This window comes from Psychrobacter proteolyticus, assembly GCF_038155145.1.
GTDB lineage: Bacteria > Pseudomonadota > Gammaproteobacteria > Pseudomonadales > Moraxellaceae > Psychrobacter > Psychrobacter proteolyticus_B.
Window position 1 is genome coordinate 115,344 of record NZ_JBAKAY010000005.1, and the last position, 115,343, is coordinate 230,686.

Below are 115,343 nucleotides of genomic sequence, written 5' to 3' on the forward strand. Positions count from 1 at the left end.
CTTCCGTTAGCGTTGAGGCTTATCCAAAATTTCTGTCGTCAATAATAGCGTTGGTTTTGGTGCATGAGCGATCAACTGATTTAGCCATACAATTACTTCTGGTATGTCACTCGGTGCTTTCATTGTCTCAAGATTACTTTGACCATCGATTGGTTTTTTATCTGCTTGTACAATGCCAATCGCACCAGCTTGTGCTGACTTTTTATTGTCGCTAGTTGAAGCTTTAGGTACCAACGTTTTTAACTGTTTGCGTGCTTGCGTCAAATAGCTGACCAGTTGATCCTGCTTACGCATATTGCTGGCTTGGCTTGCTAGATTCAACGTCATGATGACTTCATGGATAGTGAGCTGACGACGCGTTAGATTTGCGTCATTAGTCGCTGAGGTATCAGTAGCATTGGTTGTTTTGAGCTGCTGCCTGTTCTCAGTAGCTGCATCTACCAGCTCTCGACGCTGTAAATCCGTACCTTCATAACTGCCAAGACGCTCATGACTGTGCAAAAATTCCTGAATGTTTTGAATCGCAAGATTTTGTATTTGCCATGGGCTTGGCTGTGAGCTTTGTGCCTGCAGACGCTCAATATCTTTGAGCAAACTTTGCTTGATAACGATGGTTAGCGCAGGCGCAATCTCATTACTGCTTTGCGATAACTGCCAATGTAGACCTCGCAATAACTCAATCGCGGCACTGTCATTACTATCCGCCAACAGTCTATCAGCAGCTTTGATTTGGATACGCAACAGATCTAATTGATTCTGAGCTTGGCTACTGGCCTTAACTCTAGGCTCTGGCAGCGTCTGCTGACTCATGGCAAATAGACGATCGTCCATTTCGTTTAGTCGACTGATTACTTGCTCATTGCTCTGCAAACGATCGTTGACACTATGCTGAAAGCGCTGCTGACTAATATATAGCCACAATAATGCAGCGATCAGTAATAAGATAACCAGCCATTGCATCCGTAGCAGCAAAATATTTGCTTGCCGGCGCTGCTGAACAGTTGAAGGATCCTTAGATAAGGACTCAGAATTCATTGACATAAGGCAGTACCGTTATTGGTATAGATAAACATGTTTAAAGCAAATGAGAAGTTTTAGGTATTATATTTTAGAATTAATGGCTGAGAGAATCGTATCTGGCGACAAATCCTCTACTCGCCAGTAGCTCAACTGCTGTGCTGCAACCATATTGGCAAGACGCTCACCCAACACAACGTAGGAAAAATCTTTTAACGTAAGCGAAGGCCGCTCTGCTATATCAGTCACTGCATCCGTATTTTGCTTTTTGTCTAACGTCTTTGATTGGTCGTCATTGACGATATTTGACCAATGCTCAAAAGCTGCCGCACTGCTGATGACGACAATTGGCTTTGGCTGCTTTGGTAGGGCAATATCTGACGTAGTACTATGAGTAAGAAAATCTTGTTGCCACTGCTGATACTCAGCTATTGCATCGATAGGCATTGTACGCTCGTACCAAGCAATACTATCGATATGTACACCGCGCGCCTGTAATGTATCAACCAATAATCGACGTCCACCAAGCCCGCGCCATATCAGTAATTTATCGCCTGCTTGTAAGCTATCGATTTCAGGCATTGCTAGCATGCCTTCGTTATTGGCCGTCTCAGGCTGAAGTATTTGATAGTTTGTTGTATCTATACGCACTTGACTGAACTCTGCCGCCGTTGCTTCACCAACCGCAACCAGAGGACTAGGTAGTGACAAGTCTTCTGAGAATCTCTGCACATACTTGCCATTACTATGTTTCGCTTTGTATTTACGCTTTTCATGTTCAAGTAATTGCCAAACGGCTAGCCCTGAAGCCGCCGCAGTTGGACTGACGATAACAAGTGCTTTGTACTCCCCCGCCATCCACTGACGCATTAATGCAATATCGATATCAGTTGTTGGTCGTGGTCGTAGCATCAACATTGGCATTTCAACCACTACCAATCCTGCCGCTTGCAAATGCTGAGTCAACGGTGCTGCTCGCTCTACTGGGCGAGTATTGATGACAACTTGCGGCATTACTTTTGACTTCTCATTAGCATAACTCTTATGAGAAGTTGTGTATGTAGATTGAGTTGGCATTGATGACATCGATATACCATGACAAAAAAAGAATGAAAAAAGTTCAAGCCTACAAAAATGGCTGATGCTTAGATAAGCCTATCTTGCGATTAATCAAGCCTATAGCGACTGTACTTTTACTACTCAGGCTGATAGATCGCTGACAAAATATCTCCTGCACCATCAGCAAGCAACATTTCTGCGACATCGATGCCCAATTGGTTGGCTTGGGCTTCTTGCTCGGCTTGCGACCCAACCAACGTAGCTCGTTTGTCTGCTTTCAACAATTCGCTACCATCGGCCTGACCCACTCGACCGCGTAGCCACAGCACATTCCCGCTGTCGTTATTGCCATTATCACCATTGTTGTCATTATTAGCACTGGTTTCTTCAGCTGTCTGCAAAACTGCATAAGCGGCGATCGGTACTTGGCAGCCGCCCTCTAAATGACGGTTCAGCGCGCGCTCAGCGATAAGTCGAATACGGGCTTTATCATCATTGAGTGGTGCAAGTAACTTGAGCACTTCTTCATCGCCTTCACGGCATTCGATTGCTAAAGCACCTTGCCCAACTGCAGGTAAGCAAGCTGCGATATCAAGCTCACCGCGTATTCTCTCGTCCAGCTCAATACGTTGCAAGCCGCTCGTTGCCAGAATAATGGCATCATATTCACCAACATCTAGCTTGCCCAAACGAGTGCCAACATTGCCGCGCAAGGTTTTGATTTGCAGGTCAGGACGATAGGCTTTGATCTGGCATTGACGACGTAAACTCGATGTCCCAACGACTGCACCTTGTGGTAGCTCATCAATACTATTATAAGTGTTTGAGACAAAGGCATCTGTTGGTGAGGCGCGTTTACAGTAGACGCCTAATGTGAGGCCTTCGGGAAGCTGCATGGGTACATCTTTTAGCGAGTGCACTGCAATATCAGCTTGCTTGTCATACAGCGCTTGCTCAAGCTCTTTTACAAACAATCCTTTGCCACCGATTTTGGCCAAAGGTGTATCCAAAATCTTGTCACCCTTAGTGACAATTTTTAGTAAATTAATCGTTAGATTAGGATACAACGCCAATAAACGATCACGGATATGCTCGGCCTGCCATAAGGCTAAAGGACTTTGACGTGTAGCGATATTTAGAGTAGTCAAAATAGGTTGCTGCGGATTGCTCATAAAGGGCCTCAATAAGTTCGATACTAATACTGTAGTGGCTATAGTCCCTATGTCAGTACTATTTATATTTATACTGAATAATATCGATATTACTCGATAGGGCAAATTTGCCAAAGCATAGGCGACTCAAATGATTAATAGTAGATGCTGACGCAAAAAAATACCCCTATTTAAGCATAAATAAGGGTTTGATGATATGGAATGATTGGTCGCTATCAGGACAGCCTATTACATGCTTTGAATTTTATCACGTAAGGCAGGTAAGTGACGACGGCTTACCGCTAGCGTCTCATCAATACCTTTAAAACGTATCTGATACTGGCCTGCGTCTAGAGTTTCTAAAAAGTCCAAATAACTAAGATTGATGATGGCATTGCGATGTACTCGGAACAGACGATCATCAAACTCTTGCTCTAACTCTTTTAGCGTTTCATCAATCAATACCATGCCATCTTTGTGACGTACTTTGACGTATTTTTGATCTGCTGCAAAATAGTAGATATCTTTTAGCTTAATCAGTTCAACACCGCGATGCGTACGAGCAGCGATATGTTCACGTATTGGACGTGCTGTCGGGTCTTCAAGCTTACGAATTTCGTTTAATTGAGCGGCATTTAGGTTCTTTGCTTTGTTTAATGCCTCTAGTAGTTCATCTTTGTTTGCAGGTTTCAACAAATAGCCAATTGCATTGGCTTTTAACGCTGCGATCGCATAATGGTCGTATGCCGTCACAAATATAATCGCTGGTGGATGCTCAAGTTTGGCAAGCTCTTGAGCACAGCGCACGCCGTCCATTTCAGGCATTCGGATATCTAATAATATGATATCTGGCTGCTGGGTTTTTACAGCGACGATGGCTTCTGCACCTGTTGTGGCCTGAGCAACTACCTCATGGCCTGACTCCTGTACAATTCTCACCAAGCGCTCACGCGCTAGGGGCTCATCATCACAAACTACGATACGCATGCAAACTCCCATCCAAGGACATACTTAATATTTTTTTCAATAGTATTACGGCTATATTAGCACTCATTATCAATCACTTAGAATATAAAATCTAAATTATTTAATAAAATTCTGACGAAAACTACCAGTTTTTATAGCGGACAATATACTCCTGCTATAGGTAGGTTTTATATGGTGTAATTGTGTTTCACGGTAGTTATGATATTACTGATTCGTAATCATTATTTATCAAACATAAATTATGACGTCTATACATGGTGATGCAATAATTATGCCACATAGGCTTTTAAGATTTGAAAAAATGGAGAAAACTAATAAATAACAGTAAGTTATAAACCAACGTCTTGTAGAGGATAGTCGATAATGGTGATAATCTGAGTACTGGCTACCGAGCTTTGGATATCAGCACTTTGTCCAAAATGGGCGCGCAAACGATCGGCTTGAATATAGAAATTCATATGTTGGCGCAAATCATGATTGATAATTAGTGTCTTTTTGGGAAGCGCAACATCGATCATAATTTTAACTCGGTGTTGTTCCCACGTGACTTCGATATTAATGCAGATAGTTTCTGTCGTCATCTCTACCACATTGAGTAGTATTTTCTCTAGCACGCTTTGTAGCGTTAGCGCAGTGATAACCATGTCATACATGATATCTTCTTCTGGTAACTTCCAATTGACTTCGAGCTTGTCTGCTAAACGACTAGATTCAATTGCCAAATAATGCTCACAAAGGTCAACCTCTTCTTCAAAGCTAATCTCACGTGTACCACTAAAACTAGCACGGAATAGTGCAGAAACGTGCTGTAGTAAGTCAGCGGCTTTGGGCGGATTCGATTCAATCAGAGATACGAGTGTATTGATAGTATTAAAGAAAAAGTGCGGAGCCGTACGGGCTTTTATTAGATCATTTTGTGCGGTCAGTTTATATTCAAAGGACAGCTTAAGTGCATTGAGCTCACGGTAGCTGCGCAAAAAATATAATAAAAATACAGTGGTAAAACCGCCAGACAACACTGTATTGAGCACGATATTCAATACAAACGTGCGACTATCATATGTTAGCCAGCCGAAATTAATCATAGATAATGTGACTAACGCCATCGAAACTGCAGCAGCAAACATTAGTAACAGTACAATCCGCATACTTACGCTAAGAATACTGGCGTTTTTGAAGGCAGGGCGTAAATAGTCAACTAAATACAGTGAGGGGATAACTGTTAGAGTGTTTTGAATGAAACTACGTACAAACTGAATCATGAAGTCTGACCAAGTCGCTAGACTATGGCGCTCCATTACCGTTAGGAACAAGGACCAAAAAAAGATATATGTCAGCCACTGCCAAGGCCTCATGATCTCCATGAGTTTAGGAATAAAAAACTCTAAGCGTGTAGCTAGTAAGGCAACCTCATCATTTGCTATACTCGAGTTCTTATTCTCTTGACTTGTCTTGTACCGATATGAACGCCAATTCTTCAAAACCTAGTAATCCTGAATCAAGTAAAAGTTCATCTGACTCTGATTTTAGCACAGATGCTCCTACAACAAGTACCACAACGCAGACTGCGCCTGCTAGTAGCCAAGGCCAACAAATGTGGGGTGGACGTTTCAGTGAAGCGACAGATAGCTTCGTTGCTGCCTTTACTGCCTCTGTGGGCTTTGACCAACGCTTTGCTCGTCACGATATTCAAGGCTCGATTGCGCATGCAACGATGCTAAAAGAATGTGACATTTTAACTGCTGATGAAGTTGCCACTATTACTGATGGCCTTCAGCAAGTATTGCGCGAGATTGAAGCAGGTGAGTTTAACTGGTCGATTGCTCTAGAAGACGTGCACATGAATGTAGAGTCACGTTTGACTGACATTATAGGTGCCGTTGGTAAAAAGCTACATACTGGTCGTAGCCGTAACGATCAAGTAGCCACAGATATTCGCCTATGGTTGCGCGAAGAGACTGATAATATCATTGAGTTATTAGTACGCTTGCAAAGTGGCTTGCTTAATTTGGCTGAGCGACATACTGATACTATCATGCCAGGCTTTACTCATTTGCAAACGGCACAGCCTGTTAGCTTTGGCCATCATGTAATGGCATGGTTCGAAATGTTGTATCGCGATACTGAGCGTCTTGTCGATGCTCGTCGCCGTATCAATCAGATGCCACTTGGTAGCGCAGCGCTTGCTGGTACAACTTTCCCAATCGATCGTACCATTACTGCTGAATTGCTAGGTTTTGAAGGTATTTGCCAAAACTCACTCGATGCTGTTTCAGACCGTGACTTTGCGATTGAGTTTACTTCAGCGGCATCTATTCTCATGATGCATATGTCGCGTATGAGCGAAGAGATTATTCTTTGGATGTCAGCGCAATTTAATTTCGTGCAGATACCAGATCGCTTCTGTACGGGCTCATCGATCATGCCGCAAAAGAAAAATCCTGACGTACCTGAGTTGGTACGCGGTAAAGCGGCACGTGTCTTTGGTCAGTTGATGACTTTGCTTAGCCTAATGAAGAGCCAGCCGCTCGCCTACAACAAAGACAACCAAGAAGACAAAGAGCCTTTATTTGATTGCGTTGATACTTTGACAGGTTCGCTGCTTGCCTTTGCTGATATGCTACCGAATATCACACCAAACAAAGAAAGCATGCGTGCTGCTACGATGAAAGGCTATGCAACTGCAACTGACTTGGCAGATTACTTAGTACGTCAAGGCGTGGCATTCCGTGATGCCCATGAAGTGGTTGGTAATGCTGTTGCTTTAGGCATCAAAGAAGGTGTTGATCTAAGTGATTTATCATTGGCACAGCTACAGCAATTTAGCGATGCTATCGGTGAGGATGTCTTTGATTATCTAACGCTAGAAGGCTCATTAGCAGCTCGTGACCATTTGGGTGGCACTGCGCCAAACCAAGTCAAGCAAGCGGTGGTTAATGGCCGTGCCCGCTTAAAAGCCTTTGCTTAATCATTAATTTGCAAATAACAGCCAACTTGCTAATTTAAACTTAACACCCGCTACTTATGCGGGTGTTTTTATTTGTCTTATGACCTCTACTGGTTTGGCCAATGTCATTTTCAAAATATCACTAGCTTTGAAAATCTTAATAAAAAGGTCAAACATAGTTAGTACTTGTCATACAACAACTACTAAAGGCTTTATAACAAATAGATAGAGGTCTAACGATATACATTAGTACCCTTTGCTAAATCTACCAAGACCGTTATCATAGACTCATATGATATTTGACTTAATCACTTAATATAATGAATAAGGAATGCCTTATGACTGAAACTTTTAACCCTCAAGCAAATACTGTGTTTTGCCGTAAATATAAGCAAGATTTGCCAAAGATGCCGCATCCACCCTTCCCTAATAAAAAAGGTCAAGAGCTGCAAGAGACCGTATCGGAAAAGGCGTGGAAAGAATGGCTTGAGCATCAAACGATGCTTATTAATGAGAATCATCTAAGCATGATGGATCCTGCTGCTAAAAAGTTTTTAACAGAGCAGCGTGATAAGTTCTTAGACAACGAAGACTATGAGCGCGCACAAGGTTGGACACCAGAAAGTTAGAATTTACTTACCTTCTACTAGGTACATTTAGTAGTTATAAAAAAACGCGCTTACTATAGCGCGTTTTTTATTATAAGATGAAAATCAATGTCTTTCCTATCAGCCTTCATCACTATCTGACGTTTCAAGCTCATTGGCTGGCAATGTACTAACTTGACGAGCAGCCAATCGGTCATTGGCTTCTTGCACCGCTTTTTCGACCATCGCATAGTCTGAATGACGTACGTCTTGTCCACTGATATAGTTAATCACTAGCTCTGCGACATTTTGTGCATGGTCACCGATACGCTCAAGCGATCGTAATATCCACATGATATTGATGACTTTTGATACGTGGCGCGAGTCTTCCATAATATAGGTCATCAAAGCACGAATGGCTGACTGATATTCGGTATTGACCACGCTATCATTACGCATCACTTCAAACGCTTGCTCCGCATTCGATTGACTAAAAGCTTCTAGCGAGTTGTTTAGCATCAGACGAACTTGATTGCTCAGATGCTGAACTTCAGCATAGCCGTATGCTGATTTACCTTCTGCCGCTATTTTGCTAGCCATTCGCGCAATTTTTACTGCTTCATCGCCGATACGTTCCAAATCAACCACACCTTTACTAATCGACATGACTAAGCGCAAATCACTGGCTGCTGGCTGGCGCTTGGCGACCAATAATAAAATGTGCTCGTCGAGCTCGACTTCCATTCGATTGATATCGAAGTCCATATCGATGACTTCTTGCGCCAGTGTTTCGTCTTTATCGATAAGAGCGTGAATGGCTTTGGCCACTTGGTTAGCCGCGCTATCACCCATGTATAAAAATAAACGGATGGCTTCATCAAGATCTTGGTCAAAACTTTTGGAGATATGCTTATCACTTTGCATGAGAGGTATTCCCTAGAATCTATATTTTAATAGCGCGGTGTGCTTTTGAAGTTAGAAAGTCGGCTTATGACATGCTAATCAGCTTTGTCTGCTTGTACCGATTCCAATCTCAATCAATGTTAGCCATAACGACCTGTAATATAGTCTTCTGTCGCGGTTTGGGTAGGTTTGGTAAATATCTGATCGGTCTCACCCATCTCAATCATATCACCCAAATACATATAGACAGTGTAGTCAGATACGCGTGCTGCTTGCTGCATATTGTGAGTGACGATAGCGATGGTGTAGTCATTTTTCAGATCTTCGATCAAATCTTCGATAGCACCCGTCGAGATAGGATCCAGTGCTGATGTCGGCTCATCAAGCAACAGTACTTCAGGCTTGGTCGCCACACTACGGGCGATACACAGACGCTGCTGCTGGCCACCTGATAACGACAACCCTGATGCTTTTAGCTTGTCTTTCACTTCTGGCCATAGTGCTGATTTTTTCAGTGCCCACTCGACGCGATGATCCAGCTCGTCTTTGCTTAATTTTTCGTACAGTCGTACACCAAAAGCGACATTGTCATAGATTGACATCGGGAATGGCGTTGGCTTCTGAAAAACCATACCAACTTGTGCACGCAGTAAGTTCACATCGATGTCTTTACCCAAGATGTTTTTGCCATCTAGATTGATGCTGCCTTCTGCACGCATACCTGGATATAGATCGTACATGCGGTTAAAGGTACGTAGTAGCGTAGACTTACCACAACCTGAAGGACCAATAAAAGCGGTCACTTTTTTATCGGCGATATCGATATTGATGTTTTTTAATGCCTGAAAGTCATCGTAATAGAAGTTTAGATCTCGAACTTCCATTTTTGCAGCAGGCATGTTCTTAGGAATATCTTGAATCGTTTGCTTATTAAAATCAGCAGTGTTTGGTTGCTGTGCTTGGGCGCTAGTAGACATGGGTCTATTTAATAGGCTGCCTGTTGCCGTATTAAAGTTGTCAGCAGTCGTGTTCGTACGGACGTTGCTTAGGACATCATTCATAATATTTCAACCTAGCTCAATTAATTTCATATAAGTTTAAGTAAATGCTTAGCGTGTAGCGTACTACAGTCTGGTCTGCTCTCAGCCCTTATTTGGGCTGACCTCTACCACCGATAAATCTTGCCAAAATATTCAACACTAGGACAGACGCGGTGATAAGTAGTGCTGCCGCCCAAGCCAATGTATGCCAGTTGTCATAAGGACTCATCGCAAACTGGTAAATGGTGTTGGGTAAGTTAGCAATAGGCTGACCCATATCTGTACTGAAGTATTGATTGTTAAGTGCGGTAAATAGTAACGGTGCTGTCTCACCAGTGATTCGAGCAAAAGCCAATAGCACACCTGTAGTCAGTCCCGCGCGCGCAGCTTTCACAGTTACCTGAGTGACCAGTTTCCACTTAGGAGTACCTAGCGCGTAAGCTGCTTCGCGTAGACTATTAGGTACCAGATTCAGCATATTTTCTGTCGTACGCACGACCACTGGAATAACAATCAATGCCAATGCCAACGCGCCCGCCCAACCAGAGAAACTTTGACCTTTTACCATCAGTGCATAGATAAATAGACCGATGACAATCGATGGCGCTGACAATAGAATATCATTTAAAAAGCGTGTGACCTTGCCCAGCATACTGCCTTTAGAAAACTCAGATAAGTAAATACCTGTCATAAGGCCAATAGGTGCACCGATAAACAAGCCTGAAAACGCCAACATGACCGAACCAACGATAGCATTACGTAAGCCGCCCGCACTCATTGGTGGAGGCGTATCAGCGGTAAAGATTGGTAGCTGCACCATGCCTTGGAAGCCTTCAACAAACAAAGTCACCAAAATCCATGACAACCAAAACAAGCCAAAAACCATCGCTGACATGGCAAAGCCTAGACCTAACTTGTTGGTCAAACGACGCTTGTTATACAGGCTTTGATTATAGCGGGTAGCGCCGTTTGGCTTAGTAGGTAGTGGTGCATTGATCGCATTGTTAGCAGGCATAATATTTATTTCCCATATCTTTTATCAATATCTATCAAGGTTCAATAAATCGGTAACAGACCTATCGATTACCTGCTTTGTGATCCATGCGCATGAGCATCAGTTTTGCTAAAGACAGCACAATGAAGGTGATGACAAATAAGATTAAGCCTAGATGTAGTAAAGACGCTAGATGCAGCTCACTTGACGCTTCAGCAAACTCATTGGCCAAGGCCGAGGTAATTGTCACACCAGAAGTGAATAGGCTTGGACTGATATTAAACGCATTACCAATCAAGAAAGTAACTGCCATCGTCTCACCCAATGCACGACCAAGACCCAAAATTACGCCACCAACGACACCAGCTTTGGTATAAGGCAGGATAATCTTGAACATAACTTCCCAAGTCGTCGCGCCCATGCCATATGCTGACTCTTTCAGTAAATCTGGTACGACAGAGAAAACATCACGCATGGTGGCAGCGATAAACGGTATGATCATAATGGCAAGTACTAGGGAAGCGGTAAACATACCCAGTCCCATAGGCGCACCTGCAAACAGCTTACCGATAATAGGCAAAGGACCGACGTGTTCAATGAACCATGGCTGAATGTGATCACCAAAAAATGGCGCAAATACGAACAATCCCCACATGCCATAAATGATAGATGGGATACCAGCCAACAACTCAATGGCGATACCAAGTGGCTTTTTGAGGAACTTAGGGCACATCTCGGTTAAAAATATCGCAATACCGAAACTGACTGGAACCGCGATAATAATAGCGATAAATGAGGTGACTAAGGTACCGTAAATAGGCGCTAATGCCCCGTATTCATTGGCGACTGTATCCCAGTTATTGCTGGTATAAAATCCCAAACCAAACTCTTGAATACTCGGCCATGCTCCAACAATTAGAGACACCAAAATGCCCCCTAAAGATAGGAGGACGAGTATGGCAAACGCTTTGGTAGAGTTCACAAATAAAGCGTCGTAACGTTTTTGTTTAGCCAGTTGGGACCTTAAGTCTGTCATAAGTGTCTCAGCATTAAATGGGATGAATCGAAATATTAAAAAGATGTATCTCAGGTTTTAACACAACAAACTTAAACGGTATGAGTAAGCATATTTATCGAGATGTATTCATCAAACTTGCTGTGTTAAAACCTCTCAAACAACTACCGGAGAATAGTTATTCGAGAGGATAACTTGTCAGTTGCTAAATAGTATTTAGCAGAAACAAATTACTGAGCTGGCTTGTAGACAGGCTGTCCATCACTACCTTTTACTTCGTTCCACTTCTCTTTGAACAAGGCCACTGCCGTATCAGAGAATGGTACGTAGTCTAGTTCCATGGCGCTGTCATCACCTTGGGTATAAGCCCAGTCAAAGAAGTTCAACACGCCAGCGACTTGCTGAGGATTTTCTGGTTGCTTATGTACCAAGATAAAGGTAGCAGCAGCGATAGGCCATGCTTGGTCAGTTTCAGAGTTGGTGATGACTTTATAAAAGCCTTCTTGTTGTGACCAGTCGATATCACCTGCGGCAGCAAACGTCTCAGCAGATGGCTGTACGATGTTACCAGCTGCGTTTTTCAGCGCAGTATGTGACATCTTATTTTGCTTAGCGTAAGCATACTCAACATAACCGATAGAGTTTTTCATGCGGTTCACGTAGCTTGAAACGCCTTCATTACCTTTACCGCCTGCACCAGTAGCAGAAGTCGGCCATTTGACGGTTTTATCAACGCCAACGGTGTCTTTCCAGTCTGGTGAAACCTTGGCAAGATAGTCAGTAAAGTTGAAAGTCGTACCTGAACCATCTGAGCGGAATACTGTTGTGATTGGGGCATCTGGCAAGGTCAAATCTGGGTTCATCGCCTTAATCGCAGGGTCATTCCAGTTACTTATTTTACCCAAATAGATATCAGCCAACGTTGTGCCGTCTAGTTTCAATGCACCAGGCTCAACACCATCAATGTTGACGATTGGTACAACACCACCGATGACTGTTGGGAACTGGATCAAACCTGCTTCGTCTAACTCTTCAGGCGTCATTGGGGCATCAGAAGCACCAAAATCTACTGTTTTCGACTGAATTTGTTTGATACCACCAGATGAGCCAATCGACTGATAGTTGACTTGGCCGCCGGTCGCAGCGTTGTAGTCATATGACCATTTCGCATAGATAGGCTGCGGGAACGACGCTCCTGCACCTGTAATATTCATAGCGATATTTTCAGCAGATTTAAAATCTGACGTAGCAGAAGATGCTGTCTGAGAGGTTGTTTCAGCTGTTGTCACAGCGCTACTGCTAGTATCAGCAGTTGGCTCCGCCGTATCTGTTGACTTATTACACGCCGTAAGCATTAATGTACAACTGACGGCCACTGCTAATAACGAATAACGCATGTAGGACTCCTGAAGTTTAACAACGGTATAAAAAAGCATTGCTTGTGATATGCGTGTTATCTTGCCAAATCTTTATGACAGTTTAATGACAACTTCTAGAATCCTTCATTCGCTTTACATAATATTTGAATAATTTGTCTACAACCTAGTAATACTAAGCACCCTCATCTATTAACACTCAAAAAAATTATTCACGAAAATATTGAATAGTATGTGTGACACAGAATATTTGTATCCAAATACTATTAGCCGTTGGTACAGAATTTTGTTAGTATGAAGGCTGATTTACAACACTGACAGACTCGGGGTGCGGTGTATTTTTGGCTCACTTTACTAAACTTGCTTTATTAAAGTAGTCGCCTTGATACATTCGCTGAGAGATCACCCGCCGAACCTGATGCGGTTAGTACCGACGCAGGGAAGTCTTAAGCACTTTGTTATTTATGACAAAGGACGCGTAGAAATACATTTTTATCATCACTACTGTCTTAATATGCGTGATGCATAACCGGATAAGAAGAGAGGATATAAAGCTGCGTCCAATATTTGATGAGCACCATACGCGACGATATTTTTTGATCGAAGTTGTGGGTTCATGATATAAATTTGTCTAGATGATGGATGCCTACCCCCGCAGATACTGGCGGTGTTGATTTTATTCAAAAACCAACACGCTAGGACAGCATATGACTACTGCAGATACCACCTCAATTGCACCGAAAGCCCAAACGCATAACCCAGCCGACAACTCAACGCTTGCTTCTAATGCTGCTGACACGACCAACGTCAAAGCAGATAAAAAAGCAGATGCGTTAAAAACCCCTGCCCACCGTGCCGCAAGTGATGCCCGTTTCGAAGAAGATGCGCGCGACTTACACCGTATTTTACCTGCCTCAAGAAAAGTCTATATCGAAGGCTCAAGACCTGACATCCAAGTACCGATGCGTGAAATCAGCTTGGCTGATACGCCTGTGGGTGGCACTGGAGATAAAGACGGTGAGCATAATCCGCCGTTTTATGTGTATGACACCTCAGGTGTATATACCGACCCTAATGTCAATATCGACCTCACACGTGGATTGCCAAAATTGCGTGAGAACTGGATCGCAGAACGCGATGATACTGAGCAGTTAAGCGGCCTATCTAGCTCATATGGACAAGCACGTGCTCGCGACATCAGCACTGCTAACCTTAGATTTGCTCATATTGATAAACCGCGTCGCGCCAAAGCAGGACAGAACGTCACGCAAATGTACTACGCGCGCCGTGGTATCATCACGCCTGAGATGGAATATATCGCCATACGCGAAACGCAAAAGCAGCATGAACTGACCGATATGCGTCAACATGATGGCGAGAGCTTCGGTGCCAATACGCCTCAAATCATCACCCCTGAATTTGTTCGTGATGAAGTGGCGGCGGGACGTGCAATTATTCCAAACAACATCAACCACCCTGAATCTGAGCCGATGATCATCGGGCGCAATTTCTTGGTGAAAATCAATGCTAATATCGGTAACTCAGCGTTAGGTTCATCTATCGATGAAGAAGTGTCCAAAATGACGTGGGCAACACGTTGGGGTGCGGATACCATTATGGATTTATCAACGGGTAATCATATTCATGAAACCCGTGAATGGCTAATCCGTAACTCTCCTGTGCCGATTGGTACGGTACCGATTTATCAAGCATTAGAAAAGGTCGATGGCGTTGCTGAAGACCTAACATGGGAGATATTCCGTGATACGTTGATCGAGCAAGCAGAGCAAGGCGTCGATTACTTTACTATTCACGCTGGCGTGCTATTACGCTATGTGCCGCTCACCGCAAAACGTCTGACAGGTATCGTCTCACGCGGCGGCTCTATCATGGCGCAGTGGTGTCTAGCCCATCACAAGGAAAGCTTTTTATATACGCATTTTGAAGACATCTGCGAGATTATGAAACAGTACGATGTAGCATTTAGTCTAGGTGATGGCCTACGCCCTGGCTGCTTGCAAGATGCCAATGATGAAGCGCAGTTCGGTGAGCTACGTACGCTTGGTGAATTGACCAAAGTCGCATGGGAGCACGATGTACAGGTGATGATTGAAGGCCCTGGACACGTCGCGATGAACCGCATCAAAGAAAACATGGACTTGCAGCTTGAGCTATGTGCTGACGCGCCTTTCTATACTTTAGGGCCATTAACGACAGATATCGCCCCAGGTTATGACCACATCACTAGCGCCATCGGAGCTGCAATGATTGGATGGTTTGGTACAGCGATGCTGTGCTATGTCACGCCAAAAGAACACTTAGGCCTACCGAACAAAAAAGATGTTAAAGACGGCATTATTACTTATAAAATCGCTGCACACGCTGCTGACCTTGCTAAGGGTCATCCAGGAGCACAGGCACGTGACAATGCACTATCTAAAGCACGTTTTGAATTCCGCTGGGATGATCAGTTCAATCTTGCGCTCGACCCTGATACGGCACGCGAATATCATGATGAGACGTTGCCAAAAGACGCACACAAATCGGCACACTTTTGCTCCATGTGTGGCCCTAAGTTTTGTTCAATGAAAATCACTCAAAACGTGCGTGAATATGCAGCAGGGCTGGATAAAGATGCCGCTAACCAAAAAGTAACGCCGCAAACAGGCGACTTAACCGATGCTGGTCACCTAATCAAAGAGGTAGATACAGAGCTTGTCGGACAAGTTGGTGAAGCCACTGCTGAGGAAATTCGCCAAGGCATGGCGGAGATGACTAAAAAATATAACAACGAAGGACGCCAGTTATATAAAGAGGTGTAGGGTTAATAACCGATACTTTTAAAATAAGAAAAGCCCTACTATTTAAGTATTTTTACACTTATCTAGTAGGGCTTTTTTTGGCTTATTTACTCATGATTTATGTGCGAAGTTTTATTTACTACGTTTACGCTTTTGACGCTTCATAAATCTCTTCAATTGAGGCATTAATGGTTTCAGCAAACTCGCTATCGCTTTGTTGCTTACTCAAGCCTTCGGTAAAAGCACGCGAGAAGCTTGCAATCATACCTGGGTTTTGTTTGAGCTTGGTACAAGCATCGCTACGACTATAGCCACCAGATAACGCCACTACTTTGAGCACTTTAGGATGGTCAATCAGCTCCTGATAAAACCCTGCTTCTTCTGGCAGGGTCAGCTTGAGCATCACTTGATGTTTTTCACTTAAGCGTTCCAGATTGCGCAAGATATCTGCCTTTAGCAGTAGCTCACACTCATGCTTTTGAGTGCTATCAATATTAACCTCTGGCTCGACGATAGGCATCAAACCTTTTGAAATAATTTGCTTAGCCACATCAAACTGCTGCTGTACAACAAGCTCGATACCATCAACGTTTGGCTCATAGATGACTGAGCGCATTTTAGTACCGAATACAGGATAGTTTTTTGCTTTATCCAATAATAGATCTAGATTCGGGATTGGCTTCATAACTTGTACGCCGCTCATTTGCTCAGCCAGACCTTTATCTACCTTCAAAAATGGTACGATATTTTTATCTTCCCATAGGTAATTAGCCGTCGACTTACCGTTGACTTCGCGCTCCATGGTGTCTTCAAACAAAATTGCGCCAAGTACACGCTCACTATCAAAACAGTCACATGTCATGATACGAGCACGCATTTCATGAACCAAATCAAACATGGCCTCATCATTATCATAGTCGTCGCTGTTGACACCATAAGTCTCTAACGCTTTTGGCGTGCTGCCGCCACTTTGATCAAGCGCAGCAATAAAACCTGAACCGTTTTTTATACGCTGTAATTGCTTATCGTATTCCATTGAGCTTGCATCCTATTTTTATTGGTTAAATTAAATATCATAAACTAAGCTTTTTTATTCCATACAAGCCGTGTTATTTGTAGATAACCTTATCATAGGATGATTTGTATGCCTATATAGGATACGTGACAATATAGCTAAAAAATCATGAAACCAATACTTTTGGACAGTGCGCTTTACGCCAAAAATAGCACCCCTACACAGCAGACTGCCAATACTAATCCTATTATGTTGATACGGTTCAGCTGCTCTTTAAACACACCTACGCCAATCAATGTCGCTACGGCAATAACACCGACATTCATACCAGTGAAAACAATACTGGGAGAGTCATGCAGCACTTGGTGTGCTCGTACATAGGCATAAATATTGCCCATGTTTAATGTACCGAGCAGCAAGCCTGTCATAAGCGCTTGTTTTTGCCAACGTACCCGTGTGACCAGTAAATAGACTAAAAGCAATACACCTGCTACCCCGAAGCTAACCAATAGAGTCAACGGAAAGGCCGCCCCTTGTTTGGCCACTTGTTTGAACAAAATATCAATAATGCCGTAGCCTGCCCATACCCCGAATAACCATAGTGGCGTCTGCTTTGCTTGCCGAGTAATATCGTTATGCTGTGGTCGATAGACAAGCGCACCTAATGCCAGAAAACCTAACGCCAGTCCAAGTATACGTGTACCAGTCAGCACCTCACCGAATAGCAAAAAAGCCGCTACGATAGGAATGATAAGTGATAAGCGCTGAGAGGCGTCGGTTGCTACCATCCCCACCGCTTCAATAGCTCGTCCCAAAATGATAAATACGGCAGGTAATAGCACTCCAAGCGCAATGATGATGCTCCAAGCGCTATCAAGCGCATGTATGGCCCCTATATCAGGTTTTAGTAACACCCAAGTCAGTAAAAAAGCCACGGGATAGCCTGCTACGATGGTCTGACGAATATCTATATTTTTCTGGCGCAATATTTTCAAAAGTACTGAGACGGCGACGCTACATAGCACCGCTATTATTAAATACATCATTCACTGCTACCTTTTGAACTTCAATGTTGAGTTATTACTGTTCATATATTTATAAAAACCATTAAATAAAATACTTGCTAATCAGCTGATATTTGCAACAAAATCATAATTATAAAAGCAATATTTAAACTATGAATAAGTTTGGATGTGGAATGTAACAAAATATGTTTTCTACAGCAATCTATTTATTATGGTTGTGACTGAAGCTTTCAAAACATAGCTATTCTTAAGCAAATTACAATTAGCATGCAGGTATGATTAGTAATTTTGCTAAAATAGCACCTAATCCCAATCACAAAAGTAAAGATTCTAGATAACGAGTCCTCTCGTTCATCTTGACGTACTGCTATTGATGTTTTATTACTGCCTATGAATGCTTTATTTCGCTTTTTTGAAAACCGCCTACCCGCCTTTCCAGACACCCCTATGCCATTGCCATCACCTCGCGATGGCATGCTGAAGTTTTTGTGGGCATGTACCAATGGCCTACGCGGCTGGCTACTAATCTTTATGATTTTGTCCGCTGGTATCGGTATTTACGAGGCCATGCTGTTTGCTTGGATAGGTAATATCGTCGATTGGTTGGGCGTTTATACACCGCAAAACTTATGGGTAGAAAAAGGCGATATGCTGCTTATCATGCTCGCTGTCATGATAGTTAGCCCACTGTGGATTGCCTTGTCATCGTTTATCCACTTTCAGACCTTGCAAGGCGTGTTTCCCATGCAGATGCGCTGGCGTTTTCATCAGCGCATGCTTGGGCAATCCATGCAGTTTTATCAGGACGAGTTTTCGGGTCGCGTCTCAGCTAAGGTAATGCAGACAGCGCTAGCAGTACGCGATACTGTGATGACCGTCACCGATATGTTTATGTATGTCTCTGTCTACTTTATCACCTCAGGGGTGATTTTGTTTAATTTAGACAGCTTACTACTCATTCCTTTTGTTATTTGGCTGGTCTTAGTTGCTATCACCATTTGGTACTTTATCCCTAAGCTCAAAGAGACAGCGATTGTGCAAGCGGATGCCCGTGCCTTAATGACAGGACGAATTACGGACGCTTATGCCAATATCATGACCGTAAAGCTATTTAGCCATTCGCGTCGTGAGTTGGGCTACGCCAAAAACGCTATGGGACAATTCCTGGGTACGGTACATGCGCAGATGCGCTGGGTCAGCTATTTAGAAGTATCGACCCATCTTATCAGCGTGATCTTGGTCAGTAGTACCGCAGGTATTGGATTGTACTTGTGGCAACAAGGCGCAGTTGGTGTTGGTGCCATTGCTGCTGCGACCGCTATGGCATTGCGTCTAAATGGTTTGACGCGTTGGATTATGTGGCAGACGGCCAGTTTGTTTGAGAGTATCGGTACAGTTCAAGATGGTATGCGTACGTTGTCAGCACCGCAGACAATTATTGATAAACCTGACGCGCCAGCGCTGGCCGTCACGGACGGGCGTATCGTATTTGACCATGTCGACTTCAGTTATGAGAATGACGAAGAAGACAATGGACAAACTGGCGAGACTGTTGGTAGTACCAGCATCGCTAAGCGCGCTCCTAACTCATATATCAAACTGTTGGACAACTTCCACTTAGATATTAAGCCGGGTGAAAAGATTGGTTTGGTTGGGCGTTCAGGTGCTGGTAAATCGACCTTGGTTAATTTGCTACTGCGCTTTTTTGATGTCGATAGCGGTAAAATCCTTATTGATGGACAAGCTATTGATGCGGTCACGCAAGAATCATTGCGTCAACAAATTGGTATGGTGACTCAAGATACGTCGCTGCTACATCGTACCGTGCGTGAAAACATCGCCTATGGTCGTCCTGATGCTACTGACGCGGAGATTATGTTTGCAGCAAAACAAGCCCAAGCATGGGATTTCATCAAAGATCTGTACGATGATAAAGGCAATACAGGACTTGATACCCAAGTGGGTGAACGCGGAGTCAAACTATCTGGCGGTCAACGTCAGCGTATCGCTATCTCACGTGTTATGCTAAAAAATGCGCCGATTTTACTTTTGGATGAAGCGACCAGTGCGCTAGATTCTGAGATTGAATATGCCATTACCGAAAGCTTAAATGACATCATGACTGGCAAGACCGTTATTGCTATCGCCCACCGCCTGTCTACTATTGCCGCATTGGATAGACTGGTCGTTATGCATCAAGGCCGTATCATCGAGCAAGGTAGTCATGATGAACTATTGGCATTGAATGGTGTCTACGCTCGACTGTGGCAACGTCAAAGCGGTGGCTTCTTAGGTGAAGACAACTAGGATTCATTAAGTCAGCTCAGTCATAAGAAAACAAACTGCAAAAAAATCACTCAAAATAAGTCACAAGGAAGTGTTTATTTCATGGAAGCATTCACAAACCGCATTAATCTTGGCGGAAAACAGGCACGCTACTATGACCTTAGCCAGTTTAATCAGCCGCTAGATTCAAGCTCTACTCCCCGCGCGCCAGCACATTTTTATAGTGGCAATAGTTTTACTGTTGGCACTTATACACCGCTATTAAGTAAGCTAGCCACTGAATTTGATATCAGCTCACTTGCCCTACGGGGCTATTGGTATGACAAGCCGCAAAGCCAACGCCTTACGCGCGAGCAAGATGCTGATATGCTGATTGAGTTTTTAGAAAAGACCCAAGATAAGCCTGTCGTAGGTATTGGTCATTCGCAAGGGGCTACGGCTACAGCAATGGCAGCTGCCCAACGTCCAGAGTTGTTTTCGCAGTTGTACCTGATCGAGCCTGTCACATTTACCAAACACCAAGCCACCTTATATAACCTTTTGCCACGCTCTATCCTACTGAGCCGCGAGCCTTTCAAAAGCACGTTAACTAAGCAATCTACTTGGCCAAGTACCCATAGTTATTACGAGAGCCTACGTGCGCAGCGTGCTTATAAGCGTATTAGCGATGAGCACTTGCAAGTATTTGCTGAACAAAGCCTGAGCAAAAATACAGATGGTAGCTATACGCTTATGTTTGCACCAGAACAAGAGCTGGCCAATTATTTTGGCGCACCTCATATCGATGCCGCCCTTAAAAAACTACGCTGTCCCTACACGTTGATTACAGGCAAGCCTACCCTATTCATCAATGATAAAGTACGAAAGCAATGGAAAAATTTTGTCCCAGATAGCAGTCTTATTTCGCTGTCAGATTACGGTCATCTATTGCCAATGGAAGCGCCTGAACTATGCGCTCAAATTATCAACGAGCACTATCAAAGCAGCAAATAAGGATTTACAACGACTAAATTATGACTGACCTCTTTGCTCCTGCACCCACCGATAATTTACTGCCCTATGATGGTAAGGTGAATGATTTAGGTGTGATTATCGACGATGCTACTACCCTTTATAATACTCTACTAAATGAGTTACCTTGGCAGCCAGACATCGTGACGTTATTTGGTAAGACCCATATAACCACTCGGAAAATTGTCTGGATGGGAGATACAGATGCAGACTATCAATACTCAGGACACGTGCGGCAAACTGTTCCATGGTCAGATATATTGTTTCACGTGAAACAGAAAATCGAGCAAGCTTTAGCAGAGATTGGTGTCATTGCCAATTTTAATACCTGCCTGCTTAATTACTATCCTTCTGGCGTTGATGGTATGGGCTATCATGCCGATGACGAAAAAGAACTCGGTCAGCAACCAGTCATCGCCTCCTTATCGCTTGGTGCTACACGCAAATTTGTTTTTAAGCATAAAAAAACTCAAGACAAAGTTGAACTTTATCTTGAGTCTGGTCAGCTCGTTGTGATGCATGGTGACACACAGACCTTTTGGAAGCATACGATTACTAAGACGAAGACGGTGGATGCTGGGCGAATCAGTCTAACGTTTCGGCATATGCTTACATCTTGATACTATCGCTGACTTAACGAGTCATCTAATTCTTATGCGAGACGGTCCAAAAAACGCTCACGGTAACACTGGTAAGCAGCTTCACAGACATTGGCAGTGTAGCTAGCATTAACACCACCTGCGACTACTGCACCCACCGCTGGAATAATTTGCGCCGCTTTTGTCTTAACGATGTTAGTGGCTACTTTAGTCGCTGTTTGACGCAGTACACGAGACATGACTTCTTCGTTAATCTGATTGAATGCTTGAGTTTCTGGATCTTTAATCATCGCCTGAGTGTCATCTAACGCTGCTTTACGTTCCTCAACAGAGGCAGAAGTTGCTACAGCCAACAAAGACATCGCAAATAGTTGTTCGCCTTCATTATTGATATCAAAGCCATAGTACGTTGCATATTCTCCAATCGCACGTAGATTGGCTGTAATAAGCCCAACGACATCAGCAGGGATACCTGCCCAGCCTACAACCCCTGTAGTCACCCCTTGCGCACTGGTTAGCGCTACATATTTACTTTTAAAAAGCTTAACTTGTTTATCTACAACCGCAATGGGTAGACGTTTAATGTCGCCAAGCGTTTTGATAGAGGAATCGTTAATATCTGCTTCCTCTTGATAGCTATCGATAACGTCTTGAGTATCTAATGTCCAATTGGCTGCATCACTCAAAGCAGTAATCGTTTCTTCAGTTGCTTTTTTTAGAGAATCGCCAAATTGTGGAGCTTCCATCAACGCATCACCGGCGGCTACCACAGGGGTACTAAGCACTGCGAGCGTCTTATCCAAAATTCCTTTATCAGGGTTCTTCCATGCTTCTATCTCTGCACGGACTTTGGATTCATAAGCAACCTGGTCATCTATTTTTTTATTGATAGTCTTATTGTTGATAGTCATATTATTCCCTTTATTAGTATCGTTCGCTTTCTATCCTATGATAAATAAGCAAAGACTACAGGGACGTTCTGTTGTCCAAAATAAAACTTTTGTATGATTTGTTAAGTCATCAGTTAAGTTTACTGGGTTTCAACAGACATCCCTTTACTAATAAATCCTACCAAACACTACCTAATACTTGGAAAATCTTGACATTCACTCCGCTGCCGCTAAGACAATCTTACCAAAAGCATCGCCTTTTTGTAGCTCGTGGTGTGCTGCAACGACTTCTGAGAGTGGATAGGTTTTTTGAATTTTTAAAGTCAGCTTGCCATCAGCCACTTCCTGTAAAACACGCGCCATATCTTGACCACTACGCTGCGCTTTGTAACCTGCTACTACTAAGTCTTTTTGCTGACCGGCTTCTTTGAGCTTATCAACCCAGATAGTTGGCAACACATTTACTCGAGCACCTGTCTTGAGAACGCTAAGCGCGCGGACACCTGCATCATTACCGACTAAATCAAGTAGCACGTCAGCTTGCAGGTCAGGAAACGCTTCATCTTTGGTATAATCTATCCAACCCGCCAGCTTAGATACGTCTATTAACTCATCAAGCTTGGCGTACTTTTCTGGTGAGCAAATTACCGTCACCTTGATGTTATCTTGCGCTACCTTATTCATGAGCAGTTGGATTAATAAATGACCGACACCGCCTGCTGGTGCATTAATCACCACATGCTCGCCTGTTTTTATATCAGCAAAATCTACGAATTGTAGTGCCGTTTGTCCGATACAAGGCAAAGCACCTGCCTGCTCTAAGGTGACATTATCTGGTACTTTTGCAAGCAACTTGGCATCTACTGCCACATATTGCGCATAGCCGCCACCGGTAAAAGTCAAGGCCGCTACTCTGTCGTCGATAGCAAACTCATCGCTATTACTGCTGACTACTTCGCCCGATACATCAAATCCTAAAATAGCTGGCTGATCATTCTCAAACTTGTCTTTACGGATGTTCTCTGCACCCCAGCCTTTACCTTGGCGAGTTTTATAATCGACAGGGTTAATTCCAGCATAGGCAATTTTTACCAGTACTTGGTCGTCCTGTAGCTCAGGAACATCAGCACCATCTTGGTATTTCATTACTTCAGGCTCACCGAACTCGCGTATGAGTACGGCGTGCTGTGTCTTAGGTATGTTGTGTTTAGCTTGTTGATTATTATCGGTAGTAGACGCTGTTGCCATCGTAGAATATCCTTATATTTTGTTTATTAGGCTGTACTTATTATTTATTCTCTTGAAACGTTGTGTTGTTAAGAGCACTTTCAATCGAAAACATGGTTAATCGATAATATGATCAATAAAGACAATTGTTCATATATCGATAGATTGCCAATATAATACATTTAGACGAATTATTATAGTTGGATATTAAGGCAGCATCAGCTCTGCGCTAATGGGCAGATGGTCTGATAGCGATGACCAAGGTTTTCCAGTATGTACCCAAGCATCCTTAACAAGCAAATTACGCACATAAATACGATCCAAGCTAAGTACTGGCAGTTTTGCGGGAAAGGTTGGCAACAGCTTACCATGACAATGTTTGAACGCTTCTATCATACCGAGATCTAACGCCAGTTTGTCACAAGACATCTTTTTCCAATCATTAAAATCGCCTGCCAAGATAAGCGGTTGATCCGGCGCAATCTCATTTCGAACATAATCACTAATCGCTTGATACTGCTTGATACGATCACGCTCAAACAAGTTTAAATGTGCGCACAGCACCACAACTGGCATCTCCCAACCGACAGGTTGTACCTCACAGTGCAGAACCCCGCGCTGCTCAAGTTTATTGACCGTAATATTTACATTGTGTTTGGGGTCTAGCGGAAAGCGGCTCAATACTGCATTGCCGTGGTGGCCGTTTTCGTATTCGGAGTTTTTACCGTAACTGTTTTGCAAATCTAAAAATTCGCCGAACCATTCATGCTGCGACTGATCGGGGTACTCGTTGTATTGCATATTGCGTTTGAGGTTTTGGCCTTGCACTTCTTGCAAACACAAGACGTCTGAACCCACAGACTCTAGCGCCTGAGCAATACCTTGCATCTTCACTTGGCGATTCAGCGGTGACATGCCTTTGTGGATGTTGTAACTGGTTAAAACAAAAGAGGTGGTAGTCATAGTTTGGTTAGTTGTACGCTCATTATTTATGGAGTAAAGATCAATAGCTCAGCTACGATAGCACCCATAGTGATGGTAATGACAGACATAAAAAGAGCACTGGCTCGTATTGAACCAATGCTCTCATATTACACCTATGTATTATTAATGGCTAATTCATAAATGGCTGATTCATAAATGAACATCGCGTATAGGTGTCATCGTCAGATTAGTAGCGAGTTACTAGCGCTATTGGTTGATCTTCACCCATGATGTCTTGTGGCATAAATACAGCTTCGCCGCCATTATGAATGACGTGTTCGATGATTTCGCCGATTGCATCGTCTGTGATGCCTTCTGTAGTCGCATCATTGGCAGGGCTTAACGTTTGTGCTTTCTCATCAATCTTAGCGGACTTTATATAACCACGGCGTACATAAAGTGTCTCACCAGCTCCTTGGAAAGCACTGCGATATACTTCCTGCAAATCCGTCTGCAACATATTCGCACCGCGAGCTTTGTCAATTTCACCTAAGGCAGCTTTGTGCAGCGATGTGCGATACTCTTCTACGGCTTCTTGCACACTATCTACAATATGCTGAGCACTACCGTCTTCTAGATTGGTCGCATTCGATACTGTAGCGATGATATTATCTGGACGATCACAGACTTCTTTATAATAGCCAATATTTTTTGCATCACCAACTATAACAAGAGGCATTTTATGCTCACCCCAGAGTTCTTGGACGCTTTTATCAACTTGGTTAAAGAATTCTTTTAAGTGACTGCTTTCGTTGTTTGATGAGCGATCTGAGCCACCGTCGCCTGTTGTGTATAGTCCGTTGTTTTCGACAGGGAACTGAATGTTCTCCATATTGTTTTGTGCATCGTCATCTTTGTCGAATTCTCTCACAACACGGTCATTAGATGCTTCGATCAAACGAGCATTGTCACGGGTTAAGACCACAGTATAATAATGAACCGCACTTGCCATATCACGAACCAAGTCACGCGTAGCAAACCTATCTGAGATCACAACACGTTCCGTTGTATCAATTGGCATACGGATAACTTGCACATCATCTGTACTAGCAAATATAGCTAATGTATCAAGGTTATAATTGTGATTGAGCTCACTGATTTTATTTTGAATATTATCTAGAATAGTGGTCGCTGTGCGTTTATCGTACTCTTTTGTCAGACGATCTTCGGCAACTTTCAATTGGTTTTTTAGAGCGATAGGATCTTGCTCATTAGCTGGATGTTCACGATGCGTTTTAACAAAGATACTTACAGCAGGATTCGCTTTAGTCTCACGTAAACTTTTAAGAGTCGCTTTCATATATTGCTCCTTGTTTTATTATCGTTCATTTTTAACTTTATATATTTCTTCACTCATATACTGTTATAAGTGTAGAAATTTCTATCCGTGTTTTTCTTGCATCTCATTGATGCATAATATTTAAATTCCATTATCTTGATGCTAACAGCTATACCCCACTCCCTGTAGGGTTAATTTGCAAGCAAATGATAGCGCTTTGTAAGTAGAGCACTCTATATTGTTAAAGAACTGCCTTAGCGAGCATAACTACATATTCAGATAATTATCTTGAGAAGTGGAATCTAAGTATCAGAATTTCGATATTTACTTTCAGATTGCTAGCGCTGTCCTAATTACTTGAATCGTATAAAAGTGCTTAGGTTGTATTTTTACCAAACGAACCCATCTTTTATATAATCTATATATAAAATAAGAACACACTGTATATTTCAATAGTAGCCAGATTTAGCTCATTCTCATTTTGATTAATAATAATTCATTGATATCGGATACCTATATGACACCTTCTCCTTTAGATTTACGCCTTGTCGATTTTGCCGACACTGCACCACATACATTACAGAACCAAGTGATTGATGCTATTGATGCTGCCAATGCTTTTTTAGATACTTTAACCGTGATAGAAAGCGACAGTGCTGAAAAAATAAGCGCTGAACAAGCTTTGGCAGATGTGATGAGCTTTGACCATATTAATCTGGCATTAGATCGTAGTTGGGGTATTTTGTCGCATCTCAATAGCGTGATGAGCAACGATGAGATTCGTCATGTTCACCATGAGCTGCTACCAAAGCTATCTGCTTACGGTACGCGAGTTGGCCAACATCAGCCATTGTTTAATCGCTATCAAGCTATCGTCAATGACACAGATTTTTTTGCTACGTTAGAGCCTGCTCGTGCACGTGCAATCGAACTGGCATTACGTAGCTTTGAGTTATCAGGCGTTGCGTTACCTCAAGCTGAGCAAGAAAAATTTGCCGCTATCCAAAGTGAGTTATCTACCTTGTCTGCAACCTTTTCGGACAATATCTTGGATGCAACGCAAGCATTTGCCCTGCCTTTAGAAGACTCTCAGTTAAAGGGCTTAACAGAGAGTGGTTTGGCACTATTGGCAGATGCAGGTGAGCAATACAAGGCGCGTGAGCTTGCTAGCGGTGCTCTTGGCCAAGCTGATATAGATGCACTTCCTACTCCTTACTATGTGGCCAGTTTAAATATCCCTGTATATCTAGCGATCATGACTCATGCGGACGATCGCAACCTGCGTGAGACGCTGTATCATGCTTATGTCACACGCGCCTCTGAGTTTGATACGCATACCAATGCAAAAGGCAACTCATTAAATAACGCTAACAATATGAGTCAAATCCTCTCATTACGTGAACAAAAAGCTAAGCTACTTGGTTTTGCAAATTATGCTGAAGTATCGCTATCGACCAAGATGGCAGACAGCGTCTTAGAAGTTGAAACATTCTTACGTGACTTAGCAACGCAAGCCACCCCTGCTGCCAAAGCAGATTTGGCACAGCTACAGAAATACGCTAGCGATTATGGCATTGACGAGTTACAACCGTGGGATAGCGCCTACATCGCTGAAAAAGTAAAACAAAGTGAGTTCAGCTTATCGCAAGAGGAAATTCGTCCATACTTCCCATTACCCAAAGTGATTAATGGCTTGTTCACTATCGTTGAGCGTCTATACGGTATTAAAGTACAAGAGCAAAGCCATAAAAACACAGAAAGTGACTCAGTCTCTCGCTGGCATGACGATGTAAGCTTTTATCAATTATTCGATGCTGATGATCGCTTGCTCGGTGGCTTCTACTTCGACTTATTTGCACGTAGCGGTAAGCGTGGCGGTGCATGGATGAGTGGTTTTCAATCTCGCTATAGCTACGAAGAACAGAACCATCAACAGCTGCCCGTCTGCTTTATGGTTGGTAATTTCACGCCAGCACTTGATGGCAAGCCTAGTTTATTGACCCATGATGAAGTATTAACCTTATTCCACGAGTTTGGTCATGGCTTGCATCATTTATTAACCCAAGTGACGGTCGGCGATGTCGCTGGTGTTAATGGCGTTGAGTGGGATGCGGTCGAGCTTCCTAGTCAGTTTATGGAAAACTGGGCTTGGGACGCTGAAGGCATCGCTCTTATCAGCAGTCACGTTGAGACTGGCGAGCCATTACCTAAAGACAAGCTCGATGCACTACTGGCAGTGAAAAATTTCCAAAGTGGTATGCAAACGCTGCGTCAAATTGAGTTTGCCCTATTTGACCTGCTCATTCATGCTCATACGCCAGCACTGAGTTACGATGGCATTTTAGAGACGCTCAATACTGTCCGTAATGATATCTCCGTTATGCAAACACCTGACTATAACCGCTTTGCTAATGGTTTTAGTCATATCTTCGCGGGCGGTTATGCTGCCGGTTATTACTCATATAAGTGGGCGGAACTGCTATCAGCTGATGCGTTTAGCAAGTTTGAAGAAGACGGTATTTTCAACCCAGCGACAGGCAAAGCATTCCGTGAGTCCATCTTATCTGTTGGCGGCAGTTTCCCAGCGAAAACCAACTTTGAAAACTTCCGCGGTCGTAGCGCCAGTATCGATGCTTTGCTACGTCACAACGGCTTCACTGGTGTTAAAAATATTGATGCCGCAAATACTCAAACGACTCGCGAGGTCATTTAAATGCGTTATCAGTCCTCTATTCCTAAGCGCCGATTTTTAGCAGGGGTACGTTGTCCGAAATGTCAGGAGATGGACGCTGTGGTGCAAGTTAATATCGTGACTCCTGCCCCAGATGAGTATATTGAATGTACTCAGTGCGGACACACAGAGCACCGCCCCGATCCTGATGCCATTAGCGCCAAGAACCATTTAGAAGATCAAATGGCACGTGATGCGATGGCGACTGGCACTAGTGGTACCGTGAAATTTAAGTCTTAGTAATTTAGTTTTCATACTTAAAAACAGATTAAATACTTTATTATTTAATGGTCTATTAAGCCTATCTATCAATAGATAGGCTTTTTATTTTGAGTTTGCTATAGTATGGCTACTTATATTCTTGACATGAATCGATCATAATATGAAACGAGAAAACATTCGTCCTTTACCCACTCACGCTTCCAAGAAAAAAGCGTCTAAAACACGCCGGAAAATTTGGACAATATTTATTTTAGTACTGCTGATTATTGCCATCGGCTATTTAATTTTGGGTAACTCTGACACAGAATCTACTTTACCTGCTAACACTGCTACTTCAGCACCAGTAACTGAGCAAACGCCGACAGAGTCAACAACAGACAATATATCTGATATAACAGATGACTCTGTGATTAACGATGGTGTGCTCATGGATGAAAACTCCGGAGCAGCCAATAATGACAGGACCGCGATACCAAATCCTACTGCTATATTAGATGCGCCTCTACCAGAAAATGATAGCTTGGCGAAAGAAGAGATTGATCGTTTAGAAGATGAGCGTCAGCGACTAGCCGAACAAGAAAAGTTAGCAGCTGAACAAGTGGCTATGAATAAGCAATTGACTGATATGAAGGCAGAACAAATTGCGCTACTCGAACAGCAAATTGCTCAGTTAGAAGCAAACGACTCTAATAAAGCGACGATTCAATAACCGTATACTTGATTTGGTTATAGAGAGGCTTACGATGGCGATTTTACAACTCACACATGCCTCTATTTTAAATAGCAATGCACAGTTGCTTGTTTTACCTGTCAACAATGCTGGTGTCGTTTTAGATCCTGTACTCACACGAGCTAAAACTCTATTTCCTGATAATTATAGTCACTATCATCGTGCGTGCCGCGATGGTAGTCTGAATGTTGGTAGCTGCTTAATCAATAAGCGTACACGTGAGCAAGTCGGACTTGGTATCAGTAGTAACGGTAACCAGCCAAATTATATTGCCAACCTTGTGATATCAAACCATCCTTACCATCCAGCACGCACACGTTGGCTGACTGCTGCCTTGATTGATTTGCAACAGCAAATAATGCCGCTTATACGTTACCAAGGCATACGCAGAGTTGCATTGCTTGCGCGGCCACTTATCTCAGGCAGACCACGTGATATCGTATCCAATGAAAGCAATACAGTAGTTACCCTGCCTTTAGACTGGCATGCTGATACTTTGCCATTACTAACTGAGTACTTACAAGACCTGCCAAAACTTCGTATCGATATACATCTGCCTAAAAGTATTGATTTATAAATGGCCTTCTAGCTAGCCAGTCATCATCTTTTTGAGCACACAAAAAAACCGCCTTGAATACTCTTACTGAGCATCTCAAGGCGGTTTTTTATTACTTAAACCACATCAGATATTGAGTATTAGTTCTGCTCAACACCTTTCATAGTTAGTTTGATACGACCACGGTTGTCAACGTCTTGTACGAGTACTTTAACGACCTGACCTTCTTTTAGGTAGTCTGATACATTCTCTACGCGCTCTTCTGCGATTTGTGAAATATGTACTAGGCCATCCGTGTTTGGCAAGACATTTACAAATGCACCGAAGTCGACGATACGAGCAACGGTTCCTTCATAAGTTTTACCAACTTCAACTTCAGCAGTTAGTGCTTCGATTTTACCGATAGCTGCTTTGGTCGCTGCTTTGTTTTCACCAAAGATACGAATAGTACCAGCATCATCGATATCGATAACCGCGCCAGTTTCTTCCGTTAGCTGACGGATAGTTGCGCCGCCTTTACCGATAACGTCACGAATCTTGTCTGGGTTGATTTCGATAACCGCGTAGTTTGGTGCATGAGCATTGATTTCAGTACGGCTCTCAGGCAATACTTGGTTCATTGCTTCTAGGATATGGATACGACCTGCATGAGCTTGTTTAAGCGCTTGCTCCATGATGTCAGGTGTAATACCTTCGATTTTGATATCCATCTGAAGTGCAGTGATACCATTTTTAGAACCGGCTACTTTAAAGTCCATATCACCTAGATGATCTTCATCACCTAAGATATCTGACAATACAGCAAAACGATCGCCTTCTTTAACCAGACCCATCGCGATACCAGCAACTGGTGCTTTTAATGGTACGCCTGCGTCCATCAATGCCAGACTTGCACCACAAACAGAAGCCATAGAAGATGAACCGTTAGATTCAGTGATTTCTGATACTACACGAATCACATACGGGAAACGCTCACTATCTGGCAGCATCGCTTGTACACCGCGGCGTGCTAGACGACCATGGCCGATTTCACGACGTTTTGGAATACCTTCACGGCCCGTTTCGCCAACTGAGAAATGCGGGAAGTTGTAATGCAGCATGAAATGGTCACGAATCGTACCACCTAGTGAGTCAATCATGTTGACGTCACGGCTATTACCAAGTGTGGTAGTAACCAATGCCTGCGTCTCACCACGTGTGAACAATGCTGAACCATGCGTATACGGCAATACACCAACTTGTACGTCAAGCGCACGAACTGTCTCAGGGTCACGACCATCGATACGCGGCTTACCTGACAAGATATTGTCACGAACGGTACGATATTTAAGGTCGTTATAGATTTCTTTAAGCTCAGATACGGTATCAGCATAAGTTTCTGACTCAGCATCACCAGCAAGTGCATCAATAATTGACTGCTTAATTTCATCAAGCTTCGTGTAACGTGCTTGCTTATCAGTAATAGTATAAGCGTCAGCAACTTGCTCGCCGAACTGCTCTTTCATGCTGCTAGTAAGGGCTTGGTCACGCTCAGGAGCAGAATATTGCTGCTTAGCAGTGCCGATTTCTTCAGCCATTGAAGCAATGTTATCAATAACAATTTGTTGTTGCTGATGGCCATACAATACTGCACCTAGCATCTGGTCTTCTGACAGCTCTGCCGCTTCAGATTCAACCATCAATACCGCAGACTTAGTACCAGCTACAACCAAATCTAGATCACTGGTTTCAAGCTGCTCAGACGTTGGGTTTAGAACGTATTCGCCGTTAATGAAACCAACACGAGCGGCAGCAACAGGACCATTAAATGGTGCATCAGAAATAGCCAATGCTGCTGAAGCACCGATTAGTGCAGCGATATCTGCAGACTGAGTTTTATCTGATGATACAACTGTAGCAGTGATTTGTATTTCGTTTACGTAGCCTTCTGGGAATAGCGGACGAATCGGACGGTCAATCAAGCGTGAAGTCAACGTTTCAAATTCGCTCGCACGGCCTTCACGTTTGCCGTAAGCACCTGGAATTTTACCTGCTGCATACATTTTTTCTTGATAATTAACCGTTAGCGGAAAGAAGTTTTGACCTTCTTTAGCTTCTGATTTTACGACTGCTGCAACTAATACTGTTACGCCGCCCATGTGTACTAAAATAGAGTTTGCTTGACGGGCAATACGGCCTGTCTCGATAACAACCTGCTGGTTGCCATATTGAAATTCACGCTTAATGGTGTTGAACATTGTCATATAATCTTCCTAATGTTGACTGACAAAACTGATATCAGCGTCAAAAAAGCTGATATCTGTCATTAAAATTCTGTGTATATGGCTATCAGTTGACATGCTTTCTATTAGAAATCATCGCAACCAATGCCAATAACGTTACTTGGTTATCTCATATATTTGTCTGAGTTAGACATCGTACTATTATGTATATTCGGTCGTGCAATTTTGGCTTTACTATAAATACTATCAAAAAGACATTAAGTCAAAAGACTTCGATGCTAAAAACCCTACAGGCTATTTTCTGAACTTTCAAATATCAGCTATCTGCGCTGATTACCAAGCCAAATAATGAATATCTTATTAATAATCGCCATATCTGTAGCAGATGCGCTATCAAACTCACAAGGCATTATTTTACAGTGATTTATAGCCATTGACCAATTAATTGCACAGTAGCGCAATTATCGTCAGAAAATACCGTATTTGGGGCTTGGCTAGTACAGTTTATACCAATATTCCTCTTAGCTATTCCATAAAAGGAGTTACAGCTCTTACTATTTGAGCACGGTGTCTAAAACGAATAAGCATAAAAAAACGGCGTGAAACTATTCCACACCGTTTTTAGAAAAATTTATTTTATCGATAACAACAAACAATTTCCAAGCGATTTAGCAAAAAATTCAGCCTCCACTCGTACTATTGTCGTTAGATTAACGACGTAGACCTAACTGGCTGATTAGAGTAGTGTAACGACCAAGGTCTTTACCTTTTAAGTAATCAAGCAGTTTACGACGCGTGTTAACCATACGGATAAGACCGCGACGGCTATGATGGTCAGCTTTGTGTGCTTTAAAATGGTTCTGCAAATCATTGATACGAGCACTCAACAAAGCTACTTGAACTTCTGGAGAACCAGTGTCATTTTCGCCACGTTGGTATTGAGCGATGATTTGTTCACGATCGGTATTAGTTAGCATAAATATCTCCGGCAATGCTAAAAACTTTAAAAAACGGACTGCAATTTGAGTCAGTATTAAAGCAATAGAATAATAAATAAAATAACCTGTACGCCATTCAGGACAACCCTGCATTACTAGAGTTGACCTAGTGTACGACAAGCTCGGTTGACAACCATTTAGTATGTTTTGAATCGTACATTGTATTTAACTATAGCACTACTTAATCAAAATAATGGGCTAACTACAGTACATCATTCAAAACCTAATTTAAATGTGGGGGTAATTATAACAAAAAACTGCTGAACTAGCAGCAGTTTTTCATAATACTTGTAAAGCAACATTCAATTTTTAGTAGCTAGTGTTCTATAGATAACTATCTATTGAGATCCTACCTAAGCAGACTACTTATTAACGTCAGATTCTTTCGCATTGCCGCCTAGTTCATCATCTTCAAGAGGCGCGGCAGTAGTCACTTCCGCTAAGCTGTCTGGGGCAGTATGCTCACTTGGATTGATTTCTTCAGCAAGCTTTTCAATCTCTTTTTCTTGCTCGTCCATATTGTTCGGTGAATTACTCATATTAGCTCCTGAATTATTATTTTGTGGACTAACTGTCGTTGCACTCATCGATCATAAGACGTGCAAACTATAAACATATCAATGCCACCCATTACAGGTGGCATATTAAAAACCTACTTATCTTCTTTCGCATTTTCTAAGTTAGCTGCGATACGTTCTGCTGCTGCTTCGCTGTTTTCACTATGATTGTCTTCAGTTTGACCTTTAAGTGCTGCTCCTGCTGAATCAGAACGTTGTTGCTCAAGTTTAGTATCGTTTGGATTAGAGTTTGACATAGTATCTTCCTTAGTTATGGTTATAAATGTTAATTATAAAAATTTGAAATTTAATAGTACTTAATTAATTGAACTTGTTTAATTAGAATTCAAAATTCTAAGATAATGCTTTATCTATAGCATTAACAAAATTGGGTATATCATCTGGGTTACGTGAAGTAATAAGATTGTCATCTATTTGTACTGTCTTATCTACGTAGTTTGCTCCAGCATTTTCTAAATCTAGTTGCAACGTAGGGTAAGCGGTAAGGGTTTTGCCTTTAGCAATACCTGTATTGATAAGAACCCAAGGAGCATGACAAATAACAGCTAATGGCTTGCCTGCTTCATTAATAGCATTGATAATTTTATGAGCCTTTTCGTTGCCACGAATAGTATCTGCGTTGACAGTACCGCCTGGTAAAACCAATGCATCATACTCAGAAACGTTAGCATCTTCTACAAAGATATCGGCAGTAAAAGTATCACTCTTATCTACGTCTTGCTGCATGGCTTGCACTTCTTTTTTATCATTTGTTGTTATGAGAAGTGTCTTGTAGCCTTTGTCTTTTAGCTGATTATTGACGTCTTCGTACTCTGCTTGTTCGAAGTGGTTATGTAGTAAAAAAGCGATCGTTTTCATAACTTTCCTTCTTCTTATCTATTAGTTTTTGTGAACCATTATATTTTTATAAGCTAGTTTTATTATTATTTGGTATTACATTTTCCTTTGAACTATTTTATTTTTATTCAAATGCGTCCTTTCTGCATTACTTTTTTCTTCTAATTGGTTACTTTTAATTGGCTATTATTTTAATTATTTGCTTTATAGCAATTTTTTATTTTTATACTACTTATCCATTTTGTTTTTTAGCTCAGCATTCCCTATCTGATAAATCTAGAGTACAAAAAAAACAGGTTTCACCATAGGCGAAACCTGCAATAAAATGTGACGGTATGTGATTAGTGTAAACTATTAGTAAATCAGGCCAATGTTAGGTGGTATTTTTTCTATTTAAGTAACATTGGTGAAAACGTTACTATTAGCGCTGAATCAATTTCTTAGGTTGTAAACGTCCGTTTAAGCTCACATACCCCAAACCAAGAAACTCTCCCTGCTCATTGAGTAAACGTATATCAACAGGTATTTCGTGCTCTAGTAGCTGAGACGCATCAAGTTCAGTATCAGCTTTACCATTGGTACTAGCGTCATCATTGGTACCGACAGAACTATTATTAGATAGTTGGTCAGAAACTATATTAGCAACATAATCTTTGAGCTTACCTGTTAGCTCATCAAATACGTTTAGGCGCTGCCCCATATGTACGCGGGCGCATTGTTCCTCTGTCAGCATCAGTTCAGCATCGATATCAATACAAGCATCGATAGGCAGCAGCCAAGACTGACGCTCCTCTAAACCATGCTCTTCTAATGAAGGTAAAGCGATCGCATCATCAATGCTGAAGTTACCTACCTGTGTACGACGCAATGCCGTCAAATGTCCTAGCGTACCTAGCTGCTTTGCAATATCTTCCGCTAATACACGTACGTAAGTACCTTTCGTACAAGTAACCGTTAGATTAATCTGGGTATCGTCTATCATCTGTAGATTGATTGCTTTAATCGTGATATCTCTAGGCGGTCTATCAACCTCAATACCTGCACGAGCATATTCATACAGTTTTTTGCCATCTTTTTTTAGCGCTGAATACATCGGTGGTATCTGCTGCTGAGCACCTAAAAACTGCTGGGCAATAGTCGCTAATGAGTCTTCATCAAATACTGGAATAGAAGCCTGCGTTACGATTTGGCCATCAGCATCACCAGTATCGGTTTGACTACCTAGCAAGATAGTCGCTTGGTAAGATTTATCAGCATCCAGTTGATAATGGCTAAACTTGGTGGCTTCACCCAAGCAAATAGGCAACAGGCCAGTTGCCATCGGATCGAGCGTTCCTGTATGTCCTGCCTTTTTACTATCGTGTATCGGTGATTTAAATAAATACTTCACTTTTGACACGACTTGCTGCGAGGTCATACCTTTGGGTTTATCCACCAATATGACACCTGAAACTTTTACTTTATCAGGCACTTTATTGGCTTGTTTATCAACTTGCTTAGACGCTATAGACATAATAATAATTTACTCGTCATTCTCGTTTTGCTCAGTTTTAGTCACGGCCTTACTAATCAAGTCCATCATGTAGTTACCACGAGCAGTTACTTCATCATAATGAAAACGTAGGCGCGGCGTAGTACGTGTCTTTAAGCTATGACTTAATTCCGTACGCAAAAACCCTGCTGCTTTATTCAATACTTTGATGCTTTCTTCATGATTGGTCTTGTTCATAGCATCATTGAGCTCGGGCTCCATGATAGTGACATAGACATCCGCATAGCCTAAATCTGGGCTAACTTTGACACTAGAGATCGTGACAAAACCCGTTAGACGAGGGTCATTAACTTCATCGCGAATAAGAACAGCAAGCTCACGCTGAATCTGATCCGACAATCTTTGTAAACGTTGATTCATGTTATTACCTTACTTTAATGGGCTTATTTTATTACTGTATAAATCTGCTGATTAATAGATGTTGCACTGATATTTGCTAAAAAAGGCCTAGCAGGATGTACCTGTTAGGCCTAAGTACAGCTGAATATTAGCAAAGTATCTAAATAGCTCAGCGGATTACGCATATTGCATTGATACATACTCTGCTATCGAACAGCAGCTTTAGATAGTACGTGCGAACTCTTGGATTTCGAAGACTTCGATCTTATCGCCAGCTTCAACATCATAACCGCGAACGGCCAGACCACATTCCATACCAGTACGTACTTCATTAACGTCTTCTTTATAGCGACGTAATGATTGCAATTGACCAGTAAAGATAACTTGGTCATCACGCAATACGCGGATAGGTTTGTTGCGATAGATTGTACCTTCGACCACCATACAACCAGCAGCAGCACCGAACTTACTAGAACGGAATACTTCACGAACATCTGCAACACCAAGGATTTTCTCACGATGTTCAGGAGCAAGCATACCGCTCATTGCTGATTTAACATCATCGATCAAACCATAGATTACGCTATAGTAGCGAATATCCATGTTAGCAGTATCTGCTTTACGGCGTGCAGTAGCGTCTGCACGAACGTTAAAGCCTAACAGTACCGCTTCACTCGATTCTGCAAGGGTTACGTCAGACTCAGAGATAGGACCAACGCCTGAACTGATCACTCTGACTTTTACTTCGTCAGTAGACAATTCATTTAAGGCAGCCAGTAGTGCTTCAAGTGAACCACGTACGTCTGTTTTCAATACGATATTCAAGAATGACACATCGCCTTGGCCCATCTGATCAAACATGCTTTCTAAACGCATGGCATTTTGACGCTCAAGTTGACGCTCACGCTCACGGTTGGTTCTAAAGTCCGCAACTTCACGAGCTTTTTTCTCGTCCGTCACAACTAGGAACTCGCTACCAGCAGCAGGTGTCTCAGGCAGACCTAAAATCTCTACAGGGATAGAAGGACCAGCTGATTTGATACGTTGGCCATGCTCGTCTGTTAATGCACGAACTTTACCATAATGCTCACCAGCTAGAACCAAGTCGCCTTGTTTCAATGTCCCTTTTTTCACTAGGACACTAACGACAGGGCCACGACCTTTTTCAAGTCTTGACTCAATAACCACACCCTGAGCAGCACCGTCTAGTGGCGCTTCTAGTTCCATTAACTCAGCTTGTAAGCTAATGAATTCTAGTAAGTCTTCGATACCTTCGCCTGTTTTGGCTGAGATACGAGCCATTGGTGTATCGCCGCCCCATTCTTCTGAAACAACTTCTTTCGTCGTTAATTCATTAAGAACACGGTCAGGATCAGCGCCTGGCTTATCCATTTTGTTGATAGCAACAATGATTGGCGTACCAGCTGCACGTGCATGATCGATTGCTTCTGCTGTTTGTGGCATCATGCCATCGTCAGCTGCAACAACCAATACAACGATATCAGTCGCTTGAGCACCACGTGAACGCATTGCGCTAAACGCTGCGTGACCTGGAGTATCAAGGAAAGTAATAACACCGCGATCAGTTTTTACATGGTAAGCACCGATATGCTGTGTAATGCCGCCCGCTTCGCCATTCGCAACTTTCGTTTCACGAATTTTATCTAGTAGTGAGGTCTTACCATGATCGACGTGACCCATGATAGTCACTACTGGTGGACGAGTCTGGATGTTACTACTACGCTCATCAACTGCGTACTGTAAGTCATCTTCAACTTTGGTATCACTAACTGGTACTGGGTTGTGGCCCATTTCTTCAACAAGCAAGCTTGCGGTTGCTTGATCAATCGTATCTGATTCACGAGCCATTTCACCCATTTTCATAAGTAATTTGGTTACTTCGCGAGCTTTAACCGCCATACGCTGAGCAAGATCGGCAACTGAAATTTGCTCACTAATCTCGACATCATAGACGATTTTTTCAACAGGTTTTTCAAATTTATGCTGTGACGCCTGAGTTGAACGTAAACCGTTTTTGCGGTTTTTGATTTCGCGCTCATCTTGGTTCTTACGACGACGACCACGAGTACCAGTACTGTTCGAACCACGTTTGATTTCGCGACGCTCTTTTTCGAAAGACTCTTCTAGTGCATCACCGACCAAACCTTCAGCCAATGGCTCATCTTTACGTACTTCAGTAACAGGCTCACGATCTGTATATTTACCAGCCATTTTACGCATTTGCTCAAGTGTACGCTTTTGCGCTTCTTCAGCTTGTGTGCGGCGGGTTTCTAATTCGATTTCACGCAGACGCGCTTCTTCTTTCTCACGAGTCTCGCGAGCTTTACGTTCAGCAGCGGTTTCAACTTTAGGCTTGGTTGCAGCAACTTTCTTTTTCGGCTGCTCTTTAGGCTTAACTTCAGCCGTCGCTTTACCGCCTTTTTTGACGACAACTGATGTAGAAATATCATCGTTTTTGTCGTCTGATTTTTTGCTAGAGCCTAAGCTTGCGCGCATTGCTGCTAGCGTTGCTGCTTGACGCTCTTCCGCTTTTTTCTTAGTAGCGGCACGTTCTTCAGCTTCTTTTGCTGCACGTTCTTGAGACTCAATTAGAGCCTGCTCACGAGCGGCTAGCTCTTCAGCCATTTTTTCTGGATCAGGCTTTTCGAATACTTTCTTTTTACGCACTTCTACGTTGACGCTCTTAGATTTACCAGAAGAGCCAGTCACACGTGCAGTACTGGTCGTCTTAGATTTAAGACTAATACGACGCTTTTCTTGTTGACCATGACTTTGCTTTAAATACGTCACCAGCTTTTCTTGCTCAAGCTCGGTGACTAGGTCATCCTCTGCGCGAGCAGGCAGGCCAGCATCTACTAATTGCTGCTTTACAGCATCTGTAGTTTTGCCTACCATTTCTGCCAGTTCTTTGACGGTCTTATCTGCCATTTATTATCACCTACTGTCTATTATTTGCTATATGTTCAATTCAGTTGTTGGCTACAAATGATTGGGTTAAGGCTGATACTTATAAATAGATATCAGCGCTTTATTCTCAATAGCATATCACCAAAAGACAGCGATATGCAGTTACCGCTTATTCATCGAACCAAGATTCCCGAGCTTTCATGATGAGTTTTCCTGCAGTTTCAGAGTCTAATCCTTCGATATCTTCTAAATCGAAGACGGCTTGTTCTGCCAAGTCATCAACAGTAATGATGTCTTTTTGCGCCATTTTGTAAGCCCAACTGACTGTCATACCTTCAAGCTCTTGAAGCTCTTGACTTGGCTCTTTCATGTTCTGTTGTTTGACCAGTTCATCAGCGATGACAACTTCTTTAGCACGCTCTTGAATCATATCAATCGCTTCATCGTCTAGACCTTCGATATCATAAAAAGTCTCAACTGGTACATAGGCAACTTCTTCGATACTGGTAAAACCAATATCAACCAATGCCTGTGCTAAATCTTTATCTACTTCTAGGCGCTCATAGAATAATTCAATAAACGCTTTCGATTCATTTTGTTGACGTTGCTGATACTCTTCTTCAAGCATCATATTCAGCTTATAGCCTGTCAATTCAGACGCTAGACGTACGTTTTGACCTTGTGAGCCAATAGCACGCGCCAATTGGTCATTGGTACTAAAGATAATGTCTGCTGTTTGAGTATCTTCATCTAAAATGATACTGCTTACGTCAGCAGGCTCTAGAGAGCTGATGATAAACTGGGCAGGATCATCTGACCATACCACCACATCAATACGCTCACCGTCTAACTCTTGCTGTACTGCTTGGATACGTGTACCACGCATACCGATACAGGCACCAACTGGATCGATACGATGATCGTTGGTTTTCACGGCTATTTTAGCACGAGTACCTGGTAGACGAGCGACGTTACGAATTTCGATAATTTGTTCTGCAATCTCAGGCACTTCCTTTTGCATCAATGCTGATAGCATTTCAGGATGCGTGCGAGATAACAGTAACTGTGCACCGCGGTTTTCACGGTTTACATGGTACAAGATAGCATTGATACGCGACTTTGCACGGAGTTGTTCGCGTGGCAACATTTGGTCACGTGACAAATAACTTTCGGCATTGTCACCCAAATCAATAATATAGCCATCACGAGTCTGTTTTTTGACTTCGCCATACATCATCTCACCAACACGTGGCTCGAAAGCGTCTGCAACTAGTGCACGCTCAGCTTCACGAATCTTTTGGATAATGACTTGTTTGGCTTGAGTAGCAGCAATACGACCAAATTCGATTGATTCAATTTGCTCTTCTTTAATATCACCAATTGACCACTCTTCTTGATCAAGATCGGTGATAGCAAGCTGACAAGCTGGCATTTCATGGTCTTCATCTGCAACCACTGTCCAGTAACGATAAGTATCGTAATCGCCAGTTGCACGGTCGATCGCTACCCGTACAGCCACTTCTGGCTGCTCGGTATATACTTTCTTCTTAGTCGATACCACTAAAGCGTCTTCAATTGCTTCAAAGATATCTTCAGGATTTAAGCCCTTTTCATTACTGACAGTTTCTACTACCGTTAAGATTTCACGACTCATGCTATACCTGTCCTATCATTTTTTAATTGACTTAAATTTTATAATTTGGGTGCTGCTATTATATAGTTGCTATAAGCCACATAAGCTATTGGAAGATAAAACTGTCTACCTATAAACAGTTACCCTAGTACGAATCTAGGCATCTTCATAAATCAAATTGGCTTTATCAATATTACTCAATGCAATCTCAAACTGCTCGCCATCACTTGACGTTAGTTTTAAAGAGTTTTCATCAATACTATCTAAAGTACCTGTGGCTTTACGACGTTTTTGATCGCCTGTACCGATAGCTTGAATCAGGCGCAAGCTAACAGTTTGACCAACATACGCATGCATTTGCTCATCTGAGAAAAACGCACGATCAAAACCAGGTGAAGATACTTCTAAGATATACTCACCAGCGATAGGATCATGAACTTCTAAGATACCGCTTACTTGGTGGTTTACTGCCGCGCAGTCTTCAATCGTTACTTGTTTATCTTGGGCTTGCTCTTCTGGCAATGCCTCAATATAGATACGTAGTAAAGAGCGACGACCTTGTGGCGCAAACTCGATACCCCATAATGACACATCACAAGCGGCCACGGCAGGGGCAATAATATTAGTCAGTTCTGCAACTTTAGTCGAAAGCTTCATAATCTCTTTGTATTTTCCTATTCACTTATCTATCGTACTTAGTAAACCGTATTAAAAATTGACTCTTATCTATATATAGCAATCTTATGATGATAAGAATCACGGTCAGTATATAATTTTAAATCACAAATATATGATACATATTGTGCATTTATATAGGGACGAGCGTAAAAAACATCAAGCTCGGCCAAACAATGCTTTTATTATTTATAAAGCACTACTATCGATAAAAGTATGAGGAATAAAAGATAGTGTTGCTTAAGAAGCATCGTGCCGGTAGCGGCCGATGATGACCAGTGACGAGTAATATCATACTCTATAGACTTAGAGCTTAGCATAAGTAGGATAGATACCGCGATAACACTGACCTTCAGATACAAAAAAACCCACAAACATAATGGTGGGCTAATCGGTACTGACAAATTTAGTGTACAAAACATCAGTATAAAAAGTGGTAGCGGGGGCTGGATTTGAACCAACGACCTTCGGGTTATGAGCCCGACGAGCTACCAGACTGCTCCACCCCGCATCAATCTAGAACGCATATTATAGGGAGGTTTCGTAGAAGTGTCAATACTTTTTTTAAATTAATTATAAATTAAGTATTGTCTGCTAAAAATCCAACCTGACGCTATGCTGCGTCTGTAAAACTTGGTGCGATTGGGGGGACTTGAACCCCCACAGCTTTCGCCACCACCCCCTCAAGATGGCGTGTCTACCATTCCACCACAATCGCATTTTACTGCTCTGTTCCTATCATCCAATCTATAATCAATGATGCTTAAGGTAGGCATCTATAGAATAGGAGTTGCGAAAACAGGAAAGCATTGTAAATCTAACCTACCAAAATAGCAAGCGCTGCCTACTTAAAAGAGGCTTACTCAGGATTTTGAGTCAATGGACGCGGCGTTTGCGGTGCTGAAACTGGTGCATCTAGACGAAACTGATCTTCTGCTTGCTTACGCGCATGAACAGCAAGCGTCATACTAGTAATAAAAAATATGACCGTTAGTACTGCAGTAGCACGCGTCAAAAAGTTAGCAGTACCTGCTGCGCCAAACACCGTACCTGATGAACCGGCACCAAAAGAAGCTCCAGCGTCTGCCCCTTTACCATGCTGTATCAGAATCAAGCCGATCATGGCAATGGCCACAATAATATGCAGGGCTAATATAAACGTAAACATGGTGGCCTCTTTTGCCGCGTAATGACGACTGATAACGGAAAATAAAACGTAAGGTTAATAGAATGACACTTGGCATGATCAAATGCCAAATCGACTATATAAATAAGGCGCATTGTACACGATTGCAAGGGCAGTGTTAAACCTACTTTTACTAACCGATAAAACCATACTCTCTATAAGCTATGATCTTGATATCTGAGCGTTATTTATTCATTTAAGCATTGGCTTGGTTAAAGGCATCGGCAATCGCTAGAAAGCTCTCCGCTTTTAATGAAGCACCGCCTACTAATGCGCCATCAATCATAGCGTCAGAAGCAAAGCTATTGGCATTATCAGCATTAACACTACCGCCATACAGCACGGTAATCGTACCTGCTATATCAGCAAAGCTTGCAACCGTTTGCTTGATATACTGATGAGTCTTACTCACTTCTGCCACAGTAGGTACTTTACCTGTACCAATGGCCCATACAGGTTCGTAAGCGACGAGCAGCTTTTTAGATAACGATGATGCTAACTCTGGCTGCTGAGTCAGCAAGTCTTTAATCACCGAGAGTTGCTCATTGATAACGTCGAGTGTTTGACCATTGTCGTACTGCTCTTGCGTTTCGCCGATACAAAACACCACACCTAAATTCTGAGAAAACGCATGAGACAATTTGCTTATCAGGCAATCATGAGACTCTTTATGATATTGGCGACGCTCAGAGTGGCCAAGTAGCGTCCAAGTAGCACCTGCATCTGCTACCTGTTGGGCTGAGCAGTCACCCGTATAGGCTCCTGTACTTGCACTATAAGTACTAACGTCCTGTGCGGCACAGAGTATTGAGCTATCTGCTAGACGCGTATTCACTGTACTTAAATGAACACAACTTGGCGCTACCATTAATTTACAGCGGTTTTTTGATGTCTGCGAGTTGGCTTGTTCTTCAGTATTAACTTTAGTCAATAAGTCGTCCAATAGCGCATTGACAGCACTGTTAGTCGCAGGATTCTGTTTCCAATTGCCAATTACCCAAGCTTGCATACTTATTTACCTTGTCTCATGTATTCATGCCAATTCGGCTAATATGCGCGTCAGTATAACAAATAATTCGTAAGTGCTATAGTAGCGTGCCACCATGAGCAGAATCACTTCTGCAAACTTATCTACAGATAATACATCAATAGACCGTTATTTTTACGAGCTAGTCGTCTAATGGTATATATAATTTTTTCAAACTAAAGTAAAGTTCTATACTACAGAGTTTATAAAATCAAATATTGTTGCTAGTTCTATATATAGATATACAGGTAGATAAGATAAACAAAGCAAGAACAGTTATAGCGAGTTATCAACTAGAAACAACAAGTATATAGCGTGCAATGCCAAGCAAGTCTATAGAATATTTTGTATCAAAGGAGAGGTTATAATGTCTATCGCAACCAGTAAGTACGGCGGTCTAGCGCAGCAACTGATTAGCGACGGTGTCGTTAGTGAAGCGAATATGAAGACGGCACAAATTGAATCACAACAGCAGCAAATAGGATTGGTACCCTATCTAGTAGACAACAAATTGGCCGATGCTTATCATCTTGCCCAAATGCTATCCCAAGCTTTCGGCGACCCTCTATTCGATCTTGATGCATTAAACATTGATGTTATTCCAAAAGACTTGGTTGATGAAAAAATCGTTCGTAAATTTAATGCGTTACCACTCTTCAAACGAGGACAACGCCTGTTTGTCGCGCTGAGTGATCCCACACGCGTTGATGCTATTGATGCGATTGCCTTTAATTCTCGACTGTCGATAGAAACCATTGTGGTCGAAGAAAATAAGCTTAAAAAGCGTATTGAAAATATTTACGCGGATACGATGCAAAGTTTTGATAGCTTTTCTAATAGCGATCTAAGTGTTGACTTTGAAGATGGTGATGAAGATAAAGAGGATGGTGAAACTCAGCTGAGTGACAACATCGATGAAGCACCTGTTGTAAAGTTTGTCAATAAAATGCTAGTTGATGCTATCCGTATGGGTGCTTCTGATTTACATTTTGAGCCATACGAAAAGTCTTTCAGAGTGCGATTTCGTGTTGATGGCGTCATGCAAAAAATGGCCAATCCACCGGTTCAACTTGCGAATAAAATTGCAGCACGTCTAAAAGTCATGTCTCAAATGGACATCTCAGAACGCCGGGTACCACAAGATGGACGTATTAAACTAAAAATTTCTAAAAATAAAGCGATTGATTTCCGGGTAAACTCATTACCGACGTTATTCGGTGAAAAGCTTGTTTTGCGTATCCTTGACCCATCATCAGCCATGCTAGGTATTGATGCGTTAGGGTATGAACCAGATCAGCAGGAAATGTTTTTAGAGGCATTACACAAACCACAAGGCATGTTGCTTATCACTGGTCCTACTGGTTCTGGTAAGACGGTATCACTTTACACTGGTATCAACATCTTGAATACTGGCGCAACCAATATCTCAACGGCTGAAGATCCGGTCGAGATTAACCTTGAAGGGATTAACCAAGTCAATGTCAATGCCAAAGTTGGTCTAACGTTTGCTAATGCGCTCAAGTCTTTTTTGCGTCAAGATCCTGATATTGTCATGGTCGGTGAGATTCGTGACCTTGAAACTGCTGAGATTGCGATTAAAGCTGCGCAGACAGGTCATATGGTTCTTTCTACTTTGCATACTAACTCGGCACCTGAAACATTAACGCGTCTACGTAACATGGGTGTTGCCTCTTTTAACATTGCCACATCAGTCAACTTAGTCATTGCTCAACGATTGGCACGACGTCTCTGTAAGAACTGTAAAAAACCTATTAGCATACCGCGTCAGAGCTTATTAGAGATTGGTTTTACTGATACTGATCTAGATAACACTGATAATGTCATTTATGAACCAGTCGGCTGTAATGAATGTCGTGAAGGTTATAAAGGCCGTGTAGGTATCTATGAGGTGATGAAAGTGAGCCCTGATATTTCACGCATTATTATGGAAGATGGTAACGCAATAGATATCAAAGACGCTGCCATTAAAAACGGTTTTCGCGACTTGCGACGTTCTGGGATCTTAAAAGTGTTGCAAGGTGTCACGAGTATTCAGGAAATGATGCGGGTGACTTCTGAATAGTAAATGAAATCATAAAATATATGTTATGTCTTAGCATCTTGACTTTTAGTTGCTAGAAAAGTTATAAACTAGCAATATTCTTTATCGTATAACTTTAAAAATAAAACAGATAAACACTGGTTTTTTAAGCTAAAATAAAGTAAGCCTGACTAATATTTCAAGTCTGGTATTTTGTTGTAGGTTTACAATATCTATATTGGACAATTTTGAGGGTAGGAACATGGCAAAAGCTAAGACCGATATGTTGTTGGACTTTGTTTACGACGGCGTGAATCGACGCGGGCAGAAAGTTAAGGGCGAAACTACTAGTCGTAGTTTAGAACTGGCAAAAGCCACCCTACGTAAACAAGGTATCACGGTTAAAGGAATTAAGAAAAAACCAAAACCACTTTATACCTTCAAAAAAGCCATTAAAGCCATTGATATTGCTATTTTTGCTCGGCAACTAGCAACAATGATGAAAGCGGGCGTACCTTTAACCCAGTCTTTCGAAATTGTCGCCGACTCCCTTGATAATCCAAGTATGAAAGACTTAGTATTGCAAATCAAAGCAGATATTGAAGCAGGTGGTACTTTTGCTTCTGCATTGCGCAAACATCCTCGTTACTTTGATGATTTATTCTGCTCACTCGTCGAATCTGGTGAACAATCAGGTGCGCTTGAGACGATGCTTGAACGAGTCGCTACTTACAAAGAAAAAAGTGAGCTTCTCAAAGCAAAAATCAAAAAGGCAATGAAATACCCTATTGCTGTAATCATAGTGGCTATCATCGTTACTATGATTCTGCTGATAAAAGTAGTACCTGTATTCTCTGACTTATTTAGCTCATTTGGCGCAGAGCTACCAGCATTTACCCAAATGGTAGTTAATATGTCTGAATGGATGCAGGCATGGTGGTTCATCTTGATTATTGTTATCGGCGGTACAATCATCGGCTTTTCAGAAGCTAAAAAACGATCTAAAAAATTCCGTGATTTTTTAGACCGTGCCGTACTCAAAGCACCTATATTTGGCAATATCGCCTATCAAGCAATTATTGCCCGCTTCGCTCGTACACTATCTACAACTTTTGCCGCTGGTGTACCACTTATTGATGCCCTAGACTCTACTGCTGGTGCTACCAATAATGTTGTGTTTTACAACGCAACTCAGCAAGTTAAGAATGATGTATCTACTGGCCAGCAATTACAGTTTTCTATACGCTCGACCAACTTGTTTCCGAGTCTAGTCATTCAGATGGTTGGTATTGGCGAGGAGTCTGGTAGCTTAGAAGAGATGCTAGATAAAGTCGCTGTCTACTACGAAAATGAAGTTGATAATGCCGTCGATGGTTTGACCAGCTTGATGGAGCCAATGATCATGGCAGTTTTAGGTGTGTTAGTTGGTGGCCTAGTCATCGCAATGTACTTGCCAATTTTCCAGATGGGCGCAGTAGTAGGATAATGATTTGATGCAATTTATACAGTTACTACAAGAAAACATCGCCCTAGCTTTATTCGTGTTTGGCCTATTAGGTCTTTGCGTTGGCAGTTTTCTAAATGTTGTGATTCATCGCATACCGCTGATGATGGTGTATGGTTGGAGACAAGAGTGTAGCCAGTTTATGTCTGAACAGGCAGATATGCCACGCGAGCATACGCTGCCCATAGCAAATATTGTCGCTACTGACCAACCGATTACCCTAAGTCGCCCTGCTTCACGCTGCCCTCATTGCGCACATAAAATTAAGTGGTATGAAAATATCCCTTTAATAAGTTGGCTGTTACTACGCGGACGCTGTTCAAGCTGCAAAGCGGCTATCGGTCTGCGTTATCCTCTCGTTGAGCTAGTCACTGCTCTTCTGTCCGTATTAGTAATATATAAGTTTGGGGTAAATACTACAGGCCTGTCCGCATTGGTTTTAGTATGGACACTGGTCGCTCTAACAGGTATCGACTTTGACACACAGCTCCTACCTGATCGTCTAACCTTCCCTTTGGCAGGCTTAGGATTGGCAGTAAACTCACAAAGCTGGTTCGTTTCACCAACACAGTCAATATGGGGATTACTACTTGGGTTTTTATCACTATGGATAGTAGTCAAAGTGTTTTACTTAATAACTAAAAAACATGGAATGGGTCAAGGGGATTTTAAACTACTAGCAGTATTAGGTGCTTGGCTTGGACCCATGATGTTACCTTTGATTATTCTACTATCATCTTTACTTGGCTCTATTGTTGGGCTGATCTTGATGAAAAAACAGGGTGAAAGCCGACCTTTTGCTTTTGGGCCTTATATCGCTATCGCAGGTATTGTTGCTTTATTATACGGCTCAGATATCGTCAGCTGGTATCTTGGTATGTATGTCTAATAATAACTGATAGCATACATTAGATTATTGTCGTAAATTTTCGGTAGTGACTTATAAATAAAGCCTTAAAAGGTCAATTGTGAGTTTAAAGCTGCATCCATTGTTCTATCTGTCAGATAAGCCATTATTATGTCAAAAAATACATCGCACTCTTATTCACACCAACCACAAACCACGCAACCAAAAAATAAGAAGCTCGTAGTCGGTTTGACGGGTGGTATCGGTAGCGGTAAATCTGCCGCTAGTGCTTGGTTTGCTGAGCAAGGTATCGATATTATTGACGCAGACGTGATCGCCCATCAGACTGTCGCTAAAGGTAGCGTCACTCTGCAGAAAATCCAGAAAAAATTTGGTGATTGGATACTGACGGATGATGGTGTTATGGATAGGGCTGCTGTACGTACACACGTATTTGCAAATCCTGAAGCGCTGATTGAGCTTGAGGCTATCACTCATCCAGCGATACGTGAGACAGCAAAAGCACAGCTAGATGCTAGTACTTCACCGTATATAATCTTGTCTGCGCCCCTACTTATAGAGGCGGCAGAAGCAGGACTGGCCAATTTATGTCAACGTATTTTAGTCATGGATGCGACCGAAGATACGCAGCTTGCGCGTGCCAGTCAGCGTGATGATCAAAGCATACAAAAGATTAAAGCCATTATGACCAATCAGCTTAGTCGTGAAGAGCGTAATCGTCATGCAGACAATGTCATACTCAATGAGAGCGACCTTGCCTCTCTATATCTACAACTAGAACCCTTGCACCAAGAGTATCTTACGCTTGCCCAGCAGCTAAAGTTCGCTGGCGATTGACCTCATACAGTGCCATGCCAGTAGCAACACTCACATTTAGGCTCTGTAGATTACCATGCTCGTTTCCTGACATTGGAATATAAACCAACTCATCACAGCTTTCCATTGTCAGGCGACGCATACCCTCTCCTTCTGAACCCATAATAATAGCGGTCTTGCCAGTTAGGTCAGCGGCATGTATTGGCTTAGCCTCTTCACTAAGTGCCGTACCAAATACAAAAACGCCTGCATTTTTGATTTGAGACAACGTGCGTGCCAAGTTCGTAACGCTGACAATCGGCATCATCTCTGCTGCGCCAACTGATACTTTAGCGACTGTTGGCGTTAGGCTCGCTGCATGGTGTTTTGGACAAACCACTGCATCCACACCCATAGCCACTGCGGTACGTAGGCAGGCGCCAAAGTTATGTGCATCTGTGATTTGATCTAGTACCAATAATAGGCACTGTTCACGGCCAATAATAGTATCAAGCAAACCTTCATCAGCGAAACCTAACGGACGAGCATTGAGCACCACGCCTTGATGCTGCGGACTGCCACATAATTGCGTTAGCTTGTCTTTTTGGGTTGGTTGAATGCTAATGCCGTTTGCTTCTGCTTCAGCCATGATAGCTTGTACATGACTGTCACTCTCACGCCCTTGCTGCACAAACAAACTAAGACCATCAAGAGGACGATGTTCAAGTAACGCATCAATGGCATGAATGCCGTAAAAATAAATGGGTTTTGCCATAATAGGCCTACTAAATATAAAGTGGATATCGCACTAGGCGACGGGATAAAAGAAAATGACGTCGGCTTTAACTGTCATAGCTCATTGATGATGAGAGAACAGTAAATTAAATGTCAAAAAAAGAAATAAACAATACCAATCCGATATTGTTTATTTTCTCGAAACACTAATGTGTGATAGAACAGGCGCTAGAATAAAAGCTCAAGCGCCCTATTGATAATATCAGCCTTCTAGATGACAGACATATTGAACAATCTCTTCAGTACGTAGGTTAAAACCGCTATTGCCTTCAACAACAAATGACTGACCTGCACGGTAGTAGCTGAATTCATCATCACCATTGATCTTCACTTCACACTCACCACTGGTGATTTCGATACGCTCAGAAGTATTGGTGCTAAAGTGATAATGCTCAACCAAGTTGTCACAAGGTAAGATCACGCCTAGCGTTTTATGGCGACCATCCTCGAACATAATGGTATGGCTTGAGCAGCGACCATCATAAGATACTGTCGCTTGGGCATTAACTGTTACGTTAGTAAATTGCGCCGCTGTCATAGTGGCTTCCTTATCAAATAATTATGGCAAAACTAAAAAATAAGTAACGGGTTAAAGTACCGACAGAGTTGCACTGGGCTTCAAATACGCGACCAGTAAGCAAACACGCCTGCTTTAGGCACCTTATCCCTCTATAGTAGATATCTGCGCGCTAAAGGTAGCCACAGGTTCCATGAAAACGCTTTTGAATAATGATTGAGTGGCATGTTTTTACCACTATACGCCTACAATTTTACAAAATTATGACTCGTTATTAGGTTGCATCGCGCATCAAACTCATAAGAAGAGTTTATCATTATGTGAGATTATGCTACCACATTATATCTATAAAGTTTGTTAAAGCGACTAGGAAAATTCTATTCGATGGCAAGTATCTACCCGTTCGTTTAATATTCATTTGGTATTCTTACAAGCGGATGCTAGACCATTATCTTAGGTATATTTTTATCATTATCAGTCAAAATACTTCTTCGCATACTATGCTTGTCTTTGAATATCCAATGACCCTAATGATTAACATTATAGGTATTATGTTGATGATTTATTGTCAGTTTTTAATAGTTTTATGGTAATCTCCCCATAATAAATTCTGTTATACCTCATCTTAAAGTTTGTATTTACGCACATTTAACACCATAATATTTGCCTACAATATTTATCTAATTAGCAAGTTTAAATAGATATTTTCACTTCCTTATTTACCCTATTTATAGATGGCTTTCTAAGATTTATATGATGTCCATTGTCTGTCCTGAGAGGCGTTGATGCTAGTATCGTTAACTTTACATCAGTTTGCGTTGATTGCTCAGCATGAGCTGAGCGTGGCTGAAGGTTTTAATGTCATCACTGGTGAAACAGGTGCTGGCAAGTCGTTATTGCTAGATGCACTATCACTGTGTGTCGGTGAGCGAGCAGACAGTGCGATGGTCAGGCATGGCGCCGCGCATGCAGATATCTACGCTCAATTTGATGTAGAAAATAACAGTATCATCGCTGAGTGGTTTACCAAAAATGAGCGATCGCTAGAAGAGCCTGAAGTACTTATTCGTCGACAATTAAGCAATACTGGCCGCTCAAAAGCGTGGCTAAATGGTTCACCAGTTAGCTTAGCGGAGCTAAAGAGCTTAGGCACTTTACTGGTCAATATACATAGCCAACATGCTCAGCAAGCATTGCTTAAGCCGCAGTTTGTGGTGCAATGGCTTGATGAAATGGCACAGATAACACCGCTAGCCATCCAAACTGCCAGTAGCTATCAAGCCTATCAGCAGCTAAAACGTCGAGCAGATGACATCGCAAGTCGTGAAGCCCAGCGTCAAGATCGTATTCAGTTGTTGCAGAGCCAATTAGCAGATATTGCGCCGTTATTGGCTGTGGACTACGCAGAAGTTGAATCTGAACATGAAGAGCTCTCCAACATTGAAGCCCTAATGCAAGAGGCCAGTCATGGTCTGCATTTGCTCGACAATGATACTGATGAGCCAGACGTCATGACCTTGCTAGGACAAGCGATTAAACTCTGTGATAACCAAGTAAGCGTCAGTCAAACGTTTGAACAAGCTTCTGAACAGCTCCATTTAGCACAGCAGCAAATCACTGAGGTGACTGCCCTGCTATCAGATTATGCCGAACAGCAGCTACCTGATCCTGAACGCTTGCAAACACTAGACAATTTAATCAGCTTAGGACATCGTCTGTCACGTAAGCACAGCTTGCCAGCGAGCGATTTAATTGATGAAGCAAAAGGCTGGGAAGCGCAATTAGAGCAGCTAGAGAACGAGCCAAGCAGTGATGCAATGGCAGCGCAAATTGAGCAGGCTTGGCAAGACTATCTCGCTCTGGCGACACAGTTGAATAAAGAGCGCACAAAAGCTGCTCCGATAATTAGTAAGCAACTCATCAAACAGCTACAACCACTTGCGCTACCTAATGCTCGCTGTGAATTTGTTTTTACCAAAAAATCTGAACCTAGTCAGTACAATGCACAAGGCTGTTTCGATATTGATTTATTGTTCAGCGCCAATGTCGGTATGCCAATGCAGCCTCTACACAAAATCGCCTCAGGTGGTGAACTGTCACGTATGGCGCTCGTGATGCAAGTCTTACAAGCGACCAATGCTGATAACAACGCCGCCAAGCCTATGCTAGTATTTGATGAGGTCGATGTCGGTATCAGTGGCGGCACTGCGCAAGTGGTTGGCGAACTGCTACGCTCACTTGGCCAAACACAGCAATTGTTAGCTATCACACACCAAGCACAAGTCGCGGCACAAGCGCATCAACATATCTTGGTACAAAAGCATCATCAAGAACAGACCGAAAGCGAACTACTCATACTGACCGACAGTGCACAAGTAGACGAGTTGGCGCGTATGTCTGGTGGTGTCATTATTACTGATGTCACGCGCGATCATGCCCGCAGCTTATTATCCGATGTTAAATAACTCTTATCTGACCTATCTAACGTTAAATAATCATTCGTTTTCATCAAAACGGATGGTTATTTGAATCTATATGATCGTCAGCAGCAATTGGTGTGAATCTTGCTTTTCTATTGATTATCACCATATAGTGGTCTTTCACCCTTATTATTAGGTTGCGTTTGTTTCTATGTCTAAAACCAATTTGACCCATCATTTTTTGATTGCAGCGCCAGAGCTGTCAGACCCAAGGTTTGAGCAGGCACTTATATATATTTGCCGTCATGACAAGCACGGCGCCCTAGGTCTGATGGTCAATCGTCCGCTTGAGCAATCTCGCGTAGGTAAGCTGCTAGAAGATTTAGACATTGAAGTGACCAATCCGCAGGTGATGGAAGATGTGGCATTAGAGGGCGGCCCTATGTATCCGGAGGTTGGCTTTGTGCTGCATACTGGTCAGCCGGAATGGGCCTCTTCTTTTGCTATTTCAGAGAACGTTTGCATCACGACTAGCCAAGATATTCTGAAGCGTATTGCCGCAGGGCAAGGTGTTGGTCACTATCAGCTGTGCTTAGGTCATGCCAGCTGGGGCAAAAAACAGCTAGACCAAGAGCTGAGTAATGGTGACTGGTTAGTCTGCCCTGCCGATCTGAATTTATTATTTGATACACCGTTTGAAGAACGCTGGCAAATCGCAGCCGACAAAATTGGTGTTAATTTCGACTATCTTAGTAGTGACATAGGTCATGCGTAATATCATACGCTCTGCGAATTTAGATAAAGATATAAAGGATACCCATTACTATGGTAGATAGTACTTTTACAACCAATAGCACAGACGCTATAGATAATGACATTGATATTGGTATTGATACTCTCGATAACGATAGCAATAGCACTGCTAAAACTATCGAGCCAGAAGTAAAGCCGCATCTTATCTTGGCGCTAGATTATGGCGTCAAGAAGATGGGCATGGCGCTCGGTAATACCATCACACAGACAGCGCGTGCCTTCGATATCTTGGCGATGAATAACGGTCAGCCAGATTGGGACAATCTAATTGGTATCATCAAAGTTTGGGGCGTGGCGCAAGTCGTGGTCGGTCTACCGCTTAATATGGATGGCACTAGCTCCATGCTTTCAAAACGAGCACACAAATTCGCTCGTCGTCTGGCCCATAGAATAATAGAGCAGCATTTGCCAGTGACCGTATCACTGTGTGATGAGCGGCTGACTTCCATCGAAGCAAGAGAAATCGCATGGGACAATGGTTGGATCAAAAACGAACGCGACCCAATCGATGATATCTCCGCTTGTATCCTAATGTCGACCTATTTTGCTGATCCTAATAGCAGTATCGCTATCGATGCAATCAAAGCAGAATAAAGCAGCCAAATAGGTAAAAGACACGTGTGCGGCTATAATGTCACTTCGATACATCGTACTTCTCAACGGATAAATGACTGATTACTATGACCACTGTCTCAGACCAACCTTCGCAACATAAGTTACAGCATGGTTTTGCTCCACTGGCTATTGCCCGTATTAAAGGCGCACAGCGTGCCAACCAAATAGCGATTTATCTCATTTATGTGGCTATTTTTGCATTTGTGGTCTTTGGCACGATTGCTAGTATCAAAGCCTTCCATGATAACCAGCTGCTTTATCAGTTATTTTACAATTTACCCTATGCCTTAGTAGCCCTCACGATACCCATTACTATTTATGATGCATTGGTCGTTTATCGTTATCGCTTAAATCAGCCATCGATGATTGCCATGAGTATTGGTGTATCAACCATTATATTGGTTGGTGGATTAATTTTTGCCGATACTGCATGGTTAGGACTATCTTGTTGGCTAGGCGTGGCATTCTTATTTAAAGTAAGCTTTAAGCGGTTTTTTAACTTTTTAGAAATAGCTGATACGCCTGATGCCGACGAAGAGGCTGAAAGTACTGAAGCATAGATGATCTACAAAGTACGCCGCGATAAGCACTTAAGCAAACTATTTACCCTCAAATTCACTTATTTAGCTTTACGATAATGACTATGACCACTTCGATACCAGACACGCCTATCCACCATCACTTAGATACTCAAGGGCTGATTTGTCCTGAGCCAGTCATGATGCTACACCGCGTCATTCGAAAGGCAGATGGCGGTGAAGTGATTGAGATATTGGCGACAGATCCTGCTACCACGCGCGACATTCCGAATTTCTGTCGTCACCTGGGTCATGAGCTAATCGGTCAAGAAACACTGGCCGAAAACGTGAGCTTAGACGCTGATCCTGATGAAATCACCATCGATAGCGATAATGATACGCCTGCAAGCGTGACGCTATATCGCTATCTGGTTAAGAAAAAAATGGCATGATAGGTTTGGTATTATTTTAATAACTATCTGTTATCGCTCACTTAATCCCTACCTGGGTATTATCCTATGAGTCGTGATCGTGCCGTACAACAACGACAGCCTAAAGCATTAGCGGTCGATGACGAGCCAGCTTATATGACTGAATTTCGTCAAGCCATGCTGGCACGCGGTCTAGCGACGCGTACTCGTAATGCGTACGTCCGCGACCTACGCTCTTGTGAGTTGACCAATCCTATCGCCCTGACACGCTGGCAGCCTGCTGATGTGCTGCACTGTCTGTCACTGCTTGCTAAAGATGGCAAAACTCCACGTACCCAAGCGCGTATGCTCTCTAGCTTGCGCCAGTTTTATCTATGGATGATTGCCAGTAATCTGCGTGAAGATAATCCTTGTGAACGTATCAAAAGCCCAAAACTCGGACGTCCACTGCCAAAGGACTTAGCTGAGGCTGACGTAGATAATCTACTTGCCGCACCTGATACCAGTACTGCGCTCGGTCTCCGTGATAAAGCCATGCTAGAAGTTTTATATGCCTGCGGTCTACGTGTCAGTGAGTTGATTAACCTCTCCTTAGAGCAAGTGAATCTAAACTCAGGTTGGCTACAAATCACGGGGAAAGGGAATAAAACGCGACTGGTGCCCCTCGGCGAATATGCAGCGGATGCATTGGAAGATTATCTGTCTCATGGGCGTGGCGACTTGATTGCTCATTTAAAATCGGGCAATTGCCAAGCGGTATTTTTGACGGCGCAAGGTGGTTATATGACGCGGCAGAACTTTTGGTATCTACTTAAGAAGTACGCCAAAGTTGCCAGTATCGATAAAGAGTTATCCCCGCATACGCTACGTCACGCCTTTGCCACACATTTGCTCAATCATGGTGCAGATTTAAGAAGTGTGCAATTATTGCTAGGACATAGCGATTTATCCACCACGCAAATCTATACTCATGTTGCAACAGCGAGATTGCAGAAATTGCATGCGGAGCATCATCCACGTGGGTAGCCTTGCCATATTGCCATATGGGCAGCATTGAAATCTAATATTATTGATGATTGTAAAAGGAATATATCGTGTCGCAAGCTCAACCGTCTGCCTTATCAAAGAGTCAAAACACTGCACTTAGAAACCTTACTATCATGGGTTATTTAGAAGGTACGTCTTTTCTATTGTTACTTGGTATCGCGATGCCACTCAAATATATGTTCGATATTCCAGAAGCGGTGAGCTATGTCGGTCCAGTGCATGGGGTATTATTCGTTGCCTATGTCATGGTATTAATCATCACCGCGAGCAGAATAAAAATGCCACTTTGGGCACTCCCTGCAGGTGTGCTCGGCTCATTCTTGCCATTTGGGCCGTTTGTATTTGATCATTTATTAAAGAAGAGTTTGAGGAAATAGTTTCAAGAAAAATTCTATATCAGGAACGATAATGCCACTCTATTCGCCTGCTGTATCTATCACTACTCTAGGATTACGTGCCTGTATCTCGCGATAAAAACGTGATTTGTCTTTTGGTGAGATTAGTATTTCTTCATCTTGATATGATATTTTAATCCTATCCAATGATAGTGCTGGCGCAGAACTCATACTTTGAGTCGGCGTAATATAGGTGATATCTGTAATCTCAATTTTTTGAACAGAGAACCCACTATCTACTTGTAGTTGGTCATTCGTTAATGTGTACTCAGTACCGAAAAAAGGGATGAGAATTAGTGCTGCAAAAGGGATGAGAATAACCGTCATTAATATAGTTTGTATGAGGGATTTGTGAGCACCTCGCTGCCACTGCCATAATGGAACAGACACCGTAAATAAGCTCAAACCCCAGAGTAGCAGTGCAAGCCAAAAGTCTACTTTGGATACGAATATAATGTCTGGCATAAATAATACTTAGAGACTATTAGGTTAAATTTGATTCTATCTTAAGCAATGCCTCTTATCTAATGTCTCTAACATTTTTGCTTAGAATTTTTTGCGATATCGCAAAATGCAGTTCTAGAAATAGATAGCTGCAAACCCATCCTTTTCTCGTTACAATACCCTTATTAAAGTGCGTCATGATATACATGCTGCCTAACTGGACTGCACACTACCTTTTACCTATCTATTATCCGAGAATCCCATGAGCCATAGACCACCTGCTGACCTATTAAAAAACGCCGAACACTGGCGCGAAGATATCAATTTTCGCCAAGAAGTGCTGGGTAAGCCGTTTGATTTTGCGACCACGTGGGGCATTTTTTCACCGCAAAAGCTCGATGACGGTAGCTTGATGCTGCTTGATTATGTGGATTTTGAGCAAGATGATGATTCGATCGATTTGGGCTGTGGTTATGGCGTACTTGGTATGACGGCAGCACGTGAATGTCCAAATGGTCAGCATACGCTGATTGATAAAGACTTTATGGCGGTAGAATACGCACGTCGTAACTGTGAGAAAAATGGTCTAAACAATGTCGATGTACATTTATCAAATGGCTTCAATCATGTGGCAAAAGACAAAGACTTTAGCCTTGTGATGTCAAACTTGCCAGCCAAAGTGGGTAAAGAGCAGCATTATTTATACTTCCTCGATGCCTATTCACGCATGCGTAAAGGTGGCCGTTTTTATGTCGTGACCATCAATGGCCTACGCCAATTTGTTAAGCGCTCGTTTACCGAAGTGTTTGGCAATAGCGACAAAATCAAGCAAGGTAAAACCTATACGATTACGATGGCGACCAAAGACTAGTTTTAGCTCTACCTGATTGAGTTTCAGTCATTTAAACTAAAATTAAAATCGACATAAAAAAGCACGCTCAATCTAATTTAGCGTGCTTTTTATTTTGTATGACCAACTGTCTTTCTACATCTGGCGTTTTATTAGATATCCGCCCAATAGCGCGCTGCCGATAATCGGCAATAGCACCATAAGCATCGGTGAAAAGCCTGTCGCTAGCGATACAAATCCGACTAAGTCCTGAATATAGCTAAATAGTAGACCAAACAGCAATGCCACGACGATACGTAAGCCTAAGCTGTGCGTCCGTAGCGAGCCAAAGACAAACGAGCAAGCAACAATCACCAGCGACAATATCGATAATGGCGATAGTAGCTTTTGCCAAAATGCGACTTCATGATCTAAAGAGCGATTGCCCTGTTGGCGCATAAACGTACGGTGCTCATACAGCTGCGTCAATGACAAATCCTCTGCCTTACGCGTCAGCAGATACACAGACTCTGGGGCAAAGGGTAAGCTTAGCGTATCTGATGGTGAAATAGCTTGGCTACTCTCAAAACCCTGATTGATAGAGAGCTTAACCATATCATTTAGCTGCCACTCATAACGATACTGCTCGCTTGGCTTTTCACTGTTTACATCAATTGGTTCACGGCCAGTATACTTTCCACCTTCCGCATGGACAGCAGTTTGCAAATTACCGTTGTTGTCCAAATGCCAACGTTTCACCTCGCCAATATTACCCGCGACATCAGCATAATCAATATATAAAATATCGCTACCATCAGGTGTAGCACTGCCATCTTCTGCGGTTTCGAATCGTGGCTGTATCGTCCAGTAGCCGCGTACTGATGTGACCAGTGAGGTGCTGTCTTCATCATTAATCTGTTTTGCTAACTGGTTAGAAGACGGTAGGACGAACTGATTGATAGCCAATGCCAACAGTACAAATATCAAAGCGGGCTGTAATACCCAGCCGACGATACGATAAATACTGACCCCAGCCGCGCGCATGACGACCAGCTCGCTTTTATTGGCCAGCAAACCCAATCCTATGACAGCACCCAATAACGCACCCGTTGGGATAAATTGCTCTAAAAAGTAAGGCGAGCGATAAAAGATATATTTGAGCGCCTCGCCCATAGTGTAGTTATCATCTAACGAATCAAGCTCTGATAAGTAAGAAAAAATCAGCTGTAATGCCCACAAACCAATGATGGCAGCGATAATAGCCAATAGAGCGTTGAGTTTGACATAGCGACTAAGGACTTTTAGATTGGCAGGTTTTTTAGCCAATTGATTAGACTTGGCTGACTTAGCAAATAAAGAGCGCATTAAGACTGCCCTCCTTGTGAGCTGTTGTTCTGATTATCGATGTCGCTAACTGAGTTAGTTGCGGCAGCGGCTAGCCTATTTTCTTGTTTGCGAAAGCGCAGTCGATGTTGCACACGGCTACCCCAATTCATATAAAGCGCCAATGCCATAAACCCTAAGATGAGCCATGCATACGCCCATACGCTGATGCTGTCTTTGCTCACTGCGTTTTTTAGCGAAATGATACCTAATGCACAGCTGACAAATAATAAGATAGAAGGAAACAAGCGCAGCCAGCGTCCTTGACGCGGACGCACTTGCGCCAGTGGCACGGCCAACATAGGCGCGATAATCATCAGCCATGGTAGCGCCAAACGATAGCCAAGCTCGCCTTGTGCAGCGCGCATTGCACTATTCGTACCTGATGGTGAACTACTCGTTGCGGCTTGCCACAATGGTCCAATCTGTTGCGTTTCAATATTGTCTTCGGTGATAACTTCCTGTGAAGACTCAGTCAAGGTGATGCGATAACGATCAAAAGCAACTTGATTATATTTCAGGCTACCTGCACCGACTTCGTAACGACGTCCTTGGAACAAATCCAACTGGGTCACGCCGCTATTGCCAGTATCAACTTGCTCAGCACGCTTAGCCAACGTGATAGTATCCTTGCTAATGTCCTTCGCACCGCTATTTATAATATCTTTTGGTATGTCAGAGATGCCAATCTGTTCGGCTGTCTCATTATCAATCCTGTTATTCATATCAGTGGCACTAGCATCGACACTTTCAGTAGCACTACCTTTTTTCGCAGGTTCAGATTGGATTAATATGACATCTTGCAACTTTTTCTTATCATCGCTGAGACTACCCACGTATAAATGATAATTACCGCTACTAATAAACTCGTTCGGACGAATCAAATCAAATGCACTGGTCAACGCTTGCTGCTGCCACACAGCCTCAGACGAGCGGACACCCCAAGGCTTGCCAACGACAGATAGCGCTGCCTCTCCGACGAACAACGCTAATATTAATGGTGTCATCAATCGAGCAAGCTTACCTCGAGATACGCCACTAGCATTAATCACTGCCATTTCTTGATCGACATATAAGCGACCAAATACCAACATCAAAGCGATAAAGAACGCTAACGGTAATATCAGCTCTAAAAAATACGGTAGGTTATACCCAATGATCGTAAACAGTAGGCTGACGTCCAAACGACCTTCAGCAGCGATGCCAAAATAGCGTATCAAACGACCGCCGAGCATCATCACTACCAAAAACCCCAACACTAAGGCAGTGGTCGAGGCAACTTGTTGTGTCATGTAGCGGCGTAATATCACAATGGGTACTCTTAAACGGTTGGTATGCGCGCGATTGATGATGAGCTTATTGAATATCTAGGTCGTACGACGACATATCATCAGCATGATATGGGTCATCTAAGTACTCAAATAACGGTGAACGTTACTAAGCGACTGGTTAGTCATACTCAATAAACACAAGCGACAGATATAACCGCTAATGCTAGCATGTTTTGCCCAAAAATGGCTGTGAAATGTGTTTGAAAACATTACCTACACCTTGCTGAGAGCGCATTATTGACAGTAATTAACGAATATAGCAAATATTGGATAAATAATTGATAAAACCTCAAATTACATCGAGTTGATAGTATTTATAGCGCTAAGTTTTTGCTTTATTTATTTTAGAAAGGTTTGTTTGTCATTCGTATCATCGAACATTTATCTCTGTTATTAATTGCTAGACTGACTGATAGAAAAATATATTTATATCGTCAAACGGAGAATAATACTAATGAATAAAACGACCTCTACACCCTCTACCCTACTTGAACTCGCTGGCGGCATATTCGATGCGCTTGACTGGTCAAATTGCGCGCTGGTTCTTATCGACTATCAAAACGAATACGTCGATGGCGCTATGCCATTAGGGGACGCTGGGGCAAAAGCCATCGCCAATGCGCGCCTACTACTCGATAGAGCGCGTCAGCAAGATTTACCTATCTTCCACATTACCCATCATGGTGCCGAGAATGGCAATGTCTTTGATCCTCTATCAGCTAACGTTGAGATCGTCGAACAGTTGCAGCCTCAAGATGGCGAAACAGTAATTGCCAAAAAGCATCCGAATGCCTTTTATGATACGCAATTACAATCACTGATTTCAGCAGCAGAAAAGAAGCAGATTATTTTTGCGGGTTTTATGAGTCATATGTGCGTCAGCTCAAGCGTCCGCGCCGCATTTGACTTAGGTTTCGATAGTTTCGTCTGTCACGATGCCTGTGCCACTCGCGACCTACCTAGCGCTACAAGAGAGCTGATAAGCGCTGAAATCATGCATGATACTGCCATGGCCGCACTACAAGACAGATTTGCCGCGACGGTAACGACCGATGAATTGGTCAATGGCTAATATGTTGGCATCATCGAAAGATGATAATGTAACCGCTAAACCATAGCGTAAGTTAGCACAGCATAATAATTCAAACGTATTACCTAAGGCTTGCTAACTGCGCACGATTATCGCAATATGCTACACTACTGTGATTGCTCAACAGACCAAATAATCTAATAATCTGACAGGTATAAGCAGTCATCCAAATCCTGCAATTTTCATAACTCTAATAAGGATAACTATATGAATATCAAATTATCTCAGCATTTACCAAAGACTCATACGCAGAAAATCCTGAAAAAAGAAGCCAAAAGTAAAGACGATGTTTGTCTGGTTGTTTTGGTCGATGACAAGAAAAACATTCTGGCTGAATCTGTGCTAACCGAATATACCACTCGTATTGAGCAGCTGATTGAAGTATCACATTTCAAGGGTACTACCTGTGAGACTGTTGCTGACTATGCGCTAGCAGGTGATAAAAAAACCACTAAGCAAAACCCTGTTCAACTGCTATTGGTCGGTGTAGGTAACACTGATAAGTTCAACAACACCGTACTGCAAAAAATCGCCAATACCATCTATAGCAGCACACAAAAGCGTGTGTCTTCTATCACTGTCGCCTTGGGTGATGCACTGGAAGAAAATCACTTTGGTCAATTTGCCCTTAACCTACTGGCAGCTAGCTACCGCTTTGACAAGTATAAGTCTGAGCAAGCGAGTCCTGTATTGACTGATGTTTATCTGTTAGCTGATGAGTCACTACAGCCTGCGCTAGCATTTGCTCAGTCAGTATTTGCTGGTCAGAGCCTCACTCGTGATGTAGCCAATGAGCCTGGCAATATCTGCTTCCCAGCTTATATGGCTGAACAAGCTCAAGAGCTTGCAAAAACGTACCCTGACCTATTAACCGTGAAGGTACTAGGTGAAGACGAGATGTCAGCGCTAGGTATGCATTGCTTCTTGGCCGTTGCACAAGGCTCTACCAAAGAAGGTAAGCTGGTACTCATGGAGTACCGTGGTAAATCAGAATTTAGTTCAAATGCAGGCTCTACCGAGCAAACTACTAGCAACGCAAAAGTGAGCGGTCTAAAGGCATTAGCCGATAAACTACCAACCAAAAAGTCAGCTAAAAATGCAAGCAAAAATAGCAATGACAATGCACAAACAGCCAATGACGACGCACCTATCGTATTAGTCGGTAAAGGCGTAACCTTTGATTCAGGCGGTATCTCAATCAAGCCAGGTGCGGCGATGGATGAGATGAAGTTTGACATGGGTGGTTCAGCATCAGTACTTGGTACAATTAAAGCGTTGTGCGAAGCTCGTCTACCAATCAACGTCGTTGGTGCGCTAGCCTGTGCTGAAAACATGCCATCAGGCGATGCAACGCGTCCAGGTGATATCGTTAAAGCGATGAATGGCAAATCAGTCGAAATCTTAAATACTGATGCTGAAGGCCGTTTAGTACTAGCAGATACCTTGTGCTACGTGCAGCGTTATCAGCCAAAAGCCATCATCGATGTTGCCACCTTGACTGGCGCTTGTGTGGTTGCGCTAGGCCATGTTCGTTCAGCCGTATTTAGTAATGATGAAGACGTCCTGTTTGATTTAGAAAATGCCAGCAACCTATCAGGCGATCTTATCTGGCATATGCCTTTAGATGACGAATATCAAGCTCAGCTTGACTCACCAATCGCCGATATGCAAAACATCGGTGGTAAAGGTGCTGGTGCGGTAACTGCCGCCTGCTTCTTATCGCGCTTCATCGAAGAAGGTCAAGCATGGGCGCATTTAGACATCGCTGGTACTGCATGGAACTCAGGTAAAGACAAAGCAGCCACTGGACGTCCTGTACCATTGTTTATGCAATATCTAAAAAACAGCGCAGAGATGGCTTAATTCATTTATGAAAATTAGTTTTTATGTATTAAGTGAGAGTAAGGCCCAAGATTTCTTGGGCTTTATTTGTCAGCTGACTCAGACGGCGCTTAATAAAAGCGCTCAGTCTTTGCTGATTTTAATTGAAGATGAGACATTACTATCAAATCTAGATACGGCACTTTGGTCACAGTACTCCACGAGTTTTATACCACATCAATGTCTTTCTGATACTGGTAATAAAAGTACCAATGATAGAGGTACTGATGATAGCAACATCAACATCGTTACTCATAAATCATTAGCGCCTGTAATGCTAGGCAATCATATGCCAGTAGATTTTAATGGTATCGTGCTCAATACGACAACACGTCCCGTCAACGATTTTATGGCTGCTACTAATAATTCAAAACCCTCTCGAGTCCTTGAGCTGATCCGACCTGATGCTACAAGTACACAAGAAGGTCGCAATAAATATAAAGCCTACCAGCAATTAGGTTACGATTTGACCCACTTTAAAGTATAGCTTTGCCGTTTATTTCCCTCTTACCTTTTACAACGAAATCTCTTCCTACCTTATATATTACTGCCTATATCGCTACTTTTGCCTCCTATAAATGAGGTATTTTGAGTAGCTAGCCCTTGCCTATAAGTGCTGCATTCTTTTTATACTAGTTGTATGACTCTACTACCACTCGGTTTGCACGCAACAGCTACTGCTATGAGCGGTATGCGAATATGTCAAAAAATGCTACCATCCTTCGATAAATTTTCTGTTGTGACAATTCACTTACTTTTAACGGACTTGAGGGTGTACAGATGCGTTCATTGATTGCGATGTACCAGCGTATAGGGCTGGTGCCGCTCATTATTATTGGCTTGGTGCTAGGGGTATTGATTGGTTGGCTGGCGCCAAGTGTCGGCACCGCCATAGGGTTGCTTGGTACACTCTTTGTCGGTGCACTAAAAGCAGTCGCTCCCATCCTAGTATTTATTCTGGTTATGGCAGCCATTAGTCAACATCGTAGTGGTAATGAAGTCTACGTAAAGCCGGTGCTTATCATGTACATGTTTGGCACTTTTTTGGCAGCACTAACGGCAGTCGGTGCCAGCTTTTTATTCCCGACTGAGCTGGTTTTGATCAACGCCGATATCGCACAGGTACCACCTGCCGACCTAAAAGAAGTCTTGACGAACTTGCTCATGAACTTGGTCGCCAATCCGATCAATGCAATCGCTGAAGCCAACTACATTGGTATCTTAGCATGGGCAATTATTATCGGTTTTGCACTGCGCCAAGCCAGTGATACTGCTCGTAATGTTGTCGGTGATTTCGCTGATGCCATCTCACAAGTGGTTAAATGGATTATTGCTTTAGCCCCATTTGGTATCTTGGGCCTAGTCGCTAGCACGGTTGCTGAGACAGGCTTTGCTTCTTTGGCAGGCTACGCGCGTATCTTAATGGTATTAATCAGCTGTATGTTATTCATTGCGTTGGTTGCCAATCCGCTTATCGTTCTTATTAAAACTGGCAAGAACCCTTATCCACTCGTGTTCAGATGTCTGCGCGAATCAGGAATTACTGCCTTCTTCACACGTAGTTCAGCAGCCAATATTCCAGTCAACATGAACCTTGCTCGTAAGCTTGGATTGCATGAAGACACTTATTCGGTGACCATTCCACTAGGTGCCACTATCAATATGGCTGGTGCTGCGATTACCATTAATGTCTTAACGCTTGCTGCTGCTCACACGTTGGGTATCGAAGTGACGTTTGCATCAGCGCTGCTACTCAGTCTGGTTGCTACGATTAGTGCTTGCGGTGCTTCTGGTGTTGCTGGTGGTTCATTACTATTGATTCCACTCGCTGCTAGCTTATTTAGCATTCCAAATGATATCGCGATGCAAGTGGTTGCGATTGGCTTTATCATCGGTGTGATTCAGGATTCAGCTGAGACTGCCTTGAACTCTTCTACTGATGTATTATTTACAGCAGCAGCTGACCCTACTTATTCGCGTTAATTTTTGCTGAAGTGTTTTATATAGACATAAAAAAAGGGCCTTTAAAGGGCCCTTTTTTTACGCGTTATCTTGATTGTTAGTTTACTTTAGATTATCTATATCGACTTCGATGACTGGTGTTTGCTGTTCTATTTGACGTTTAAGTTGGCGCAGTTGCTCAACTTCATCTAACAGCTCAAGTATCAACCCAATTGCTGGTACGCTGGCTTCAAAGTCACGACTTAATCGCGATGCACGGCGCACTGTCGTCAGCTGATAACCAGTGAATTGCTCACGCTCTGGTACATCATATTCAATGACGTTTTCTTCGATTAATTCGATGACCCATTGGCGCTCTTGGCCACAGGCAGAGACCAGTTCATCTAAGCTCATGATGATGTCTGTAAATTCAGTCGAGTGGTTCATAGCTATTATCCTCGTTTTCTCTTTATTTCATCGGTATCGTGTTCATCTCTGCTATTCGTTTATCACTTCAGTAATAAGTAATGGTTGTTCATAATCTTGTTTAACGACTAATATTGGTATCAGCAAAGGCTTGTTTTAGCTGCTCATAAGCCTGTATCGACGCATCGTTACTGACATCAGGATTGACGATATTTAAAGTTAGATACAAATCACCTGCTTGCTTGGCAGGGATACCTTTGCCTTTAAGACGTAAATTGCTGCCGGACTTGCTGTTCTTAGGAATGGTCACACCAAGCGTACCCGCTGGCGTACTGACGTTGATTTTTTCGCCCAGTGCCGCTTCCCACGGTGCAATATTCACGGTTTGATAAACGTCTGCGCCTTCTATACGAATATTGGCATCATGACGAATTTTAACCTTCAAAAACAAATCGCCATTTTTGCCATTACTGCTACCAGCAGCACCTTGCCCTGCTAAACGAATTTGCTTACCGTCAGTGATACCTTTAGGGATTTTTATCTTAAGGGTTTTGTTATCGTAGTCGACATTACCATTGGGCTGACGAACAGGGACGTTTAGCTTAATACTATAGTCGTCGCCACTATAGACTGAAGACAAATCAACGGTAATCTCGGCATGCTGATCCTGACCTTTGCTATCTTGCGTCCCAAAGCCACCAAATTGATCGAAACCGCTGCTTTGAGAGCGACTGCCCGTTTGTCCACCAGTTGACCCACGTGCGCCGCGACCAAATGCTGAAAAAATGTCATCGAAGCGAAAACCACCATCACCAAAGACCTCACCGTCACCAAACTGATCTTTGATATCTTCCCAGCGAAAACCACCTTGACCCGTGCCAGCTTGCCCATTGCCACCAAAACCACTTGATCTACTTTGACCAGCAAACGGATTATTGAGCATAGCGTCATATTCAGCACGCTTTTCTTTATCTCTGATCGTTTCGTAAGCGTTGTTTATTTCTGCAATTTTATTATCAGCGTCTGGATGATCACTGACATCGGGATGGTATTGACGAACGAGCTTGCGGTATTTTTTTTTGATATCAGCGTCTGAGGCGTCTTTTTTGACCCCTAAAATGTCATAGTAGTTTTTCTCTGCCATGTTATTTTCCCCAAAATAAAAACATATTAGTGGTATCAGTCTGCCAATTTCAAACGATACGATATAAATAGCTACTAGATTCTGCTATAGCAATTTTTGTAGCCTACTTATTATCATAGCAATAATTACAACAAACACCGTTATATAAATATTACCAGTAATGATGCCAAGCGATATCTACAATACTCTCTAATGTAGGTAAGCGAACACCTTTACCTTAAGTTAGATTTCTTAAAAATTTAGCATCATCAACTTTCTATTGGCACTGCAATAATATCAAACCTTCTCTTTTTACAAAATAGTAAGAATATAGCAAGGTTTTTTTACATTATATTATCTATTTCTATTTAAGCTTTCATAACGATAATTATGCTATATCGATAGATTTGGTCTTTATATATTACCTATTTATATTGCGTTATTGGCTTTCCAGTATTTTGTCGGCTTCTTTATGAGAATCACTCTTTATAAGTCTATTTTTAGTACCTACGTCATCATTATTTTTGCTAAAAAATAGCTATTTTTCCTTAAAAAACAGCTATTTGACCTCATGATTTTTTTACACGGCAGTAATAATATGACAAGCTAGCTCTTGTAGAATCCCCTATTATTCATACTCATAGGGAGTATAGATAACGTAGGCAAGAGCATCTGTCTATTTTATTAATTGCTTAAAGGTATTAAATGTCTTATTTAATCAAGTCTTTGGTTGTCACTTTATCGCTATTACTTAGCACCACAGTTTTTGCAGCCAATACCAGTTATTATGGTAGTAAGTTTCATGGCAAGCGCACAGCGAGTGGCAGTATCTTCAACATGAACTCTTTAACCGCTGCACATCGCACGTTACCGTTCGGCACGAAGGTACAAGTAACCAATCAAAAGACAAAGCAGAGCGTCGTTGTAAAAATCACGGACAGAGGACCTTTTATTAGAGGTCGTATCCTTGATTTATCAAAAGCCGCTGCTGGTGAAATAAACTGTCAGCTTTGTACGACCACGATGGAAATACTGTCGTACGGCGATGGCAAATATCGTAAGGAATAATGTAATAAAAAAGGGATGGCTTATGCCATCCCTTTTTCATGTCTGCCTATATAACTAACTATCTATAACGCTTTATGCGAACTTAGCTTCCATCTCTTCTAAAGTCGTCATTGATAGTAGTAATTTTTCTTCATTATCACTATGTTGCTGCTGTAGCGCTGTTTGCTCATTGAGTAATACAAGTAAGTCAGACTTACGGCTCTCTTCGTACAGCTCCGTATCAGCCAGTTTTTCTTCCAGCGTCACGAGCTGCTTATCAATCTTAGCCAATGTTTTTTCTGTTTCTTCTATCTCGCGGCGGATAGGTGCTGTCATTTTACGCTGTTCAGCGGCTAGTTTACGCTGCTCTTCTTTACTAAGCGCAGGCGTCGCAGCTTTACTGTTTGATGAGTTATCAGATGCTTTATTATTTAATTGGCTATTATCTGTTTCACGTGAAACAAACTTCTTACTCTCTTTTTTACTTTTTTTCTTACCGGTATTCTTATCTGATGCGTTCTCTTGCTTGCGCTTCTCTGCTAGCCATTTACCATAGTCACCAATGTCGCCATCGAACTCTTCGATAATGCCATCGTGTACCAGATACAGCTCATCACAGACATTGGCAATCAACTCTCGATCATGCGAGACCAGTACCACTGCACCTTTGAAACCTTGTAAGGCGATAGTCAATGCTTGACGCATTTGTAAATCTAAATGGTTGGTTGGCTCATCGAGTACAAGGACATTTGGACGTTGCCAAACGATCAGTGCCAAGGTCAAACGCGCGCGCTCGCCACCTGAGAATAGCTCACTTGGTGTATCAATACGCTCACCGCGGAAGTCAAAGCTACCCAAGAACGAGCGCAGCATCGCATCAGAGGTTTTACCTGCCAGGCGACGTAGCATTTCTATAGGCGTTGCTTTGGCATCTAGGATATCCATTTGATGCTGATTGAAATAGCCAAGCTTTAAGGTATCCGAAACACGATACTTTCCTGTTAGTACGCCAAGCTCACCGACTAATGCTTTAATCAGCGTTGATTTACCAGCGCCGTTCATACCCAATAAGCCAAGACGGGTGTCAGGGGTTACCTGTACATTGGCATTGTGTAGAAGCGGTGTCTCACTATAGCCAATATCTGCGTTGGTCAGCTCAATCAGCGGTGAGCTCATGTTTGCAGGCTCGTAGAACTGGAACGAGAAAGGATTGTCAGCCATCATTGGTGACAGTTCTGCCATACGCTCTAACTGCTTAATACGGCTCTGTGCTTGCTTAGCTTTACTGGCTTTAGCACGGAAACGACGAATGAAGTCATCCAAGTGAGCCTTGGTCGCTTCTTGCTTTTCAAACGCTTGCTGCTGCTGCGCCATACGCTCGTGACGGGTACGAATAAACTGCTGATAGTTACCAGTATAAAGAGTGATTTTTTGTTGCTCTACATGTAGGATATGACCGACTGTCGCGTCCAAAAACGCTTGGTCATGAGAAATGACAATGACCAGACCCATATAGGCATTGATCCATGTCTCAAGCCATAAGATAGCGTCCAAGTCCAAATGGTTGGTTGGCTCATCGAGTAACATCAAGTCAGCACGGCTCATCAAGGTTTTGGCGAGGTTTAAGCGCATACGCCAACCACCAGAAAACCCTTCTACTGGCAGCTCATGCTGGCTAGTTTTAAAACCAAGACCTGCCATAATTTGTGCCGCTTTAGTCGGCGTACGATATCCGTCGATTTCATCGAACTGCTGGTGCAACACACCAATTTGCTCATCACTGACACTGCTCAAATCATTTAGCGCAGCATTAATTTCATACCACTGCTCATCACCGCTCAATACATAATCGATTGCAGACTGCGTTGTAGCACCAACTTCCTGCGCCATATGCGCCACATGCCAGCTATCAGGAATACTGACTTCACCTTTATCAAGGGTGACCTCTGTATCGCCTGTACCCATCTGCGTCAGTAACAGCGCAAATAAAGTAGATTTGCCTGTGCCGTTGTTGCCCGTCAGTCCAACTTTGTGACCTGGATGGAGCTGAAAGCTTGCACCTGCAAACAATTCACGACCATCACGGCGAACACCAACGTCTTTAAATTCGATCATATAATTTCTTCATCTCAACAATAATATAGATATAGGGCAATAAGAAACACACATAGGGTATGCCAACTGGCGGCTATTATTTCAAACGCTTGCCCCATAGGCAAACAATTAAATAACTATTTCAAAACTAAGTATTTATTACGCTAAGCACCTTAAGTTGCACAAGCGACTCTTGAGCTCATACATGGTTGTTACTATTATAAAGGTTATGGCCGTAAAATACCGTAATATGACTAATAAGCTTTAAGACTGCCTAATATTACTAAGTAGTGTTTTATATAATCACACCCTATTATTTTTAGTCTGGTTATTGGTTTAGCCCATTGACGCAGTTATTTTAAAAAACTTAATATCAAAATTAGACCACTGCTATTTATTAGTAAAATTCAGTAGTTGCATCACTCTTGACAAACGAATCCGCACCCCCATTATGATATACTGCTAAAAGATAAGTGCCCACCATCAATAGAGCCAATAAAGTGTTGTGGTGGCACAAATACTATTTTGAAATTGTACAAACAGCTTATAATGCACCAATAGCTTTGCCATAATGACAGCACCCAATTAAATCAAACGCCGTGCGTATCTTTATTTGCAAGTACCATCTTGCAAACCCAAACAGGACGACGACCGCATTTGATCCTAGCAACTGAGGTAGATATGAACGAATCAGCCAACCAATTTAGTCCAAGCTCAAGCCAGCCAGTAGACCCAACCGTATTAAGCCTAACCGACAGTGCGGCGCAAAAAGTACGCCGTCTACGCGAAGAAGAAGGCGATAGCGATCTTATGTTACGTGTCTATGTGACAGGTGGCGGTTGTTCTGGTTTCTCTTACGGGTTTAACTTTGCCAACGATCTAAACGAAGACGATGCCAATTTTGATAATGGTGATGTGACGTTAGTCGTCGATTCGCTAAGCTATCAATACTTGCAAGGCTCTACCGTTGACTATACCGAAGGTCTGGAAGGGGCACGTTTTGTTGTGACCAATCCAAATGCCACCACCACGTGCGGCTGCGGTTCATCATTCTCTATATAAGCTAAATAGACGCGGTCGCGCTATGGTTATTAAGATAATGCGATAGTGTGCCAATACTATGTCAAATGGCTTGTAGGCATAATGAACAAAGCATCTATCTCTCAGGTAGATGCTTTTTTTATCAAACTGTCTGGCCAGAATAACACTATATTCGAGATGAATTTGTATTAAAAACAGGGTCAAAATCCTCACAAATCGCTTTGCCTAAAGCTTATCGTATTTGTAATTGTCCGTGGTTTTCAAGACAGCTTTGAGCTAAACTGACGGAATTATTGACCTAACATTTACCTATTTTATGGACAAACGCTTATCGTGTTTTGATCCGCCATAATAAATAACAATAGATGACTATTATGAGTAATTTTGCGAGTAGCTTTGTTAATTTCGAGATCCCTAATTGGTTTGATAGCCAACACTTAACGGGTATGCTCCGCGGTATTGAAAAAGAGGGCCTGCGCGTAAAGCCTGATGGTTTCTTGGCACAGACCCCGCATCCAGCCAAACTTGGATCAAAACTTACCCATCCTTTTATTACTACCGATTACTCAGAAAGTCTGCTTGAGCTCATCACTGAACCAAAATCCTCACCAAAAGAGACCCTCAATATGCTGCGCCAATTGCACGTATTGGTCTATCAGGGCATACCTGAAGGTGAGCTGATGTGGCCATTATCGATGCCTTGTATGTTGTCTTCTAAAGATGAAGATATTCCACTAGCTGATTACGGTAGCTCTAATACGGGTAAGCTAAAAACCCTATATCGTAGTGGACTTGGTATTCGCTATGGTCGCCGTATGCAGACGATTGCTGGTCTACATTACAACTTGTCTTTTGGTGATACGTTGTTTGAGACTTGGCAAGCCAAAACGCCCACCGCACAAAGCCAAACGTTGACAGAGTTCAAAAACGAAAAATACCTAGGATTGATTCGTAACTTTAAGCGTCTGACCAGCCTTGTCTTATATTTACTGGGTGCCAGTCCAAGCGTATGTCCTTGTTTCTTGGCAGGGCGTGAGCACGATTTAGAATTGCTCAATGATTCGACCTATTACAAACCTGCTGCGACTAGCCTGCGTATGGGTAAGCTTGGCTATACCAATAGCGTGCAAGAGCAGCTTGATATCCGTTATAACTATTTGCCAGAGTATGTCGATGGTCTACGCCGTGCCATCCAAACACCGCACGAAAGCTTTGCTAAGCTTGGCCTAGAAGACGAAGATGGCAACCCGATCCAAATTAACAATCATATTTTACAAATAGAAAACGAGTACTACAGCCCTATTCGTCCTAAACAAATCGCAATGAGCGGTGAAACACCAACCGAAGCGCTTGAGCGTCGCGGTATCGCCTATGTCGAGTTCCGTGCTATCGATCTTGACCCATACAGTGACGTAGGTATTCGCCTCTCTAGTGCTTGCTTCTTGGAGGTGATGGCGCTGTATTGTCTGTTTAGTGACTCACCAGACTTGCTACCTGAAGAAGAAGACACGCTCGCTATCAATCTTGAGCGTGTGGTCAATGAAGGTCGCCGTGATGACTTGCATATTATCAATAATGGCCAAGAGCAGTCATTCGAAAGCTGGATGCTCACTCATTTAGAGCGTATGCAGCCGCTTGCTGCATTGCTTGATGCTCACTACGGTGGTAATGACTACCGTGCGGCTGTAGCATTGATGCAGGGCAAAGCAGGACACTCTGAGTCGACTATCTCTGCACAAGTGAATTCTGACAGCAAACGCTTAGGCAGCTTATGGCAGCTTGGATTTACGTTGGCTCAGCAGCATCGCGAGTCTTTATTACAGCAGACACTTAGTCCAAATACTCAAGCTAAATACGAAGTATTGGCAGAAAAATCTATCTTGCAGCAAGCTGAGATTGAGCAGTCTGAAACAGAAGACTTTATGGAATTTTTACAGCAGTATCGTTAAGTTGCTAGTTATTAATTGCTAAGTACTGACTGTGAAGTTTTGACTGCTTAATCTGGATTGCTACCCTACACCTATTATAGATAAACCCATAAGAGTAACCGCACAATGCGACAACTAACCACTTACCGTAACCTGCAAGTATTTTTGGTGATAATGGCCATCATAGGCATGAGTTTTGCGCTGTTTTATTTACAGCGTCATCTAGGGCTTTCGCCTTGCCCGCTCTGTATCTTTCAGCGTGTTGGTCTAATCGTCATGGGCGGATTTGCCCTGATATCAGCGTTGTTTAATCCTAAATCTAAAGTGATAAGACTATTGCTATGGCTTGGTAGTCTATTAGGTATCGGCTGGGCAACTGCAGTAGCAGCACGCCATGTATGGTTACAACACTTGCCTGCTGACCAAGTACCTTCTTGTGGTCCAGGACTGAACTATTGGCTTGATACCCTCCCTATCTTACAAGTATTCGAAGAAGTATTTGCAGGATCTGGCGAATGTGCCTCTGTTGATTGGACGTTTATGGGATTAAGTATCCCTGAGCAGTCGTTGATTCTATTTAGTGTACTGCTGATCGTACATGTTTTGATATTAATACGTATCGTAAAGTCTGCTAATTAGTATCTTATAACTCAATAAAACGTTAGGTTTCTTTCCTACTTCTGCTTTTAAAACAGACATTGCTATCTTCGATACAATGTCTGTTTTTCTATCTACTATTAACCCGCCCTTACAACCCATATTAGCGTTACCAACAGGTATCGCTAATGTCAACTTATGCCTTTTAGATATAAGGCCAACAACAAAAAGCCCACAGAGATATTTTCAAGCCTTTGATATCTTTAGTCAGCTTACCTTATAAACGGATCAGCATTAGATATTTGTCGCTTTCTACTCATAAGCTATCTGTATTTTGAATATAAGATAATGCTATCAAGTTCTTAATTTATATTATTACTACGCGCCTATGCCTTATTATCCTTACCTTTGACAATGGCTTTACGTTGTCGATAGTATAGATGAGCTTGAAAAATACTTGTTAAAAACTGTTTTTGGTATGACCATGATATATTTTGCTCCCGTTCGCTCTACCACGCTTGCTATCGTAAAACGGTGGCGTCCTTCGTTACTTGTAGCGTCACTATGCGTGCTACTCGTAGGCTGTGATAGTGCCTCGTCCAATACCGATAAAGACATGGTATCTACGTTCGCGTCGACTGGTTCTGAGTCGCAGGATGCTTCACAATCATTGCAAGATGACAATGCTAAAAATGCTGAGCTAGTGAATGATGATGAGACAGGCGAAATGGTGGAAGGGCAATCATTAATTGCTGCTGCTCAGTCAAATAAAGATACCTATGCAGACAGCTCTATGGAGCGATCAGAAGCAAAAAGCAGTATGCTGCAAGCGACATTGATGGGTGATTATGGCGGTATGGTCTCTTGTACAGATTGCGACAGTATCGACGTTACATTGAACTTATTCGCTGATGGGTCCGTACTAAAAGCAAGTTATTATCATAATCCTGAAAAACCAAAAACACCCCTACTCGAATCGGGTATCTATCGACAAGACAATGATAAAATCACTATTGTCTATGAAGGAAAAAACATCGAGACCTATCATATCCAAGACAATCACTTGATACGGATCGATGAGCACGATAATTTAGAGGATGACTATACGTTATCACGAAAATAAAAGCGTCATCATGCTGACTGTTAGTTGGCGTATCGCTGCATACTAAAATAACCAAATTACATTAGCTACTTAGCGCCTACTTGTTAGGCGTTTTTTATTGGTCATCGAACAGGGTTTACTTTACAATGATTGCTTGTTTGCCCAGCTGATATATTGGTCGTTGTTTATCAGAGTGGTTATTTTTACTGATGACAGCTAGGCACTACACATTTTATTTTATCAGATCTCTACTCTTTTCATTCAAGCGCGTACGGAACGTCTATGCATATTCATATCCTTGGTATTTGTGGTACTTTTATGGGCTCACTGGCATTGCTAGCACGTGCGCTTGGGCATACGGTCACGGGTTCAGATGCTAATGTCTATCCTCCTATGTCCACTCAACTCGAAAATGCTGGCGTGACTATCGAAGAAGGCTATCTGGTAGAGCACTTGCAACCAACGCCAGACTTAGTGGTCGTTGGGAACGCGATGAAGCGTGGTATGGATGTGATTGAGTATATGCTAGATAAGGGCTTACGCTATACCTCAGGTCCGCAGTTCTTATCTGAGCAAGTATTGCAGTCACGCCACGTAATCGCTGTTGCAGGTACGCATGGTAAAACTACAACAACGACTATGCTTGCATGGATATTACATTATGCTGGTATTGATGCAGGGTTTTTGATTGGCGGGGTACCATTGGTTGATACGACTGACGAGCATTTGCAGCAAGTGTTTGCACATAGCAGCTATTTGGGTGCTGATAAAAGCGATAATGATAAAGCTGGTTACTTTGTGATTGAAGCAGACGAGTACGATTCTGCCTTCTTTGATAAGCGCTCAAAGTTCGTTCACTATCGTCCGCGTACTGCTATTTTGAATAACCTTGAATTTGATCATGCAGATATTTTTGCAGATCTCAATGCAATACAAACTCAGTTCCACCATATGGTGCGTATGATTCCAAGCACTGGCAAAATTATTATGCCAGCCGCGACCATTAGTCTAGAAGATACGCTAGCGAAAGGGGTTTGGACACCTATCTGGCGTACTGCCGTCATCGACTCTACTTTAGATGATACCAGCGAAAACGCGCGTGCTCTAAAAGATAGTAGCGACTTGCAGGCTGAGCTGATCCAAGAAGATGGTAGTAAGTTTAAAGTCAGTTTTGCCACTGATAAAAAGGCAACTGCTGTCGTAAACTGGTCAATGAGCGGTATCCATAACGTCAATAACGCATTAGTTGCTGTGGCTGCTGCCTATGATGTTGGCGTCAGTGTTGAGACTGCCTGTGCTGCTTTATCAGATTTCGCTGGTATCAAGCGCCGGATGGAGCTGATTGGCGACGTCAATAACATCTTAGTCTTTGATGATTTTGCCCATCATCCAACGGCTATTACGACCACATTAGATGGTGCCAAAAAGAAGCTAGCTGATAGACGTATTTGGGCTATCATTGAGCCGCGTAGTAACACCATGAAAATGGGTATTCATCAAGACAGCTTGGCTCAGTCAGCGGCGCTTGCTGACTACACATTATGGTACGAGCCTACTGGTTTGGAATGGGGCTTAAAAGAAGTCATTGAACAGGCCAAGGCTACTAGCGACGCTATCGGCAACCAACAAGTGTTATCAAGCATTGACGCTATTATTGAGCATATCAGCAGTCATGCTAAAGCAGGTGATGCGATTGTGGTCATGTCAAATGGCGGTTTTGAAGGGATTCATCAGCGTTTATTAACCGCATTGCATAACGGCTAACGCTTTTAGCTAAGATAAAGAAGCAGCTCTTATAAAGAAATAACTCTTCTTATTCTCCTCTATACAAACGCAGTTCATCTAATAGATGGCTGCGTTTTTTATTTCTAGTATTTATATAACTTCATTTATGTGAGTTCAGCACTACAGGTACCACGTTGATAAACGCTGTTAGCACCACTGCTACCTTTGTAACCTTTCGTTTACTTATTGCCCTTACTCGATAGCAAATCGGACTTTTTCCTCACATAGCCCCTACAGTAGTAACATTTTATGCTTACTTTTGCGTCCGAGGAGTGTTTACAATAGATTTATCAAAACTTGTAACACATTATAAATATTAATAATATTAGGAGAATAACATGAGCTTTATTTGGATGATTATTGTAGGTTTAGTCGCAGGTCTATTAGCACGTGCTATCAAACCAGGTAACGACCCTATGGGTTGGATTATGACTATCGTATTGGGTATCGTTGGTGCAATGCTAGGTGGTTTTCTAGCTGGCCTAATCGGTATTAATGCTGATGGTGGTTTCACTGGTCTTATATTCTCAGTGATCGGTGCAATTATCCTACTGTTCCTATATGAAATGATTGTAAATAAACGCCGTGCATAATTAGTCATAAGCCATGCATATTTTGGTCATAAATGATTACTAGCTAATTAAAATGCTATATAAACAAAGCCTTGCGTTAAGCAGGGCTTTTTTATGCCATTTATCATCAAAATTCAGTCTTTCTATATACATATAGCATCATATGACTGCGAAAGTATTGATAAGCATTACTTTTGTCCCCATTTATCTTATAATATTAACCCTATTTTGTCCTTATCATTGAGGTGAGCGTTATGGCACTACTCCCTATCTTAAGTTACCCAGATCCTCGCTTGCGTACTATCGCCAAGCCTGTCAAGGAAGTGACTGCTGAAATCAAAACCTTAATCGCAGACATGATCGAGACGATGTATGATGCTCAAGGTATCGGGCTTGCAGCCAGTCAAGTGGATCATCATATTCAGCTTATCGTGATGGATTTGTCTGAAGACAAAAGCTCTCCTAGAGTTTTTATCAATCCAAAAGTCACCCCACTGGTAGAAGAAAAGCAACCGTATGAAGAAGGCTGCTTATCTGTACCTGATGTCTATGACAAAGTCGAACGTCCTAATAAGGTCCGTATCGAAGCGTTAGACGGTAACGGTGAGGTCATCGACGAAGTAGTCGAAGGACTGCTTGCTGTTTGTATCCAGCATGAAATGGATCACCTAAATGGCGTAATCTTCGTTGACTACTTGTCTCGTCTTAAACAGACTCGTGCTCGTGATAAAGTCCGCAAAGTTCTTAAAATACGTGAAAAGCAAGAAGCTCAATCAGCAGAAAAACAGACACAAGCCGTCAATTCTTAAAGCGCTACTCTTTATTCTTATCTTTTTTATTTCGTCTTTATCCTTCACATAGTTACGTCTACAGTGAGTGTTAATATTTAGCATTCACTGTTTGGCGATAATTTTTCTAACCGATACAGTTTCCACAAAAGGTTTACTACTATGACAATGATCAAAATTGACCAATATTTTGAACCTGCCAGCTGGCAGAAATTTACCAAGGCTGCTGAAGGTCGCGAAACGCCTTTCTTAGTAGTTGACCTTAGTCGTATCGAAACTAAGTACCATGAGATGGTAAGCCTGTTTCCTAATGCAAAACTGCATTATGCAATGAAAGCTAGCCCTGCAGTGGAAGTAATCGATCTACTAGCAAACCTTGGTTCAAACTTTGACTGTGCCTCTATTTATGAGCTTGATCGCGTGCTTGGTTGCGGCGTTGATCCATCTCGTATCTCGTATGGCAACACCATCAAAAAAGCTGAGCATGTTAAATATGCCTTTGAAAAAGGCATCGATCTATATGCGACTGATTCAGAAGCGGATCTAAAAAACATTGCCAAACACGCTCCAGGCTCTAAAATATTTGTTCGTATCTTGGTGCAAGGATCAGAGACAGCAGAATGGCCATTGTCACGTAAGTTTGGTTGCCATCCTAATATGGCCATCGACCTACTGGTTCAAGCACGCGAGCTGGGCTTGGTGCCTTATGGTATCTCATTCCACGTTGGTAGCCAGCAAAAAGACGTCGCTGCATGGGATGATGCATTAGCCAAAGTTAAATATATGTTTGACTGGATGAAGAACGAAGAAGGCATCAAGCTACAAATGATCAATCTAGGTGGCGGCTTCCCAACCAACTACATCAGCGAAGTCAATCCTATTAAGGTCTATGCAGAAGAGATTACCAGCTATTTGACTGATGATTATAATGATGATGAGATGCCTGAGATTATTTTAGAACCAGGCCGTTCACTCGTTGGTGGTTCAGGTGTCTTGGTTAGTGATGTGGTACTGATCTCTCGTAAGTCAGATACCGATTTGACTCGTTGGGTATATACCGACGTTGGTCTATTCCAAGGCTTAATCGAAACGCTAGGCGAAGCTATCAAGTACCCTGTCTATACGCCTAAGATGGAAACGTCTACCAGCGAGGGTACTGTGGTATTGGCAGGCCCAACCTGTGATTCAACCGATATCATGTATGAAGAAGCGGGTTATCAGCTACCAGAAGAGCTTGAGATTGGTGATAAAATCTACTGGCTGACCACTGGTGCTTATACCAACTCTTACTCATCGGTAGAGTTCAATGGTTTCCCACCGCTCGAAGTGGTTTATATTGACTAGTACTTAATACTATTCCACAAAAAAGCGCGGCACGGTTAATACCCGTATCGCGCTTTTTTGTGCTTGACAATTTAATGACTATTCAACTCTTAAAGAAATAGGCACGCTATTATTGGTATTACGGCTACTGTTACTAGTGCTATTGGTTGAGTTTTGTGAAATCTGTCCAATTGTCACCCACTGTCCACGCGGCACGATAATCGTACTGTTCAATCTTTGACCTCGAATAGCATTGCTAGCACTGCCAGTAGAATTGTCAGTAGAACTCATTTGATTATAAGGTGAATTCGGCTGCACTAAGCTTTCTTCCACTTGGGAAAGTTGTACTTCCACCTGCCCGCTAGGCAACAGTCTTGGTGTGATAGCAATCCCTTGTGTCATTGGCAGTAGTATTTGCTGCTGAATCACGATCTGTGGTTTGAAGTTATCGTTAGCTGAACGATGATAAGTTGAATAGTTATTAGCATTGTAGGTTTGAGTTAGCGAGTAGATCGTACCTGTGCTGATACTCGCCGCACTGCCAGATAGTGTTTGTACTTGATATAGATTATTACCCTGCTGCTGGCTGCTACGCTGACTAATGACCCCTGCACCTTGAATACCGCGATTGGTGATAATGACTTGACCCTGCTGAATACTACCTTGCCCGCTACTACTATTGCCAACACGTACAGCGACCGTCAATGCCTGTGGCTGACGGTCAATTTGAGACAACAACTGCTGTACCGCCTCATAATTGCGTGCCGTCGTCCGCAGTACCAATTTATCTTGATACGTAGTCACCGTACCACCGTCTGCGCTACTATTTAATTGCTGCCTTACTGCAGGTAGTAGGCTAGCCCCGCCATAAGTATGGATAACATAGGTTTGAGAGGTGCTGGCTTGTACGGTAATTGGTAGAACCGCTAGACTCAGTGCACCAACAGACAGACATACACGGCTCGTAAGGTTGATGGTACAAATAGCACTAATCATTTTATGTCTAACATAACGTTTGATACTATTCATACCCGCTCCCTTGCTGCTATTAAGTCATCGAGCCATCAGTCATAACGCTATAGTCAATCATCAACTATTAACTATAAATAGTCGTTAGTCACTTAATCCAAGTACATCTTGCATGTTGTACTGACCTACTTCCTGCTCAACAACCCAAGTTGCGGCACGTACGGCACCCGCGGCAAATGTCATGCGCGCACGCGCACGATGGGTAATCTCGACCACTTCGCCATCTGCGATAAACATCACAGTATGGTCGCCTACGATTTCGCCACCACGTACTGCGTGGATACCGATTGTCCCAGATTCGCGCTCGCCCGTTTGTCCTTCGCGGCCATAAATAGCAACGTCTTTTAGGTTTTGTCCGCGTGCTTCTGCGACGGCTTCGGCCATCATATATGCCGTACCAGAAGGCGCATCGATTTTGTGTTTATGATGGGCTTCGATGATTTCTACATCAGCATCATTACCAAACGCTTTGGCAGCCATACCGAGTAGCTTCAATGATAAATTAACGCCTGTCGAATAGTTACCCGCATATACGATAGTGATTTTCTCACTTGCCTTCGCCAGTACTTGTTCTTGCTGTTCATTGAATCCTGTCGTACCGATGACCATAGCAACATTATGCTCAGCACAAACTTGCATGTTTTTTTCAGTGGCGTCAGGCAAGCTAAAATCAATCAGCACATCGATATCATTAATCACAGCGGCTAAGTCATCAACGATTTGTACATTTAAATGGCCGATAGCAGCAACTTCGCCGGCATCTGCTCCAACTAGGCTAGAGCCTTGACGCTCAATCGCTGCTTTTAATGCAGTTTGCGGGTTATTCTGTACTGCCTCGATGAGCATACGACCCATACGTCCGCCTGCACCGATTACCCCAACGTTAATAGATTTATTATTCGCTTGTTCGCTCATACTTTTACCTTAGATGTTTTATATTTGGTGAAACTATTTTTGACTATCATTTATCGTAAGTTTAGCAAATATCATCACATGAATGGCTTTTTATACCATCAATAAAAAGCCCAAAGGTTTCATGTGAAACCTTTGGGCTTAGTTCAATACTAGCTACTTAGTTAGATTATTTCTTAATCGAACAAATCGCCGATTTTTTTGAAGAATGACTTCTTATGTGGCGACTGTTGATGCTTGCTGTCATCATCCAACGTGTCTTGGAATTGGCGTAGCAAGTCTTTTTGCTCACGAGTTAGATTTACTGGCGTTTCGATAACCACACGGCAAATCAAGTCACCTTTCATAGTAGTACGGACTGGCGTCACACCTTTGCCGCGTACACGCAGCAACTTACCGCTTTGCGTACCTTCTGCCACTTTGATTTTTACTTTGCCATCTAAGGTTGGGATTTCGACTTCTTTACCCAATGCTGCATCAGTGATGCTTACTGGCACATCCATATATAGGTCAGCACCTTGACGGGTGAATACATTGTGCTGTTTGACGCGTACTTCGACATATAGATCGCCGTTTTGTACGCCAGCACCGCCCGCTTCACCTTCGCCAGCTAGACGAACACGATCACCATCATCGACGCCTGCAGGGATAGAGACTTCTAAGGTGCGTGATTTGTCTTTTACGCCGTTACCATGACAGTCCGAACAAGGGTTTTTGATCTGTTTACCAGTACCGCCGCAATGAGGACAAGCTTGCTGTACCGCAAAGAAACCTTGCTGCATACGTACTTGACCTTGACCATGACAGGTCTGACAGGTAACCACATCGGAAGCATTTTTTGCCCCTTTACCATCACAGGTATCACAAGGCGCAGGAGCCGTGAAACTGATTTCTTTTTTGCAGCCACGTACAGCTTCTTCTAATGTCAGCTCAATCACATAACGCAAGTCAGAGCCGCGACGCGAACGCCCACCGCCGCCGCCACGTTGCTGACCGAAGATATCACCGAAGTTACCAAAGATATCGCCAAAGATATCTTGGAAGTTACCGCCACCTGCGCCGCCGAAGCCGCCGCCACCCATGCCGTTTTCAAAAGCTGCATGGCCCATACGGTCGTAGGCTGAACGTTTCTCTTCGTCGCTCAATACTTCATAAGCCATTGAAGCTTCTTTGAATTTGTCTTCCGAATCAGGATCATCAGAGTTGCGATCTGGATGGTATTTCATGGCAAGCTTACGGTAGGCTCGCTTAATTTCTTTGCTGTCAGCGGTCTTGCTGACACCTAATATTTCATAAAAATCGCGCTTACTCATGCTCTCTCCTATCGTCTTTACAGCCACACCGGTTCGTCAAATCATCAGCTCAATTGATAATTGTCTTAATCTTATTCGTGGTTCTTAGCTAACGGATATGTATAACGTTTCACATGAAACATAACAATTCATTATGCTATAGAACCATAATGCTTAGACTTAACCAACAAATACGGTGAAGGCTGCTTAGCCAAATCAATTATAAAAAGTTTGCGCTATTTATGGAGATGGTCTGCTGATTTATCAAGCTCTTAACTGACGAAATTAGCAGTTGGCATCGCTGCGGCAAAAGCCAAACGATTCATTAAGGTTACTGCAAAGCTTTTCGTACCTGAGCAGTGCCCAGTCGTGCTAATATTTACCGCCACATCTACGGTCATTTATACTTATAGTGATGACGCTTGCGACAAGGTATCAAGTCTTATGAAAAAGCTGGTTATTCTATTAATCATCATTGCGGTAGCAGTGTATGCAGGCTCGCCTTACTACAGCGCTTATCAGCTCAAAAATGCTTATGACGATAAAGACGGTGCCACTATCGCAGCGGCTATTGATTATGAGCAAGTACGACCAAGCGTCCAAAATCAGCTAACCAGCCAATTTGCGACGACAATGACTAAGTATCCACTAATTTCTGAACTGGGCGGTGAGCCGTTGACCCAAGCCGCGAATGGTTTTATCGCGCAGGCAGTTGAAGGGGCTATTACCCCGCAGAATATCGAAAAAGTGATTAATACCCAAGGTCAAGCCAATACAGCAACCAAAGAGCTAGCCGCAGCATGGGCCATCGCTAGCGATCAAGTCGACTTGAAAAACCTAATTCAGAGCTTAATTATTCAGCGCGGTGATATCGATGCCGTGGTCAAAAGCCAAATGCAGCAAGTCATGAAAAAACAAGCTGCCGAACTTGAGCAGCAAGTCGCCCAAGGCAATGACAGTGAAAAGCCAACGCTTAGCTACTGCGGTATCAATTGTTTTAGTATTAGTGGTCAGGTCAAAGGCTATCCTCTCACTATCGAGATGCAGCGTGAAGGGCTTATCAATTGGAAAATCGTTGATATCGTCTTACCATAAATTATTTAAGACAGCTTTTGAGATGCAAAAACGTCTGAATAGAACAAAAAAACCGCCCTATGAACTGATTCATAAGGCGGTTTTTTTACTTTGACTAGCAGTCCAATATCTTAAATTTTTGAATTACTGAAGCACTTAACCCTACCAATTAATTATTCAACACCCAAGAATTCTAGAAATTCTGGACTCTCAAAACTCGCCTGATATAGCACGCCATCTTCACGATAGATGGCAGGCGTCGCCATTACCGCAAGTCCAGATGCTTTTTCACGATTAGGTGTCACATGGTCAACCGTACAACTTGCTGATGCAGGTGTCATTCCACCTGTCAGCATCGCCTTATCAAATGCCTGACGACGACTGTCCTCATTCGCTTGGCACCAAATACCACGCATCTGCTTCGGTGACGCCTCATATATCGGATAGCCGATGACATTGACCGTCACGCCTTTTGCATTGAGTGATGGCACTTGCTGATGTAGTCGGCGGCAGTAAGGGCAGTTCACATCATCTGCCACATAGATAACGGCTCTTTCAGTAGTGGTCGCTGGATAAGTAATCAGCTGGCTTTTGTCCAATGACGCAAACACAGACTGGTTTTTGCGTTTTTCAAAGTTCTCATCAAGGCCGATAAATTGACCGTTTTCGATGACTGATATTTCACCATCGGTAATGTACTGCGCATCGTCCGATAGTAAAAACGGCACGCCTTCTAGCGTTGCACCCCAGATGACACCCGGTACTGCGGTATAAAAGAATGGTGTTTTCGCGCTCATGTTCTTAAGCGCAGCCATATTTGCTAGCATGTCAGACTTGACACTCGCATTGACAGGTTCGCCTACCTGTGCACTTGTGCTACGTACTGGTGTTTTAGTGACAACTTGCTTACTTGGATTCTTCTGTAGCTCACCCTGTATGACGTAACGGCCATCTTCGGTGATGTGCAGCGGCAACTGGCCGGCCAAATTTACTTGGTACATATTAGGCAGTTTGGATGGCACAATAGAAGTAATCTGTGTTTTGATGCCTGCTTGGGTCAATATTTGACGCAATCGCTTATCAACAGTCGCACTCACTGCTTGAGCTACTTGTGAATTTGTAGTGCTTTGCGTTACGTTATTGCTATTAGCATCCGCTGAACTTGGCTGAGCGCAAGCAGTGGTTGCTAATAGTATGACGCTGATTAGGCTAGCGGACTTTAATACAGGTAATGTCACAGAGAGATTCCTATCTGGTTTTTAATAATGACAGTTTTCAATATTAAGACCAATTCCAAATCTACAACTAACTGAAAGGTAGTAATACATTTTCTGATTAGTCAGATTTTTAGAGTTGGTTTAAGGGTTGTCTGTCATAAAAATATAGATAAAAAAGACTGTAGCATATGGGATAGTTTTGCAAAGCACTAAATGGCTAAAGTCGCAAAACTGCTACTTAGCTTTAAGAGATAGGCAACACAGGTAGGTAGTAGACATAAATACAATATAGCAGACCGCAAAAAGCAGCACACTAAGTAGCGGCTGCTAACGGGTTTAAAACGATAGTTTCAAGACAAATACTAATGCCAAAGCTTAATAATTTTAGTGCTTATTTCTTAAAACTTGGCAACTTCTTCTGGCGTTAAGAAACGGCTATCGCCTTTTTCTAGACCTTCTAGATTGATGTGACCGATACTGGCGCGGTGCAGCTCAGTTACTCGATTACCGAAGTAACCCATCATCCGTTTGACCTGATGATATTTGCCCTGCTCTAATGTTAGGCGTGCATGTTTTTCATCAATGAACTCAAGAATAGCAGGCTTGGTTGGCTCATAATCACCTTCAAGCAAGATACCTTCCGCCACTTTCTTCACGGCTTTTTCTTGTGCATCACTATCCATCGCATCTGCCAAAGTCAGCTCGTACACCTTTGCGTGCTCGTGCTTAGGACTGGTGACACGATGTAGCCAGCCGCCATCATCACTCATGAGCAATGCGCCAGTAGTATCGACATCGAGACGTCCAGCGATACGCAAGCTGCCCAATTCTGGTACAGCAATCAGTTCGGTGACAATTGGATACTCTTTAACTTTTAGCGTGCACTCAAAACCTTCAGGCTTGTACAACAAGATATAGCGATTGCCCGCAGCAACCGACAACGGCTCGCCTGCCCACATCACATCATCATTGACGACATCGACATGTAGGCCAGGATCTTTAACCACTTGATCGTTTACGGTAATCTCGCCTGCGTGCATGATCTTTTTTGACTCTTTACGCGACAGCTCGGTGGCTTTACTAATGAATTTATCTAAACGCATACTATTTACTACCATCGGTTTTATTATACCAGCCCTAAATCAGAAACTAACGACGCCAGCACTCAGCTGTGAGCGGCTCGTTATCTTCGATGGTTAGAAATGGTACTATAATGAAAAATTAAATGAACACTGTGCTCAATACAAAGCCAGTGAAAGTCAGACCAGTTTAACATATCCAACCTAAGCCTGATGAAATATGAGCTATCAAACACTAAAACGTGCCGTTACCACGCGACTCGAAATTAAAAAATCTGAGTTTATCGCTTACGCCTATCCGGTGACCTCTCGCGATCAAGCAATGTTTCACGTGGAACAGCTACGCGAGCAATATCCCGATGCCCGGCATTTCTGCTGGGCATACATCATCGGTGATCCAGATAATACCACTAGTGCTGGTTTCGATGATGATGGCGAGCCTAGCGGTACGGCTGGTCGACCGATATTGAATGTGCTACAACATAAGTCAATCGGCAACGTTATTATCATCGTAGTACGTTACTTCGGTGGTATCAAATTGGGTGCTGGCGGTCTCACCCGTGCTTATGCAGGCTCTGCTCAAGCGGCAGTTGACGAGATGATATTAAACCCTTATGTACCGATGACCCAGATTCAGATCCTGGCAGAATTTGCGACTGAAGCGCAATGCCGCTATATGATAGAAAGTCTTGGCGGTCATATCGACGATGTCGCCTATAGCAAGCAAGTAACCTTAAACGCCACACTTGCTGAAGCAGATGTCGAAAATTTAAAAGCGCGCTTAGCAATGGATGGTCGAGTATTGGATAAACCAGAAGACTAAAAATCTGACTAGCTATTCTCGTCGCAAATTTTAGATAGTCTTCTTTTCAATATATTTATTTATTAGATTTTTCAGTAATTGCTTATCGGTAAATGATTTTTAGTAGCTACTTCTCAGTAAATGCTTTCAGTGGCTAATTCTCAGTAGCTGTTTTCAGTAATCATGCGTTCACTGAAAATTATTGGTTTTCACAGGTACTGGCGTTATGATAAAAAAACCTTTATCACACTACTCTATTTGTTTTTCCACGATCATTAAATAAGACCAAAATATGTCAACTTCAACCAAACCTTTTTCTCCAGCCCCTTTTAAGCCGCCCTTTTGGCTAACCAATCCACACTTGCAAAGCATCTTGCCTAAGTTTTTCGCGCCAAAGGCACCGACCTACCGCCGTGTGGTCGAAAAAGACTCACTGGACGAGAGCGATATTGCCTATGACTTTTATGATGCGCATCCTGTAGAAGCATCAAAAGATGGCGAGCTTGAGCAAACCCCATTGATTGTACTATTCCACGGTATGGAAGGTAGTAGTGACAGTCATTACGCACGCGCACTAGCGTACCAAATGCACACGCAAGGCTGGCACTTTGTGGTGGCACATTTCCGCAGTTGCGGCGGTATTCCTGCTAGTGGCACGGTATTTTATAATGCAGGCGACACTGACGAGGTGCATCATGCGCTACAGAATTTGCGTGAGCAGTATGCCAATATCTACGCAGTTGGTGTCTCATTAGGTGGCAATGCACTGGCCAAATATATGGGCGAATATGAGGACAAAGTCCTTTGTAAAGGTGCAGTGGTTATCTCCGCGCCAGTCGATATGTCCTCAGCTGCCATTACTATGCATAGCTTCTTGAGTCATCGTATCTATACGCCTTATCTGCTTAACCCAATTATCAAAAAAGCATTGGCAAACGATCTTACTCAAGATGAAATCAACTCTATCAAAGCTGCCAATCGTATCAGTGATTTTGATGATATTTTTACCGCGCCGCGTCACGGATATCGCTCCAAAAACGACTATTACCATACCGCATCCGCCATGCCGTATTTGCGCAACGTCACTCACCCTCTGCTATTAATCAGTGCAAAAGACGATCCTTTTATTGGCTTTACTGCTACGCCAAATGATGTCTCTGAGAGTGTCACTATCTTAGATACTGACCACGGTGGGCACATCGGTTATTTGCGTTATCGCTCAGACAACGGTCAGTCCAAAAACAAATCGTCTGTCAGTAATAATAAAGAGTCTAAGACTTCAAAATTCGATATTAACTGGATACCTGAAACGGTCAGCGCTTATTTTAATTGGATTGGTGTGGCTTCTATTAGCGAGTCTTCTCAGGATATGGGCTCTGACAATAAATAATCACTGTCAGCAACAACAAAATAATAACGCCAACGTTTATAACCTTTTGAGAGTGTTTTATGTACCCATTTATCCGTTATGCTAGCACCATTGCTCATGCTGCCCTAAAAGCAAAAAAAGGCGACACACTGACGTTTAAGGACACCAGTGAGATTCAGTTTCGCTGCCGCTTATCCGATATAGATAATTTTTTGGAGATGAATAACGGTCGCGTATTTACGCTTTATGATTTGGGTCGTATGGATTTTGCGGTTCGAACTGGGCTTGGCAAGCAATTGTTAAAACAACGCTGGGGCTTGGTCATCGCTGGCAGCACTATTCAATACCGTAAGCGTATTCGCGCCTTTCAAAAAGTCACACTCAAGACCAAAATCGTCGGTATCGACGCGCGTTGGTTGTATATTGAGCAATCAATGTGGGTCAAAGGACAGCCTTGCTCATCTGGACTACTGCGTACCGGTGTAACCAAAGGTGGCAGAGTGATCGACACGGCACAAGTACTGGCTGCACTGGGCCAATCTAACTGGGATCTACCGCCAACGGGTTACGTGGCTGAGTGGATCGAAAGTGATGCTGATCGTCCGTGGCCGCCTGTCGATACAGCTGACTAACTTAACCTTATAAGCTAGTAATCTATTACTTTTAACTTATTTAACAGATAGTACAAGCAAGCAACCTTATAGCTACTATTTCATAACAACTCATTATATAAATACATATAATAAATGTTAGGATAGTAGTGAGTACATACTCAGACAAAACAAATATAGTCTTATAAGGAGAATAATATGGCTAATACAACAGATTATGTCGGCACATTATTTGATAATAGTGAATCAAACCCAAGCAAAATTACTTTAGCGTTTACCATGGCAGGCGTGGCACTGAAAAAAGGCCATTCTGCTACTGTGATATTAATGGTAGATGCCGTACATTTGGCAAAACCAAACGCGCTAGACAATGTAGATATCGGCGATCCGTTTGAGCCAGCTGGTGAGTTACTAGAAGCCTTTATCGAAAAAGGTGGTCAAGTATTGGTCTGCGGCGCTTGTATGAAACACAACGGTGTAGAAGAGTCAGATATCGACAAGCGCTTTGAAGTAATTAGTGGTGATGATGTGGTTGAGCTATTGATGAATGCGAAAGGGTCGTTGCAGTTGAATTAAGATATTCGTAAATGGTTCATTTGTATAATCCTACGAGATAGTAAAGAAACATCAGATATTCTAGTGTTTCTTTTTTCGTTTAGATTGGCAGAGTACTTATTAATAATATAACGTGAACCCTACCATTGATAATAACGATTTTACCCGTTCGGTATCACAGAGTATGATGAACACTGGTAGTACACACCCTATCTATCGTGACTGCTCATTATCTGACTATTATATTTACAATGTATGCCCGCATCATAGGCTGGGCGTAGCTAACACTATGTAGGACAACCGAATACTATGGCCAACTTCCCCATTATCAGAATACGTACGCGCCGCAAATATTACCGCCTTATCTTTACAGGTCTGATGGCGATGATGATGTCACTGATTATCTCAACGGCGCTATTGGTGGTCAAACAAGGCTTTATCGACGGATTTTTTATGGAGTTGATGCATTCGTGGGGACTGGCCTTTATGTTTGCGTGGCCAAGTGCCTACATCTGCGCCTATCTAGTACAAGAGCACGTACTGAGTAGGATAGAATTTTATTAAACAGTATCGATAGCTATCATAATTCTGAGTCATCGTCGTTATAAAATAGTTTAGATATAGGGCAAGCAAGTCAAGGTTCTATAGAGAATAGACTGAACTGGCCTAATGCCGTATTCCATATACATGCGATTGACAATCTAACGCTAGAGAATATGACCGATGTAAGCCAAGCTTTCTATAACAAAATTCCGTTAGCGCAAATGTATCCGACTCCTAGACGACCAGTCTATTTTTAAGTATAGTATCTTTGTTAGTCGATAACCTATAAGCATCATTATCATGGTATCGTTTCTACTATAAGAAAAAATACATTGGTGAATGACCTTGATTAGATGATGTTTATAGTCGGTTATTCATACACTTATACATAAATTAAATCATAAATATATAAAGGAAATCATCATGCGTAGTGCTATTCATAACAGCTTTGGCAAACCTTCTGACGTATTGAGCGTTGGCGACAGCCCGATGCCGCAGCCTGCTGCCAACGAAGTCCGTATCAAAACCATCCTCTCCCCTATTCACAACCATGACATGCTGACAGTGAGTGGACAATATGGCTATAAGCCTGAGATGCCAGCCATCGGTGGTAGTGAAGCGCTAGGCATTATCGATGCGGTGGGCGATGATGTGACAGACTTTAGTGTGGGTCAACGGGTGGCGTGTGCCAGTGTGCATGAGACGTGGGCGGAGTATTTTGTTGCCCCTGCCAGCATGGTGTTTAACATGCCTGATACTATCGAAGACGAGTTAGCTGCCCAACTGATTGCTATGCCGCTGTCTGCCTTAATGTTATTAGAATTCTTAGAAGTAGATAAAGGTCAATGGATTATTCATAACGCGGCGAATGGTGCTGTTGGTAAAACGCTTGCGATGCTAGCAGCAGCACGCGGTGTAAATACGATTAACCTCGTACGTAGTAAAGATGCGATAGAAGAGCTGACCTCGCTCGGTATCAAAAACAATGTCGTCACCGCTGATGATGACTGGAAAGACCAAGTTCGCGCCATCATCGGCGATGACAAGATCACAGCAGCCGTTGATTCAGTCGGTGGTGAGTCGAGCAATGAGCTGCTATCCCTGCTGGGTAGCAAAGGAACGCTGGTCTCATTCGGTATCATGTCAGGCAAGCCAATGGCACTGGACGCTGGTAGCCTGATCTTTAAGCAAGCCACGGTAAAAGGATTCTGGGGCAGCAAAACCAGCCAAGAAATGGATCTAGACAACAAACAACGCCTGATCACTGAATTGCTAGAACGCGCGTCGAATGGCGATTTGAAGCTACCGATTGAAGCTGTTTATAGCTTGGACGATATCGCAACAGCGGTCTCTGGAAAAGTACAATCTAGTAAAAAAGGCAAAGTGCTTTTAAAACCTTAATTCCTACACTCGCCTCCTAATTTCGTAATAAGGGCAAAAACCAGCGGTATTAGCAAATATAAGAAAGCCCCTGTGTATTAGCGATAAGATACGGTGGGCTTTTTTAACCATTCTGCTGTAGCAGTAATCATATCTATCGCCAAGCCAATCAGCGCAAATAGTAAGATTTAATAAGGATATAACCATGTCAAACGATACAATATTCAAAGCATTAGTCGTTGAAGAAACCAGCGATGGTGAATTCAAAAAAAGCATTCAAGAGCGCAAAGTTAGTGACTTACCAGAAAATGACTTGCTCATCGAAGTACATTATTCGTCGTTAAACTTTAAAGATGCGATGTCGGCCACTGGTAATAAAAGAATCACCAAACAGTACCCGCATACCCCTGGTATCGATGCAGCTGGCGTCGTCGTCAGTGACAAATCAGGCACGTTTACTGTAGGGCAAGAAGTATTGGTATTCGGCTATGATCTCGGTATGGATACGGATGGTGGTCTGGGTCAAATGATATCAATCCCAGCAGATTGGGCACTGGCTTGTCCAGAAACGCTCACCCTAAAAGAAGCAATGACCTATGGTACTGGCGGCTTAACCGCAGCGCTAAGTGTGCAAAAGCTAGAAAAAATGGGCGCAAAACCCAGTGATGGCCCAGTTGCTGTGACTGGCGCAACAGGTGGCGTCGGTACAATCAGTATCGCTATCTTAAAGCAGCTCGGCTATGACGTGATTGCATTCTCAGGTAAGCCAGAGCAAAGCGAGCATCTAAAAGAGCTTGGCGCGAGCGAAGTACGTCATCGCGATACCATCAATGAAATCGGTAATAAGCCTGTCGGCCGTGAGCTATGGGCAAACGCCATTGATACCATCGGCGGCGACTACCTATCTAACTTGCTCAAACAAACCAAAGCAGGCGGCGCGGTGACGAGCTGTGGTCTAGCGGGTGGTGCTGAGTTTTCGATGACGGTCATGCCGTTTATCACCCGCGCGGTGTCGCTATTGGGTATCGACTCGGTCTATATTCCACTGGCTGACAAAGAAGCCATTTGGAAGCGTGTTGCCACTGATATGAAACTGCCTAATCTTGAGAGCTATGGCGAAGAGATTACGTTAGAGCAAACACCAGAATATTTAGATCGTTTTATGTCGAGCAAAGTGGTTGGCCGTTATGTAGTGAATGTGAAAGGATAGGATGTTTAGCTTAGCAGTTGAACATTATAAAAAGGCAGCATCTCCGTTGAGGTGCTGCCTTTTTCTGTTTTAATAGTTATTATTTCTGCCGAGCAATATTTTAGTTTAATATTATTAAATACAAACTCGTATTATATAAATTTAATAAAGTTAAGTTTTTTAGGAGTTATAAATTATGAATAATGGTGTAGCATTGGAAAAATTTACTCAGCAGGTTTATACATACTTACTCAATATGAAAGATGAAGGAGTTATTGTAGAACAAAATTTCCAACTTATAGATAAGCATCATATTTCACATCAAATCGACGTTTTTTATCAATTTGAGAGGGCTGGAATTACTCATAAGGTTGCAATTGAATGCAAAAACCATAGCAGACCAATTGAAAATGGTAAAGTGGCAGAGTTTTATGGAAAACTTGCTCATGCAGGTAATATTCAGAAAGTAATGGTTTCAAAGTCAGGTTATCAGGAAAAAGCAAAACAAATGGCTGAAGCTTATGATATTTTACTTTTGACAATAGACGAACTTCCAAAAATTAATGAGCTACTAGCTAAACGTTTGAAAAGTGTGGCATTACCAGACGAAAATGCTATTGGTGAACCTTTTTGGACAATAATGGAGAAGCGACAAGGAGAATTAACAGGAAGCTACTACTCAGTTGACCATCCAGTTAGTCACAAACAGAATATACCTCTATTTTACTCTAAAATACATGCTGAGCGAGAGTTTAATAATTCAGAACTTAGTAAAAGTAACTGGTGCATTAGAGGAATGCCGCAGCACGTTTTTAGAACATTCCTAATTCTACTAGAGCTTACAGAAAGAAGAGGGCAAGGGGCAGAAATATTCTTCTTACCTAGTGGTACTATTGAAAATGCTGATTTCATAAGATTGCCAACAACTAGAGAAGATTTAATAGCTGAATATTATCATGGTAAGATGCCTACAGTTCAAAGCTAATTCATTTGAATTAAATGCTTCGGCCCTGTACAGGTAAGTTAAAATAGAAGATATCGTTAACTAAATTAATATATTTAGAATTACGAAGCTACTGTTAGTCATTTTTTACCATGTAGCTGATTATTATTCTTTCATCACAATATTTTTATATAGAAAAGGAGTGGTCAACGCCACTTCAAATGGCTAGCGAGCTTAGGTTTCCTATGGGCACAACCGAGCCTTTAAATGATAATATTGTAGATAGCTTTATTTCATTAATTAGGAAAGTATCGGGTCCAATAGGGCATCAGCAAATAGTAGAAATATTTAAACGACACTTTTGTAAAGTTTCCAACGATCGTTATTCACGTAGTTCTTCTCTAGAGTGTGCAGAGTCTGATATGGTTACCCAAGCATATAATGCTGCTAAGGATGCACCCAATTTTATAGCAGCCATATATGAGGCCTTAGAAGAACTTGAACATAAAAAGACTGCTGTACCAACAGTACAACACATCAATCAGATACTGAAAAATAATAATGCTAATTATGAAATCGTTGGAGATCAACTAATCCAAAATGCAGGAAGTGTGGCTACTCCAGAATTAAGTGAATCATTATCAACTATAGTCGAGTAAATTTAAAAGTAGTACAAGGCAACCAAGTGTAGATGTATATGTGATACTTCAATCGAGGTTAACGCTGTGATACTTTTATAGTGGAATAACTATATAGTAATGAGAGCCCTAGGTGATGCAAAAGCTTTAATAGGAACTGTAGACTCATCAAGCGCAATTGATCGTGCTCATACAGCGCTTCATGGTTACTTAGTACAACTCTGTACAGACAGTAGTATAGATCTGCCAAATGATCCGACAGTATCTAAAGCTTTTAAAGAACTTAGGAACTATCATCCAGCATTAATAGCTTCTGGTAATCGGTCTGAAGAGATTACTAGAGTTTTGAACTCTTTTGCTGCATCAATTGATGCTTTTTCCACATTAAGAAATAAAGCAAGCCTTTCACATGTGAATGAGCTTTTGGATGTTCCAGAAGCAACAGCTACAGTTAATGCTATGAATACTGTATTCAGATATGTACAGGACTCTATACAGAGAAAAAACAATCAATCTTTTCAATCAAAAAACACCCGATAAGTTGAGTATTTTTGCCATTTTATTTAAAAGTTAAATGAGTAATTACTTCCATTCAACTGTAGCAGGTGGCTTACTCGATAGATACGCTTATTATATTTTAGTCTACGACTTGTAGAGTGTTTTAGCCTCGATTGCAGCGGTTATCCTTGTGTGACTACTAGATTGCAGCGACTTAGCCTGCCGTGGTCTCGCGGTAGCAGAAACACGGCGGGCTTTAGTCGCGGCTCTAGTGGGCAGACAAGATAATAGCGGAAAGCGAGATTAGCTCCAAAGCATTTAAACAAAAAAAACACCCAACCAAGTTGAGTGTTTTTTATAGCTATAGCGAGAGCATTTGATTATTGACAAGCTGTTCATCAATTCAAAAAATTTGAGTAGCGAGGAAAACGAGTGATAGCACTACATCAAGTAGGCTGAACGAGTTTGACGACGCTAATCAGATTTTTAGTTTGATGTTATTCCCACTCAATCGTTGCAGGTGGCTTGCTCGAAACATCATAAGTCACGCGTGATACTTCAGCGATTTCATTCATGATACGGTTCGATACGGTCTCGATCAAATCATACGGCAGATGCGCAAAGCGTGCCGTCATAAAGTCTACCGTCTCAACCGCACGTAGCGCGATTACCCACGCATAGCGGCGGCCATCGCCGACCACGCCGACTGATTTGATTGGTTGGAATACCGCAAATGCTTGTGCCGTCTTGTCATACCAGCCTGAGCGCTCAAGCTCTTGCATAAAGATTGCATCAGCCAAACGCAGGATATCCGCATATTCTTTTTTGACTTCACCAAGGATACGCACGCCCAAACCTGGACCTGGGAACGGGTGACGATAGATCATTTTGGCTGGTAGACCTAAGGTAATACCAAGCTTGCGTACTTCGTCTTTGAACAAATCACGTAACGGCTCAATCAGTTTAAATGCCAAATCATCTGGCAAACCGCCTACGTTATGGTGGCTCTTAATCACGTGTGCTTTGCCTTGATGTGACTTAGCAGATTCGATCACGTCTGGGTAAATCGTACCCTGTGCCAAGAACTCAACGACTTTACCATCGCTCTGCTCACTTACTTGACGCGCGCTATCAGCGAATACGTCAATGAAGGTTTTGCCGATGATTTTACGTTTTTTCTCTGGGTCAGACTCGCCTGCTAGCGCATCTAAGAACAAGTCTTCGGCATCAACACGGATGACTTTTACACCCATGTTTTCTGCAAAGATTTGCATCACTTGATCGCCTTCATGCAGACGCAATAGACCGTTATCGACGAACACACAAGTCAGCTGATCGCCAATTGCTTTGTGCAATAGCGCGGCAACGACTGAACTATCAACACCGCCTGATAGACCTAGCAGTACTTGCTTGTCACCGATTTGCTCTTTTAACTGTGCAATACGCATATCAGCGATATTGTCTGGCGTCCACTCACCTGCACATTCACAGATTTGATGTACGAAACGACCAAGCAGCGCTTGACCTTGTAGCGTATGCGTGACCTCTGGGTGGAACTGTAGGCCGTAGTATTGCTTGTCATCATTGGCCATAATCGCGATTGGACAACTTGGCGTGCTAGCGATGATGTCAAAGCCTTCAGGTACTTCGATGACCTTGTCACCATGACTCATCCAAACGTTTAGTTTGGCAGCAGCGCCGTCAGTCTTGCTTTCTTCGATGCCGTCAGTCAGCTGCGAGTGACCATTTACTTCGATAGTCGCCGCACCAAACTCATGAATATCACTGGCATGAACTTGCCCGCCAAAGCGATCTGCCATTGCTTGCATACCGTAGCAGATACCTAGTACTGGCACGCCTAGATCAAATACCGCATCGTTGATACGTGGGCTGTTTTCTGCGTGGACGCTCTCAGGGCCACCTGACAAAATGACGCCTTTTGCGCCAAAATCGATGATGCGCTGAGTGTCGATATCATAAGGGAACATCTCACAAAACACCCCAGAATCGCGCACACGGCGAGCGATTAACTGGCTATATTGCGAGCCAAAATCGAGGATTAAGATGCGATCTTCTTTGATTGCAGGAGTGGCAGCAGCAGTGGTCATAAATCGATATCCATCAATAGATAAATTGGTGCCCTATTTTAACAAGTTTACGCACTATAAGGGTTACTTCCTCCGCAAAATTTCGTTATTCAATAGATTTTTTATCAGAAACTGCCTAATCAAGCTTATGAATACTCTTAACTAGCCTGATAGGCGTTCATTTTTTACTAGCAACTTTCGACTAATCACGTAAACAGCCTATAAAATTTGCACTAGTCTTCAATTTCAATCGCTTAGTTATAGTAAAACCTTATCCAGGATAGTGATTAGTGAACAATAATCTAAAAACACTGCAACTATAAGACTTTACGGAATCACTTTAATCGTTCTAGTTCATGATACAACTACTTGAATTAACACTTACTCTTCAAGGTTCGTGAAGGACATCTTTTTAATACCATATCATATTGAAACAATAGAAAAATATTAATCGATTTTTATTACGGAGCAGTGTACATTGTTAATTAGTTCTTACTAATGTAGATACAAACTGTGCTTTTAGATACAAAGTCGCATTGTTCTGACGATAGTTAAAAGTGACTTTATTAATGAATGTTTAACAAAACTTTGTACGGTCAATTGTTAAGTTATCTGGCAGTAAAGTTATTTTAGACTGACGGATAGTGCAAACACCCCTTTTAATATTCACTGAACCAACCTAGAGCCTTTCAGGCCTTAGAAAAGGATAAAAATTATGGAAATGGAGTTCTCGAAACGCTCAGCACTTAAGCTTAGCTCACTCACTTTGGCAGTTGCCGCAGCGTCTTTTAATGCATCCACCGTCATGGCAGCTGAATGTCAACTCAGTGATTCAAATGGTGATACCACTACTTTAGGTGCAATCAGTAACGGTGATACGTCTCTGGCCTGTGGCATTATGGCCGATGCTGGTGGAACTAATGATACCGTTGCCATCGGTCATGTAGCATTTGCAGGCCAGAATTCAGCCACCGCTGTTGGTGGTCAAGCCAATGCCTCAGGATTGGGATCTACTTCTATCGGTTGGCAATCAAACGCCTCTGCTGAACGTGCACAAGCTTTTGGTCATTTAGCTTCTGCAACAGGCGTACGTTCGACCGCTGTTGGTGAAGCTGCAATGGCAGGTGGCAATAACGATACGGTCGCGGTTGGTAATCAGGCCAATGCTAGTATGAATTCAGCCACTGCTGTTGGCGGTCAAGCCAACGCTGCAGGATTGGGATCTACTTCTATCGGTTGGCAATCAGCAGCCACCGCTGAACGCGCTCAAGCATTCGGTCACTTGGCTCAAGCGAACGGCGAACGCTCTACCGCAGTGGGTGAGGCAGCAATAGCAGGCGGCAGCAATGATACGGTCGCTATTGGTAACCAAGCAAATGCTGGTATGAACTCGGCCACCGCAGTCGGCGGTCAAGCCAACGCTGCAGGTTTAGGATCTACTTCCGTAGGTTGGCAATCAGCAGCTACTGGCGAACGTGCGCAAGCATTCGGTCACTTAGCTCAAGCGAACGGCGTACGCTCTACCGCCGTAGGTGAAGCTGCGCAAGCACAAGGCGAACGCTCGGTGGCACTAGGTAACGAATCGGTCGCTGGTGGCAGTAACGATACTGTCGCTATTGGTAATCTAGCTAATGCAGGTAATAACTCAGCCACTGCAGTCGGTGGTCAAGCCAACGCTACAGGTTTAGGTTCTACTTCAGTAGGTTGGCAGTCAGCAGCTACTGGCGAACGTGCGCAAGCATTCGGTCATTTGGCTCAAGCAAACGGTGTGCGTTCTACGGCAGTCGGTGAAGCAGCAATGGCAGGCGGTGGTAATGACACTGTAGCTATTGGTAACCAAGCAAATGCTGGTATGAACTCAGCCACTGCTGTCGGTGGTCAAGCAAATGCTGCAGGTTTAGGGTCTACTTCAGTAGGTTGGCAATCAGAAGCAACTGGTGAACGTGCGCAAGCATTTGGTCACTTAGCATCAGCGACTGGTTTACGCTCAACAGCAGTCGGTGAAGCAGCTAGCGCCGAATCAGATAATGCCGTCGCTATTGGTAATAACTCAGTAGCGTCAGGTTTAGATGGTGTAGCGATCGGTGGGGATAGAAGTGGTGTGCGTCAAACCACGGCTTCTGGTACCTCTTCAACTGCGGTTGGTGCTCAAGCTCAAGCAACGCAAGCGGGAGCTAGCGCAATAGGTTGGCAATCAACCGCTAGTGCTGAACGTGCGCAAGCTTTTGGTCATTTAGCTTCTGCAACAGGCGTACGTTCGACCGCTGTTGGTGAAGCCGCAATGGCGCAAGGTGCAGGATCTATCGCGCTAGGCAACCAATCCACCGCTAGTGGTTCAAACGGTATTGCTATCGGTAACGGTGCTTCTGCTGCAAATGATGACCAAATTGTCTTGGGCAGTACAGGTCAATTACAAGCGAGCACTGCGTCACAATCTGGTACTACCAGTATCGTGACAGCGGATGCAAACGGTACATTAGGTACCAGTAGTGTAGACTCATTTGCAAGTGCCAGACAGTTCAACGATTTGCGTAGTCAGTACAATCGTCAAGAAGATCGTTTAGATGAAGCAGAAGACGGTATTGCCATGGCATTGTCGATGGAGACACCGGTTATTCCTTCAGGTAAGAAATATGCGATGACTATCGGTACGGGCTATTACAACAGTAGCACTGCGATCAGCGCATCGTTTGCTGGACGAGTAAGTGACAGTGTTACCATTTCGACAGGCGCTGGTTTTGGTACTGATACCGGCAAAGTAGGCGCACGTGGCGGCGTTACTTTTGCTTGGTAAATAATCTATAAGTATTTGCTTAAGCTATTAGTTTATACAGATAAAGTAAAGACCATTAAAACAAGCCAAACAAAAACCCCGCAATTGCGGGGTTTTTATTCACTCAGATATAACCAAGCCTATAAGCAGAAAGCTAATCTAACTTTTAGACTAGTGCATAAGTGCAAATATTTAACTCACATTTTATATCTGTTTGATGCTCTATTTGAGAGTACCTTCAAAGGCTGTACGCATACGATGCAACCCTTCTAGCAATATTTCTTTAGGACAGGCCACATTTAGGCGCATCTTTAAATGTCCTTCCTCGCCATATTTAATGCCAGCGTTTAGCTCAACTTTAGCAGCTCTAAGCGCATCATACAGCGCTTGATCGTCTTGACTATATGCTGAGCAATCTAGCCAAATTAGGTAAGATGCTTCTGGACGCATGATTTTAATATCAGGCAAATGCTCATTTAAAAACTGCATCGTCAATTCAATATTGGCTTCGATATAACTAAGCGCCTGCTCTAGCCACTCACCACCATGCTCGTAAGCACTACGCATGGCTGTATATGCAAATAGGTTCAGCTCGTACTCATCATTTAACTGCTGCTGCTGACCGATTTTTTTGATTAGCGCTTTATCTTTAGCAAATATCATCGAGCCTTTGATACCTGCGATATTAAAGGTTTTGGTCATCGAAGTCAGGCTGACTACATTGTGCTCATAGCCTTTTGCCAGTGTTAAAAACGGTATAAACGTATGACCAGTCAAGGTCAAATCTTGATGAATCTCATCACTAACAATCGCCACATTATGCTTTTTACAAATCGCCAGTAGCGCTTCCAGCTCGTCCCTCGTCCATACGCGACCACCAGGATTATGCGGATTGCAAAGTAGATAAAGCTTAACCTCATGCTCGATAATTTTGGCTTCTATATCAGCCAAATCTAAATGATATTTACCTTCGACTTCCTTCAGTGCAGAGAGCACAAGCTTGCGACCATTTTGCTCAACCTTGCTCATAAAGGGTGTATAAATAGGATCGTTGACCATTACCGCCTCGCCTACCTTGGTAAAGACATTCATCATCAGCGCTAGGCTTGGCACGACACCTGGGGAAAACAAGATATTCTGCTTCTCTAACTGCAATTCATAACGATTACCATGCCAATCAATAATCGAGTTGTATAAGGCGCCAGTAGGCTTGGTATAACCCAAGATGCCATGCTGCATGACTTGCTCAACCGCGCTTAATATCGGTGCGGCAGCCTTAAAATCCATATCTGCTACCCATAGCGCAATCGTGTCATCGTTATAGTGCCACTTGAGTGAGCCTGTATCGCGTCTGTCGATTATTTCATCAAAGTTGTATTGCATTGGTACTCTTCTTATTTGGAATAATAATGGTTTAGAACGTCAAAAACACAGCGCAATATGTGCACTATATTATCAATATACGCTACGCTATCTGCTTTAGTAGATTAAAACGTATTCGATTTTTTACGAATAATTAAAGTGCTCTTAGACTCTAATTATCCATTTATCGGCTTAAATAACCTTCAAAGATATAAAGTAAACATTATTTGAATAATGGTTAAAAAATAATGCTACATTAAGGTTTCGGACTCTATCTATCATAAAGTTATTTGTGCCAGAGTGCGCTGATGTTGCCATGATTATAATCTACCAACATCTACCCAAACTATCTAATAAGCCATCAAGGCTAACAAAAAGGAATGAAGAATGAAAATGGACTTTTTACCGAAATCAGTACTAAAGATTAGTGCCCTCACCTTTGCCATTGCCTCAACTGCTTCTTGCACTGCTATGGCAACAGGAACTGACCATCAAACTGCAAACGCAACTAGCAGCACCGCTATCACTCTTGGCAACGCTGCCACAACTAGCGGCACCAATGATACCGTTGCTATCGGTAGTCAGGCTAATGCAGGATTAAACTCAGCTACTGCCGTTGGCGGTCAAGCTAACGCTGCTGGTCTAGGCTCAACCTCTATCGGTTGGCAATCTAAAGCCACTGCTGAACGTGCGCAAGCTTTTGGTCATCTAGCCAATGCGAGCGGTGTACGCTCTACCGCTGTCGGTGAAGCAGCCATGGCAGGTGGCAATAATGATACGGTTGCTGTCGGTAATAAAGCCAATGCAGGTCTAAACTCAGCCACTGCCGTAGGCGGTGAAGCCAATGCTGCTGGTCTAGGCTCAACCTCTATCGGCTGGCAATCAAAAGCCACCGCTGAACGTGCACAAGCGTTTGGTCATCTAGCCAATGCAAGCGGTATGCGCTCTACCGCTGTTGGTGAAGCGGCTATGGCACAAGGCGCAACTTCGGTGGCGGTCGGTAATAAATCTATGGCAGGCGGCATGAACAGTATCGCTATCGGTAACGAGGCGAAAGCATCCAAAGACAACCAAGTCGTCCTAGGTAACGCTGGACAAGTGCAGTCGAGTACCGCAGCACAATCAGGTACGGTCAGAATCGTCACGATCGATGACAACGGCACTTTGGGTACTATGATGGTTGACTACTATAAGTCGGTTAAATAATTATAGTTGAGTGGTCAACACTGACACTGGTATAGTTAGTCATACTAGATAAAACAAAAAACCTCGCAATTGCGAGGTTTTTTTGGGTGTTATGTTCGACTAAATAGGACTTTTACGGAAGTTTAAAAGGTAAGTGCACATATCGTCCTTTTATCTTTTGCGTACGAGAAACAACTCTTAAACTTTATTAATATTAACGCCCCTTAAACTCCGCCTCACGTCTCTCAACCATCGCCATTACACCTTCTTTGGCATCTTCTGAATGAAACAGCGGCGGCAGATAGCTATGGATATTAGCCAATGCAGTCGCTGCCCCATTACGGCTGGCATCTTGTGCTGAAGACAATGCCCCTCTCACGCCTAAAGGTGCCGCTTTACAGATTTCTTCTGCCAACGTTAATGCACGCTCGTACTCAGTCCCATTTGCTACTACTTCACTGACCAAATTCAGCCTATCGGCCGTTTGCGCATCGAATGCTTTACCAGTGAGTAGATACGGCATGGCTTTTTGCCAGCCAGCAGCGGCGACAAAGCGTACCGTTGCACCGCCAAATGGCATGATACCGCGCTGGACTTCCATTTGTGCAAAGTTACAGTTATCACTAGCGATGACCACATCACTGTTTAGCATCAGCTCGATAGCCACGGTGAAGCAAGTGCCCTTGACCGCCACGACCACAGGTTTGGTACGTAGTTTCCCGCTAATGCCCCATGGATCGATTTGATCGTCATTAAACTCAAACACGCCATCGTTTAGCTTGTCTTGTAGCTCTACCAAATCTAGCCCAGCGGTAAAGTGATCTCCATGGGCAAATATCAATACACAACGTAAGTTGTCATCTTGCTCGTAGCGAGTCATGGCGTCAGACAGTTGGGCAATCATATGACTGTCAAAGGCGTTGCGTTTGTTGGCACGGTTTAGCCCGACAAGGCAAACATGGCCTTGCGTGTTATAAGTGATGCGGTTTTCTGTGGCGCTACTATCCGTAGTCATGGTTCCATCCTTGTTAAAGTAATTATTTGCATATTTTGCATATAATGAGTGGTTATATAGTCGAATCTCAATAATTTATCGGTAGAGATTGAGCGATAAGTCACCTTTAATATAGACACCCTCGTTCTATAACACAAGCAATAGAGATGACTCGCATAGTGCAAAAATCGATAAAAGTTGACCTCATTTACGATAAGTGCAACTATGTTGCAGGTCTAAATATGGTTCAGAGTATTTTATGGAATTTTGGCACGGTTTTTTACTCATCACTAGCGTACATCTATTGGCTGCGGCCTCACCTGGCCCTGATTTTGTCTTAGTCTCGCAGCAGACATTAGCAAAAGGTCGACGCACAGGTTTGATTTGTAGTCTCGGTATTACCTTGGGTCTTGCCGTCCATATTATCTATTCTGTATTAGGACTGGCGACTGTCATTGCTCATTCGCAGCCGTTATTGACTACTATTAAATGGTTGGGGGGCGGCTATCTAATTTACTTAGGTTGGCAAGGTATCCAAGCCAAGCCTAAAAAACCAGCAGATTTAGACACAGCTCATCTTTTAGAAAAAACACATCCTTTAGAAAAAGCAGACTCACAAGTAGGTTCAAGCGCTCACGTTTCGCAAGATTCGCTTGCTAGTCAAACCATACCTGCAACCAAAGAAACCACTATCGAAAAATTGCCTAGTAATGGCGAATCTACCTTTGCCACGTTGCGTCGCGGATTCCTTTGTAATGTCTTTAATCCAAAAGCGCCTGTCTATTTTGTAGCCATTTTTACTCTTGTATTGTCGCCTGACATACCGCTTTGGCAATTGGCTATTTATGGTGTATGGATGATGATGTTACAGATGGCGTGGTTTAGTACGGTCGTCATGCTACTCTCTATCCCTGCGGTACATCGACGCTTTCAACGATTTGAGCATTGGATCGACCGTATATTGGGTACTGCAATGATCGTATTAGGGCTTAACTTGATATTGCGTCATCGATAAGCGACCGATAAAGCGCGGATAAACAATTAGCAACCTGCGAAATCTGCTACACTGGTTACTTATATCCATATATCGTAGCCTGACATTATGACAAGTAAGCCCATGACCCGTAACCCTGCAAATAGTAAACACAGAAACAGATCTCCTGCGACCGCGAAGAAACTCGGTCAGCTGCACCCACGTAACCCGCACCAAGGTCGTTATGACTTTGCAGTATTGACTCGCGCCTTACCTGAGCTTGCTGACCACACCATTACCAATCCTAAAGGTGAGTCGACGATTAACTTCTCGGATCATCAGGCTGTTCGCGTACTAAATAAAGCACTGTTGGCGAACTATTACGGGGTTAAATTTTGGGATATTCCTGAAGGTTATCTATGCCCGCCCATTCCTGGACGTGCCGATTATATTCACTATATCGCAGATTTATTGGCGCAAACCACTCACGTAAATGCTGATAATACACCGCCAACGGGCAAAGAAATTCACGCCCTTGATATCGGTACTGGTGCGAGTGCTATCTATCCTATCGTCGGTAGCCAAAGCTATGGCTGGCGCTTTACAGCAAGTGACATTGACCCTATTTCGGTCAACACTGCAGCGCTGATTTGTGAAGCTAATCCAAAACTAAAGAGTGCGGTCAAAGTAAAGCTGCAGCCTGAGCCTAAGTTTATCTTTAAGAACATCATTGGTCGTCAAGATTATTTTGACGTCGTGGTTTGTAACCCTCCGTTTCATGCTTCATTAGAAGAAGCGATGGAAGCCAATAGCCGCAAGCAGCACAATTTGCAGCGCCATCGTGGTAAAAATGAAAGCGAGCAAATCAGCCGTAGTTCAACCAAATCAGGCAACGCTGCACAAAACTTAAACTTCGGCGGTCAGCATAAAGAGCTATGGAGTGAAGGTGGCGAGATTGCCTTCTTGACCAAGATGGCAAAAGAAAGTCAGAGCTTTGCAGAACATGTGGGTTGGTTCACAACCTTAGTATCAAAATCTGAAAACGTTAAGCCATTGCAATTATTATTAAAGCAGCTAAACGTCGCTCAAATGCGTATCATCGAGATGAGCCAAGGTCAAAAAAGCACTCGCGTACTAGCTTGGCGTTTTGACACTGACGAAGAGTAATCACTAAGCAGAACTACTAATTCGAGTTTCACGTGAAACAAAAAAGCACCGCTTTGATATACAAAGCGGTGCTTTTACATAAATATTCAGTAAAAATCTAAATATATTAGCTAAAAAAACATTACTTTTAGACCAATTGCAATAAGCACGATACCGCCCAATGCTTCAGCTTTATCCTCTAGCCATGTGCCTGAGCGACGTCCTAAATAGACCCCGAGCCAGCCAAATATAGCGGTTACTGCAGCGATAATAAGGCAAGCTAACCACGCGTTCAGTGCCAATAAATTCAGCGTAAACCCTGCTGCCATTGCATCAATACTGGTTGCAACCGCTAACGTAAACATAGTGCGGTGATTAATATGTCCATGCTTACTCGTGGCTGTTACTGTGTCACTACCAGTATTAATAGCATCATCATTGACGTCCAGATCATCACTGTCATCATCTGACTCATCAGCAGTAAACACTTCGTAAAGCATTTTCCCACCTAGAGCAATCAATATAGTACCGCCAATCCATGGTGCAGCAGCGGCCAACCAACCCAACATTGCCGCACCCAATAAGTAACCAATAAGAGGCATTACCCCTTGAGCAATACCAAAGTAAAGCGCAGTATAGATAGCCAAGCGCAGTACATATTGATGACTATATTTTTGAGCCTTAGCACCCAACCCTATCGACACTGCAAACGCATCCATCGCTAAAGCAATAGCGAGTAAAATTACTTCAACCATTTGATTCCCACAAATTATAATTATTAAATAATAGCAACGTTAAAAAATGAGTTTCACGTGAAACAAAAATACCGCCTTGAATATCAAAGCGGTATTTTTATAAATTGTCAGTAACCAATTTTAAATTTAGATATCTAAGTTCGATACTGTTAGCGCATTCTCTTCAATAAAGATACGACGCGGTTCAACATGATCACCCATCAAGCAAGTAAACATATGGTCAGCAGCGATAGCATCTTCAATCGTAACGCGTAGCATACGACGGTTTTCAGGATCCATCGTTGTATCCCACAGCTGGTCGGCGTTCATCTCACCTAGCCCTTTGTAACGCTGGATAGCTAGACCACGACGCGCATCCAGCATCATTTGTTGCCATAGGTAATCAAAGTCACGTACTGGGATATCTTTCGTTGTGCCCGCACTTGCTTCACGGCGAATAAAGGCGTCGCTCTCAAGCAACGTATTCCACTCGCTTGATAGACGTAACAACTTGCCATACTCACCAGAGTTGATAAAGCTAGCATCTAACAGATAATGGTGTGCCAGTTGATGCACATATACCGTGACGCGTGGCAGCCACTGTGCTTTGGTAGATAAAGCCTCACTATCTGACGCTTCGCCTTCCTCAGTCCCTACTACTGGCGTCATACCCAATAGATCCGCTGCGGCTGCATCCATATTTTTTGGCTGCGGCGCATGGATATTGACCAGTTCAATCTCAGGGTTTAGATCGCTACCGAAGTGATCCAGCTTAGTCTGCATCGCTACTTTCCAATCTTGCATAGCAGACTCATCATAAGTCATATCAGTGCTAAGTTTCGGCGTATGCGTCAATGCATCCAAAATCACTGCTGGGAAACGAATCTGCAGACGCGCCTTGATCAACTGCGTTTGGTTATAGTCATTGAGCAGTGTCTCAAGCGCTTGACCAGTAATCGCTGGCGCATCGGCACTGATATGCAGCTTAGTATTGTCAATGGTTGAAGACAATAGATAAGCTTTAAGCGCTTCGTCATCTTTTAGGTATAACTCTTGACGACCTTTTTTCACTTTGTATAGCGGCGGCTGAGCAATATATACATAACCACGCTCGATCAATTCAGGTGTTTGACGGAAGAAGAACGTCAATAACAAGGTACGAATATGTGATCCATCAACGTCGGCATCGGTCATGATGATGATTTTATGGTAGCGTACTTTGTCAGGATTATACTCATCAGGACCGATACCACAACCTAATGCAGTAATCAGGTTACCCACTTCAGCAGATGATAGCATCTTATCAAAACGAGCACGCTCGACGTTTAAAATCTTACCTTTTAGTGGCAAGATTGCTTGCGTTTTACGGCTACGACCCTGTTTAGCTGAGCCACCTGCAGAGTCACCCTCCACAATGTATAGTTCAGATAATACTGGATCTTTTTCTTGGCAATCAGCCAATTTACCAGGTAGACCTGCAATATCCAAAGTGGTCTTGCGACGTGTCATTTCACGTGCTTTACGAGCCGCATCACGTGCACGCGCTGCATCGATAATCTTATTAGCAATGGCTTTACCAGCACTTGGATTCTCAAGCAGGTAGTCATTAAACTTATCATGCATGGCTGATTCAACAGCAGATTTCACTTCGCTTGATACTAGCTTATCTTTGGTCTGACTTGAGAATTTTGGATCTGGTACTTTTACAGAGACAATTGCAGTCAACCCTTCACGAGCATCATCACCCGTTGCGGCTACTTTCTCTTTTTTAAATAAGTTTTCACGATCCATATAACTGTTCAAGCATCGCGTCAATGCTGAGCGGAAACCAGATAAGTGAGTACCACCATCTTTTTGCGGGATATTGTTAGTGAAGCACAATACTTTTTCGTTATATGTATCTGTCCACTGTAGCGCGACTTCTACGCTGATACCGTCATCTTGCTGACTGGTAAAATGGAATACTTCGTTGATACCGTCTTTACCAGCATTGATATAGCTAACAAACTCTAGCAAGCCACCTTTATGCTCAAACTCATGACGTTTATCAATACGCTCATCAGTCAAAACAATACGCACACCAGAGTTCAAAAATGATAGCTCACGTAAGCGTTTTGCTAAGATATCGTACTCAAAGATCGTACCGGTGAACACATCACTGCTAGGATAAAAACGGATTTGTGTACCCGTCTGATCGGTTGCTTCCATCTGTTGGATATCGCTATCAGGTACGCCATCAGTATAAGTCTGATGATAATGATAGCCTTCACGCCAGATATTCATCTCAAGCTTTTGAGACAGAGCGTTAACGACTGATACACCTACACCGTGCAAGCCACCTGACACTTTATAGCTATTATCATCGAACTTACCGCCCGCATGCAGGACAGTCATAATAACCTGAGCCGCTGATACACCCTCTTCTGGATGGATATCAACAGGCACACCGCGTCCGTTATCCATCACACTGACAGATTCATCTTCGTGAATAACGATATCAATCTGATCACAGTGACCAGCAAGCGCCTCATCGATAGAGTTATCCACTACCTCAAAGACCATATGATGCAAGCCTGTGCCATCATCGGTATCACCGATATACATACCAGGACGCACACGTACGGCCTCTAACCCACGCAATACGCGAATATCTTTAGAACTATAATCAGAAGGCAATACTTCTGAAACTACAGTAGGTACAGCGGCTTCAGTAGTACTGTCGTCTATCAATTGCTCGTGGTCAATAGGTAATGAATCACTCATGTACATTCCTTAATCTAGCCATAATCAGCCATTTATGACCAGCGCACTTATAAAAAGTCCGCTTCATAATGGCATCTTAAAATTAACGTCTATTATTCATAATCTAAAGTGCATGTGAGCAGCTAAACCACTAACCACCGTTAGCCTCAAAAAAGGCTGCACAGAGATAAAATTAGTAAATTATTTATTAGTAATAGTCTTTGTTTTTCTAACCGTTGTTAAAACTATTGAAATAAATAAAATACATAACTATCAAATACTTATAGATAATTGAAAAATAGAAATCTTTTCTATGATGCTATCAAATAAATTGCTGAGAACAGGACAAAAATAAAGGGTTATTTTAACATTTTTTTGCTTCTAAGTCACTGTTTACTGAGAGTTTTACAGTCTGTGAAAGGTCGTCTTAACATAGTAACGGTTAGGACAAATAGTAGTGGCTAGTGTACTGAGTAATGAGAAGTTAAAGTAGATGGGTTATCGTCAAAAGTATAAACAGAAGAATGAAATATTAGTTAGTAAATGAGATTTTACCTTGTTTCACGTGAAACGTATTCGGCTGTGACCAAAGTTTATTAACTAAAGGTAAAATATCGTCTGTTAGACTTGTCATAAATACTTGGCAAGGGAGTTTAGCTAGGGTCGATAGCAGTATTTCTATAGCTCTATCATCCAATTCTGCAGTGATATCATCTAGAAGCACAACAGGTGTCGCTCTCGATGATAAATCATCATTGAGTGAGTCACTGCGCTCTTCATCGTTTAGCAACAGTGGTAGCTGCGATAGGCGCAGTGCAGTAATGAGCAGTTTCTTTTCACCGCGAGACAATACATTTGCTGCCTGCTCTTTTAAAGTCGGTAATTTGGTTTGGATACTATTTGCTGAAGCTGCTGTTCTCGCATCTGTCGTTTGATCGTTTACAGACTCATTAGAACGCCAATGCACATGAATATCAGCACGATGATTGCCTATACGAGTATATCCAAATTGCAAATCCTGCTCTAACCGCTCATTAAGCTGCACATCTAGCGCGACACTGGTGTCATAACCAGCGTTATAGCTCAGGCTCAGTTGCTCAGCGTAAGAAGGCAATAGCTGTACGATACTCTTGGCAAAATAAGGCTGCCATTCAGTAAATACTTGCTCGCGATAATGATGAATCAAAGCAGCATGGTTACTCAACCCTTTATCCCATGATTTCAGCTCAGAAAGCTGTACTTGTGTTAAATGACGAGCGCTCTTTAGCAAACTATTGCGCTGTTTCAGTAGGCGTTGATAAGCCATCCATTGTGGATGAAACCCTTGTTTCATGTGAAACACTAGCCAATCTAACAGCTGACGACGACTCGCACTTCCCTGCTCTAACATATCCATTGTCGATGGATCTATCAGTAACGTAGGTAGCTGTTCTGTCAAGATACTTTGGTTGTAAACAGTGGTTTGATTGAGGCGTAAGATAGTCGTCGCATCTGCTTTCTTTTGAATAGCTAAAGTACGACCATCATTTAGATTAGCATGGACGGTCGTGTTATTTTGATGATGTTGGATATAACGTTTTGGCTGGTGATGGCGAAAGCTCTTACCTCTTGATAACAAGAATATAGCTTCGAGCAACGAGGTTTTACCACTACCATTTGCACCGATAATAATGTTGCAAGCAGCAGGCTCTAGACTAATTTGAGTAAGGTTTCTAAGATAGGATATTTGTAGACGTTCAATCATAGTATCGATAGCCGCCCATTAAAGCCTGCTTATTTAGCAGGCAAAAGTTTATTAAAAATCAATATATAGTACTGAAAATAAAGCTCTTTGAAACGTACTATTTCTATTCAATTTTGTTTGTTTCTAAAGAAAAACGCATTATATACGCATTGGCATAATGACATACTGATGGAACTCATCATTTAGTTGATTGACCAATACAGAGGCATTCGATTGGCTCATATGCATTTGTAAATCGCCTTGGATAACGCTTAATACATCTTGCAGATAAGCAGCGTTAAATGACAGCTCCATCGGCTCGCCTTGATACTTAGCTTGTATTATTTCAACTGCTTCATCCTGCTCAGCATTATTAGCACGTACTTCGACCATACCATCGCTAGCAAAATTAAAGACCACACCACGAGATTTTTCATTACTCAAAATGGCAACGCGGCGTAATACGTCCGTCATTTTTTCCTGACTGAATAAAGCCAATTTATCAGTATTACTCGGCATTACACGGCGATAATCAGGGAACTTGCCATCAATCAAACGTGCGGTAAATGTTACCATTAGATCTTGGCTGACCTGCCCTGCACTATCTACATCACCAAATGGTAAGCTTACTTGTAAAAACTCTCGGCCAAAACTTAGGGTAACTGCGTTGTCCTGATCACCCAACATTTTACCAAGCTCAGAAGCTAAACGCTCAAGCTCAATCACTGCCTTACGCGGCAAGATAGCCTGCATATTGAGATCTGCACTTACATTGATCACACTACGGGCTAATGCCAATCTATGACCATCTGTTGCTACCGTTGTCAGTTGCTGCTGTGAAACGTCAAATAACATACCTGTTAAGTAGTAGCGTACATCTTGAATCGCCATTGCAAACTGTGTTTTGTGAATCAAATCTGTCAGACGATTACGGCTAATAGTCAGAGGTGTGATATTTTCAGGGTTACCCAAGCTCGGATAGTCTTCGCTTGGCAATGTTCCTAATGTAAAACGACTCTTACCACTAGTTAACAAGCAACGCTCATTTGCTTGAGTTGCTAGATTAACTTGCGCCTGTGCAGGTAGCGATTTACAAATATCTTTTAGCTTGGTTGCAGGAAGTGTCGTTGTACCTGCTTCTACACAAGCACCAGCAGACAATTTCAATGTCGATGTCAGCTCTACCTCTAAATCTGACGCTGTTAAGATAAGCTCAGATTCTGATAGCTGTAGCTTGATATTACCCAATATGACCATATTGTGGCGTTTATCAGCGGCTTTGGCGATCAAGTTGATAGCTTTTAGTAACGATTCTCGATTGATCGATAATTGCATGCTTAGTTACTCTTATTTGAATGATTCTTTTATAAAAATTTGTCGTAATGACTCAATAATACCTTGTCTGCTGACGATAATCTACAGAGCATCTGTTCACCTATATTTTCGATATTATAAACCATCTGTATCTACTAGAATACAACGATATCTAACGCTTTTATCCTGCCTGTAACATCAGAGCTAGGGTTTTATAATCCTTATCAAATGCAGGATCTGCTGCTCTTAACTCATTTACTTTATCGCAAGCGTGCATCACCGTCGTATGGTCGCGTCCACCGAACGACTGACCAATTTCAGGAAAGCTATCGCCTGTTAATTCACGCGACAAAGCCATCGCTATTTGACGTGGTCTTGCAATACTACGCGTACGTTTACGCCCCATAATATCTTTGACCGTGACATCATAGTACTCAGCAACTATCTTACGAATGTTATCCATATTTACTGCTTGCACACGCATCGCGACGATGTCTTTTAGCGCATATTGCACCATTTCAAGAGTAATCTGTGCCCCTGTTAAGTTAGCATTGGCAAACACTTGATTTAAGGCACCTTCTAAACGTCTGACATTAGACACCACATTTTGCGCAATGAATAGCGCACATTCCTTTGGTAATACCATACCGTAGGAGGCTGCTTTTTTCTGCAGAATTTGTACTCGAGTATCAATCTCAGGAGGATCAACAGCGACTGTCAACCCCCAAGAAAACCGCGATCTAAATCGTTCATCAAATTCCGTCATTTGGGAGGGATGTCGATCAGAGGCTAAAATAAGTTGTTTATCACCACTAGTAAAATCTGCAAATAATGTTAGAAACTCATTACTACTTTTAGTCTTTCCTGCCAATACGTGAATATCATCTACAATCAATAAATCTACTTTTTTTATTTTCTTCTTAAAATCTTCTATTTTATTATTTCTTAATGAATAAACTAATTGATTTATAAATTTTTCTGAAGTGAAATAATAAAAACTTTGATTATTTTTTAAATAGCGATGAGCTACAGAATGCATTAAATGCGTTTTTCCCAATCCAGAAGGACCGTATATAAATAAAGGATTGTGACGATTTTTTGATTGGCGCTTACCAAGCTCATAACAAGCCTTGTAAGCCAAGTTATTGGACTTACCTGTAACAAAGGTTTCAAAAGTAAAGTCGGGGTTCAGATAGCTTAATGATTTTGTATCAGCAGACTCAACTGGCTCATTATGACGCATGTTCGCGTCGATATCTGCTTTTGCGTTGTTATGATGAATAGATTCAAATTTATGTTCGGATGGGGTAGGGGAGACGTTGTCTTCTACAAACAAAGAACCTGATTGACTGTTATCTTCTGCATTGCGGCCAGCATTATCAACACGTACGACGACCTCTTCAATACTACCTTGACTGTGTTTGGTCACCAACTGCTGAATATCTTGAAGATGATTCTTCTTGATATACGTCACAAAATAATCATTGGGAGCAAGAATAATCAAAGTTTGTGCTTCTTGATGAGCTGACAGAGGTCTCAGCCACATAGTAAACACGTTGTCTTTGACGTTATAACGCAAATCGTTTAGACATTTATCCCAAATATTTGCTGTGTCTATCATGAAAAGTACTGACCTTGTAATCTGAAATAATAGTTATTTTTTAGCAATATAAATTGCTACCTAAGCCTCGATATTACACGTAACAACTAACCAAAGCGTTCGTACTGATATCCTATACGAAGGTGTATATTAAGTAGCGCCTAATTTAACACAGATACCCTGTGGATAAAACCTTGTTTTTTGTGGATAAGACTGTGGACAGTTTTGTGCATAACTTTCATAACCTAGTTATCCATATTTAACCCACAGTTTATCCACAGGCTTACCCATAGCCTAGTAAATTGATAATAAAAAGGAAAATAGACTTAACCACAGATAATCATGGTCCCAATAACAACAATACTATATTTATATTAATTAATTATTATTATAGTGTTTGAGCCAACCTGTGGATAACTTTGTAAATTATAGAATATATAACTATAAAATTTGGTTAACTAGAAATAGGTTTTAAGGAAATATCTTTACTAGATTTGTATGAGGTATTTCCTATTTAGGGACAAAGCAAATTAGTTTATTGACCAAAACTATACTGAATGGTATAATCCTCCGTTATTACGAATTTAGTCCATTATTTTGATAGGTGAGTTATGAAACGTACATTCCAACCAAGCGTGATCAAGCGTAAACGTACTCACGGTTTCCGTGCTCGTATGGCAACTAAAAAAGGCCGTCAGGTCTTAGCTCGTCGCCGCGCTAAAGGACGTCATCGCCTTACTGTATAATCAGTAGATTGCGATAAGCATGGCTAATAGTGCTTGTTGTGTTCCTATTGTTTATAGATTGCGATAGTCAATCATCACAACTGACACTTAGCCATATATTAAAAGCGCCCGCATCGGCGCTTTTTTTGTCTCTATAATTTGTTATTATTTCTCCTATCGTTATTCTACTAGGTTGTACTATGTCCAATACTCTATCAGATACACCTGCAGCTAGTTTCACTAAACAGCAACGCCTGCTTACTCCTGCAGCCTTTCGTGAGGTATTTGACGCACCTGAGCGCAAGATTCATCAGAGTCATTTAATGGCTTTTGTACGCGCCAACGAGCATGCACAGCCGCGAGTCGGTATGGCTATTACCAAGCGTAAAGTACCTACTGCTGTCGCTCGTAATCTAATCAAAAGATATGTGCGTGAAGAGTTCCGTACCAAAGCTTTTAAGATGGAAAATAAGGATATTGTTTTTATTGTTAAAAAACCTGTTAAAGATATAGATAATAAAGAATTAAAAAATCAAATAATAAACATATTTAAAAAAATAGAAAAAAAATAAAATGAATTATTTATTTGGAAGAATATTTTTAAATAAAATTATTTATAAAGTATTTTTTAATTTAATTACTTTATATCAAAAAATAATTAGTCCTATAATACCTGCTCGTTGTCGCTATTATCCGACATGCTCTAATTATGGTAAACAAGCTTTAACATGGCATGGCGCTCATAAGGGTAGTTGGTTGCTGTTAAAACGTCTTGGCAGGTGTCACCCTTTAGGTGGGCACGGTATAGACTTTGTACCATTACCATTAGCTTCTTATAGCTATCAATATATATCTTTTACTGATGTACCAAATACTGATACCCAAGGTTTGGGTGTCTATCGAGACAATACTAGCTATGTTTCACAGCTCAATTATTTTATGAAATCAACATAAGGTAGCTTT

General features: G+C 42.5%; 103 protein-coding genes, 2 tRNA genes and 1 riboswitch. Of the genes, 54 read left to right on the forward strand and 51 right to left on the reverse strand.

Annotation, left to right across the window (positions count from 1 at the left end; all coding sequences use genetic code 11):
- Positions 1-6: 6 nt before the first annotated feature.
- The 5 genes from V6252_RS07795 to V6252_RS07815 form a co-directional block, all read right to left on the reverse strand.
- Entirely contained in the window at positions 7-1,041 is a 1,035-nt protein-coding gene (locus tag V6252_RS07795) for a hypothetical protein (RefSeq protein WP_341609984.1), read from the reverse strand.
- A 60-nt stretch (positions 1,042-1,101) separates the two neighbouring features.
- On the reverse strand, positions 1,102-2,094 hold the full coding sequence (locus V6252_RS07800; RefSeq protein WP_425355870.1) for a uroporphyrinogen-III synthase: 993 nt from the start codon (positions 2,092-2,094) through the stop codon (positions 1,102-1,104).
- 119 nt (positions 2,095-2,213) lie between these two features.
- Entirely contained in the window at positions 2,214-3,248 is a 1,035-nt protein-coding gene (hemC, locus tag V6252_RS07805) for a hydroxymethylbilane synthase (RefSeq protein WP_341609986.1), read from the reverse strand.
- Positions 3,249-3,476: 228 nt separating this feature from the next.
- Complete coding sequence (locus V6252_RS07810; RefSeq protein WP_102078269.1) at positions 3,477-4,214, reverse strand: LytR/AlgR family response regulator transcription factor; 738 nt, start codon at positions 4,212-4,214, stop codon at positions 3,477-3,479.
- A gap of 329 nt (positions 4,215-4,543) precedes the next feature.
- Positions 4,544-5,569: a histidine kinase gene (locus V6252_RS07815; RefSeq protein WP_341609987.1), complete on the reverse strand. Its 1,026-nt coding sequence runs from the start codon at positions 5,567-5,569 to the stop codon at positions 4,544-4,546.
- Positions 5,570-5,808: 239 nt separating this feature from the next.
- On the opposite strand from V6252_RS07815, the gene argH reads away from it, so the two are divergent.
- Positions 5,809-7,182 carry an argininosuccinate lyase gene (gene argH, locus V6252_RS07820; RefSeq protein WP_341610092.1) on the forward strand — a complete coding sequence of 458 codons (1,374 nt, stop codon included), beginning with the start codon at positions 5,809-5,811 and terminating at the stop codon, positions 7,180-7,182.
- A gap of 317 nt (positions 7,183-7,499) precedes the next feature.
- Positions 7,500-7,790 (forward strand): oxidative damage protection protein, encoded by a 291-nt coding sequence (locus tag V6252_RS07825; protein ID WP_057757820.1) that lies wholly within the window; start codon positions 7,500-7,502, stop codon positions 7,788-7,790.
- Positions 7,791-7,889: 99 nt separating this feature from the next.
- On the opposite strand, the gene phoU is transcribed toward V6252_RS07825, so the two are convergent.
- From phoU to pstS, 5 genes are all read right to left on the reverse strand, one after another.
- On the reverse strand, positions 7,890-8,672 hold the full coding sequence (phoU, locus tag V6252_RS07830; protein WP_238068842.1) for a phosphate signaling complex protein PhoU: 783 nt from the start codon (positions 8,670-8,672) through the stop codon (positions 7,890-7,892).
- Between the two features lie 119 nt (positions 8,673-8,791).
- Positions 8,792-9,628: a phosphate ABC transporter ATP-binding protein PstB gene (gene pstB / locus V6252_RS07835; RefSeq protein ID WP_394124741.1), complete on the reverse strand. Its 837-nt coding sequence runs from the start codon at positions 9,626-9,628 to the stop codon at positions 8,792-8,794.
- A gap of 172 nt (positions 9,629-9,800) precedes the next feature.
- Complete coding sequence (pstA, locus tag V6252_RS07840) at positions 9,801-10,706, reverse strand: phosphate ABC transporter permease PstA (RefSeq protein WP_102078265.1); 906 nt, start codon at positions 10,704-10,706, stop codon at positions 9,801-9,803.
- 61 nt (positions 10,707-10,767) lie between these two features.
- Positions 10,768-11,721: a phosphate ABC transporter permease subunit PstC gene (gene pstC / locus V6252_RS07845; RefSeq protein ID WP_191114511.1), complete on the reverse strand. Its 954-nt coding sequence runs from the start codon at positions 11,719-11,721 to the stop codon at positions 10,768-10,770.
- 209 nt (positions 11,722-11,930) lie between these two features.
- Positions 11,931-13,097: a phosphate ABC transporter substrate-binding protein PstS gene (gene pstS, locus V6252_RS07850; RefSeq protein WP_057757805.1), complete on the reverse strand. Its 1,167-nt coding sequence runs from the start codon at positions 13,095-13,097 to the stop codon at positions 11,931-11,933.
- 293 nt (positions 13,098-13,390) lie between these two features.
- A riboswitch (TPP riboswitch) is annotated at positions 13,391-13,535 on the forward strand.
- Between the two features lie 248 nt (positions 13,536-13,783).
- Between pstS and thiC the strand changes: the two genes are divergently transcribed.
- Positions 13,784-15,898, forward strand: coding sequence for a phosphomethylpyrimidine synthase ThiC (thiC, locus tag V6252_RS07855; protein WP_341609988.1), 2,115 nt, complete (start codon positions 13,784-13,786; stop codon positions 15,896-15,898).
- Positions 15,899-16,022: 124 nt separating this feature from the next.
- Here the strand turns inward: thiC and V6252_RS07860 are convergent, their stop codons facing one another.
- A complete protein-coding gene (locus V6252_RS07860; RefSeq protein ID WP_341609989.1) occupies positions 16,023-16,913 on the reverse strand; it encodes a fructose bisphosphate aldolase in 891 nt (296 codons plus the stop codon).
- Positions 16,914-17,089: 176 nt separating this feature from the next.
- Positions 17,090-17,938, reverse strand: coding sequence for an EamA/RhaT family transporter (locus V6252_RS07865; protein ID WP_341609990.1), 849 nt, complete (start codon positions 17,936-17,938; stop codon positions 17,090-17,092).
- 369 nt (positions 17,939-18,307) lie between these two features.
- Between V6252_RS07865 and V6252_RS07870 the strand changes: the two genes are divergently transcribed.
- The 3 genes from V6252_RS07870 (at position 18,308) to V6252_RS07880 (ending at position 21,834) form a co-directional block, all read left to right on the forward strand.
- Entirely contained in the window at positions 18,308-20,224 is a 1,917-nt protein-coding gene (locus V6252_RS07870; RefSeq protein WP_341609991.1) for an ABC transporter ATP-binding protein, read from the forward strand.
- An 81-nt stretch (positions 20,225-20,305) separates the two neighbouring features.
- Positions 20,306-21,196, forward strand: coding sequence for an alpha/beta hydrolase (locus tag V6252_RS07875; RefSeq protein ID WP_341609992.1), 891 nt, complete (start codon positions 20,306-20,308; stop codon positions 21,194-21,196).
- Positions 21,197-21,216: 20 nt separating this feature from the next.
- Positions 21,217-21,834 (forward strand): alpha-ketoglutarate-dependent dioxygenase AlkB, encoded by a 618-nt coding sequence (locus V6252_RS07880; RefSeq protein WP_341609993.1) that lies wholly within the window; start codon positions 21,217-21,219, stop codon positions 21,832-21,834.
- A gap of 32 nt (positions 21,835-21,866) precedes the next feature.
- Here V6252_RS07880 and V6252_RS07885 read toward each other — a convergent pair whose 3' ends face one another.
- The 4 genes from V6252_RS07885 to V6252_RS07900 all read right to left on the reverse strand — a co-directional run bounded on the left by V6252_RS07885 (position 21,867) and on the right by V6252_RS07900 (position 26,214).
- Positions 21,867-22,724: an EcsC family protein gene (locus tag V6252_RS07885; protein ID WP_341609994.1), complete on the reverse strand. Its 858-nt coding sequence runs from the start codon at positions 22,722-22,724 to the stop codon at positions 21,867-21,869.
- 195 nt (positions 22,725-22,919) lie between these two features.
- Positions 22,920-23,951, reverse strand: coding sequence for an NADP-dependent oxidoreductase (locus V6252_RS07890; protein WP_341609995.1), 1,032 nt, complete (start codon positions 23,949-23,951; stop codon positions 22,920-22,922).
- A gap of 186 nt (positions 23,952-24,137) precedes the next feature.
- A complete protein-coding gene (locus V6252_RS07895; protein WP_341609996.1) occupies positions 24,138-24,893 on the reverse strand; it encodes an endonuclease/exonuclease/phosphatase family protein in 756 nt (251 codons plus the stop codon).
- A gap of 208 nt (positions 24,894-25,101) precedes the next feature.
- Positions 25,102-26,214: a hypothetical protein gene (locus V6252_RS07900; RefSeq protein WP_341609997.1), complete on the reverse strand. Its 1,113-nt coding sequence runs from the start codon at positions 26,212-26,214 to the stop codon at positions 25,102-25,104.
- Between the two features lie 496 nt (positions 26,215-26,710).
- Between V6252_RS07900 and V6252_RS07905 the strand changes: the two genes are divergently transcribed.
- The 4 genes from V6252_RS07905 to V6252_RS07920 all read left to right on the forward strand — a co-directional run bounded on the left by V6252_RS07905 (position 26,711) and on the right by V6252_RS07920 (position 30,453).
- Entirely contained in the window at positions 26,711-28,906 is a 2,196-nt protein-coding gene (locus tag V6252_RS07905) for a M3 family metallopeptidase (RefSeq protein WP_341609998.1), read from the forward strand.
- Positions 28,907-29,164, forward strand: a complete 258-nt coding sequence (locus tag V6252_RS07910; RefSeq protein WP_341609999.1) for a YheV family putative metal-binding protein — start codon at positions 28,907-28,909, stop codon at positions 29,162-29,164.
- Positions 29,165-29,306: 142 nt separating this feature from the next.
- Positions 29,307-29,855: a hypothetical protein gene (locus tag V6252_RS07915; protein ID WP_341610000.1), complete on the forward strand. Its 549-nt coding sequence runs from the start codon at positions 29,307-29,309 to the stop codon at positions 29,853-29,855.
- 34 nt (positions 29,856-29,889) lie between these two features.
- A complete protein-coding gene (locus V6252_RS07920; RefSeq protein ID WP_341610001.1) occupies positions 29,890-30,453 on the forward strand; it encodes a hypothetical protein in 564 nt (187 codons plus the stop codon).
- A gap of 119 nt (positions 30,454-30,572) precedes the next feature.
- On the opposite strand, the gene pnp is transcribed toward V6252_RS07920, so the two are convergent.
- The 14 genes from pnp to tpiA all read right to left on the reverse strand — a co-directional run bounded on the left by pnp (position 30,573) and on the right by tpiA (position 44,389).
- Positions 30,573-32,675, reverse strand: a complete 2,103-nt coding sequence (pnp, locus tag V6252_RS07925) for a polyribonucleotide nucleotidyltransferase (protein ID WP_101204658.1) — start codon at positions 32,673-32,675, stop codon at positions 30,573-30,575.
- A 689-nt stretch (positions 32,676-33,364) separates the two neighbouring features.
- Positions 33,365-33,631, reverse strand: a complete 267-nt coding sequence (rpsO, locus tag V6252_RS07930) for a 30S ribosomal protein S15 (protein WP_045443035.1) — start codon at positions 33,629-33,631, stop codon at positions 33,365-33,367.
- Positions 33,632-34,014: 383 nt separating this feature from the next.
- Positions 34,015-34,191, reverse strand: a complete 177-nt coding sequence (locus V6252_RS07935) for a hypothetical protein (protein WP_167514323.1) — start codon at positions 34,189-34,191, stop codon at positions 34,015-34,017.
- A gap of 113 nt (positions 34,192-34,304) precedes the next feature.
- The gene (locus V6252_RS07940) at positions 34,305-34,466 is read right to left on the reverse strand and encodes a hypothetical protein (protein ID WP_341610002.1); all 162 of its coding nucleotides are present in this window, start codon (positions 34,464-34,466) and stop codon (positions 34,305-34,307) included.
- A 97-nt stretch (positions 34,467-34,563) separates the two neighbouring features.
- Positions 34,564-35,088, reverse strand: a complete 525-nt coding sequence (locus tag V6252_RS07945; RefSeq protein ID WP_341610003.1) for a type 1 glutamine amidotransferase domain-containing protein — start codon at positions 35,086-35,088, stop codon at positions 34,564-34,566.
- A gap of 400 nt (positions 35,089-35,488) precedes the next feature.
- Complete coding sequence (truB, locus tag V6252_RS07950; RefSeq protein ID WP_341610004.1) at positions 35,489-36,580, reverse strand: tRNA pseudouridine(55) synthase TruB; 1,092 nt, start codon at positions 36,578-36,580, stop codon at positions 35,489-35,491.
- Between the two features lie 9 nt (positions 36,581-36,589).
- A complete protein-coding gene (locus V6252_RS07955; RefSeq protein WP_102078739.1) occupies positions 36,590-36,979 on the reverse strand; it encodes a ribosome-binding factor A in 390 nt (129 codons plus the stop codon).
- 201 nt (positions 36,980-37,180) lie between these two features.
- Entirely contained in the window at positions 37,181-39,907 is a 2,727-nt protein-coding gene (infB, locus tag V6252_RS07960; RefSeq protein ID WP_057757754.1) for a translation initiation factor IF-2, read from the reverse strand.
- 148 nt (positions 39,908-40,055) lie between these two features.
- Positions 40,056-41,540 carry a transcription termination factor NusA gene (gene nusA / locus V6252_RS07965; protein ID WP_341610005.1) on the reverse strand — a complete coding sequence of 495 codons (1,485 nt, stop codon included), beginning with the start codon at positions 41,538-41,540 and terminating at the stop codon, positions 40,056-40,058.
- Between the two features lie 135 nt (positions 41,541-41,675).
- Entirely contained in the window at positions 41,676-42,176 is a 501-nt protein-coding gene (gene rimP, locus V6252_RS07970; protein WP_057757748.1) for a ribosome maturation factor RimP, read from the reverse strand.
- Between the two features lie 452 nt (positions 42,177-42,628).
- A tRNA-Met gene (locus tag V6252_RS07975) sits at positions 42,629-42,705 on the reverse strand.
- Between the two features lie 123 nt (positions 42,706-42,828).
- Positions 42,829-42,912, reverse strand: a tRNA-Leu gene (locus V6252_RS07980).
- A 141-nt stretch (positions 42,913-43,053) separates the two neighbouring features.
- Positions 43,054-43,362: a preprotein translocase subunit SecG gene (secG, locus tag V6252_RS07985; protein WP_021814138.1), complete on the reverse strand. Its 309-nt coding sequence runs from the start codon at positions 43,360-43,362 to the stop codon at positions 43,054-43,056.
- Between the two features lie 214 nt (positions 43,363-43,576).
- On the reverse strand, positions 43,577-44,389 hold the full coding sequence (gene tpiA / locus V6252_RS07990; protein WP_341610006.1) for a triose-phosphate isomerase: 813 nt from the start codon (positions 44,387-44,389) through the stop codon (positions 43,577-43,579).
- A 385-nt stretch (positions 44,390-44,774) separates the two neighbouring features.
- Between tpiA and pilB the strand changes: the two genes are divergently transcribed.
- The 4 genes from pilB to coaE all read left to right on the forward strand — a co-directional run bounded on the left by pilB (position 44,775) and on the right by coaE (position 49,657).
- Positions 44,775-46,490, forward strand: coding sequence for a type IV-A pilus assembly ATPase PilB (gene pilB / locus V6252_RS07995; protein ID WP_341610007.1), 1,716 nt, complete (start codon positions 44,775-44,777; stop codon positions 46,488-46,490).
- Positions 46,491-46,710: 220 nt separating this feature from the next.
- Positions 46,711-47,934: a type II secretion system F family protein gene (locus V6252_RS08000; protein ID WP_341610008.1), complete on the forward strand. Its 1,224-nt coding sequence runs from the start codon at positions 46,711-46,713 to the stop codon at positions 47,932-47,934.
- A gap of 7 nt (positions 47,935-47,941) precedes the next feature.
- Positions 47,942-48,841, forward strand: coding sequence for a prepilin peptidase (locus V6252_RS08005; RefSeq protein ID WP_341610094.1), 900 nt, complete (start codon positions 47,942-47,944; stop codon positions 48,839-48,841).
- Between the two features lie 129 nt (positions 48,842-48,970).
- Positions 48,971-49,657, forward strand: a complete 687-nt coding sequence (coaE, locus tag V6252_RS08010) for a dephospho-CoA kinase (protein WP_341610009.1) — start codon at positions 48,971-48,973, stop codon at positions 49,655-49,657.
- Here coaE and rlmB read toward each other — a convergent pair.
- Positions 49,620-50,390: a 23S rRNA (guanosine(2251)-2'-O)-methyltransferase RlmB gene (gene rlmB, locus V6252_RS08015; RefSeq protein WP_102078746.1), complete on the reverse strand. Its 771-nt coding sequence runs from the start codon at positions 50,388-50,390 to the stop codon at positions 49,620-49,622. The two genes, coaE and rlmB, sit on opposite strands and share 38 nt — an antisense overlap.
- 222 nt (positions 50,391-50,612) lie before the next feature.
- The gene (locus V6252_RS08020; protein ID WP_057757729.1) at positions 50,613-50,948 is read right to left on the reverse strand and encodes a pyrimidine/purine nucleoside phosphorylase; all 336 of its coding nucleotides are present in this window, start codon (positions 50,946-50,948) and stop codon (positions 50,613-50,615) included.
- Positions 50,949-51,712: 764 nt separating this feature from the next.
- Here V6252_RS08020 and recN point away from each other — a divergent pair.
- From recN to V6252_RS08055, 7 genes are all read left to right on the forward strand, one after another.
- On the forward strand, positions 51,713-53,392 hold the full coding sequence (gene recN, locus V6252_RS08025) for a DNA repair protein RecN (protein WP_341610010.1): 1,680 nt from the start codon (positions 51,713-51,715) through the stop codon (positions 53,390-53,392).
- A 166-nt stretch (positions 53,393-53,558) separates the two neighbouring features.
- A complete protein-coding gene (locus tag V6252_RS08030; protein WP_101204671.1) occupies positions 53,559-54,122 on the forward strand; it encodes a YqgE/AlgH family protein in 564 nt (187 codons plus the stop codon).
- Positions 54,123-54,172: 50 nt separating this feature from the next.
- A complete protein-coding gene (gene ruvX, locus V6252_RS08035) occupies positions 54,173-54,754 on the forward strand; it encodes a Holliday junction resolvase RuvX (RefSeq protein ID WP_341610011.1) in 582 nt (193 codons plus the stop codon).
- Between the two features lie 86 nt (positions 54,755-54,840).
- Positions 54,841-55,335 (forward strand): hypothetical protein, encoded by a 495-nt coding sequence (locus V6252_RS08040; protein WP_341610012.1) that lies wholly within the window; start codon positions 54,841-54,843, stop codon positions 55,333-55,335.
- An 83-nt stretch (positions 55,336-55,418) separates the two neighbouring features.
- Positions 55,419-55,745 (forward strand): sulfurtransferase TusA, encoded by a 327-nt coding sequence (tusA, locus tag V6252_RS08045; protein WP_101204674.1) that lies wholly within the window; start codon positions 55,419-55,421, stop codon positions 55,743-55,745.
- Positions 55,746-55,811: 66 nt separating this feature from the next.
- Positions 55,812-56,750, forward strand: a complete 939-nt coding sequence (gene xerD / locus V6252_RS08050) for a site-specific tyrosine recombinase XerD (RefSeq protein ID WP_341610013.1) — start codon at positions 55,812-55,814, stop codon at positions 56,748-56,750.
- Positions 56,751-56,818: 68 nt separating this feature from the next.
- Positions 56,819-57,148 carry a DUF3817 domain-containing protein gene (locus tag V6252_RS08055; RefSeq protein ID WP_341610014.1) on the forward strand — a complete coding sequence of 110 codons (330 nt, stop codon included), beginning with the start codon at positions 56,819-56,821 and terminating at the stop codon, positions 57,146-57,148.
- 39 nt (positions 57,149-57,187) lie between these two features.
- Here the strand turns inward: V6252_RS08055 and V6252_RS08060 are convergent, their stop codons facing one another.
- Positions 57,188-57,631, reverse strand: a complete 444-nt coding sequence (locus tag V6252_RS08060) for a PH domain-containing protein (RefSeq protein WP_341610015.1) — start codon at positions 57,629-57,631, stop codon at positions 57,188-57,190.
- 241 nt (positions 57,632-57,872) lie between these two features.
- Between V6252_RS08060 and V6252_RS08065 the strand changes: the two genes are divergently transcribed.
- Positions 57,873-58,481: a class I SAM-dependent methyltransferase gene (locus tag V6252_RS08065; RefSeq protein WP_341610016.1), complete on the forward strand. Its 609-nt coding sequence runs from the start codon at positions 57,873-57,875 to the stop codon at positions 58,479-58,481.
- A gap of 114 nt (positions 58,482-58,595) precedes the next feature.
- Here V6252_RS08065 and lptG read toward each other — a convergent pair whose 3' ends face one another.
- Complete coding sequence (gene lptG, locus V6252_RS08070; RefSeq protein WP_341610017.1) at positions 58,596-59,804, reverse strand: LPS export ABC transporter permease LptG; 1,209 nt, start codon at positions 59,802-59,804, stop codon at positions 58,596-58,598.
- Positions 59,804-61,114, reverse strand: a complete 1,311-nt coding sequence (locus V6252_RS08075) for an LPS export ABC transporter permease LptF (protein WP_341610018.1) — start codon at positions 61,112-61,114, stop codon at positions 59,804-59,806. The genes lptG and V6252_RS08075 overlap by 1 nt, the downstream gene beginning before the upstream one ends.
- A gap of 42 nt (positions 61,115-61,156) precedes the next feature.
- Between V6252_RS08075 and V6252_RS08080 the strand changes: the two genes are divergently transcribed.
- The 5 genes from V6252_RS08080 to sstT all read left to right on the forward strand — a co-directional run bounded on the left by V6252_RS08080 (position 61,157) and on the right by sstT (position 66,107).
- Positions 61,157-61,288, forward strand: a complete 132-nt coding sequence (locus V6252_RS08080; RefSeq protein ID WP_341610019.1) for a hypothetical protein — start codon at positions 61,157-61,159, stop codon at positions 61,286-61,288.
- A gap of 319 nt (positions 61,289-61,607) precedes the next feature.
- The gene (locus V6252_RS08085; RefSeq protein WP_341610020.1) at positions 61,608-62,225 is read left to right on the forward strand and encodes a cysteine hydrolase family protein; all 618 of its coding nucleotides are present in this window, start codon (positions 61,608-61,610) and stop codon (positions 62,223-62,225) included.
- Positions 62,226-62,450: 225 nt separating this feature from the next.
- Positions 62,451-64,106 carry a leucyl aminopeptidase gene (locus V6252_RS08090; protein WP_341610021.1) on the forward strand — a complete coding sequence of 552 codons (1,656 nt, stop codon included), beginning with the start codon at positions 62,451-62,453 and terminating at the stop codon, positions 64,104-64,106.
- 7 nt (positions 64,107-64,113) lie between these two features.
- Positions 64,114-64,611 (forward strand): DNA polymerase III subunit chi, encoded by a 498-nt coding sequence (locus V6252_RS08095; RefSeq protein WP_341610022.1) that lies wholly within the window; start codon positions 64,114-64,116, stop codon positions 64,609-64,611.
- A gap of 293 nt (positions 64,612-64,904) precedes the next feature.
- Positions 64,905-66,107, forward strand: a complete 1,203-nt coding sequence (sstT, locus tag V6252_RS08100) for a serine/threonine transporter SstT (protein WP_290178215.1) — start codon at positions 64,905-64,907, stop codon at positions 66,105-66,107.
- Positions 66,108-66,188: 81 nt separating this feature from the next.
- Here sstT and V6252_RS08105 read toward each other — a convergent pair whose 3' ends face one another.
- Together V6252_RS08105 and V6252_RS08110 are read right to left on the reverse strand one after the other, a co-directional pair.
- Positions 66,189-66,512 (reverse strand): chaperone modulator CbpM, encoded by a 324-nt coding sequence (locus V6252_RS08105; RefSeq protein WP_341610023.1) that lies wholly within the window; start codon positions 66,510-66,512, stop codon positions 66,189-66,191.
- Positions 66,513-66,612: 100 nt separating this feature from the next.
- Positions 66,613-67,635, reverse strand: a complete 1,023-nt coding sequence (locus tag V6252_RS08110; RefSeq protein WP_341610024.1) for a DnaJ C-terminal domain-containing protein — start codon at positions 67,633-67,635, stop codon at positions 66,613-66,615.
- 684 nt (positions 67,636-68,319) lie between these two features.
- Here V6252_RS08110 and V6252_RS08115 point away from each other — a divergent pair.
- Positions 68,320-68,682 (forward strand): septal ring lytic transglycosylase RlpA family protein, encoded by a 363-nt coding sequence (locus V6252_RS08115; protein ID WP_057757673.1) that lies wholly within the window; start codon positions 68,320-68,322, stop codon positions 68,680-68,682.
- Positions 68,683-68,754: 72 nt separating this feature from the next.
- Here the strand turns inward: V6252_RS08115 and V6252_RS08120 are convergent, their stop codons facing one another.
- Positions 68,755-70,776, reverse strand: a complete 2,022-nt coding sequence (locus tag V6252_RS08120; RefSeq protein WP_341610025.1) for an ATP-binding cassette domain-containing protein — start codon at positions 70,774-70,776, stop codon at positions 68,755-68,757.
- A gap of 660 nt (positions 70,777-71,436) precedes the next feature.
- On the opposite strand from V6252_RS08120, the gene erpA reads away from it, so the two are divergent.
- The 8 genes from erpA (at position 71,437) to V6252_RS08160 (ending at position 79,912) form a co-directional block, all read left to right on the forward strand.
- Positions 71,437-71,817, forward strand: coding sequence for an iron-sulfur cluster insertion protein ErpA (gene erpA, locus V6252_RS08125; protein WP_057757666.1), 381 nt, complete (start codon positions 71,437-71,439; stop codon positions 71,815-71,817).
- A 353-nt stretch (positions 71,818-72,170) separates the two neighbouring features.
- The gene (gshA, locus tag V6252_RS08130) at positions 72,171-73,745 is read left to right on the forward strand and encodes a glutamate--cysteine ligase (RefSeq protein WP_341610026.1); all 1,575 of its coding nucleotides are present in this window, start codon (positions 72,171-72,173) and stop codon (positions 73,743-73,745) included.
- Positions 73,746-73,850: 105 nt separating this feature from the next.
- Positions 73,851-74,363 carry a disulfide bond formation protein B gene (locus tag V6252_RS08135; protein ID WP_341610027.1) on the forward strand — a complete coding sequence of 171 codons (513 nt, stop codon included), beginning with the start codon at positions 73,851-73,853 and terminating at the stop codon, positions 74,361-74,363.
- Between the two features lie 442 nt (positions 74,364-74,805).
- A complete protein-coding gene (locus tag V6252_RS08140; protein WP_341610028.1) occupies positions 74,806-75,444 on the forward strand; it encodes a copper resistance protein NlpE N-terminal domain-containing protein in 639 nt (212 codons plus the stop codon).
- A 261-nt stretch (positions 75,445-75,705) separates the two neighbouring features.
- On the forward strand, positions 75,706-77,187 hold the full coding sequence (gene mpl, locus V6252_RS08145; protein ID WP_341610029.1) for a UDP-N-acetylmuramate:L-alanyl-gamma-D-glutamyl-meso-diaminopimelate ligase: 1,482 nt from the start codon (positions 75,706-75,708) through the stop codon (positions 77,185-77,187).
- 359 nt (positions 77,188-77,546) lie between these two features.
- Positions 77,547-77,801: a GlsB/YeaQ/YmgE family stress response membrane protein gene (locus V6252_RS08150; RefSeq protein ID WP_057757652.1), complete on the forward strand. Its 255-nt coding sequence runs from the start codon at positions 77,547-77,549 to the stop codon at positions 77,799-77,801.
- Between the two features lie 233 nt (positions 77,802-78,034).
- Positions 78,035-78,589, forward strand: coding sequence for a peptide deformylase (def, locus tag V6252_RS08155; RefSeq protein ID WP_057757649.1), 555 nt, complete (start codon positions 78,035-78,037; stop codon positions 78,587-78,589).
- Positions 78,590-78,736: 147 nt separating this feature from the next.
- Entirely contained in the window at positions 78,737-79,912 is a 1,176-nt protein-coding gene (locus V6252_RS08160) for a type III PLP-dependent enzyme (RefSeq protein WP_341610095.1), read from the forward strand.
- A 78-nt stretch (positions 79,913-79,990) separates the two neighbouring features.
- Here V6252_RS08160 and V6252_RS08165 read toward each other — a convergent pair whose 3' ends face one another.
- From V6252_RS08165 to dnaJ, 3 genes are all read right to left on the reverse strand, one after another.
- A complete protein-coding gene (locus V6252_RS08165; protein WP_341610030.1) occupies positions 79,991-80,920 on the reverse strand; it encodes a hypothetical protein in 930 nt (309 codons plus the stop codon).
- Positions 80,921-81,004: 84 nt separating this feature from the next.
- Positions 81,005-81,835 carry a 4-hydroxy-tetrahydrodipicolinate reductase gene (dapB, locus tag V6252_RS08170; RefSeq protein WP_341610031.1) on the reverse strand — a complete coding sequence of 277 codons (831 nt, stop codon included), beginning with the start codon at positions 81,833-81,835 and terminating at the stop codon, positions 81,005-81,007.
- Positions 81,836-82,008: 173 nt separating this feature from the next.
- On the reverse strand, positions 82,009-83,145 hold the full coding sequence (gene dnaJ, locus V6252_RS08175) for a molecular chaperone DnaJ (RefSeq protein WP_057757637.1): 1,137 nt from the start codon (positions 83,143-83,145) through the stop codon (positions 82,009-82,011).
- A 423-nt stretch (positions 83,146-83,568) separates the two neighbouring features.
- On the opposite strand from dnaJ, the gene V6252_RS08180 reads away from it, so the two are divergent.
- Positions 83,569-84,219, forward strand: coding sequence for a DUF2939 domain-containing protein (locus V6252_RS08180; protein ID WP_341610032.1), 651 nt, complete (start codon positions 83,569-83,571; stop codon positions 84,217-84,219).
- A 152-nt stretch (positions 84,220-84,371) separates the two neighbouring features.
- On the opposite strand, the gene V6252_RS08185 is transcribed toward V6252_RS08180, so the two are convergent.
- Both V6252_RS08185 and V6252_RS08190 read right to left on the reverse strand, forming a co-directional pair.
- Positions 84,372-85,436, reverse strand: a complete 1,065-nt coding sequence (locus V6252_RS08185; RefSeq protein ID WP_341610033.1) for a disulfide isomerase DsbC N-terminal domain-containing protein — start codon at positions 85,434-85,436, stop codon at positions 84,372-84,374.
- A gap of 377 nt (positions 85,437-85,813) precedes the next feature.
- Complete coding sequence (locus V6252_RS08190) at positions 85,814-86,518, reverse strand: pseudouridine synthase (protein ID WP_102091327.1); 705 nt, start codon at positions 86,516-86,518, stop codon at positions 85,814-85,816.
- A 196-nt stretch (positions 86,519-86,714) separates the two neighbouring features.
- Here V6252_RS08190 and V6252_RS08195 point away from each other — a divergent pair, with 196 nt between their 5' ends.
- From V6252_RS08195 to V6252_RS08240, 10 genes are all read left to right on the forward strand, one after another.
- Positions 86,715-87,317, forward strand: coding sequence for a YigZ family protein (locus tag V6252_RS08195; RefSeq protein WP_341610034.1), 603 nt, complete (start codon positions 86,715-86,717; stop codon positions 87,315-87,317).
- Between the two features lie 271 nt (positions 87,318-87,588).
- The gene (locus tag V6252_RS08200) at positions 87,589-88,686 is read left to right on the forward strand and encodes a YheT family hydrolase (protein WP_341610035.1); all 1,098 of its coding nucleotides are present in this window, start codon (positions 87,589-87,591) and stop codon (positions 88,684-88,686) included.
- Between the two features lie 59 nt (positions 88,687-88,745).
- Complete coding sequence (locus V6252_RS08205) at positions 88,746-89,297, forward strand: acyl-CoA thioesterase (RefSeq protein ID WP_341610036.1); 552 nt, start codon at positions 88,746-88,748, stop codon at positions 89,295-89,297.
- Between the two features lie 177 nt (positions 89,298-89,474).
- Complete coding sequence (locus V6252_RS08210) at positions 89,475-89,852, forward strand: DsrE family protein (RefSeq protein WP_102078217.1); 378 nt, start codon at positions 89,475-89,477, stop codon at positions 89,850-89,852.
- A 288-nt stretch (positions 89,853-90,140) separates the two neighbouring features.
- Complete coding sequence (locus V6252_RS08215; protein WP_341610037.1) at positions 90,141-90,395, forward strand: DUF2798 domain-containing protein; 255 nt, start codon at positions 90,141-90,143, stop codon at positions 90,393-90,395.
- A gap of 402 nt (positions 90,396-90,797) precedes the next feature.
- Entirely contained in the window at positions 90,798-91,775 is a 978-nt protein-coding gene (locus tag V6252_RS08220) for a zinc-binding dehydrogenase (RefSeq protein WP_341610038.1), read from the forward strand.
- 184 nt (positions 91,776-91,959) lie between these two features.
- A complete protein-coding gene (locus V6252_RS08225) occupies positions 91,960-92,964 on the forward strand; it encodes a YhdH/YhfP family quinone oxidoreductase (RefSeq protein WP_290178189.1) in 1,005 nt (334 codons plus the stop codon).
- Positions 92,965-93,139: 175 nt separating this feature from the next.
- On the forward strand, positions 93,140-93,928 hold the full coding sequence (locus V6252_RS08230) for a restriction endonuclease (protein ID WP_341610039.1): 789 nt from the start codon (positions 93,140-93,142) through the stop codon (positions 93,926-93,928).
- 203 nt (positions 93,929-94,131) lie between these two features.
- Complete coding sequence (locus V6252_RS08235) at positions 94,132-94,545, forward strand: hypothetical protein (RefSeq protein WP_341610040.1); 414 nt, start codon at positions 94,132-94,134, stop codon at positions 94,543-94,545.
- A gap of 99 nt (positions 94,546-94,644) precedes the next feature.
- The gene (locus V6252_RS08240) at positions 94,645-95,064 is read left to right on the forward strand and encodes an abortive infection family protein (protein WP_341610041.1); all 420 of its coding nucleotides are present in this window, start codon (positions 94,645-94,647) and stop codon (positions 95,062-95,064) included.
- Positions 95,065-95,519: 455 nt separating this feature from the next.
- Here V6252_RS08240 and guaA read toward each other — a convergent pair whose 3' ends face one another.
- Positions 95,520-97,130: a glutamine-hydrolyzing GMP synthase gene (gene guaA / locus V6252_RS08245; protein WP_341610042.1), complete on the reverse strand. Its 1,611-nt coding sequence runs from the start codon at positions 97,128-97,130 to the stop codon at positions 95,520-95,522.
- Between the two features lie 694 nt (positions 97,131-97,824).
- On the opposite strand from guaA, the gene V6252_RS08250 reads away from it, so the two are divergent.
- On the forward strand, positions 97,825-99,903 hold the full coding sequence (locus V6252_RS08250; RefSeq protein ID WP_341610043.1) for a hypothetical protein: 2,079 nt from the start codon (positions 97,825-97,827) through the stop codon (positions 99,901-99,903).
- Between the two features lie 201 nt (positions 99,904-100,104).
- Here V6252_RS08250 and V6252_RS08255 read toward each other — a convergent pair whose 3' ends face one another.
- Positions 100,105-101,265 carry a MalY/PatB family protein gene (locus tag V6252_RS08255; RefSeq protein WP_341610044.1) on the reverse strand — a complete coding sequence of 387 codons (1,161 nt, stop codon included), beginning with the start codon at positions 101,263-101,265 and terminating at the stop codon, positions 100,105-100,107.
- Between the two features lie 366 nt (positions 101,266-101,631).
- Between V6252_RS08255 and V6252_RS08260 the strand changes: the two genes are divergently transcribed.
- On the forward strand, positions 101,632-102,450 hold the full coding sequence (locus V6252_RS08260) for a hypothetical protein (protein WP_341610045.1): 819 nt from the start codon (positions 101,632-101,634) through the stop codon (positions 102,448-102,450).
- Positions 102,451-102,643: 193 nt separating this feature from the next.
- On the opposite strand, the gene V6252_RS08265 is transcribed toward V6252_RS08260, so the two are convergent.
- Positions 102,644-103,444: a crotonase/enoyl-CoA hydratase family protein gene (locus V6252_RS08265; protein WP_341610046.1), complete on the reverse strand. Its 801-nt coding sequence runs from the start codon at positions 103,442-103,444 to the stop codon at positions 102,644-102,646.
- A gap of 238 nt (positions 103,445-103,682) precedes the next feature.
- On the opposite strand from V6252_RS08265, the gene V6252_RS08270 reads away from it, so the two are divergent.
- Both V6252_RS08270 and rlmF read left to right on the forward strand, forming a co-directional pair.
- Positions 103,683-104,438: a LysE family translocator gene (locus V6252_RS08270; protein ID WP_341610047.1), complete on the forward strand. Its 756-nt coding sequence runs from the start codon at positions 103,683-103,685 to the stop codon at positions 104,436-104,438.
- A gap of 87 nt (positions 104,439-104,525) precedes the next feature.
- The gene (gene rlmF, locus V6252_RS08275; protein ID WP_134292782.1) at positions 104,526-105,563 is read left to right on the forward strand and encodes a 23S rRNA (adenine(1618)-N(6))-methyltransferase RlmF; all 1,038 of its coding nucleotides are present in this window, start codon (positions 104,526-104,528) and stop codon (positions 105,561-105,563) included.
- 110 nt (positions 105,564-105,673) lie between these two features.
- Here rlmF and V6252_RS08280 read toward each other — a convergent pair whose 3' ends face one another.
- The 5 genes from V6252_RS08280 to dnaA form a co-directional block, all read right to left on the reverse strand.
- A complete protein-coding gene (locus V6252_RS08280) occupies positions 105,674-106,297 on the reverse strand; it encodes a manganese efflux pump MntP family protein (protein WP_341610048.1) in 624 nt (207 codons plus the stop codon).
- 126 nt (positions 106,298-106,423) lie between these two features.
- On the reverse strand, positions 106,424-109,039 hold the full coding sequence (gene gyrB / locus V6252_RS08285) for a DNA topoisomerase (ATP-hydrolyzing) subunit B (protein ID WP_341610049.1): 2,616 nt from the start codon (positions 109,037-109,039) through the stop codon (positions 106,424-106,426).
- Positions 109,040-109,550: 511 nt separating this feature from the next.
- Positions 109,551-110,762, reverse strand: a complete 1,212-nt coding sequence (gene recF / locus V6252_RS08290) for a DNA replication/repair protein RecF (protein ID WP_341610050.1) — start codon at positions 110,760-110,762, stop codon at positions 109,551-109,553.
- A 138-nt stretch (positions 110,763-110,900) separates the two neighbouring features.
- Entirely contained in the window at positions 110,901-112,076 is a 1,176-nt protein-coding gene (dnaN, locus tag V6252_RS08295; RefSeq protein ID WP_341610051.1) for a DNA polymerase III subunit beta, read from the reverse strand.
- Between the two features lie 160 nt (positions 112,077-112,236).
- On the reverse strand, positions 112,237-113,676 hold the full coding sequence (gene dnaA, locus V6252_RS08300; protein WP_298811051.1) for a chromosomal replication initiator protein DnaA: 1,440 nt from the start codon (positions 113,674-113,676) through the stop codon (positions 112,237-112,239).
- Between the two features lie 590 nt (positions 113,677-114,266).
- Between dnaA and rpmH the strand changes: the two genes are divergently transcribed.
- From rpmH to yidD, 3 genes are all read left to right on the forward strand, one after another.
- Positions 114,267-114,401 carry a 50S ribosomal protein L34 gene (gene rpmH, locus V6252_RS08305; RefSeq protein ID WP_007394757.1) on the forward strand — a complete coding sequence of 45 codons (135 nt, stop codon included), beginning with the start codon at positions 114,267-114,269 and terminating at the stop codon, positions 114,399-114,401.
- Positions 114,402-114,580: 179 nt separating this feature from the next.
- Positions 114,581-114,952, forward strand: a complete 372-nt coding sequence (gene rnpA / locus V6252_RS08310) for a ribonuclease P protein component (RefSeq protein WP_341610052.1) — start codon at positions 114,581-114,583, stop codon at positions 114,950-114,952.
- 1 nt (position 114,953) lies between these two features.
- Positions 114,954-115,334, forward strand: coding sequence for a membrane protein insertion efficiency factor YidD (gene yidD / locus V6252_RS08315; protein ID WP_341610053.1), 381 nt, complete (start codon positions 114,954-114,956; stop codon positions 115,332-115,334).
- Positions 115,335-115,343: the final 9 nt, after the last annotated feature.

What these genes read in the sequence shown, in the direction of transcription:
- V6252_RS07795 (WP_341609984.1), bottom strand. Translation starts at nt 1,041, where the DNA reads ATGTCAATGAATTCTGAGTCCTTATCTAAGGATCCTTCAACTGTTCAG.
- V6252_RS07800 (WP_425355870.1), bottom strand. Translation starts at nt 2,094, where the DNA reads ATGCCAACTCAATCTACATACACAACTTCTCATAAGAGTTATGCTAAT.
- hemC (WP_341609986.1), bottom strand. Translation starts at nt 3,248, where the DNA reads ATGAGCAATCCGCAGCAACCTATTTTGACTACTCTAAATATCGCTACA.
- V6252_RS07810 (WP_102078269.1), bottom strand. Translation starts at nt 4,214, where the DNA reads ATGCGTATCGTAGTTTGTGATGATGAGCCCCTAGCGCGTGAGCGCTTG.
- V6252_RS07815 (WP_341609987.1), bottom strand. Translation starts at nt 5,569, where the DNA reads ATGAGGCCTTGGCAGTGGCTGACATATATCTTTTTTTGGTCCTTGTTC.
- argH (WP_341610092.1), top strand. Translation starts at nt 5,809, where the DNA reads ATGTGGGGTGGACGTTTCAGTGAAGCGACAGATAGCTTCGTTGCTGCC.
- V6252_RS07825 (WP_057757820.1), top strand. Translation starts at nt 7,500, where the DNA reads ATGACTGAAACTTTTAACCCTCAAGCAAATACTGTGTTTTGCCGTAAA.
- phoU (WP_238068842.1), bottom strand. Translation starts at nt 8,672, where the DNA reads ATGCAAAGTGATAAGCATATCTCCAAAAGTTTTGACCAAGATCTTGAT.
- pstB (WP_394124741.1), bottom strand. Translation starts at nt 9,628, where the DNA reads ATGTCTACTAGCGCCCAAGCACAGCAACCAAACACTGCTGATTTTAAT.
- pstA (WP_102078265.1), bottom strand. Translation starts at nt 10,706, where the DNA reads ATGCCTGCTAACAATGCGATCAATGCACCACTACCTACTAAGCCAAAC.
- pstC (WP_191114511.1), bottom strand. Translation starts at nt 11,721, where the DNA reads ATGACAGACTTAAGGTCCCAACTGGCTAAACAAAAACGTTACGACGCT.
- pstS (WP_057757805.1), bottom strand. Translation starts at nt 13,097, where the DNA reads ATGCGTTATTCGTTATTAGCAGTGGCCGTCAGTTGTACATTAATGCTT.
- thiC (WP_341609988.1), top strand. Translation starts at nt 13,784, where the DNA reads ATGACTACTGCAGATACCACCTCAATTGCACCGAAAGCCCAAACGCAT.
- V6252_RS07860 (WP_341609989.1), bottom strand. Translation starts at nt 16,913, where the DNA reads ATGGAATACGATAAGCAATTACAGCGTATAAAAAACGGTTCAGGTTTT.
- V6252_RS07865 (WP_341609990.1), bottom strand. Translation starts at nt 17,938, where the DNA reads ATGATGTATTTAATAATAGCGGTGCTATGTAGCGTCGCCGTCTCAGTA.
- V6252_RS07870 (WP_341609991.1), top strand. Translation starts at nt 18,308, where the DNA reads ATGAATGCTTTATTTCGCTTTTTTGAAAACCGCCTACCCGCCTTTCCA.
- V6252_RS07875 (WP_341609992.1), top strand. Translation starts at nt 20,306, where the DNA reads ATGGAAGCATTCACAAACCGCATTAATCTTGGCGGAAAACAGGCACGC.
- V6252_RS07880 (WP_341609993.1), top strand. Translation starts at nt 21,217, where the DNA reads ATGACTGACCTCTTTGCTCCTGCACCCACCGATAATTTACTGCCCTAT.
- V6252_RS07885 (WP_341609994.1), bottom strand. Translation starts at nt 22,724, where the DNA reads ATGACTATCAACAATAAGACTATCAATAAAAAAATAGATGACCAGGTT.
- V6252_RS07890 (WP_341609995.1), bottom strand. Translation starts at nt 23,951, where the DNA reads ATGGCAACAGCGTCTACTACCGATAATAATCAACAAGCTAAACACAAC.
- V6252_RS07895 (WP_341609996.1), bottom strand. Translation starts at nt 24,893, where the DNA reads ATGACTACCACCTCTTTTGTTTTAACCAGTTACAACATCCACAAAGGC.
- V6252_RS07900 (WP_341609997.1), bottom strand. Translation starts at nt 26,214, where the DNA reads ATGAAAGCGACTCTTAAAAGTTTACGTGAGACTAAAGCGAATCCTGCT.
- V6252_RS07905 (WP_341609998.1), top strand. Translation starts at nt 26,711, where the DNA reads ATGACACCTTCTCCTTTAGATTTACGCCTTGTCGATTTTGCCGACACT.
- V6252_RS07910 (WP_341609999.1), top strand. Translation starts at nt 28,907, where the DNA reads ATGCGTTATCAGTCCTCTATTCCTAAGCGCCGATTTTTAGCAGGGGTA.
- V6252_RS07915 (WP_341610000.1), top strand. Translation starts at nt 29,307, where the DNA reads ATGAAACGAGAAAACATTCGTCCTTTACCCACTCACGCTTCCAAGAAA.
- V6252_RS07920 (WP_341610001.1), top strand. Translation starts at nt 29,890, where the DNA reads ATGGCGATTTTACAACTCACACATGCCTCTATTTTAAATAGCAATGCA.
- pnp (WP_101204658.1), bottom strand. Translation starts at nt 32,675, where the DNA reads ATGACAATGTTCAACACCATTAAGCGTGAATTTCAATATGGCAACCAG.
- rpsO (WP_045443035.1), bottom strand. Translation starts at nt 33,631, where the DNA reads ATGCTAACTAATACCGATCGTGAACAAATCATCGCTCAATACCAACGT.
- V6252_RS07935 (WP_167514323.1), bottom strand. Translation starts at nt 34,191, where the DNA reads ATGAGTAATTCACCGAACAATATGGACGAGCAAGAAAAAGAGATTGAA.
- V6252_RS07940 (WP_341610002.1), bottom strand. Translation starts at nt 34,466, where the DNA reads ATGTCAAACTCTAATCCAAACGATACTAAACTTGAGCAACAACGTTCT.
- V6252_RS07945 (WP_341610003.1), bottom strand. Translation starts at nt 35,088, where the DNA reads ATGAAAACGATCGCTTTTTTACTACATAACCACTTCGAACAAGCAGAG.
- truB (WP_341610004.1), bottom strand. Translation starts at nt 36,580, where the DNA reads ATGTCTATAGCGTCTAAGCAAGTTGATAAACAAGCCAATAAAGTGCCT.
- V6252_RS07955 (WP_102078739.1), bottom strand. Translation starts at nt 36,979, where the DNA reads ATGAATCAACGTTTACAAAGATTGTCGGATCAGATTCAGCGTGAGCTT.
- infB (WP_057757754.1), bottom strand. Translation starts at nt 39,907, where the DNA reads ATGGCAGATAAGACCGTCAAAGAACTGGCAGAAATGGTAGGCAAAACT.
- nusA (WP_341610005.1), bottom strand. Translation starts at nt 41,540, where the DNA reads ATGAGTCGTGAAATCTTAACGGTAGTAGAAACTGTCAGTAATGAAAAG.
- rimP (WP_057757748.1), bottom strand. Translation starts at nt 42,176, where the DNA reads ATGAAGCTTTCGACTAAAGTTGCAGAACTGACTAATATTATTGCCCCT.
- secG (WP_021814138.1), bottom strand. Translation starts at nt 43,362, where the DNA reads ATGTTTACGTTTATATTAGCCCTGCATATTATTGTGGCCATTGCCATG.
- tpiA (WP_341610006.1), bottom strand. Translation starts at nt 44,389, where the DNA reads ATGCAAGCTTGGGTAATTGGCAATTGGAAACAGAATCCTGCGACTAAC.
- pilB (WP_341610007.1), top strand. Translation starts at nt 44,775, where the DNA reads ATGTCTATCGCAACCAGTAAGTACGGCGGTCTAGCGCAGCAACTGATT.
- V6252_RS08000 (WP_341610008.1), top strand. Translation starts at nt 46,711, where the DNA reads ATGGCAAAAGCTAAGACCGATATGTTGTTGGACTTTGTTTACGACGGC.
- V6252_RS08005 (WP_341610094.1), top strand. Translation starts at nt 47,942, where the DNA reads ATGCAATTTATACAGTTACTACAAGAAAACATCGCCCTAGCTTTATTC.
- coaE (WP_341610009.1), top strand. Translation starts at nt 48,971, where the DNA reads ATGTCAAAAAATACATCGCACTCTTATTCACACCAACCACAAACCACG.
- rlmB (WP_102078746.1), bottom strand. Translation starts at nt 50,390, where the DNA reads ATGGCAAAACCCATTTATTTTTACGGCATTCATGCCATTGATGCGTTA.
- V6252_RS08020 (WP_057757729.1), bottom strand. Translation starts at nt 50,948, where the DNA reads ATGACAGCGGCGCAATTTACTAACGTAACAGTTAATGCCCAAGCGACA.
- recN (WP_341610010.1), top strand. Translation starts at nt 51,713, where the DNA reads ATGCTAGTATCGTTAACTTTACATCAGTTTGCGTTGATTGCTCAGCAT.
- V6252_RS08030 (WP_101204671.1), top strand. Translation starts at nt 53,559, where the DNA reads ATGTCTAAAACCAATTTGACCCATCATTTTTTGATTGCAGCGCCAGAG.
- ruvX (WP_341610011.1), top strand. Translation starts at nt 54,173, where the DNA reads ATGGTAGATAGTACTTTTACAACCAATAGCACAGACGCTATAGATAAT.
- V6252_RS08040 (WP_341610012.1), top strand. Translation starts at nt 54,841, where the DNA reads ATGACCACTGTCTCAGACCAACCTTCGCAACATAAGTTACAGCATGGT.
- tusA (WP_101204674.1), top strand. Translation starts at nt 55,419, where the DNA reads ATGACCACTTCGATACCAGACACGCCTATCCACCATCACTTAGATACT.
- xerD (WP_341610013.1), top strand. Translation starts at nt 55,812, where the DNA reads ATGAGTCGTGATCGTGCCGTACAACAACGACAGCCTAAAGCATTAGCG.
- V6252_RS08060 (WP_341610015.1), bottom strand. Translation starts at nt 57,631, where the DNA reads ATGCCAGACATTATATTCGTATCCAAAGTAGACTTTTGGCTTGCACTG.
- V6252_RS08065 (WP_341610016.1), top strand. Translation starts at nt 57,873, where the DNA reads ATGAGCCATAGACCACCTGCTGACCTATTAAAAAACGCCGAACACTGG.
- lptG (WP_341610017.1), bottom strand. Translation starts at nt 59,804, where the DNA reads ATGCGCTCTTTATTTGCTAAGTCAGCCAAGTCTAATCAATTGGCTAAA.
- V6252_RS08075 (WP_341610018.1), bottom strand. Translation starts at nt 61,114, where the DNA reads ATGACACAACAAGTTGCCTCGACCACTGCCTTAGTGTTGGGGTTTTTG.
- V6252_RS08080 (WP_341610019.1), top strand. Translation starts at nt 61,157, where the DNA reads ATGCGCGCGATTGATGATGAGCTTATTGAATATCTAGGTCGTACGACG.
- V6252_RS08085 (WP_341610020.1), top strand. Translation starts at nt 61,608, where the DNA reads ATGAATAAAACGACCTCTACACCCTCTACCCTACTTGAACTCGCTGGC.
- V6252_RS08090 (WP_341610021.1), top strand. Translation starts at nt 62,451, where the DNA reads ATGAATATCAAATTATCTCAGCATTTACCAAAGACTCATACGCAGAAA.
- V6252_RS08095 (WP_341610022.1), top strand. Translation starts at nt 64,114, where the DNA reads ATGAAAATTAGTTTTTATGTATTAAGTGAGAGTAAGGCCCAAGATTTC.
- sstT (WP_290178215.1), top strand. Translation starts at nt 64,905, where the DNA reads ATGCGTTCATTGATTGCGATGTACCAGCGTATAGGGCTGGTGCCGCTC.
- V6252_RS08105 (WP_341610023.1), bottom strand. Translation starts at nt 66,512, where the DNA reads ATGAACCACTCGACTGAATTTACAGACATCATCATGAGCTTAGATGAA.
- V6252_RS08110 (WP_341610024.1), bottom strand. Translation starts at nt 67,635, where the DNA reads ATGGCAGAGAAAAACTACTATGACATTTTAGGGGTCAAAAAAGACGCC.
- V6252_RS08115 (WP_057757673.1), top strand. Translation starts at nt 68,320, where the DNA reads ATGTCTTATTTAATCAAGTCTTTGGTTGTCACTTTATCGCTATTACTT.
- V6252_RS08120 (WP_341610025.1), bottom strand. Translation starts at nt 70,776, where the DNA reads ATGATCGAATTTAAAGACGTTGGTGTTCGCCGTGATGGTCGTGAATTG.
- erpA (WP_057757666.1), top strand. Translation starts at nt 71,437, where the DNA reads ATGAACGAATCAGCCAACCAATTTAGTCCAAGCTCAAGCCAGCCAGTA.
- gshA (WP_341610026.1), top strand. Translation starts at nt 72,171, where the DNA reads ATGAGTAATTTTGCGAGTAGCTTTGTTAATTTCGAGATCCCTAATTGG.
- V6252_RS08135 (WP_341610027.1), top strand. Translation starts at nt 73,851, where the DNA reads ATGCGACAACTAACCACTTACCGTAACCTGCAAGTATTTTTGGTGATA.
- V6252_RS08140 (WP_341610028.1), top strand. Translation starts at nt 74,806, where the DNA reads ATGATATATTTTGCTCCCGTTCGCTCTACCACGCTTGCTATCGTAAAA.
- mpl (WP_341610029.1), top strand. Translation starts at nt 75,706, where the DNA reads ATGCATATTCATATCCTTGGTATTTGTGGTACTTTTATGGGCTCACTG.
- V6252_RS08150 (WP_057757652.1), top strand. Translation starts at nt 77,547, where the DNA reads ATGAGCTTTATTTGGATGATTATTGTAGGTTTAGTCGCAGGTCTATTA.
- def (WP_057757649.1), top strand. Translation starts at nt 78,035, where the DNA reads ATGGCACTACTCCCTATCTTAAGTTACCCAGATCCTCGCTTGCGTACT.
- V6252_RS08160 (WP_341610095.1), top strand. Translation starts at nt 78,737, where the DNA reads ATGATCAAAATTGACCAATATTTTGAACCTGCCAGCTGGCAGAAATTT.
- V6252_RS08165 (WP_341610030.1), bottom strand. Translation starts at nt 80,920, where the DNA reads ATGAATAGTATCAAACGTTATGTTAGACATAAAATGATTAGTGCTATT.
- dapB (WP_341610031.1), bottom strand. Translation starts at nt 81,835, where the DNA reads ATGAGCGAACAAGCGAATAATAAATCTATTAACGTTGGGGTAATCGGT.
- dnaJ (WP_057757637.1), bottom strand. Translation starts at nt 83,145, where the DNA reads ATGAGTAAGCGCGATTTTTATGAAATATTAGGTGTCAGCAAGACCGCT.
- V6252_RS08180 (WP_341610032.1), top strand. Translation starts at nt 83,569, where the DNA reads ATGAAAAAGCTGGTTATTCTATTAATCATCATTGCGGTAGCAGTGTAT.
- V6252_RS08190 (WP_102091327.1), bottom strand. Translation starts at nt 86,518, where the DNA reads ATGCGTTTAGATAAATTCATTAGTAAAGCCACCGAGCTGTCGCGTAAA.
- V6252_RS08195 (WP_341610034.1), top strand. Translation starts at nt 86,715, where the DNA reads ATGAGCTATCAAACACTAAAACGTGCCGTTACCACGCGACTCGAAATT.
- V6252_RS08200 (WP_341610035.1), top strand. Translation starts at nt 87,589, where the DNA reads ATGTCAACTTCAACCAAACCTTTTTCTCCAGCCCCTTTTAAGCCGCCC.
- V6252_RS08205 (WP_341610036.1), top strand. Translation starts at nt 88,746, where the DNA reads ATGTACCCATTTATCCGTTATGCTAGCACCATTGCTCATGCTGCCCTA.
- V6252_RS08210 (WP_102078217.1), top strand. Translation starts at nt 89,475, where the DNA reads ATGGCTAATACAACAGATTATGTCGGCACATTATTTGATAATAGTGAA.
- V6252_RS08215 (WP_341610037.1), top strand. Translation starts at nt 90,141, where the DNA reads ATGGCCAACTTCCCCATTATCAGAATACGTACGCGCCGCAAATATTAC.
- V6252_RS08220 (WP_341610038.1), top strand. Translation starts at nt 90,798, where the DNA reads ATGCGTAGTGCTATTCATAACAGCTTTGGCAAACCTTCTGACGTATTG.
- V6252_RS08225 (WP_290178189.1), top strand. Translation starts at nt 91,960, where the DNA reads ATGTCAAACGATACAATATTCAAAGCATTAGTCGTTGAAGAAACCAGC.
- V6252_RS08230 (WP_341610039.1), top strand. Translation starts at nt 93,140, where the DNA reads ATGAATAATGGTGTAGCATTGGAAAAATTTACTCAGCAGGTTTATACA.
- V6252_RS08235 (WP_341610040.1), top strand. Translation starts at nt 94,132, where the DNA reads ATGGGCACAACCGAGCCTTTAAATGATAATATTGTAGATAGCTTTATT.
- V6252_RS08240 (WP_341610041.1), top strand. Translation starts at nt 94,645, where the DNA reads ATGAGAGCCCTAGGTGATGCAAAAGCTTTAATAGGAACTGTAGACTCA.
- guaA (WP_341610042.1), bottom strand. Translation starts at nt 97,130, where the DNA reads ATGACCACTGCTGCTGCCACTCCTGCAATCAAAGAAGATCGCATCTTA.
- V6252_RS08250 (WP_341610043.1), top strand. Translation starts at nt 97,825, where the DNA reads ATGGAAATGGAGTTCTCGAAACGCTCAGCACTTAAGCTTAGCTCACTC.
- V6252_RS08255 (WP_341610044.1), bottom strand. Translation starts at nt 101,265, where the DNA reads ATGCAATACAACTTTGATGAAATAATCGACAGACGCGATACAGGCTCA.
- V6252_RS08260 (WP_341610045.1), top strand. Translation starts at nt 101,632, where the DNA reads ATGAAAATGGACTTTTTACCGAAATCAGTACTAAAGATTAGTGCCCTC.
- V6252_RS08265 (WP_341610046.1), bottom strand. Translation starts at nt 103,444, where the DNA reads ATGACTACGGATAGTAGCGCCACAGAAAACCGCATCACTTATAACACG.
- V6252_RS08270 (WP_341610047.1), top strand. Translation starts at nt 103,683, where the DNA reads ATGGAATTTTGGCACGGTTTTTTACTCATCACTAGCGTACATCTATTG.
- rlmF (WP_134292782.1), top strand. Translation starts at nt 104,526, where the DNA reads ATGACAAGTAAGCCCATGACCCGTAACCCTGCAAATAGTAAACACAGA.
- V6252_RS08280 (WP_341610048.1), bottom strand. Translation starts at nt 106,297, where the DNA reads ATGGTTGAAGTAATTTTACTCGCTATTGCTTTAGCGATGGATGCGTTT.
- gyrB (WP_341610049.1), bottom strand. Translation starts at nt 109,039, where the DNA reads ATGAGTGATTCATTACCTATTGACCACGAGCAATTGATAGACGACAGT.
- recF (WP_341610050.1), bottom strand. Translation starts at nt 110,762, where the DNA reads ATGATTGAACGTCTACAAATATCCTATCTTAGAAACCTTACTCAAATT.
- dnaN (WP_341610051.1), bottom strand. Translation starts at nt 112,076, where the DNA reads ATGCAATTATCGATCAATCGAGAATCGTTACTAAAAGCTATCAACTTG.
- dnaA (WP_298811051.1), bottom strand. Translation starts at nt 113,676, where the DNA reads ATGATAGACACAGCAAATATTTGGGATAAATGTCTAAACGATTTGCGT.
- rpmH (WP_007394757.1), top strand. Translation starts at nt 114,267, where the DNA reads ATGAAACGTACATTCCAACCAAGCGTGATCAAGCGTAAACGTACTCAC.
- rnpA (WP_341610052.1), top strand. Translation starts at nt 114,581, where the DNA reads ATGTCCAATACTCTATCAGATACACCTGCAGCTAGTTTCACTAAACAG.
- yidD (WP_341610053.1), top strand. Translation starts at nt 114,954, where the DNA reads ATGAATTATTTATTTGGAAGAATATTTTTAAATAAAATTATTTATAAA.